The sequence below is a fragment of the Zwartia hollandica genome (genome assembly GCF_019923725.1).
GTDB classification, from domain to species: domain Bacteria; phylum Pseudomonadota; class Gammaproteobacteria; order Burkholderiales; family Burkholderiaceae_B; genus Zwartia; species Zwartia hollandica.
Window position 1 is genome coordinate 286,434 of sequence record NZ_JAHXRI010000001.1, and the last position, 115,343, is coordinate 401,776.

Annotated in this window: 107 protein-coding genes and 3 tRNA genes (2 of these 110 cut by a window edge); 46 read left to right on the forward strand and 64 right to left on the reverse strand. The window is 53.6% G+C overall.

Annotated features, from left to right (window positions below; all coding sequences use genetic code 11):
- Window positions 1-1,284: the 5' portion of an NAD+ synthase gene (locus tag KZZ10_RS01345; protein WP_259659689.1), read on the reverse strand. 399 nt of this gene lie to the left of the window's left edge; only the first 1,284 of its 1,683 coding nucleotides appear in the window; its start codon is at window positions 1,282-1,284; its stop codon lies beyond the left edge, outside the window.
- A gap of 85 nt (window positions 1,285-1,369) precedes the next feature.
- Between KZZ10_RS01345 and argH the strand changes: the two genes are divergently transcribed.
- Complete coding sequence (gene argH / locus KZZ10_RS01350; protein WP_259659690.1) at window positions 1,370-2,785, forward strand: argininosuccinate lyase; 1,416 nt, start codon at window positions 1,370-1,372, stop codon at window positions 2,783-2,785.
- Here the strand turns inward: argH and rlmD are convergent, their stop codons facing one another.
- Genes rlmD through surE form a run of 6 tightly spaced genes read right to left on the reverse strand, consistent with a single transcriptional unit; the run spans window position 2,786 to window position 7,860 of the window.
- Window positions 2,786-4,096, reverse strand: coding sequence for a 23S rRNA (uracil(1939)-C(5))-methyltransferase RlmD (gene rlmD, locus KZZ10_RS01355; RefSeq protein WP_259659823.1), 1,311 nt, complete (start codon window positions 4,094-4,096; stop codon window positions 2,786-2,788).
- 49 nt (window positions 4,097-4,145) lie between these two features.
- The gene (locus KZZ10_RS01360; protein ID WP_259659691.1) at window positions 4,146-4,658 is read right to left on the reverse strand and encodes a Spy/CpxP family protein refolding chaperone; all 513 of its coding nucleotides are present in this window, start codon (window positions 4,656-4,658) and stop codon (window positions 4,146-4,148) included.
- A 42-nt stretch (window positions 4,659-4,700) separates the two neighbouring features.
- On the reverse strand, window positions 4,701-5,474 hold the full coding sequence (locus tag KZZ10_RS01365; RefSeq protein ID WP_259659692.1) for a 3'-5' exonuclease: 774 nt from the start codon (window positions 5,472-5,474) through the stop codon (window positions 4,701-4,703).
- Window positions 5,475-5,483: 9 nt separating this feature from the next.
- On the reverse strand, window positions 5,484-6,287 hold the full coding sequence (locus KZZ10_RS01370) for a peptidoglycan DD-metalloendopeptidase family protein (RefSeq protein ID WP_375372524.1): 804 nt from the start codon (window positions 6,285-6,287) through the stop codon (window positions 5,484-5,486).
- A gap of 17 nt (window positions 6,288-6,304) precedes the next feature.
- On the reverse strand, window positions 6,305-7,117 hold the full coding sequence (locus KZZ10_RS01375; RefSeq protein WP_259659693.1) for a protein-L-isoaspartate(D-aspartate) O-methyltransferase: 813 nt from the start codon (window positions 7,115-7,117) through the stop codon (window positions 6,305-6,307).
- Complete coding sequence (surE, locus tag KZZ10_RS01380; RefSeq protein ID WP_259659694.1) at window positions 7,114-7,860, reverse strand: 5'/3'-nucleotidase SurE; 747 nt, start codon at window positions 7,858-7,860, stop codon at window positions 7,114-7,116. Before surE ends, KZZ10_RS01375 begins: the two co-directional genes overlap by 4 nt.
- A gap of 137 nt (window positions 7,861-7,997) precedes the next feature.
- Here surE and plsY point away from each other — a divergent pair, with 137 nt between their 5' ends.
- Entirely contained in the window at window positions 7,998-8,633 is a 636-nt protein-coding gene (gene plsY, locus KZZ10_RS01385) for a glycerol-3-phosphate 1-O-acyltransferase PlsY (protein ID WP_259659695.1), read from the forward strand.
- Here plsY and tsaD read toward each other — a convergent pair.
- Together tsaD and KZZ10_RS01395 are read right to left on the reverse strand one after the other, a co-directional pair.
- Window positions 8,626-9,660: a tRNA (adenosine(37)-N6)-threonylcarbamoyltransferase complex transferase subunit TsaD gene (tsaD, locus tag KZZ10_RS01390; protein WP_259659696.1), complete on the reverse strand. Its 1,035-nt coding sequence runs from the start codon at window positions 9,658-9,660 to the stop codon at window positions 8,626-8,628. The two genes, plsY and tsaD, sit on opposite strands and share 8 nt — an antisense overlap.
- 21 nt (window positions 9,661-9,681) lie before the next feature.
- Window positions 9,682-11,286, reverse strand: coding sequence for an ABC-F family ATPase (locus KZZ10_RS01395; RefSeq protein ID WP_259659697.1), 1,605 nt, complete (start codon window positions 11,284-11,286; stop codon window positions 9,682-9,684).
- A gap of 156 nt (window positions 11,287-11,442) precedes the next feature.
- Between KZZ10_RS01395 and KZZ10_RS01400 the strand changes: the two genes are divergently transcribed.
- Complete coding sequence (locus tag KZZ10_RS01400) at window positions 11,443-12,771, forward strand: alanine/glycine:cation symporter family protein (RefSeq protein ID WP_259659698.1); 1,329 nt, start codon at window positions 11,443-11,445, stop codon at window positions 12,769-12,771.
- 43 nt (window positions 12,772-12,814) lie between these two features.
- Here KZZ10_RS01400 and KZZ10_RS01405 read toward each other — a convergent pair whose 3' ends face one another.
- Genes KZZ10_RS01405 through KZZ10_RS01415 form a run of 3 tightly spaced genes read right to left on the reverse strand, consistent with a single transcriptional unit; the run spans window position 12,815 to window position 15,072 of the window.
- Complete coding sequence (locus tag KZZ10_RS01405; RefSeq protein ID WP_259659699.1) at window positions 12,815-13,738, reverse strand: LD-carboxypeptidase; 924 nt, start codon at window positions 13,736-13,738, stop codon at window positions 12,815-12,817.
- A 13-nt stretch (window positions 13,739-13,751) separates the two neighbouring features.
- Complete coding sequence (gene tadA, locus KZZ10_RS01410) at window positions 13,752-14,219, reverse strand: tRNA adenosine(34) deaminase TadA (RefSeq protein WP_259659700.1); 468 nt, start codon at window positions 14,217-14,219, stop codon at window positions 13,752-13,754.
- A 7-nt stretch (window positions 14,220-14,226) separates the two neighbouring features.
- Window positions 14,227-15,072 carry an HAD family hydrolase gene (locus tag KZZ10_RS01415; protein ID WP_259659701.1) on the reverse strand — a complete coding sequence of 282 codons (846 nt, stop codon included), beginning with the start codon at window positions 15,070-15,072 and terminating at the stop codon, window positions 14,227-14,229.
- Between the two features lie 64 nt (window positions 15,073-15,136).
- Here KZZ10_RS01415 and KZZ10_RS01420 point away from each other — a divergent pair, with 64 nt between their 5' ends.
- Both KZZ10_RS01420 and KZZ10_RS01425 read left to right on the forward strand, forming a co-directional pair.
- Window positions 15,137-15,979 carry a class I SAM-dependent methyltransferase gene (locus KZZ10_RS01420; RefSeq protein ID WP_259659702.1) on the forward strand — a complete coding sequence of 281 codons (843 nt, stop codon included), beginning with the start codon at window positions 15,137-15,139 and terminating at the stop codon, window positions 15,977-15,979.
- Window positions 15,976-16,866: an SDR family oxidoreductase gene (locus KZZ10_RS01425; RefSeq protein ID WP_259659703.1), complete on the forward strand. Its 891-nt coding sequence runs from the start codon at window positions 15,976-15,978 to the stop codon at window positions 16,864-16,866. The genes KZZ10_RS01420 and KZZ10_RS01425 overlap by 4 nt, the downstream gene beginning before the upstream one ends.
- On the opposite strand, the gene greB is transcribed toward KZZ10_RS01425, so the two are convergent.
- From greB to KZZ10_RS01460, 7 genes are all read right to left on the reverse strand, one after another.
- Complete coding sequence (greB, locus tag KZZ10_RS01430; protein WP_259659704.1) at window positions 16,850-17,401, reverse strand: transcription elongation factor GreB; 552 nt, start codon at window positions 17,399-17,401, stop codon at window positions 16,850-16,852. The genes KZZ10_RS01425 and greB overlap by 17 nt on opposite strands.
- Window positions 17,402-17,407: 6 nt before the next feature.
- Window positions 17,408-18,259, reverse strand: coding sequence for a PHP domain-containing protein (locus KZZ10_RS01435; RefSeq protein WP_259659705.1), 852 nt, complete (start codon window positions 18,257-18,259; stop codon window positions 17,408-17,410).
- A 23-nt stretch (window positions 18,260-18,282) separates the two neighbouring features.
- Window positions 18,283-19,218: an alpha/beta fold hydrolase gene (locus KZZ10_RS01440; RefSeq protein ID WP_259659706.1), complete on the reverse strand. Its 936-nt coding sequence runs from the start codon at window positions 19,216-19,218 to the stop codon at window positions 18,283-18,285.
- Window positions 19,219-20,181 (reverse strand): tripartite tricarboxylate transporter substrate binding protein, encoded by a 963-nt coding sequence (locus tag KZZ10_RS01445; protein ID WP_259659707.1) that lies wholly within the window; start codon window positions 20,179-20,181, stop codon window positions 19,219-19,221.
- A gap of 117 nt (window positions 20,182-20,298) precedes the next feature.
- A complete protein-coding gene (locus tag KZZ10_RS01450; protein ID WP_259659708.1) occupies window positions 20,299-22,761 on the reverse strand; it encodes a DNA internalization-related competence protein ComEC/Rec2 in 2,463 nt (820 codons plus the stop codon).
- Between the two features lie 160 nt (window positions 22,762-22,921).
- Window positions 22,922-24,310: an ATP-binding protein gene (locus KZZ10_RS01455; RefSeq protein ID WP_259659709.1), complete on the reverse strand. Its 1,389-nt coding sequence runs from the start codon at window positions 24,308-24,310 to the stop codon at window positions 22,922-22,924.
- Entirely contained in the window at window positions 24,310-25,023 is a 714-nt protein-coding gene (locus tag KZZ10_RS01460) for a response regulator (protein ID WP_259659710.1), read from the reverse strand. Before KZZ10_RS01460 ends, KZZ10_RS01455 begins: the two co-directional genes overlap by 1 nt.
- 206 nt (window positions 25,024-25,229) lie before the next feature.
- On the opposite strand from KZZ10_RS01460, the gene KZZ10_RS01465 reads away from it, so the two are divergent.
- From KZZ10_RS01465 to KZZ10_RS01475, 3 genes are all read left to right on the forward strand, one after another.
- Window positions 25,230-25,691, forward strand: coding sequence for a hypothetical protein (locus KZZ10_RS01465; protein WP_259659711.1), 462 nt, complete (start codon window positions 25,230-25,232; stop codon window positions 25,689-25,691).
- Window positions 25,692-25,789: 98 nt separating this feature from the next.
- Window positions 25,790-26,956, forward strand: coding sequence for a cystathionine beta-lyase (gene metC / locus KZZ10_RS01470; protein ID WP_259659712.1), 1,167 nt, complete (start codon window positions 25,790-25,792; stop codon window positions 26,954-26,956).
- Window positions 26,957-27,007: 51 nt separating this feature from the next.
- On the forward strand, window positions 27,008-28,021 hold the full coding sequence (locus KZZ10_RS01475) for a Bug family tripartite tricarboxylate transporter substrate binding protein (protein WP_259659713.1): 1,014 nt from the start codon (window positions 27,008-27,010) through the stop codon (window positions 28,019-28,021).
- Window positions 28,022-28,073: 52 nt separating this feature from the next.
- Here the strand turns inward: KZZ10_RS01475 and KZZ10_RS01480 are convergent, their stop codons facing one another.
- The 3 genes from KZZ10_RS01480 to KZZ10_RS01490 are packed head-to-tail and all read right to left on the reverse strand — an operon-like array spanning window position 28,074 to window position 30,772.
- Window positions 28,074-28,874 (reverse strand): TatD family hydrolase, encoded by an 801-nt coding sequence (locus KZZ10_RS01480; protein ID WP_259659825.1) that lies wholly within the window; start codon window positions 28,872-28,874, stop codon window positions 28,074-28,076.
- A complete protein-coding gene (gene lolD, locus KZZ10_RS01485) occupies window positions 28,864-29,547 on the reverse strand; it encodes a lipoprotein-releasing ABC transporter ATP-binding protein LolD (protein WP_259659714.1) in 684 nt (227 codons plus the stop codon). The genes KZZ10_RS01480 and lolD overlap by 11 nt, the downstream gene beginning before the upstream one ends.
- Window positions 29,540-30,772, reverse strand: coding sequence for a lipoprotein-releasing ABC transporter permease subunit (locus KZZ10_RS01490; protein WP_375372525.1), 1,233 nt, complete (start codon window positions 30,770-30,772; stop codon window positions 29,540-29,542). Before KZZ10_RS01490 ends, lolD begins: the two co-directional genes overlap by 8 nt.
- Before the next feature lie 104 nt (window positions 30,773-30,876).
- On the opposite strand from KZZ10_RS01490, the gene KZZ10_RS01495 reads away from it, so the two are divergent.
- The 5 genes from KZZ10_RS01495 to lysS all read left to right on the forward strand — a co-directional run bounded on the left by KZZ10_RS01495 (window position 30,877) and on the right by lysS (window position 36,972).
- Window positions 30,877-31,848, forward strand: coding sequence for a hypothetical protein (locus KZZ10_RS01495; protein ID WP_259659716.1), 972 nt, complete (start codon window positions 30,877-30,879; stop codon window positions 31,846-31,848).
- Entirely contained in the window at window positions 31,830-33,539 is a 1,710-nt protein-coding gene (gene recJ, locus KZZ10_RS01500) for a single-stranded-DNA-specific exonuclease RecJ (RefSeq protein WP_259659717.1), read from the forward strand. Before KZZ10_RS01495 ends, recJ begins: the two co-directional genes overlap by 19 nt.
- A 60-nt stretch (window positions 33,540-33,599) precedes the next feature.
- Window positions 33,600-34,704, forward strand: a protein-coding gene (gene prfB, locus KZZ10_RS01505; RefSeq protein ID WP_259659718.1) for a peptide chain release factor 2 whose coding sequence is annotated in 2 segments (ribosomal slippage) — window positions 33,600-33,680 and window positions 33,682-34,704 — 1,104 coding nt in all. Because the reading frame shifts where the segments join, the coding sequence is not laid out codon by codon here.
- A 4-nt stretch (window positions 34,705-34,708) separates the two neighbouring features.
- Entirely contained in the window at window positions 34,709-35,455 is a 747-nt protein-coding gene (locus tag KZZ10_RS01510) for an SDR family NAD(P)-dependent oxidoreductase (protein WP_259659719.1), read from the forward strand.
- Between the two features lie 2 nt (window positions 35,456-35,457).
- Entirely contained in the window at window positions 35,458-36,972 is a 1,515-nt protein-coding gene (lysS, locus tag KZZ10_RS01515; protein WP_259659720.1) for a lysine--tRNA ligase, read from the forward strand.
- Between the two features lie 17 nt (window positions 36,973-36,989).
- Here the strand turns inward: lysS and KZZ10_RS01520 are convergent, their stop codons facing one another.
- The 11 genes from KZZ10_RS01520 to uvrB all read right to left on the reverse strand — a co-directional run bounded on the left by KZZ10_RS01520 (window position 36,990) and on the right by uvrB (window position 46,940).
- Window positions 36,990-37,769 carry a hydroxypyruvate isomerase family protein gene (locus KZZ10_RS01520; protein ID WP_259659721.1) on the reverse strand — a complete coding sequence of 260 codons (780 nt, stop codon included), beginning with the start codon at window positions 37,767-37,769 and terminating at the stop codon, window positions 36,990-36,992.
- Window positions 37,770-37,783: 14 nt separating this feature from the next.
- The gene (locus KZZ10_RS01525) at window positions 37,784-38,575 is read right to left on the reverse strand and encodes an HpcH/HpaI aldolase family protein (protein ID WP_259659722.1); all 792 of its coding nucleotides are present in this window, start codon (window positions 38,573-38,575) and stop codon (window positions 37,784-37,786) included.
- A 33-nt stretch (window positions 38,576-38,608) separates the two neighbouring features.
- The gene (fdx, locus tag KZZ10_RS01530) at window positions 38,609-38,950 is read right to left on the reverse strand and encodes an ISC system 2Fe-2S type ferredoxin (protein ID WP_259659723.1); all 342 of its coding nucleotides are present in this window, start codon (window positions 38,948-38,950) and stop codon (window positions 38,609-38,611) included.
- 54 nt (window positions 38,951-39,004) lie between these two features.
- Window positions 39,005-40,861 carry a Fe-S protein assembly chaperone HscA gene (gene hscA / locus KZZ10_RS01535; RefSeq protein ID WP_259659724.1) on the reverse strand — a complete coding sequence of 619 codons (1,857 nt, stop codon included), beginning with the start codon at window positions 40,859-40,861 and terminating at the stop codon, window positions 39,005-39,007.
- The gene (hscB, locus tag KZZ10_RS01540) at window positions 40,839-41,363 is read right to left on the reverse strand and encodes a Fe-S protein assembly co-chaperone HscB (protein WP_259659725.1); all 525 of its coding nucleotides are present in this window, start codon (window positions 41,361-41,363) and stop codon (window positions 40,839-40,841) included. The genes hscA and hscB overlap by 23 nt, the downstream gene beginning before the upstream one ends.
- A gap of 6 nt (window positions 41,364-41,369) precedes the next feature.
- Window positions 41,370-41,693, reverse strand: coding sequence for an iron-sulfur cluster assembly protein IscA (gene iscA, locus KZZ10_RS01545; RefSeq protein WP_259659726.1), 324 nt, complete (start codon window positions 41,691-41,693; stop codon window positions 41,370-41,372).
- Between the two features lie 2 nt (window positions 41,694-41,695).
- Window positions 41,696-42,079 (reverse strand): Fe-S cluster assembly scaffold IscU, encoded by a 384-nt coding sequence (gene iscU, locus KZZ10_RS01550; RefSeq protein ID WP_259659727.1) that lies wholly within the window; start codon window positions 42,077-42,079, stop codon window positions 41,696-41,698.
- A gap of 22 nt (window positions 42,080-42,101) precedes the next feature.
- A complete protein-coding gene (locus tag KZZ10_RS01555; RefSeq protein ID WP_259659728.1) occupies window positions 42,102-43,313 on the reverse strand; it encodes an IscS subfamily cysteine desulfurase in 1,212 nt (403 codons plus the stop codon).
- Between the two features lie 24 nt (window positions 43,314-43,337).
- Window positions 43,338-43,856 (reverse strand): Fe-S cluster assembly transcription factor, encoded by a 519-nt coding sequence (locus KZZ10_RS01560; protein ID WP_259659729.1) that lies wholly within the window; start codon window positions 43,854-43,856, stop codon window positions 43,338-43,340.
- A 186-nt stretch (window positions 43,857-44,042) separates the two neighbouring features.
- The gene (locus KZZ10_RS01565; protein WP_259659826.1) at window positions 44,043-44,534 is read right to left on the reverse strand and encodes a low molecular weight protein-tyrosine-phosphatase; all 492 of its coding nucleotides are present in this window, start codon (window positions 44,532-44,534) and stop codon (window positions 44,043-44,045) included.
- A 216-nt stretch (window positions 44,535-44,750) separates the two neighbouring features.
- Window positions 44,751-46,940 carry an excinuclease ABC subunit UvrB gene (gene uvrB, locus KZZ10_RS01570; protein ID WP_259659730.1) on the reverse strand — a complete coding sequence of 730 codons (2,190 nt, stop codon included), beginning with the start codon at window positions 46,938-46,940 and terminating at the stop codon, window positions 44,751-44,753.
- Between the two features lie 139 nt (window positions 46,941-47,079).
- On the opposite strand from uvrB, the gene KZZ10_RS01575 reads away from it, so the two are divergent.
- The gene (locus KZZ10_RS01575) at window positions 47,080-48,285 is read left to right on the forward strand and encodes an amino acid aminotransferase (protein ID WP_259659731.1); all 1,206 of its coding nucleotides are present in this window, start codon (window positions 47,080-47,082) and stop codon (window positions 48,283-48,285) included.
- A 211-nt stretch (window positions 48,286-48,496) separates the two neighbouring features.
- The gene (lexA, locus tag KZZ10_RS01580) at window positions 48,497-49,198 is read left to right on the forward strand and encodes a transcriptional repressor LexA (protein WP_259659732.1); all 702 of its coding nucleotides are present in this window, start codon (window positions 48,497-48,499) and stop codon (window positions 49,196-49,198) included.
- A gap of 16 nt (window positions 49,199-49,214) precedes the next feature.
- Here the strand turns inward: lexA and KZZ10_RS01585 are convergent, their stop codons facing one another.
- The 6 genes from KZZ10_RS01585 to KZZ10_RS01610 all read right to left on the reverse strand — a co-directional run bounded on the left by KZZ10_RS01585 (window position 49,215) and on the right by KZZ10_RS01610 (window position 55,684).
- Entirely contained in the window at window positions 49,215-49,604 is a 390-nt protein-coding gene (locus KZZ10_RS01585; protein ID WP_259659733.1) for an Hsp15 family ribosome-associated heat shock protein, read from the reverse strand.
- Window positions 49,605-52,052, reverse strand: a complete 2,448-nt coding sequence (gene lon, locus KZZ10_RS01590; protein WP_259659734.1) for an endopeptidase La — start codon at window positions 52,050-52,052, stop codon at window positions 49,605-49,607.
- A gap of 179 nt (window positions 52,053-52,231) precedes the next feature.
- Window positions 52,232-53,530: an ATP-dependent Clp protease ATP-binding subunit ClpX gene (clpX, locus tag KZZ10_RS01595; RefSeq protein ID WP_259659735.1), complete on the reverse strand. Its 1,299-nt coding sequence runs from the start codon at window positions 53,528-53,530 to the stop codon at window positions 52,232-52,234.
- Window positions 53,531-53,565: 35 nt separating this feature from the next.
- Window positions 53,566-54,222: an ATP-dependent Clp endopeptidase proteolytic subunit ClpP gene (gene clpP, locus KZZ10_RS01600; protein WP_259659736.1), complete on the reverse strand. Its 657-nt coding sequence runs from the start codon at window positions 54,220-54,222 to the stop codon at window positions 53,566-53,568.
- Window positions 54,223-55,533: a trigger factor gene (gene tig / locus KZZ10_RS01605; protein WP_259659737.1), complete on the reverse strand. Its 1,311-nt coding sequence runs from the start codon at window positions 55,531-55,533 to the stop codon at window positions 54,223-54,225. It abuts the gene before it with no gap.
- Window positions 55,534-55,597: 64 nt separating this feature from the next.
- Window positions 55,598-55,684 (reverse strand) — tRNA-Leu (locus KZZ10_RS01610).
- Between the two features lie 75 nt (window positions 55,685-55,759).
- Between KZZ10_RS01610 and dapC the strand changes: the two genes are divergently transcribed.
- The 4 genes from dapC (at window position 55,760) to KZZ10_RS01630 (ending at window position 60,752) form a co-directional block, all read left to right on the forward strand.
- Window positions 55,760-56,968 (forward strand): succinyldiaminopimelate transaminase, encoded by a 1,209-nt coding sequence (gene dapC, locus KZZ10_RS01615; protein ID WP_259659738.1) that lies wholly within the window; start codon window positions 55,760-55,762, stop codon window positions 56,966-56,968.
- Between the two features lie 66 nt (window positions 56,969-57,034).
- Entirely contained in the window at window positions 57,035-57,856 is an 822-nt protein-coding gene (gene dapD / locus KZZ10_RS01620; RefSeq protein ID WP_259659739.1) for a 2,3,4,5-tetrahydropyridine-2,6-dicarboxylate N-succinyltransferase, read from the forward strand.
- Window positions 57,856-58,752, forward strand: coding sequence for a 50S ribosomal protein L3 N(5)-glutamine methyltransferase (gene prmB / locus KZZ10_RS01625; RefSeq protein WP_375372520.1), 897 nt, complete (start codon window positions 57,856-57,858; stop codon window positions 58,750-58,752). The genes dapD and prmB overlap by 1 nt, the downstream gene beginning before the upstream one ends.
- On the forward strand, window positions 58,749-60,752 hold the full coding sequence (locus KZZ10_RS01630) for an ABC-F family ATP-binding cassette domain-containing protein (protein ID WP_259659740.1): 2,004 nt from the start codon (window positions 58,749-58,751) through the stop codon (window positions 60,750-60,752). Before prmB ends, KZZ10_RS01630 begins: the two co-directional genes overlap by 4 nt.
- Here the strand turns inward: KZZ10_RS01630 and KZZ10_RS01635 are convergent.
- The 4 genes from KZZ10_RS01635 to purN form a co-directional block, all read right to left on the reverse strand.
- The gene (locus KZZ10_RS01635) at window positions 60,739-63,051 is read right to left on the reverse strand and encodes a UvrD-helicase domain-containing protein (protein ID WP_259659741.1); all 2,313 of its coding nucleotides are present in this window, start codon (window positions 63,049-63,051) and stop codon (window positions 60,739-60,741) included. The genes KZZ10_RS01630 and KZZ10_RS01635 overlap by 14 nt on opposite strands.
- Window positions 63,048-64,247: a DesA family fatty acid desaturase gene (locus KZZ10_RS01640; protein ID WP_259659742.1), complete on the reverse strand. Its 1,200-nt coding sequence runs from the start codon at window positions 64,245-64,247 to the stop codon at window positions 63,048-63,050. Before KZZ10_RS01640 ends, KZZ10_RS01635 begins: the two co-directional genes overlap by 4 nt.
- Window positions 64,248-64,340: 93 nt before the next feature.
- Complete coding sequence (locus KZZ10_RS01645; RefSeq protein ID WP_375372526.1) at window positions 64,341-65,651, reverse strand: RsmB/NOP family class I SAM-dependent RNA methyltransferase; 1,311 nt, start codon at window positions 65,649-65,651, stop codon at window positions 64,341-64,343.
- A gap of 263 nt (window positions 65,652-65,914) precedes the next feature.
- Complete coding sequence (gene purN, locus KZZ10_RS01650; RefSeq protein WP_259659744.1) at window positions 65,915-66,577, reverse strand: phosphoribosylglycinamide formyltransferase; 663 nt, start codon at window positions 66,575-66,577, stop codon at window positions 65,915-65,917.
- Window positions 66,578-66,621: 44 nt separating this feature from the next.
- Between purN and KZZ10_RS01655 the strand changes: the two genes are divergently transcribed.
- The 6 genes from KZZ10_RS01655 to dut are packed head-to-tail and all read left to right on the forward strand — an operon-like array spanning window position 66,622 to window position 73,249.
- On the forward strand, window positions 66,622-67,587 hold the full coding sequence (locus KZZ10_RS01655; RefSeq protein WP_259659745.1) for a bifunctional riboflavin kinase/FAD synthetase: 966 nt from the start codon (window positions 66,622-66,624) through the stop codon (window positions 67,585-67,587).
- The gene (gene ileS, locus KZZ10_RS01660) at window positions 67,577-70,435 is read left to right on the forward strand and encodes an isoleucine--tRNA ligase (protein WP_259659828.1); all 2,859 of its coding nucleotides are present in this window, start codon (window positions 67,577-67,579) and stop codon (window positions 70,433-70,435) included. The genes KZZ10_RS01655 and ileS overlap by 11 nt, the downstream gene beginning before the upstream one ends.
- Before the next feature lie 5 nt (window positions 70,436-70,440).
- Window positions 70,441-70,965, forward strand: coding sequence for a signal peptidase II (gene lspA, locus KZZ10_RS01665; RefSeq protein WP_259659746.1), 525 nt, complete (start codon window positions 70,441-70,443; stop codon window positions 70,963-70,965).
- Entirely contained in the window at window positions 70,949-72,157 is a 1,209-nt protein-coding gene (gene coaBC, locus KZZ10_RS01670) for a bifunctional phosphopantothenoylcysteine decarboxylase/phosphopantothenate--cysteine ligase CoaBC (RefSeq protein ID WP_259659747.1), read from the forward strand. Before lspA ends, coaBC begins: the two co-directional genes overlap by 17 nt.
- A complete protein-coding gene (locus KZZ10_RS01675) occupies window positions 72,145-72,792 on the forward strand; it encodes a DedA family protein (protein WP_259659748.1) in 648 nt (215 codons plus the stop codon). The genes coaBC and KZZ10_RS01675 overlap by 13 nt, the downstream gene beginning before the upstream one ends.
- A gap of 7 nt (window positions 72,793-72,799) precedes the next feature.
- Complete coding sequence (dut, locus tag KZZ10_RS01680; protein WP_259659749.1) at window positions 72,800-73,249, forward strand: dUTP diphosphatase; 450 nt, start codon at window positions 72,800-72,802, stop codon at window positions 73,247-73,249.
- A 1-nt stretch (window position 73,250) separates the two neighbouring features.
- On the opposite strand, the gene KZZ10_RS01685 is transcribed toward dut, so the two are convergent.
- The 5 genes from KZZ10_RS01685 to clpS all read right to left on the reverse strand — a co-directional run bounded on the left by KZZ10_RS01685 (window position 73,251) and on the right by clpS (window position 79,431).
- Window positions 73,251-73,844, reverse strand: coding sequence for a PqiC family protein (locus tag KZZ10_RS01685; RefSeq protein ID WP_259659750.1), 594 nt, complete (start codon window positions 73,842-73,844; stop codon window positions 73,251-73,253).
- Window positions 73,841-75,490, reverse strand: a complete 1,650-nt coding sequence (locus KZZ10_RS01690; protein ID WP_259659751.1) for a PqiB family protein — start codon at window positions 75,488-75,490, stop codon at window positions 73,841-73,843. Before KZZ10_RS01690 ends, KZZ10_RS01685 begins: the two co-directional genes overlap by 4 nt.
- A gap of 11 nt (window positions 75,491-75,501) precedes the next feature.
- Window positions 75,502-76,659 (reverse strand): paraquat-inducible protein A, encoded by a 1,158-nt coding sequence (locus tag KZZ10_RS01695; RefSeq protein ID WP_259659752.1) that lies wholly within the window; start codon window positions 76,657-76,659, stop codon window positions 75,502-75,504.
- The gene (gene clpA / locus KZZ10_RS01700) at window positions 76,659-78,977 is read right to left on the reverse strand and encodes an ATP-dependent Clp protease ATP-binding subunit ClpA (RefSeq protein ID WP_259659753.1); all 2,319 of its coding nucleotides are present in this window, start codon (window positions 78,975-78,977) and stop codon (window positions 76,659-76,661) included. The genes KZZ10_RS01695 and clpA overlap by 1 nt, the downstream gene beginning before the upstream one ends.
- Window positions 78,978-79,107: 130 nt before the next feature.
- Window positions 79,108-79,431 (reverse strand): ATP-dependent Clp protease adapter ClpS, encoded by a 324-nt coding sequence (gene clpS, locus KZZ10_RS01705; RefSeq protein ID WP_259659754.1) that lies wholly within the window; start codon window positions 79,429-79,431, stop codon window positions 79,108-79,110.
- A gap of 239 nt (window positions 79,432-79,670) precedes the next feature.
- Here clpS and KZZ10_RS01710 point away from each other — a divergent pair, with 239 nt between their 5' ends.
- Window positions 79,671-79,901 (forward strand): cold-shock protein, encoded by a 231-nt coding sequence (locus tag KZZ10_RS01710; RefSeq protein ID WP_259659755.1) that lies wholly within the window; start codon window positions 79,671-79,673, stop codon window positions 79,899-79,901.
- Window positions 79,902-79,936: 35 nt separating this feature from the next.
- On the forward strand, window positions 79,937-80,413 hold the full coding sequence (locus KZZ10_RS01715; protein ID WP_259659756.1) for a DUF192 domain-containing protein: 477 nt from the start codon (window positions 79,937-79,939) through the stop codon (window positions 80,411-80,413).
- Between the two features lie 27 nt (window positions 80,414-80,440).
- On the opposite strand, the gene pcaF is transcribed toward KZZ10_RS01715, so the two are convergent.
- From pcaF to xseA, 3 genes are all read right to left on the reverse strand, one after another.
- Window positions 80,441-81,646 carry a 3-oxoadipyl-CoA thiolase gene (gene pcaF / locus KZZ10_RS01720; protein ID WP_259659757.1) on the reverse strand — a complete coding sequence of 402 codons (1,206 nt, stop codon included), beginning with the start codon at window positions 81,644-81,646 and terminating at the stop codon, window positions 80,441-80,443.
- Window positions 81,647-81,748: 102 nt separating this feature from the next.
- A complete protein-coding gene (gene sodB, locus KZZ10_RS01725) occupies window positions 81,749-82,327 on the reverse strand; it encodes a superoxide dismutase [Fe] (RefSeq protein WP_259659758.1) in 579 nt (192 codons plus the stop codon).
- A 114-nt stretch (window positions 82,328-82,441) separates the two neighbouring features.
- The gene (xseA, locus tag KZZ10_RS01730; protein ID WP_259659759.1) at window positions 82,442-83,803 is read right to left on the reverse strand and encodes an exodeoxyribonuclease VII large subunit; all 1,362 of its coding nucleotides are present in this window, start codon (window positions 83,801-83,803) and stop codon (window positions 82,442-82,444) included.
- Between the two features lie 268 nt (window positions 83,804-84,071).
- Here xseA and KZZ10_RS01735 point away from each other — a divergent pair, with 268 nt between their 5' ends.
- The 10 genes from KZZ10_RS01735 (at window position 84,072) to KZZ10_RS01780 (ending at window position 91,767) form a co-directional block, all read left to right on the forward strand.
- Window positions 84,072-84,665 carry a MotA/TolQ/ExbB proton channel family protein gene (locus KZZ10_RS01735; RefSeq protein ID WP_259659760.1) on the forward strand — a complete coding sequence of 198 codons (594 nt, stop codon included), beginning with the start codon at window positions 84,072-84,074 and terminating at the stop codon, window positions 84,663-84,665.
- Window positions 84,666-84,677: 12 nt separating this feature from the next.
- Window positions 84,678-85,082, forward strand: coding sequence for an ExbD/TolR family protein (locus KZZ10_RS01740; RefSeq protein ID WP_259659761.1), 405 nt, complete (start codon window positions 84,678-84,680; stop codon window positions 85,080-85,082).
- A complete protein-coding gene (gene lpxK, locus KZZ10_RS01745) occupies window positions 85,079-86,143 on the forward strand; it encodes a tetraacyldisaccharide 4'-kinase (protein ID WP_259659762.1) in 1,065 nt (354 codons plus the stop codon). The genes KZZ10_RS01740 and lpxK overlap by 4 nt, the downstream gene beginning before the upstream one ends.
- 17 nt (window positions 86,144-86,160) lie before the next feature.
- Entirely contained in the window at window positions 86,161-86,349 is a 189-nt protein-coding gene (locus tag KZZ10_RS01750; protein WP_259659763.1) for a Trm112 family protein, read from the forward strand.
- 18 nt (window positions 86,350-86,367) lie between these two features.
- On the forward strand, window positions 86,368-87,147 hold the full coding sequence (gene kdsB, locus KZZ10_RS01755) for a 3-deoxy-manno-octulosonate cytidylyltransferase (protein WP_259659764.1): 780 nt from the start codon (window positions 86,368-86,370) through the stop codon (window positions 87,145-87,147).
- Between the two features lie 84 nt (window positions 87,148-87,231).
- On the forward strand, window positions 87,232-87,882 hold the full coding sequence (adk, locus tag KZZ10_RS01760; RefSeq protein ID WP_259659765.1) for an adenylate kinase: 651 nt from the start codon (window positions 87,232-87,234) through the stop codon (window positions 87,880-87,882).
- A gap of 41 nt (window positions 87,883-87,923) precedes the next feature.
- Entirely contained in the window at window positions 87,924-88,682 is a 759-nt protein-coding gene (locus KZZ10_RS01765; RefSeq protein ID WP_259659766.1) for a 3-hydroxyacyl-CoA dehydrogenase, read from the forward strand.
- Window positions 88,679-90,241 (forward strand): murein biosynthesis integral membrane protein MurJ, encoded by a 1,563-nt coding sequence (murJ, locus tag KZZ10_RS01770; protein WP_259659767.1) that lies wholly within the window; start codon window positions 88,679-88,681, stop codon window positions 90,239-90,241. The genes KZZ10_RS01765 and murJ overlap by 4 nt, the downstream gene beginning before the upstream one ends.
- Before the next feature lie 136 nt (window positions 90,242-90,377).
- Window positions 90,378-90,641 (forward strand): 30S ribosomal protein S20, encoded by a 264-nt coding sequence (gene rpsT / locus KZZ10_RS01775; protein WP_259659768.1) that lies wholly within the window; start codon window positions 90,378-90,380, stop codon window positions 90,639-90,641.
- 172 nt (window positions 90,642-90,813) lie between these two features.
- Window positions 90,814-91,767 (forward strand): 2-hydroxyacid dehydrogenase, encoded by a 954-nt coding sequence (locus KZZ10_RS01780; protein WP_259659769.1) that lies wholly within the window; start codon window positions 90,814-90,816, stop codon window positions 91,765-91,767.
- A 23-nt stretch (window positions 91,768-91,790) separates the two neighbouring features.
- Here KZZ10_RS01780 and KZZ10_RS01785 read toward each other — a convergent pair whose 3' ends face one another.
- Window positions 91,791-92,105, reverse strand: coding sequence for a DUF3579 domain-containing protein (locus KZZ10_RS01785; protein ID WP_259659770.1), 315 nt, complete (start codon window positions 92,103-92,105; stop codon window positions 91,791-91,793).
- Between the two features lie 137 nt (window positions 92,106-92,242).
- Between KZZ10_RS01785 and KZZ10_RS01790 the strand changes: the two genes are divergently transcribed.
- From KZZ10_RS01790 to KZZ10_RS01800, 3 genes are all read left to right on the forward strand, one after another.
- A complete protein-coding gene (locus KZZ10_RS01790; protein ID WP_259659771.1) occupies window positions 92,243-93,421 on the forward strand; it encodes an aspartate aminotransferase family protein in 1,179 nt (392 codons plus the stop codon).
- A 79-nt stretch (window positions 93,422-93,500) separates the two neighbouring features.
- The gene (gene argF, locus KZZ10_RS01795) at window positions 93,501-94,439 is read left to right on the forward strand and encodes an ornithine carbamoyltransferase (protein ID WP_259659772.1); all 939 of its coding nucleotides are present in this window, start codon (window positions 93,501-93,503) and stop codon (window positions 94,437-94,439) included.
- Between the two features lie 60 nt (window positions 94,440-94,499).
- Window positions 94,500-95,720 (forward strand): argininosuccinate synthase, encoded by a 1,221-nt coding sequence (locus tag KZZ10_RS01800; RefSeq protein WP_259659773.1) that lies wholly within the window; start codon window positions 94,500-94,502, stop codon window positions 95,718-95,720.
- A 23-nt stretch (window positions 95,721-95,743) separates the two neighbouring features.
- Here the strand turns inward: KZZ10_RS01800 and KZZ10_RS01805 are convergent, their stop codons facing one another.
- From KZZ10_RS01805 to rnr, 7 genes are all read right to left on the reverse strand, one after another.
- A complete protein-coding gene (locus tag KZZ10_RS01805) occupies window positions 95,744-96,865 on the reverse strand; it encodes a sensor histidine kinase (protein ID WP_259659774.1) in 1,122 nt (373 codons plus the stop codon).
- Window positions 96,866-97,543, reverse strand: a complete 678-nt coding sequence (locus tag KZZ10_RS01810; protein ID WP_259659775.1) for a response regulator transcription factor — start codon at window positions 97,541-97,543, stop codon at window positions 96,866-96,868.
- A 78-nt stretch (window positions 97,544-97,621) separates the two neighbouring features.
- Window positions 97,622-97,697 (reverse strand) — tRNA-Val (locus tag KZZ10_RS01815).
- Window positions 97,698-97,850: 153 nt separating this feature from the next.
- Window positions 97,851-98,123, reverse strand: coding sequence for an HU family DNA-binding protein (locus KZZ10_RS01820; RefSeq protein WP_259659776.1), 273 nt, complete (start codon window positions 98,121-98,123; stop codon window positions 97,851-97,853).
- Window positions 98,124-98,392: 269 nt separating this feature from the next.
- Complete coding sequence (locus tag KZZ10_RS01825) at window positions 98,393-99,643, reverse strand: cystathionine gamma-synthase family protein (protein WP_259659777.1); 1,251 nt, start codon at window positions 99,641-99,643, stop codon at window positions 98,393-98,395.
- Between the two features lie 48 nt (window positions 99,644-99,691).
- Window positions 99,692-100,429 (reverse strand): 23S rRNA (guanosine(2251)-2'-O)-methyltransferase RlmB, encoded by a 738-nt coding sequence (rlmB, locus tag KZZ10_RS01830; protein WP_259659778.1) that lies wholly within the window; start codon window positions 100,427-100,429, stop codon window positions 99,692-99,694.
- Between the two features lie 12 nt (window positions 100,430-100,441).
- The gene (gene rnr, locus KZZ10_RS01835; RefSeq protein WP_259659829.1) at window positions 100,442-102,871 is read right to left on the reverse strand and encodes a ribonuclease R; all 2,430 of its coding nucleotides are present in this window, start codon (window positions 102,869-102,871) and stop codon (window positions 100,442-100,444) included.
- Between the two features lie 105 nt (window positions 102,872-102,976).
- Between rnr and KZZ10_RS01840 the strand changes: the two genes are divergently transcribed.
- A tRNA-Leu gene (locus KZZ10_RS01840) sits at window positions 102,977-103,061 on the forward strand.
- A 36-nt stretch (window positions 103,062-103,097) separates the two neighbouring features.
- Here the strand turns inward: KZZ10_RS01840 and KZZ10_RS01845 are convergent.
- Window positions 103,098-103,568: a GNAT family N-acetyltransferase gene (locus KZZ10_RS01845; protein ID WP_259659779.1), complete on the reverse strand. Its 471-nt coding sequence runs from the start codon at window positions 103,566-103,568 to the stop codon at window positions 103,098-103,100.
- 100 nt (window positions 103,569-103,668) lie between these two features.
- Between KZZ10_RS01845 and KZZ10_RS01850 the strand changes: the two genes are divergently transcribed.
- Both KZZ10_RS01850 and KZZ10_RS01855 read left to right on the forward strand, forming a co-directional pair.
- On the forward strand, window positions 103,669-104,616 hold the full coding sequence (locus tag KZZ10_RS01850; RefSeq protein WP_259659780.1) for an AEC family transporter: 948 nt from the start codon (window positions 103,669-103,671) through the stop codon (window positions 104,614-104,616).
- A 32-nt stretch (window positions 104,617-104,648) separates the two neighbouring features.
- Window positions 104,649-106,289, forward strand: a complete 1,641-nt coding sequence (locus KZZ10_RS01855) for an FMN-binding glutamate synthase family protein (RefSeq protein WP_259659781.1) — start codon at window positions 104,649-104,651, stop codon at window positions 106,287-106,289.
- Here the strand turns inward: KZZ10_RS01855 and KZZ10_RS01860 are convergent.
- Window positions 106,286-107,482, reverse strand: coding sequence for a CaiB/BaiF CoA transferase family protein (locus tag KZZ10_RS01860; protein WP_259659782.1), 1,197 nt, complete (start codon window positions 107,480-107,482; stop codon window positions 106,286-106,288). The genes KZZ10_RS01855 and KZZ10_RS01860 overlap by 4 nt on opposite strands.
- The gene (locus KZZ10_RS01865; RefSeq protein WP_259659783.1) at window positions 107,479-108,441 is read right to left on the reverse strand and encodes a Bug family tripartite tricarboxylate transporter substrate binding protein; all 963 of its coding nucleotides are present in this window, start codon (window positions 108,439-108,441) and stop codon (window positions 107,479-107,481) included. The genes KZZ10_RS01860 and KZZ10_RS01865 overlap by 4 nt, the downstream gene beginning before the upstream one ends.
- Before the next feature lie 98 nt (window positions 108,442-108,539).
- On the opposite strand from KZZ10_RS01865, the gene KZZ10_RS01870 reads away from it, so the two are divergent.
- Entirely contained in the window at window positions 108,540-109,352 is an 813-nt protein-coding gene (locus KZZ10_RS01870) for an enoyl-CoA hydratase/isomerase family protein (protein ID WP_259659784.1), read from the forward strand.
- A gap of 37 nt (window positions 109,353-109,389) precedes the next feature.
- Window positions 109,390-110,394, forward strand: coding sequence for an asparaginase (locus KZZ10_RS01875; RefSeq protein WP_259659785.1), 1,005 nt, complete (start codon window positions 109,390-109,392; stop codon window positions 110,392-110,394).
- Between the two features lie 16 nt (window positions 110,395-110,410).
- On the opposite strand, the gene nudC is transcribed toward KZZ10_RS01875, so the two are convergent.
- A complete protein-coding gene (gene nudC / locus KZZ10_RS01880) occupies window positions 110,411-111,175 on the reverse strand; it encodes an NAD(+) diphosphatase (protein ID WP_259659786.1) in 765 nt (254 codons plus the stop codon).
- 138 nt (window positions 111,176-111,313) lie between these two features.
- On the opposite strand from nudC, the gene KZZ10_RS01885 reads away from it, so the two are divergent.
- A complete protein-coding gene (locus KZZ10_RS01885; protein ID WP_259659787.1) occupies window positions 111,314-114,859 on the forward strand; it encodes an indolepyruvate ferredoxin oxidoreductase family protein in 3,546 nt (1,181 codons plus the stop codon).
- A gap of 51 nt (window positions 114,860-114,910) precedes the next feature.
- On the opposite strand, the gene KZZ10_RS01890 is transcribed toward KZZ10_RS01885, so the two are convergent.
- Window positions 114,911-115,343, reverse strand: the final stretch of a protein-coding gene (locus tag KZZ10_RS01890) for an isovaleryl-CoA dehydrogenase (protein ID WP_259659788.1). 755 nt of this gene lie beyond the right edge of the window; only the last 433 of its 1,188 coding nucleotides appear in the window; its start codon lies beyond the right edge, outside the window — the gene reads right to left on this strand; it ends in the stop codon at window positions 114,911-114,913.

Consider the following 115,343-nt stretch of genomic DNA (forward strand, 5'->3'; position numbering starts at 1 on the left):
GAGCACGGCAAACCCGCCAGCCATATCTCCGTATAACGTGCAATAACCGGTCGACAACTCCGATTTATTACCCGTTGTCAGCACCAAATGGCCAAATTTATTGGAAAGAGCCATCAACAACATTCCCCGCAAGCGCGCTTGAATGTTTTCCTCAGTCGCGTCGGGCGCACGTCCGGCAAACATGGGTCCCAAAATGTCGTCAAAGTTACTGGCCAGCCCCGCAATTGCGATTTCCCGATAATCGACTCCAAGGCGCTTGACCATCTCGCGTGAATCAATCAGCGAAATATCGGCCGTGTAGCGCGACGGCATCATGACCGCGTGTACGTGCTCAGCACCTAGCGCATCTACAGCAATTGCTAAAACAACGGCCGAATCAATTCCACCGGATAACCCCAGTATGACCGAACGAAAGCCATTCTTCTTGACGTAATCCGCCAAGCACAGCTTGAGTGCACTCCAAACTTGCGCCTCGACGCAGTCTGGTGCGACGATCGTTAAAGGCTGCTCACCGCGGGGTTGGGCCACAGCCTGCACAGCAGCATCCGGATAGACATCGACAAAACCCATGTCTGGACCAAAGTCTGAAAGGCGCGTTAACACATTCCCCTGGGCATCCAGCACAAAGGACGCCCCGTCAAACACCAGCTCATCTTGCCCACCAACCATATTGGCATAGAACAACGGCACGCCCGTGCGTTGCACACAACGCTGTGCGATGTCAGCACGCTGCGCTTGCTTCGTCACACTGAAGGGGGAGGCATTGAGCACTAACAGAGCCTGTGCGCCATCGGAACGCGCTTGATCAGCCGATCCGGCGAGCCAGATATCCTCGCAAATATTGACGCCAAAACGTACCCCGCCGGCGACAAAAACCAGGGCCTGGTCGCCAGGCGTGAAATAACGCTTTTCATCGAAGACGGAATAATTGGGCAGCTCTCGCTTGAAATAAGTGCCAAGCACCGCTCCGTCACACAACACCGAAGCCGCGTTGCGCAGGCCCGCGGGGGTCGCAACAATATGGCCCACCAATACATGCATACCCTTAAGCGTTGCCAAATCCTGACAAAGCTCCCCGAGCGCGCGTTGGCAAGCCTCAACAAATGCTGGGCGCAGGAGCAAATCCTCGGGCGGATAACCGGTTAGCATGAGTTCAGGCGTGAGAAGCACGCGCGCTCCTTGCTCGTGGGCACGACGTGCAGCCTCGAGGACTTGGGCGGCATTTCCAGCCAAATCCCCTACCAAAGCGTTTAATTGCGCAATGCCGACCCTTACCGCAGCCATGTTGATTCCGGACTTTTTGAGTTGTAACGTTAAAAAATTATCGCATGGACACAGGGTTAAAGCCCCCGTTCTATAATTTATCCCTATGAAAAATAACCCAAACTCCAATCAGAGCCAATTTGACAAGAAAGGGCAAGCGTGGTCCGCCCGCTTTTCCGAGCCCGTTTCGGACCTTGTCAAACGTTACACAGCCTCGGTCGACTTTGATAAGCGACTGGCCATGTTCGACATACAAGGCTCGCTCGCCCACGCCCAGATGCTGGAAGCGGTCAAAGTCATCAGCCCCCAAGACCGGGCAGACATCGAACGCGGCATGGCGCAAATTCAAAGCGAAATTCAAGCTGGCACATTCATATGGCTGCTCGATCTGGAGGATGTGCACCTCAACATCGAAAAACGATTGGTCGAACTAGTCGGCGATGCCGGTAAACGTCTACACACGGGCCGCTCCCGTAACGACCAGGTGGCCACCGATATCCGGCTTTGGTTACGAGATCAAATTGATCAATTGATTGAACTACTCAAGCAATTACGCCGTGCGTTGGCGACCGTCGCACTTGAGCACTCCAGTACGATATTGCCAGGCTTTACGCACATGCAAGTCGCGCAGCCAGTTACTTTTGGCCACCACCTCCTGGCCTACGCCGAGATGTTCGGACGTGACACCCAGCGTCTCATCGACTGCCGCACTCGTGTCAACATCCTCCCCTTAGGTGCTGCCGCTTTAGCGGGCACGAGCTTTCCCATCGATCGTCCGCTGGTTGCGAAACTGTTGGGCTTCGACGGAGTCTGCCTGAACTCACTTGATGCCGTATCGGATCGTGACTTCGCCATCGAGTTTGTCAGCGCCTGCGCCCTAATCATGACGCATATATCACGCCTGTCGGAAGAAATCGTGATTTGGATGAGCCCGCGCGTTGGTTTCATTGATCTGGCCGACCGCTTTTGCACAGGCAGCTCCATCATGCCGCAAAAAAAGAATCCTGATGTTCCCGAGCTTGCGCGCGGCAAAACAGGTCGGGTGAATGGCCATCTGGTGGCGCTACTGACTCTCATGAAAGGGCAACCACTCGCCTACAACAAAGACAACCAAGAAGATAAAGAAGGCCTGTTCGACACAGCGGATACTGTGCGCGACACGCTCACAATCTTTGCGGATATGGTGCCTGGCATCACAGTCAAGGCAGACAATATGCGGGCTGCGGCGTTGCAAGGTTTCGCGACAGCGACCGACTTAGCCGACTACCTTGTCAAGCGCGGCGTGCCTTTCCGTGACGCCCATGAGGCAGTCGCTCATGCTGTGCGTGAATGTGAAACAAAAGGCTGTGACTTAGCCGATTTAAGCGTGGCGGAATTACAAAAATTCCATCCTTCAGTACAAGACGATGTACATGCTGTCTTGACGCTAGAAGGCTCGGTCGCCGCACGCAACCACATCGGCGGCACAGCGCCCGAACAAGTTCAACGGGCAGCACAAACTATTTTGACTGCGCTCTCCTGATTAGATGTCGAACACGGCGATGGATTCAACATGCCCCGTATGCGGGAACATGTTGACCACGCCGGCGCTACTAAGTTGATAGCCACCCTCGTGCACCAAGATTGCGGCATCCCGCGCAAGCGTCGCCGGGTTACACGATACGTACACAATGCGGCGTGGGCGTTGTTCTGGGGTCGTTTGCACCAAAGCTTGCGCTAGCGCCAAAGCACCCTCTCGGGGAGGGTCGATAAGCATACGGTCAAAATACCCAAGCGACTGCAACCACTGGGCAGATACTTCAAACAAATTGAGAGTTGAAAAACTCACGTGCTTCAGTCCATATGTGTTTGCCGCAGTCTGCGCACGTTGAGTCAAGGCCGGGCTGCCCTCAAGACCGACCACCTCACGACATTTGGTCGCAAGCGGCAAGGTAAAGTTGCCCAGACCACAAAACATGTCAGCAATACGATCGGTCGGAGCGGGCTCGAGCAAGCTCAACGCTCGCGATACCAACACTCGATTTATTTGATGATTAACTTGGGTAAAGTCAGTTGGCCGAAAGGGCATCGTCAACCCGAACTCTGGAAGCGTGTACGTTAAAGCTGTCTCGTGCTCAGGCTCAAGTGCATGAACTGTATCGGGCCCTTTCGACTGCAGCCACCACTGGATATCATGCTCTTGCGCAAAGTGGCGCAAATGCACAAGATCGTCCTCTGTTAACGGCATCAAATGGCGCAGCACGAGGGCTGTTACCGCCTCACCCACCGACACTTCAATTTGCGGAAAGCGATCGGGAGCAGATAAGGACATGATCAAGCCGCGTAAGGGCACAAGCAACGCAGCGACATGCGCAGGAAGAACATGGCAGGTTCGGATATCTGCAACGAAACTACTCTTTCGCTCATGAAAACCAACGAGAATCGTCCCTTTTTTTGCTACCCAACGCACTGCCAAGCGCGCACGATAACGGTAGCCCCAGTAAGGACCATGCAAAGGCGCAAGCATGCGCGCTGGTTTGACATTCGCCAGATGCGACAAGCCGTCCTCGAGCGCGCGCTGCTTAATGGCAACTTGTGCGCTCGGCTCTAAGTGTTGCATCAGACAACCGCCACACACACCGAAGTGCGGGCAGCGCGGGGTGACCCTTTGTGCAGCAGAACGGTGAATCTGCTCAACCCGTGCGACTTCATAAGACGGCTTACGCCTAAACGTATGCACGCTGACGCGCTCGGTGGGCAGAGCCCCTTCAATAAAAACAACTTTGCCCTCGCGCCGAGCAACGCCACGGGCTTCGAGGTCGAGAGCGTCGACCTGCAATACATCTGAAGTCATCATAAAAACGAAATGATTTGTTTAAACGGGCGGAGAGCTTGAATGCAGCTTAGCCTTTACCGCGTGCCGCAGAGGCAGTGCCTTGTTTGAGGTGCTGCTCCTTCATGTAAGCAACCAGCACTTTTTTCTGTCCTTCATTCAAGGCATCCCAAAAAGCTAGCCATTTTTCCTGTACAGCATCAAAGCGCGCATCAATCGCGGCGCGGGTCTTCTTTCGTAGGGCAACCGCTTCGCGTGGATCAAAGGCTTTATTGTTGAGCAACTCTGTCAAACCTGCATATTCGGCCTGACGGCTCTTCCGGTTAGCAGACCACATTGTGCGACGCGCGTCATGCGCGGCATCGAGTTTCTGTTTTTGTGCTGGATTGAGTTCTAGCTGCGCAATCACTGCCGCAGGAATCTCGCCCAAACTGGATGGCGTACTGGCTTGGCTAGCCGCCGCAGGGGCTTTAGGCGCGGCGGTCTGCGCTTGGGTTGCACCAAGCCAGAGCAACGATGTCATTGTTGCCAGAGCAACTAAGCCCTTAACCGAACAAATTAAAACTGTAGCAATGCGACGCATAGCGAGCGCTCCTGTCAAAAAATTGCATACGGCACAAACCGATTACTTCCATGCCGCGAGATATTCTGCCCAATGGGGCTCTGTGCTTTGTTCAAGTGTCGAGCGCACGAGCTCAATTTCCGCATCATAAGACTTGGTGTCGAGTTCACCGCGCAAAAGTCTAAAACGGCAATACACCAACCACGTATTGACGACATCTGTTTCACAATAGGCTCGAACTTCGGCTGCACGACCGTCGGTCCACGCCTGCCATACCTGGCTGCCATCCATACCGAGTTTGCCTGGAAAACCGCAAAGCTTTGACAAGTCATCTAAGGGTGCATTTCCGCGACCGTTATATTTTGCAAGCACATCCATCAGGTCGAGATGGCGTGTGTGGTAACGACTGAGATAATTGTTGTACTTAAAGTCGCGATCTTCCTCGCCCATATCCCAGTAGCGTGGGGCCGCAACGCCATGAATCAAACTGCGGTAGTGCAGCACCGGGAGATCAAAGCCCGAGCCGTTCCAACTAATGAGTTTTGGTGTGTAACGTTCAATTGTTTTGAAAAAACCCGCCAGAAGCGCTGGCTCAGGGTCATCTTCTTGTCCTAAGCACTTGACCCGAAAGCCTTGGTCATCGCGAAAGACACAGCCTACAACCGCGACGCGATGTAAATGCAAGGGTAGGAAATCACTCCCTGTAATCTCTTTGCGTGCAGCGAAGGCGCGCGTCGCAACCTCGCTATCCGGCACCTCAGCGGACCAGCCATTCAAACGGCGCAACCCAACAATGTCAGGAATAGTTTCTAAGTCAAAGACAAGGGTGGGCGTCATCGCAAGCAATCAACGCGCAGGCAAGTACTGCAGGGGATCTACAGGCGTGCCCTGTCGACGCACCTCAAAGTGAAGCCGGACTGAGGTTGTGTCTGTCTGACCCATTTCCGCAATCTTGAAACCTTTCCTGACCTCTTGCCCTGCTTTAACCAGCAGCGTACGGTTGTGTGCATACGCAGTGATGAAGCCATCGCTATGCTCAATGATGACTAAGTTCCCAAGCCCTCTTACACCATTCCCGGCGTACATGACTTTGCCACCCGCTGCCGCTTCGATCGCATCACCAGCAGCGCCTGCAATGTCAATTCCTTTAGTCGCTGGTGTGAAACCTTGAATCACTTTGCCCTTGGCTGGCCAACCCCAGTTAATGACCCCTGCATCCGCTGCGCGCGGAGGTGGCGAGCTTTCACTTGAGGTCGATGCAGACGCTTGCGGTGCAGGACGCGACATTCCGGCGCTGCTAGGCTTGGGTGCTGGCGCTGCTCCGTCTGACAAGCGCAACACTTGTCCCACAACCAACAGGTTTGGGTTGGAAATTTTATTCAGTCGCGCAATCGTTGCCTCTGACACGCCAGTTGCCCGCGCAATCTTGTTGAGGGTGTCACCTGCTTTCACGGTGTAGGTCGCTGCCGAGGAGGCCGAAGACCCGCTCAGGTCCGTAACAGGCGCCCGCGATCCAGACTGGTTGGCACAACCCGCCACTAAGGCAGCAGCAGCCACACACGCTACTAGCATCCATCGAGAGGCACCATGACGCACAACCCCTGCGGTCTCACCATCTTGTTTATCGTGGGATCTGTAGCCACCCTGCATTCTCTTCTCCTGTGTCATCACGTCTGTACCCCCGCTTTAAGCGGCACAAACCGAACTTCTTCAAGTTCTTGCCTTTCCCAATTTGCCACCCCGGTGCGCTGAATCTTAACGAGACGCTGCGTACCTGCCCCCTCCGGCGCAATCAAAATGCCACCGACTGCCAACTGACTCAACAATGCTTGCGGCACTTTCAAACCAGCCGCTGCAACAACGATTGCATCAAAGGGGGCTGCACTAGGTAACCCCGCCATTCCATCGCCATACGTAAGCCGAATCCGCGAAAGCTTTAACGTACGTAAATGTTCTCTAGCCATATCGTACAACGCCCGGATACGCTCGATCGAGTACACCTGCGAAAAAACTTGTGCCATCACCGCCGCTTGGTAGCCGCAACCCGTGCCAACCTCGAGTACTTTTGTCGCGCCAGCGACCTCCGCTGCAATCGAAATCATTCGTGCCACTACCCACGGTTGAGAAATAGTTTGGCTGTGCCCGATCGGCAAGGCGGCATCATCGTAGGCGCGACTAGCGAGTGCACCATCGACAAACGCGTGGCGCGGCACGAGCTGCATCGCTGCAAGCACGCGGTCATTCGTGATGCCCTGCGCGAGCAGCCTTTCAACCATGACCGTGCGCATACGCTCTGAGTTCAGCCCCTGATTGCCCAAAGCCGATCTTTCCGCCGGTGGTGGCGTCGCCGAGGTCCGTAAGCGCGATGCTGATATTTTTGTATTGCTGTTCGTTGCAGTAATGCCATGCAAACCTTTGCCCGCACCCAAGGCTGAGCGCCCTGGCGTCGGTGTAGGCTTATGACGGCTCTGCTCGCTCATAGCGGATTGACCCATCGACCAATCTGATCGACCTGCGCTTGCTGAGTCAAGTCAAGACGCAGAGGCGTGACGGATACATAGCCACGCTGCAAAGCATAAAAATCTGTTCCCTCCGAATCATCATTTGCCGCTCCCGAGGGGCCGATCCAGTAGACCGTCTCGCCCGAGGGTGTACTCGTTGGAATCACGGGCTGGGAAGGGTGGCGCTTACCGAGGCGTGTGGCTTGAACACCCTTTGTTTCGCCAAAGGGCAAATCGGGGATATTGACGTTCAATAACACCGGACCGGCGATTGGATTCTTCAGTTGGTGGGCAACCATGCTCCGTGCGTACTGCGCCGCAGCATCTAGATTGGACCAGGCCTTAGACACAAGTGAAAAAGCGATGGAAGGAATGCCGAACAAATAGCCCTCTGCCGCGGCAGCAACCGTGCCCGAGTACAAGGTGTCATCGCCCATATTGGCACCATTGTTGATGCCGGACACGATGAGGTCTGGACGACGGTCGAGCAGACCTGTTAGCGCGACGTGCACACAGTCCGAGGGTGTCCCGTTCACATAGGTAAAGCCATTCGGTGCCTTCCTCACAGCCAAGGGCCTGCTTAGCGTGAGTGAATTAGAGGCGCCGCTGTGGTTGACCTCTGGGGCAACCACAGAGATCTCAGCAAGATCGCGCAGTGCATGCACCAAAGCCTCGATCCCTGGGGCGGTGTAGCCGTCATCATTTGAGACCAAAATATGCATATGCGCGCACTAAATACCTTTTATGAATCAAGTTGGATTGTACTCGCTGCTAGGCGACTAACCCGCTATTTTTATAGGATGAGCGCAAGGTCGCGCTAGAATCCCGATAACAGATTTCATCATGGGAATATCATCAAATGAGCCTACCAAACGACTGGCTGTTTGCAGTCTCTTTAGTGATCGGGGCCTACTTAGTGGGCTCCATCCCCTTCGCGGTTGTATTTAGCAAGCTTTTTGGCCTGGCTGATCCAAGATCCTACGGCTCAGGCAACCCAGGTGCGACTAATGTGCTGCGCTCAGGCAACAAGGCTGCCGCCCTGCTCACTCTTGTCGGAGACGCTGCAAAAGGCTGGTTTGCCGTTTGGTTTGCGTCAGGATTGGCAAGCAATCCAATCACTCTTTCCTGCGTAACCCTTGCGGTGTTTTTAGGACATCTCTACCCACTATTTCTGGGCTTCAAAGGCGGCAAAGGTGTCGCCACCGCTTTTGGGGTTCTGATTGCAGTCCAACCGGTCATGGCGTTACTCACCGCGGCTGCCTGGCTTGGCACAGCAGTCTTTTTCCGGTATTCGTCTTTGGCGGCCATTGTCAGCGCGTTCCTAGCCCCACTCATCTACATCGTCGCGGGACAATATTTTTGGAAGGCAACCTTACCGATGAGCCTCGCACTCTCCGCAATGGGCTTGCTGCTGCTCTACCGACATCGCGCAAATATCACTCGTCTGCTGCAGGGGACTGAGCCACGCCTAGGCGCAAAAAAAACATCTAAATAGAGGCGAGATCCCAACGAGGGCGCACGTCAAAGCCATGACTGCGCGGAGCGCGCAGGTCAACGAGCCCGCGTGACACCCGTTGTGCAGCTGCAAAAGCAATCATTGCACCGTTATCCGTACAAAATTCAAGCGGTGGAAAAAAAACTTGTGCGCGCTTTTTTGCCAAACGCTGCGCAAGACGCTCACGAAGCAAACGATTTGCGCCCACCCCACCCGAGACAACCAACCTCGTGAGTCCTGTCTGCTCCAGCGCTGAAACCGACTTGGCCACCAACACATCAACAATAGCAGCCTGCGTTGCCGCGGCTAAGTCGGCCTGCATGCTCTCAGTGACTGGCCCATGCAAAGCCTGCACATCCCGCAACCGGGTCAACACGGCCGTTTTAAGTCCACTGAAACTGAAATCCAAATTGTGGCTGTGTAGCATCGGACGTGGCAAAACGATGCGTTCAGGGTCCCCCTGTTCGGCGAGTCGCGCCAATGCCGGTCCGCCGGGGTAGCCCAACCCAAGCAGCTTGGCCGTTTTATCGAAGGCCTCACCCGCCGCATCGTCCAAGGTTTCCCCCAACAAGATATAGGCTCCCACATCATCGACACGCATCAACTGCGTATGTCCGCCAGACACTAACAACGCAACAAAGGGAAACTCTGGACACGGATCTACCATGCGCGGCGAGAGCAGGTGCCCCTCAAGGTGATGAATCGGAATGGCGGGTAAATTCAGGGACCAGGCAATAGACTGCGCGACACTTGCTCCCACCAGCAACGCACCCGCAAGGCCCGGTCCAGCCGTATAGGCGACCGCGTCGACATCAGTCAGATTCAGGCCTGCTTGCAACAACACCGTACGCGTGAGCGGCACGACGCGACGCACATGATCACGGGAGGCGAGTTCCGGAACCACTCCGCCATAGGCAGCGTGCATGGCCACCTGCGTATGCAACGCATGAGAAAGCAGCCCGCGCTCGGTGCATACGAGCGCCACACCCGTTTCATCACAAGAGCTTTCAAAACCCAGAATAATCATTACATCAACGCTGTCCGAGCACTAGTGATCAACGCCTTTAGAGGCAAGGTACTCTTCGTAAGGTCCACGGTAGTCGGTCACTTCGCCATTTGACTGGATTTCCCAAACCCGTGTCGCCAACGCCGAGACAAACTCTCGGTCATGCGACACAAACATCAATGTGCCTTTGTACTTGTCTAACGCGAGTTGCAAGGACTCAATCGACTCCATATCCAGGTGGTTGGTCGGCTCGTCTAGCAACATCACATTGTGCCGTTTGAGCATTAACCGACCGAAAGTCATCCGATTTTTCTCGCCGCCAGACAGCACACATGGCGCCTTAGGCAAATCATCCGCCGAAAAAAGTAATCGGCCAAGTACCGAGCGGATCGACTGATCGTCATCACCAGGCTGGCGATAATGCGTCATCCACTCAAAGAGGTTGCTGTCTTTCTCGGTAAAGAGCTCGGACACATCCTGCGCCATATAACCAATATCCGCATTCTCTGACCACTTGACAGTGCCTTTGTCAGGACTCAAGTCAAGTGCGAGCATACGCAACAGCGTGGTCTTACCAACACCGTTCGCACCGATAATGGCGATTTTCTCACCCGCCTCGACCATTGCAGAGAAAGGACGGATCACCGGAGCCTCAAACGCCTTGGCGACATTCTCTAAGGTCACCGCTTGCCGGTGCAAGACTTTGAGCTGTTCAAAACGAATAAACGGGTTCTGACGCGACGAAGGTTTGACCTCGATCTGCGACGATTTGAGGCGATCAATTTGCTTTAGTCTTGAGGTTGCCTGACGTGCCTTGGACTTGTTAGCCGAAAAGCGACGTACAAAGTCCTGTAGCTCCGTCACACGTTCTTTTGCTTTTGCATTGGCACTCGATACACGCTCTCGTGCCTGAGTCGAAGCCAACATATAGTCATCATAGTTACCGGGATACACCCGTAACTCGCCGAAATCAAGGTCCGCCATGTGCGTACACACCTGGTTCAAGAAGTGGCGATCGTGGCTAATAATAATCATGGTGCTCTGATAACCATTGAGCACATCTTCCAGCCAACGAATGGTGTTGATATCAAGGTTGTTGGTTGGTTCATCGAGCAACAGGACATCTGGGTTCGAAAACAAAGCCTGCGCAAGCAGCACCCGAAGCTTCCAGCCTGGCGCAATTTCGCGCATGGGTAACTGATGCTGTTCTACGGGAAACTCGAGCCCAAGCAACAACTCGCCCGCACGCGCTTCTGCTGTGTAGCCGTCGTACTCGGCAAACTTCGCTTCGAGATCGGCTGCGCGCATATAGTCTTCATCACTCGACTCTGCGCAAGCGTAAATCGCATCACGCTGGGTCATGGCTTCCCACATTTCGGTATGGCCCATGAGCACCACATCAAGTACACGTTGATCTTCAAAAGCGAACTGGTCCTGGCGCAACTTACCTAAACGCAAGCCAGGCTCAAGATGGACGTTACCGACCGTCGAGTCTAAGTCTCCGCCAATAATTTTCATCAATGTGGACTTGCCCGATCCATTTGCGCCGATCAGGCCGTAGCGGTTGCCCTCGCCAAACTTGACGTTAACGTTTTCAAAAAGTGGCTTGGGTCCAAACTGTATTGCAAGGTTTGATGCTGTTATCACGGTAGGCTGCTTATGTAAATATTGTGGTTACATCTTGATAGATATGTTTTCAGTGTAACAACTCGGATAAATCGGCCTATTTTTAGCCTCGCCTGCCTATCATGCGACGGGACTGCTTCAGGGCATGTCTCGATCACACAATACGAGGAGAAAAACTTGGAATCGCTGACTATTTTATTTCACACACTGGGGGGCTACGTCTGGGGCCCGGTCTTACTTATCCTGTTGGTCGGCACAGGATGCTACCTCACCATACGACTAGGGGCATTGCAAATCCGACTGCTGCCAGAAGCACTGCGTATGGCTTTTTCACCAAAGAGGCACCCCGACATGCCTGGGGACATCTCGCAATTTCAATCACTGATGACAGCCCTTGCGGCAACGATCGGCACAGGAAACATTGCAGGCGTCGCCACGGCAGTCGTTTTGGGCGGTCCAGGCGCAATTTTCTGGATGTGGCTCAGCGCCTTCTTTGGCATGGCCACCAAGTACGCAGAAGGCTTACTGGCCGTCAAATATCGCGTCAAAGAGGCTGACGGAACCATGTCAGGCGGTCCGATGTATTACATCGCGAATGGCCTGAAAATGAAATGGCTCGCAATCTGCTTTGCGGTCTTTGGCATGATTGCTGCGCTAGGCACAGGTGCCTCCGTGCAGTCGAACTCGCTTGCGCAATCTGCACAAGCGAGTTTCGGGATGCCAGGCTGGCTAACTGGCGTGATCCTGACAACAATCACAGCGCTTGTCATTCTGGGGGGTATCAAAAGCATTGCACGCGTGACCGCCGTGATCGTGCCCTTCATGGCCGCGACATACTTACTTGGTGGTTTGGCGGTCATCCTGTTTAACATCGAAGCATTGTTGCCCGCGCTCGCCGTGATCTTTCAAGACGCTTTTACAGGGCAAGCTGCAGCCGGCGGTGCGATTGGCACAGTCATTCGATATGGCGTCGCACGTGGTGTGTTCTCAAACGAAGCTGGCCTAGGAACCGCGCCCATCGCCGCCGCAGCCGCCAAAACGGACCAGCCAGTCAAGCAGGCACTGGTATCCATGACGGGAACCTTTATCGACACAATCATTGTTTGCTCGATCACCGGGATCGTCTTGGTGATGGGTGGTCAATACCAGTCAGGCACAACCGGTGCAGCACTCACCTCGCTATCGTTTGACAACATGTTGCCCGGGCCTGGCGGTTGGATTGTCACAATCGGACTACTGTTCTTCGCTTACTCAACCATTCTGGGCTGGAGCTACTACGGCGAAAAGTGCACCCAATACGCCTTAGGCAAACGCTTCGTCACGCCCTATCGCTGGGTCTATACAAGCTTTGTGATGATTGGAACGGTGGTGTCGCTTGATCTTGTCTGGGCAGTTTCCGATGTCTTTAACGGACTGATGGCCTTCCCTAACCTGATTGGGATTGTGTTGCTATCCGGCGTTGTCATCAAAGAGACGCAGGAATACCTCAAAGCACGCGACAAATAGTAAAGGGCGGCTTGTCGCCGTCACTCTGCACCGCGATTAAGGCTTAGTCGCGGTGCTCATCAAACACGATATGAGCCAAGCCGTCTTCAGTCGCGACACCTACCTTTGCGCCGACCGGTAGCGTTGCCTTCATCGGCGTATGTCCAAACGGCAATCCCGTAATAACAGGGATGCCCACAGACTGCTTAATAAAGCGAATAGCCGACTGCAAATCGTAGCCCCGATCATGCTCAGCCAACCTGTAGTCGGTAAAACCTCCAAGCAACAAGGCTTTCTGCTTACTTAGAATTCCCGATTGAGCAAGTTGAAGCAACATGCGCTCGATGCGATACGGATGTTCACCCACGTCTTCAATAAACAAAATGCCTTTTTTTATCTTAGGCATAAAAGGCGTACCAATGAGCGCAGTAATCATTGCCAGATTCCCACCCCACAAGACGCCTCGGCAATCCACCGCGTCTGAGTCATCAGATTCAAAACTCAGGATCTCGAGCTCACCACGCATGACTTCACCAAAAATCTCAGTCGTCAAAATCTCTGGCTTAGGTGCTCCAAAGTCATAGCAAACAGTCGGCCCGGCATAACTAACTAAACCGGTCTTGGCGAGCAGAGCCAGATTAAAGGCGGTGAAGTCACTTTGTCCGACAAAACGTTTGTTGGCTTGAGCCATCAGGTGCCAATCAATGTGCGGCAATAAGCGTGTGATCCCGTAGCCACCGCGCGAGGCCATGACAATCGGCAAGCTTTGTTTAGCCGCTCGATGCAAGCCTGCCAGGCGTGACTGATCTGAGCCAGCAAAGCGCTGCTCGCGCGCAAGCGTATCGCGGTCAAGTGCAACTTTAAAACCCATTTTCTCTAGGCGTTTAACGCCGCGCACCAGGACCTTCGCATCCGCAACCGCACTTGAGGGTGACACGACATAAATACCCCGCGCCCGAGCATCCAAAGCTTGTTTTTTGTTACTCATACGGCCTCGTGTGTCATGTTGCATCCATCGGGTCAGCTTGCTTGGTCTTGCCACGTCTATCTTTAAAGAAATCCCGTAAGTACGTCCCGCACTCCTCCGCCAAAATACCCGACGTCAGCACTGTCTGATGGTTGAGTGTCGCGTGCTCGAGCAGATTGACCACGCTTCCGCAGGCTCCTGTTTTGGGGTCAGCTGCCGCAAAGACAATACGACCCAAACGTGCGTGGAGCATGGCACCCAAGCACATTGCACAGGGCTCTAGGGTGACATAAAGTGTTGCGCCGGGCAGACGATAGTTCTGCACTTCCCGCGCTGCCGCCCGCAAGGCGACGATTTCAGCGTGGGCTGTTGGATCGTGGTCAGCAATGGTCCGATTAAAGCCTGTCGCGATCACCTGCCCCGAGGCATCTAACAACACGGCACCAACCGGGACCTCTCCTAGGTCTTTTGCGCGGGCGGCTTGCTCCAGGGCAAGACGCATGATGGCTTCATCCGCGGTAGACACGAGATTTCAGTGCAATCCGACCTGCCAGGCTGGTCAAGGCTTCCTCCAGCCATTGATACAGCTCAGCATCATCATCGTAGCGTGCTTGATTAAGATTGGACACGCGCCCGTCCTCAATAAATCCCCATGCGCGGCTGCGCTTATCCCGGTGCTTGGGATCCCAGACGCCAAAAGCGAAACCGCCAGAACTGCGGATCAAAGAGAAACACGGGATGTCGGTGTAGCCGTCACCCACAAACACCATTTGATCAAACGGTACGCGCAGACGGTCCTCAGGGACTTTACGGTTCACCTCAAAAGGCTTGCCAATGAAAGCAGGGCCAACAATCCCTTTTTGGATGTGAAACAAGTAACGCGTTTTATCGGTGAAGCTGACAATCCGCCTTGGAAAAGCAATCCCACCATCCTCGCCATAGATAAACTCGGAGGCCCAAATGGCATTAAATTCAGAAGCAATCGCCGTGTGGCGCACGACATCACCGATGCCGCTGGAGATCAGATAAAACTCGAGCTGCACCTGCGGGTGCGCACGGCGCACTTGCTCTCGCAATCTTGCAAACAATGTTGTGACGCCCGTGTGCAGGGGCAAAGTGCGACCCCAGGCCTGCAGGCGTTCTTGGGTAATCAGCCCACAATCACCCTTTTGCGACAATGCAATCATCTCGTGCAAATAGGCGGGCACAGGATCCCAGTCCTGGGCCAGTAGCGGATCGACCCGACCAGACCAAAATTGCTGTGTATCGACACCTATGCTTTCCAGAAAGCCCGAAGTGCTGTCCGGAGCAAGCGTATCGTCAAAATCGAAAATTAGCGCAATGACGTCAGACATCGTCTCTACCGCTTTATTCAGAATAGGCACATTGTACCGAGCATTTGTACGATAATCTGGCACCATGACTGCACCTGATATCCGTCCCGAACAATCCCCAGAGCTGCTAAAAGCCCTGCACATCCTGACGCGCGACGGCAAGCTGAATCAAGATAGCCGACGCAAGCTCAAACAGGTCTATCATCTGCACCAATTTATCGAACCCTTACTGAAAGAGCTTGCGCTTGAGCGCCCGAATTTTAGCGTAGTCGATCACGGCGCAGGCAAGTCTTATCTGGGTTTCATCCTAGTGGATTTGTATCTCAGACACCACGCGAAGCAAGCCACGATGCTCAGCATTGAAAGTCGCCCAGAGCTCGTCACACACGCGCAGGATCTTGCAAACAAACTCGGCTTCACCCAAATGCGGTTCTTGAATCAGACGGTGGCACAAGCGATCGCATCCGAAGACATCAGCGATCGTATTGATATGGTCACGGCCCTCCACGCCTGCAATACCGCCACGGACGACGCCATTCGCTTCGGCCTCACAAAGCAGGCGCGCTACATGGTCCTCGTGCCGTGCTGCCAGGCCGAAGTGGCGAGCGTCTTACGCAAACACAAAACAGCCCAACTTAAGGACCCCCTGACCGAAATCTGGCGTCATCCGTTACATACGAGGGAATTTGGGAGCCAAGTCACGAATTCGCTACGCTGCCTCCAACTCGAAGCGCATGGGTATCAAGTGACCGTGACCGAACTGGTGGGATGGGAGCATTCAATGAAGAACGAGCTGATCATCGCCGAACGTAAAGGGCCTCCGAAACCGGTTGCCGCTGCACGCCTACAAGCAGTGCTTGAGCGCATCGGATTGACTGAGCTACAGGAGCGTTTCTTTGTGCCGACCACCGGAGCACAAGCGACATGAAGTCCTCACACTCAGACCCCTTAGCCAACGCAAAGATACTCATCGCGGGTTGTGGCGACCTGGGCATTCGGCTGGCGCATCAGCTTGGTGTTTTTAACGCTACGCAAGTGATTGGGTTCCGTCGAACGCCGCTCACAACCGCTGCCATGCCGAAAAACTTTGAATGGCTCAGTGCGGACCTCACACGTACCGAGACCTTGCAGACACTGCCGAAAGACATCACACATCTTGTCTTTGCCGCTGCGCCAGGCGCGCGTACACCGGCGGACTATCAAGCGGTCTACTTGCATGGCTTGCAACAAACGATTCTGGCCTGCGCTTCTCCCGAACTCAGGCGTATTGTTTTTATTTCATCTTCTGCTGTGTATAGCGATCAGGAAGATCGCTGGGTGGATGAGAACACACCGACAGCACCAAAGGGTTTTAATGGGGAGGTTCTATGCGAGGCTGAGCAGTGGTTAAGCGGCTACGGGCTGAGTCATCAAATTCAAACGATTAGTTTGCGTTTGTCCGGTATTTATGGCCCGGGTCGCAATTTCTTACTAGATCGCCTACGCCTTGGACAAGCCTCTGCGCCACTTGGTGACAGCCACTGGGTCAACCGTATCCATGTCGAAGATGCGGCTGCGGCGATACTTCACATGCTCTCACTTCAGAACCCGGATTCTGTATATATCGTGTCAGATTCGACGCCGCTACCGATGCGAGCGCTTTACGAAGCCTTAGCGCAAGCCGTAGGAGGACCCTGCCCGCCGGTTGGCCCAGCGCCCGCAATGGTTGGCAGCAAGAGGCTTAGTAACGCTCGCTTAGTTGCAACAGGATTTAAACTCAAATGGCCGGATAGTCGCGATGGCTATGCCGCCGCAATCGCTAAGCCGGATAACTGATCTCTAGAATATCCAACTCTTCGATCCCGCCTGGGGTGCGCAGTGTCACTAGGTCCCCTACTCTGCTTTTGGTCAACGCCCGTGCTACAGGCGACACCCAGCTGATTTTTCCCTGTAGCGGCTCCGCTTCATCCACGCCGACGATGGTCACGCGGTGCTCCTCACCGTCTTGGTTCACATACAAAACGGTCGCACCAAAAAACACCTGATCTCGATTCGTTTGTGCCGCGGGGTCCACCACTTCGGCAAGCTCAAGACGCTTAGTCAAAAAACGCATCCGCCGATCAATTTCCCGCAAACGCTTTTTACCGTACAAATAGTCGCCGTTCTCTGAGCGATCGCCGTTCGAGGCAGCCCAAGAAACAACCTGTACCATCGCTGGCCGCTCTTCATTCATCAGTCGAGCTAATTCTTCACGCAAAGTCGCATAGCCCTTAGGGGTCAAATAATTTTTTGTCCCCTTAGGCAGAGCCAGTGCTTCAGGGAGATCCTCGTCCTGATCCCCATCTTGTTCTTTCACAAAGGCTTTGTTCATATACGCTTAACTCAATACATTCCACACTGGCGTCAAATCGCTCGGTAACGGTGGCAAACTGCCCAGATCGTAGCGGCCTTCGCCCGGACCATGAAAATCAGAACCACACGAGGCGAGAAACCCATACTGCCTCGCCACGCTAGCGTATGTTTGGTATTGACCCGGGTGGTGACTACCCGTGATCACCTCGATTCCCTTGCCCCCGAGTTCCTTGAAGGCAGCAAAGAAAGCATCGAACTGCGTTTGTGTAAATTCATAACGTCCAGGGTGCGCAATCACCGCAACGCCGCCGGCGTGACTAATCCAGGTAATGGCTTGATCCAACGCAGCCCAACGCATCGGTTCATGTGCTGGACCCCCATCGTGCAGGTAACGATCAAACGCTGTCTGTACATTCGGAACGAATTTAGCCTGATGCAAATACCGCCCAAAATGCGTACGACTAATGAGTTCAGGGTTGCCAGCAAGACTCGCTGCCCCTTCAAAAGCACCCGGCATACCCAATTCGGCTAATCGTTCACCGATGCGTCGTGCGCGCTCTGACCGACCACTGCGCGTGACCCGTAGACCTTCTGCCAAGACAGCGTTTTCGGCATCAATTCCCAAACCAACAATGTGAACTGTCTTACCCGCCCACGTCACCGAAATCTCGACACCACCAAGATAGTCCATGCCAATTTCTTGAGCCGTTTGCTTCGCAAGCTTCTGCCCAGCAAGCTCGTCATGATCAGTCAAGGACCACAGCGTTACACCACGCTCTTTTGCACGCCGCGCCACCGTATCTGGCGAAAGTAGTCCATCAGACACTGTCGAATGGCAGTGCAGGTCAGCGCAAAATAAATTGGATCGCTCAGACATACAACCTAGTACTCCAGATACCACTAATTATTCAAAAATGTTTGAACATGTTGCACTTGATCGTCGGCCATGAGCGTTGGCGCATGGCCGACTCCTGCAACGCGGAACGCTTGTGCATTGCGATTACGGCTAAGCATTTGTACAAGCGTTTGCTCTGACAATAGGTCGGAATCGTTTCCGCGCACAATCAGTGTTGGGCAGCTAATCGAATCAAACGCGGACCACAAGATTGCCTCGCCTTGCGCAGCCGACTCTGGCGTCATCGTTTTAAATGGTTCGGCTAGCGCTAAATCGTAGTGCTTCACCCACTTACCGTTCTGTTCGATATACGTATAGCGTGTCAACGCCGCCCACTGCTCAGCAGTGTGAGGTCCGAAGGAGGCTGCTGTTTGTTTGACATAAGCCACAGCCATCTCAAACGAGTCGAAGCTAACCGACTCTCCGACATACTGCCCAATCCGAACAAGAGACGCGGGCTCAATATGTGGCCCAACATCATTCAAAACCAAACGATCTAGACGCATCCCGCTTGGCGGCAACTCTGTGGCCTCTCGTGCAGGCAAGAGCTTAGTCGCATGCACCTGGCTTGCGGCTAGAGCGCCTGCGTAAACCAAACCGATTAGCCCACCCATCGATGTGCCAACCCAAGATAGACGTTGCGGCTGCAACCTGCCAATCAGAGTCACCATATCACTGGTGTATTGCGGCACCGCGTAAAACATTGGCTGCGTTAATCGGTCAGATAAACCCCTGCCCACAACATCCGGGCACACAACACGATAGCGACTCGACAATGCTTGGGCAAGCACATCAAAATCGCGACCTGTCCGCGTCAGACCGTGCACACACAAAACAACATCTGGATTATGTGCATCACCCCATTCCCAATACGCCATGCGGTGTGTCCCCGCAGGACTCACGCAAGAAATCGCCTTAAGACGGGGTGAGGTATCTGCCATTTATTTCTTCAACATACCCGCGTTACGCGCGTCTTCCATGACCAGAGGCTCTTTCTCTTTCATGAAGGCCGGGATTTTTTCAAGCGGGATGTCCACGAGCACAAAGCCACCCTCTTCCAAGCGCTTCTTGGTTGCCGCATCGGCATTCAACTGCGCCATGTAATCAGACATTTTTTTCTGGATGTCCATTGGTGTGCTCTTGGGCATGCCAATACCGCGATAGGCGCCATCCACCCAGTTCAAGCCTAGCTCTTTAAAAGTCGGAACATCAGGCAAAGCAGGATGGCGCGTCTCGGTCGCGACGGCCAGAGTACGGACGCGAGCTTTTTGCTGAATCGCTAGGGGCAAATAGCCCATCGCACCGTCTACGTGCATGCCGATCAGTGATGAAATCAGGTCCCCCGTACCTTTGAATGGGACATAGTTCACCTTCACGCCAGCAAGCTTATTCAAACGCTCCGTAGCCATGTGATTAGCGGAGTACTGGGCCGAGCCTGCCAACGTCATTTTGCCCGGGTTCTTCTTTGCAGCAGCCACAAAATCTTGATACGTCTTGTATGGACTATCCGCAGACACCATCAACGCATCTGGCGTGAAATGGTAGTAATAAACCGCATTAATGTCTTGTGTTTTGTACTGGGTACCGTCCTGCAAAGGCTGCAACATGATGTGTGGAATATTCACGCCGACAATGTTCGTGCCATCCGCTGGATAGGTATTCATTTGGCTCCAAACTAGCGCACCGCCCGCACCCGCCCGATTGATCACGACCATTGGCTGCTTAAACTGTTTAGCGGAGATGTCTGATTGGAGACGCGCCACCACATCGGACTCTCCGCCGGGTGGAAATGGAATGATGTATTGAATTGGCTTGTCAGAAAAAACTTGCGCCTGTACCGTCACCGAAGTGATCAAGGATAGGCCAGCCAAGCTTGCGGCCGAAACGAGTTTTAAGAATTGCATGCAGAATCTCCGTTATTGTTAGGTCATACTTATTATTGCTAGCTTGAGTTTAGCTTAGTCTAGTAAACACGTATCACAAACATGATATCCAAAAAACCAGCATTTAAAAGAAGCTCGTTATTCCTGACGGTGCCAATAACGTTGGTTTAACGCCCGTTGACTGCGAACAATTAGCGCAGGGTGCACAGACTGCACCTCGATCGCACCTTGACGATCGGAGCGCCAAAGCGTTGAGCCCACTTGTCGCCAACGCCTCTCCACCAGAGGATCCGGATGCTGAAAGCGATTCTGATAGCCAACCAGCGCGAGCGCATGCCGTGCACGGACCGCGTCAACAAACTCCGCACTTGAGGAAGTTGCCGACCCATGATGAGGCATCACGACGACATCCGCTGCGAGCGCATGTCTCTGCCACCCCACCAACGCACGTTCTTGTTGCGCTGGGAGGTCTCCGGGAAGCAAAGCGGTGTGATGTTGTCCAGAAATTTTAAGAACACAACTCTGAGCATTTGTCCGTATTTTTGACACTGCTTTGACGCCTTGCTCACCCGGAGTTAACACGTGACTTGTCTCTTTCGGATGCAAGAAAGTAAAGGTCACACCATCCCAATGCCAGGTCATCCCCGCCATACACCGCTGAATGTTTAGCGAGGCGTTTCGTCTTGAACTAGCCTCATCCATCGCTAGCACATGAGCGCGCATGCGACGACGACGCAAGCGCTCTTGCAAAAACAAGCCAACGTCAAAAGACGCATAGGTTAGCGGGATTGTAAGTTCCGCATACAGAGACTCCAACCCGCCCGTGTGATCGATATCAGCATGGGACAAGACGAGTGCATCAAGCGTTCGTACACCAAGCGCTCTGAGCACCGGAATAACGATACGTTGCCCTGCATCAGTCTGACCCATCGCTGGCCCTGCATCAAACAATAGATGATGTTGTGCTGTACTAATTAATATTGCAGTGCCTTGGCCAACATCCAATGCCAGAAGACTCCAATCACCTGAAGCGGGTCGCTGCGGTTGCCACGCAAGCGCGGGGAGCATAAACACCCACCCCGTCCAGCGCACAGGGGTTCCACGCGGCATTAAGGCCCATGCGGCGCCCACCAAGGCCACAAATAGCCAGGTCATCGGCATCGCTGACACGCTAACCGCACCCCACGGCGCTTGCGACAGCCAGGTAATGGGGATCAAGACCGCCTGGAGCGCTGCATGACCACACCAGGCAAACCAAGAGGTGAGAGAGTCAATACCTGGAAAGACCGAGAACAATGCAAGCAATAGTGCCAAGGGCGTAACGACGAACGTCACCACCGGAATTGCCAACGCATTGGCAAGGGGTGAACTGAGCGACACTTGTTGAAACAAAAATGCTAAGGGCGGTGTCATCGCAACCGTAATTAGCCACTGTAAGCGCGTCGCCTGACTCATTGCGCTCCACACGCGCTGCTGCAAGCTCTCAGACCGATTACTTGCGCGCACTCCGTGCGCGGCGCTAAACAGCACAGCAACCGCTCCAAAAGAGAGCCAAAACCCAGTCGCAAGTGGTGCCCACGGATCGATCACCACCAACACACCTGCGGCAAAACACAACACTCCCGACATCGAGACTGGCAATCTGAGTGAAAGTGCAGCACCAACTACGAGCAGCATAAAAAATGTCCGTCTTGCTGGCACACCCCAACCCGCAAGCAAGCAGTAGCAAAAGGCGACTGCGACTGAGGCCATTGCAGCTAACACGCGTGCAGGTATCCATTCGCACAGGGCCCTGCGTTGCCAGCGCACCCGGCGACTTAACCAAAACATCACAAGGCCACCCATTGCCGCAATCATCGTCACGTGCGAACCTGAAATGGATACAAGGTGTGTGATACCCGTCAGGTTGAAAACACGCCAATGCCTCTGATCAACGCTATCTTGATCCCCAATCGCCAGTGCGATCAGTACCGCACCGTAGCGCTTATTTTCTAAGTGCCGGCGCATGCACGTACGCAACGCTTGACGCACCCTGCCCACAACAACCACTAGGCTGGCCCACGATTCGTCCCTCTGCCAGATCGGAGCGCCACGCACGCGACCGAGCGCGCGCACATTACGGGCAAACGCGTGACCTTCATAATCAAAACCGTGCGGATTAGAGAAACCTCGAGGTGCACGCAAAATGAGTGCGGCACGCCACACCTGCCCTGGCATAAGTTCCCGCTCTTGAGGCTGAGGCGTAGATCGCCAAACAACTTCAAGATGACGTGGAACACCCAACGGCACTGGATCGAGAACTTGTGCATCAAATCGAAAACTATCGGACTGGTCTCGCACCATAGATTCAATACGGAAGGCGACACGCGTAACCACATTCTCCAGGGCGGGATCGAGCCGGTCCTGCAGCCGAAGGTCAGCGCGCCACACCACCCACATCAGCATGACCAACCCTGCAACAAGTAGGACCAGCAGTCGCTCGCAACCTCGCCGCCATTTAGCACCCCGGATTCTTGTGCCCGATCGCATACGATCGAAGCGTCGCAACGTGCAAAAAAACGCTAGCAGTGCCACTAAAGCGCCAGTCACCTGACTTAGCATTGCCCAATCCGGCAACACTGCTAGTGTCAATGCGAACGAACTGACGAACACGCACAATAAGCCAAGAGCCCTTCCCATTACCCCGCCGCGCAAAGCACAAAATAGTGCAAGCGATCGAGAAGTAATTCAAGCCCTAGTGGATCGACCTAGCAAGGTAGCTCTACGAGGATGCTCGAGGTAGGCGCAATGTAAGCCTCAAGCCCCGGTGCTCAGTATTTTCTGCATGCAAGCTGCCACCATGCAGCACGGCGATACTGCGCGCAATGCTCAACCCGAGGCCTGTTCCACCAGTATCTCGACTACGCGAACCCTCGACACGATAAAACGGCTCAAACAACATGGCGAGCTCGTTCGCAGCCACGCCAGCACCCTCGTCCTCAATCACGATCTGTAGCATCTGCCCTGAGTCGGTTATCTGTACATGAGCGACTTCACCGTACTTCACCGCATTTTCAATCAAGTTCGCAAGACAGCGTTTAAGCGACTGGGGCCGGCATAATAGTTCGCTGTGAGCCTGACCATCGATATGAACGACATGCCCTAACTCCCCACTGTCAGTTTGGAGCAACTTCAACAGCAAGTTGATATCCGTTGTCTGCAGAGGCTCACCATCCTGCACACCACGCATATAGTCAAGCGTACCACTGACCATCGCTTCAAGCTCTGCAAGGTCTTGTTTGAATTTAGCTTGCGTGACCTCGTGCTCAAGTAGCTCAGCACGCAGCCGCATGCGGGTGATGGGCGTTTTTAAGTCATGCGACATAGCGGTCAGTATGCGGGTGCGGTCACTCAGATACTTCGACAAGCGCGCCTGCATCTCGTTGAGTGCACGGGCGGCGCTGACAACTTCAGTAGGGCCTTTTTCCGGAAGCGGCGCACGATCAATGTTTTCACCCAGCCGCTCGGCAGCTTGGGCAAAGTCCTTTAATGGACGCGTGACCCAACGCACACCAAACCAAGCAAGTGCGATAACCGCCATCAAGAGCACTAACGCGCTGACGAGAGCGCGATATGGCCAAGACATTGTTTGCGGCTCCAGCGTCGAATCGACGCTTAGCCAAACACCGTCTTGCAATCTGATATGCGCAACGAGCACTGGGGAACCGCCACGACCTTCAGTGCGAACGCGGTGTGCTCCATGTTCTAGCGCGGGCGCGCCCCGCGGCATAGCGGATGTGCGCGCACGGATATTGACCCACACCTCTCTGTCACTTCCCAGTTTATGTCGCAACATCGACAGAAACACAGTTTCTTGTGCGCTAGGATCAAGCATCTCGCGCTTTACCTGAACTGCGCTTGCCTGCAGACTGATCTTTAATTGCGGAGAGCGGAGCACCCGAATAATACGGTCACGCTCTGACGCATCGCTGGAATCCAGCAACTGTAGGATATCAACCACCCGCATAACCGACTGCATACCACTGGCGCGGGCGAGAAACTCACCCCGATCTTGCAATAGGATGCTTAAGCTCACAAGTTGCGCAAGGATGAGTCCGCCTACAAACACAATCACCAAGCGGCCGGACAAGGAGCGAGGCAGCCAGCGCATCAGTGCTCAACCGTCACTTCACAAGCCAGCACATATCCTTGCCCACGAGCTGTCTTGATGAGGGAGGGTTCCTTGGGATTATCCAGAAGCCGGCGTCGAAGACGGCTCACTTGGAGATCAATACTGCGATCGAAGGGATCCGCCTCTCTGGACTGTGTCAGATCAATAAGTTGATCACGCGTTAAAACACGATTCGGGTGCTCTAGAAAAATACGTAATAGGCGAAATTCCGTACCACTCAGCAGGAACCGCGAGCGGTCAGGACCAATCAGATCGCGCGTGATCACCTCAAGCGTCCAGCCCGCAAAATGAATCACTCGCGCCTCATCTGGGCGAAGATTTGGCGGTAATGCCCGTGCACGGCGAAGGACACTCTTAATGCGAGCGACAAGCTCGCGCGGGTTAAATGGCTTGGCAAGATAGTCGTCTGCCCCCATCTCCAGCCCCACAATTCGATCGATTTCTTCTCCGCGGGCGGTCAGCATCAATATCGGAACATCTGACTGACTGCGCAGTTCACGGCATAGCGTCAGACCATCCTCACCCGGCAGCATTAAGTCAAGCACAATCAGATCTGGCATGGCATGCGAAACTGCCGTGCGCATAGCTCGACCATCTGCAGCGACAGACACGCGATATCCTTGCTTTTGGAGATATTCGCTCAGTAGCTCTCGGATATCTCGGTCATCATCTACGACTAGTATGTGATCCATAATGCCATCATGCCTTTGAAGCCCGACTCTGACCAGCTTCTTTTCCGAAAAATTGTATTGCAATGTGTCAAAGTACGAATTTCGACCTTAGCGTTACAAATCGCCGCTTGTCTGACATAAAAAAATCGTACGTGACTGATTGAATACGTCTTGTCCGCAGCACACAATTTGCTGAGACATTTCTTTCACTTCAATAGGAACGCAACATGAACACACCACGTAAATTCGCAGCTCGCCTGATGGCCACCGTTGGTTTTGGCCTGGTGATGGTAACCGCCCAAGCACAAACTAGCCCACCTCCAGCTGCAACACCCGCTCCAACTGCTACTCAACCGCAGTGCCAAGGAAAAGGCCATGGCGACAAGGGGCACCGAATGGGAATGGGCCAAGGGATGGGGCAAGGCATGGGCTCAGGGATGCAGGGAGAAGGCGGCAAAAAGGCTCAGTCATGTGATGGCGAAAGACATGCTGCGATCCGAGAGCTCATGACCGAGCAGGAGCGCCAAGCGATGAAAGAAAAAATGCGTGCAGCGAAGTCGCCCGAGGAGCGCAAACAACTCATGGCTGAAAACCGCGCTGAGATAGAGAAGCGTGCTAAAGAAAAAGGTATCACCTTGCCCGCACCACGCTCAGGTCAACATGGCCGAGGTAATAACCAGTCGGGTTAACACCGACTGTCAGGGCGTTGCGTTTCTTTAGGCGCGACGTCCGTGGTGATCCTCTTCGTGATAAGGTTTAAGCATCTTCTATTAAGGGATGTTTAAGCATGTCTGAATCAACCAAGCGCAGTACACGGCTGCTGCGAGCTGGACGAAACCATACGGGTTGGGTCAATGCCCCCGTTTCAAGGGCGAGCACCTACGTGTTTGATACGGTCCAAGACTGGCGTGACACCCGCAAGCGCCGAGAAACTGAACGACTGCCGTCCTATGGCGCGCGCGGGACTGACTCGACGTATGCGCTTGAAGATGCATTGGTCGAACTCGAAGATGGCCATCGTGGCTTTCTATTCCCCACAGGTCAAGCTGCGATCGCGGTGACACTCTTAGCGTTTTTAAAGCCGGGTGATCATATTTTGCTGAGCGATGCTTCGTACGAACCAGTCAGGAACTTCTGCAAGCATCAACTCGCCGACCTTGGAATCAGCCATACTTTCTACCCGCCGGACGGCAACGGTATCGAGGCCTTGATTCAACCAAATACAAAGGTCTTGTATGTCGAATGCCCAGGCACAATCACCTACGATATGCTTGATCTGCCGCGTATTTCCGAGATTGCAAAGAAATCTAACTTATGGGTGATCGCCGACAACACATGGGGGTCAGGCTGGCTGTACCAGCCACTCGCACTCGGCGCAGACGTCTCTATTACGGCTATTACAAAATATATCGGAGGTCACTCTGATTTGATGATGGGGGCCTCCGTCGCCAACGAGCGCGCTTGGCCTGCATTACAAAAAGCGACCTATGGCTTTGGACAGACCGTCGGAGCAGATGACGCCTTCATGGCACTGCGCGGTGTGCGCTCGATGCCGATACGATTACACGCCCACGCTGCAAGCGCTCTGCTGGTAGCGCAATGGCTTGAGTCTCGGTCCGAAATAGCGCATGTGTTTTGCCCAGCACTCCCTAATGATCCTGGTCATGCGCTTTGGAAAAAACATTGTCACGGCACGAATGGCCTCATATCGTTTGAATTACAAAAGCGGTATTCCCAAACCCAGGCAGAAGGTGTCATCGATGCACTCGCGTTATTTGGTTTGGGTGCCTCATGGGGCGGCTTTGAAAGCTTGGTCATTCCAACGGACCTCGCAGGAACGCGTGTCTTGACGGATTGGAGTCAGCGCGGAGCTGTGATTCGCTTGCATATCGGACTCGAAGACATCGAGGACCTGATTGCTGACCTGAATCAAGCCTTGAACACGCTGTCATAACCACACCCAACCGATCCCCAACAATTGATTTCATTTACAAAAGGATGTCTCATGAATTTAAGTAACACATCACGCAACTCTACCCGAGCTGCGAGTGCTGCGCTGTTTGCCACAGTCGTGCTTAGCTCAGTTCTGAGCTCCGCTCAGACACTTCAACCCTTGGCAGACTTCCCCAAGCAATCGATTACCATTGTCTCTCCCTTCCCACCGGGCGGAGGTAACGACAAGATATCCCGCCTGTTGGCTGCCGAACTTGCAACCATTGTGGGCCAAGCCGTCGTCGTTGAGAATCGGGGCGGTGCGGGTGGCAACCTTGGGACCACATCGGCCGCCAAAGCGAAGCCGGATGGCTACACCATTCTTACTTCACAGACAAGCATCATCGGCGTGAACCCTGCGCTTTACCCAAACGCAGGCTTCGTGCCCCAAAAGGACTTTGAACCCCTTTCACAGTTGACGAGCGCACCGGTTGTATTTGTAGTTCGTGCAGACAGCCCCTACAAATCGATGAAAGACTACATCGCAGACGCACGCGCACGCCCTGATGTCGTGAACTTCGCCACACCCGGTAATGGCACGCTCTCGCATTTAACAACTGCGCGTCTAGCCACGCAAGAAAATATCAAACTTACCCACATCCCATATAAAGGCGCGGGCCCTGCTACGACAGACCTACTGGGTGGACAAATCGCTATGCTTGTCACCTCACCCTCCTCAGTTGAAGGCTTAGTGTCCTCAGGAAAACTGCGTGTTCTCGCAGCCACGAATGACAATTTGTTGGGCGTCTTCAAAGGAACACCGACACTAGAGAGTCTGGGCATCAAAAACATGAATGTCGCAGACTGGTATGGCGTGTTTGTACCTAAAGGAACGCCGGCTGATCGTATTGCGTATCTCGAACAAGCCGTGCGCAAAGCGATGTCCACAGCGGACATGAAAACCAAGGTAAATCAAAGTGGGTCGGAAGTTGTCGGTAATGCCCGAACCGATTTTATCCAAACCGTCAATAAAGAGATCGCCGACTGGGGCGCCGTCGTCAAGGCCTCTGGCGTAAAGGTCGACTAATCCCGAACGCTAGGCAAGGACCGCCGTATCCTGAGTGCCAAACGCACGGCACTCAGAGTATTGCGTGAAGTCTTGGAATCGCACGAAAAGCAGCCTGTGCCGTTTTCGCTAGAATGTCCTCGTAAGTCTCCTGCCTTAGCTGCGCAAGCGCTTGTGCGACTCCCGCGACTTCCGCTGGCTCGTTGCGACGTGACTCAGTTAACCACGCAGGCGGAATATCTGGAGCATCAGTCTCAAGAGCGATTGACTCCAGTGGTAGTGCACACGCCAGTCTGCGAATTTGCAGTGCGCGCGTGTAGGTCATTGCGCCACCGAACCCAAGTGCAAATCCCGCAGCGACGAACTGCTCGGCCTGCTGCAAGCTGCCATTAAACGCATGTGCCAAACCACCGCGAACAGCATGGCGCCTAAGATATTTGAGAAGCACGTCTTGCGAGCGCCTGACATGTAAAATGACAGGCAAATCAAACTCGATGGCGAGCTTTAATTGCTCCACGTAAAAGCGCTCTTGTTTTGCTCGCTGCTCGCCCGCAGAAATTTCGGCCACGAAAAAGTCTAAGCCAATCTCACCGACTGCAACGAGTCGAGGATCATCACGCTGCGCCTCTAGGGCGCGGCGCAGTTGCACTAACGCCTCATCTTGGACATTTTGTACGTAAAGAGGATGAATACCGAGTGCATAGGCGCCGCCCGGAATTCGCTGCGCTAATGCGCGTACCTGTTCAAAGTTAGCCGGCTCAACCGCGGGGATCAAGATGCTCTTGACACCCGAAGCGAGTGCTCGCGCGATCACTACCTCGCGATCTAAATCAAATTCACGCGCATCCAGATGGCAATGCGTATCAAGTAGCATCAACCAGTCGTCCGGCATCCATCAGCAAACGCCTGTCGGCTAGCGCCGCTAACTCTGCATCATGCGTCACAACCAAAAACGCCGTTTTGGAGTCTGCATTAACCTGTTTAAGCAGATCAAACATGCGATGTGCCGTGTGCCTATCCAAGTTGCCTGTCGGCTCATCCGCCAGAACACAGGCGGGCTGGTTAACCAACGCGCGGGCGAGCGCAACACGCTGGCGCTCGCCACCCGAGAGCTGCCCTGGGTAATGCAGAACACGGTCCTTTAAACCCACCATTTCGAGAAACCGTTGAGCTTCGGCACGCGCACTGTCCCGGTCTTGCCGTCCCACGATGCGTGGCATTGCCACATTGTCGAGCGCTGTGAATTCAGCTAGTAAGTGATGGAACTGATACACGAAACCTAAACCACGATTACGCAAACGACTGCGCTGCGCTTCAGAAAGCCCCTCGCTTGACTGTCCAGCCACCTCGATCGAACCGGAACTCGGGATGTCTAAGAGTCCAAGAATGTGCAGCAGTGTACTTTTACCAGAGCCCGAAGCGCCCACCACAGCAACCATCTCACCGGGGACAATCGACAGGTTCACCTGATTCAACACATCGATCCGCACGCCACTCTCAGCGTAATGCTTGCAAACATTCTGTGCGCGCAAGGCGTAATCAGTCATTACGAAGCACCTGAGCAGGCTGCAAGCGCGAGGCGCGCCAGCTTGGGTACAGTGTGGCGAGAAGGGACATCACCAAGGATGTCAAACCAATCGACACAACGTCATTGAGGCGGACATCGGAAGGTAGCGCACTAATAAAATAAATTTCTCTGGGTAAGAACTGCACACCCAACAAGCGCTCTATTGCGGGGACGAGTACATCAACATTCAATGCGATCAAGGTGCCGCCAATCACGCCAGTCAACGTTCCCAAAACGCCGATCATCGCTCCCTGCACCAGAAAGATCCAGGCAATAGCAACCGGTGTTGCGCCAAAACTTCTAAGAATCGCGATATCAGACTGTTTATCTTTAACCGCCATCACAAGCGAGGACAACAAGTTAAACGCCGCAACCGCCACAATTAGGGTCAAGATCAAAAACATCATTCGCTTTTCGGTCTGCACCGCAGCAAACCATGTCCGGTTATTGCGCGACCAATCTGCAACCATCACACTGCTGGGCAACAATGGCAAAAGAGACTGCGCAATCTCGGGCGCGCGGTGCATATCGTCTACACGCAAACGCACACCGGCCAGTGCACCATCGCGAAACACTTTTGCAGCATCGACAGCGTCAACAAAGGCAAGCGAGGAGTCGTACTCGAAATGCCCGGAACGGAAGGTCCCCACTACGGTGAACTGCCGCATGCGAGGCGAGAAGCCTGCGGGGCTAATATTCGCAGCCGGTGCAAGCATCATGACCGTTTGCCCCACCCGCACCTGCAACATGTCTGCCAAGTCCTGTCCGAGTACGATACCAAAAGCGCCAGGCTTGAGATCAGTCAGACGACCATCCACCATTTGGCGGCCTGCATCCGACACCTCTTTTTCAGCGACCGGATCAATGCCCCTGACCTGCACACCACGCAAGCTCTGGCCGCGCATGAGCATGCCTTGCGCCGCCACAAAGGGCGCACCTGCCAACACCGCAGGCGAGCGTTTCGCACTTGCGACAAGTGCCTGCCAACCGTCGAGGGCAGCAAGGGGATCGGAACCTGGAACAAAAATTTCAATATGCGGTAATACCGAAAGCATTCGGTCACGCACCTCTTTCTGGAAGCCGTTCATCACCGATAAGACGACGATGAGCGCCGCAACACCGAGCCCAATACCCGCCATAGAACTGGCTGCTACAAACGAAACAAAACGATCGCGCCGACCACCCCGGCCGCGCGAACTGCCCAGCCCCGCATAGCGGGCTCCAATCCAGATTTCGTAAGGTAATTTCAGCACAGTAGCATTATGGCATCAAACCCCCGCAAAGCGAGGCATCCCACTACAATGAAAACATGGAAATTCTGATCCCCGGCGGCTTAGTGCCGACCTCCGTTGCACCAGACTTAGCGCATGAACTACAAAGGCATTGTCCTGCCTTGGTTGACCTATGTGAGCATCGAACTGCTGAAGTCGTTTTACTTCCTCCTGAGCAGACTGGCTGCACGCCCGACGAGGCACTACATTTACGCAGACTTGGTTACGCCGAAGGCGTGTACCTGGGCGATAAGGAGACCCTGGGAACTAGGTTGAATTTAGGTGCTGGACTGGCTCCACTTGCCGCCAGCATTCACTCAACCAAAGAGCCAGTGTGGGTTGCACAGCTTTGCTCTATTACGATTGGGCGTGAAGGTGCGCGTATGATTGCCCCCTCTTCCCTGCGCATTGAACAGCACGAGGCCGATGTCCTCTTTGAAGCGGCAAGCGTGCTGTGGGCCGGTTCAGAAATCTCTGCCTTGGCGCTGAAAGCGGACCTTTGGCGAGTTTGGCCCGGTGAAGCCGCACAAGCACCGTCTATGAGCCCTAATGCAGTGTGCCAAATGTCATTATCTGACTGGTGGCCACAGGATCCTAGTTTTAAAGCCTGGCGTCGCCTACTCAACGAAATCCAAATGTTGTGGCATACCCATCCTGTCAACGAACAGCGCACTCAAAGGGGTCTGCCGCCAATCAATTCCCTCTGGCTGTTCGGTGGGGCGAGGGGCTGGCGGCCAGCTGCAACGATTTCGCCCGTTCACACGCTTAATGCGCTCGCTGACGCCTGCCTAGAGGGCGACTGGGCGCGATGGATTGCGCAGCTCCCTGCTTTGTCGTCCGAACTTGAGCTCGCGCTTCTTCAACGCACAGACACAACAATACAACCAACCCTTACCTTGACCGGACAACGTCACGCAGTCCGTATGAACCCCTTCATCCCGCGTTGGTGGCAGCACTTGCTTCCACGACGCAAGCAAAATTGGACCGATTGGTGGAATCTCCAAAACTAACCATTCGTCGCAGTAACGATGCTGCAGCACAACGCCTAGCCGGCTCGGGTCTACACCCCTTGCTCGCACGCTTGTGGGCCGCGCGCGGCATCACGCAAGCTGACGACATTCGCCTGGAGTGGCCTGCGATGTTGCCACCTAATACCCTGACACAAAACGAGCATGCCGCAATCCTCTTAGCCGATGCGATTACAGCGGGCAAACGTATGCTCATCGTGGCAGACTATGACTGCGACGGAGCGACCGCTTGTGCCGTAGGCTTAAGAGCCCTGCGTTCCATGGGAGCCATTGTTGACTTCTTAGTACCGAATCGCTTTGAGACCGGTTATGGCTTGTCCGAAGCCGTAGTGGACCTTGCACTGGTACACAAAGCGGGGCGCCCTGACTTACTCATAACCGTCGACAACGGGATCGCCAGCGTAGAGGGAGTAGCCGCTGCAAATCGTCACGGCCTTGGGGTGGTTGTTACCGACCATCACCTCCCGGGACAGACGCTCCCGGATGCACTCGCGATCGTCAATCCCAACCAACCGGGTTGCGACTTCCCCTCCAAAAACCTTGCGGGCGTCGGCGTCATTTTCTACTTGATGATCGCCTTACGCGCTGAACTCAGACGTCGCAATGTGTTTACCCAAGCGACTGCACCAAAACTGGAGGCGCTTGCCGATCTCGTCGCGCTTGGGACGGTAGCCGACGTTGTAAAGCTTGACTCGAACAACCGTTTACTCGTAACGAGAGGTTTAGATCGCATGCGACGCGGCCTGATGCAGCCCGGCATACGTGCACTCTTTGCGGTGAGCGCCCGCGACCCGCAGGCTGCCAGTGGTTTCGATTTAGGCTTCGCCTTGGGACCTCGCATCAATGCTGCCGGGCGTTTGGCTGATATGGGGTTGGGCATACGCTGCCTCACCACCGACGATGACATGGAAGCGCTCGAATTGGCGCGTGAACTCGACACAATTAACCGAGAGCGCCGTCAAATCGAAAGTGTGATGAAAGAGCAAGCGCTGAGCGCGACAGAGAATGTTGAAGCTGGGCAAGTGGGCGCCTCAGTCTGTGTCATGCACCCTGAGTGGCACCAAGGCGTGGTGGGACTCGTCGCCTCACGGCTCAAGGAACGATTTTTTCGTCCAACCCTTGCGTTCGCGCCGGCAGGCGATGACGAGCTCCGCGGCTCGGGACGCTCGATTCCGGATGTACACCTTCGCGATGTGCTTGATCTGGTCTCAAAGAGGCATCCAGGTCTGATCCGCAAATTTGGCGGCCATGCCATGGCAGCAGGGCTGACGCTTGGACGCGATGACTTTGAGCGCTTCGCGCCAGCCTTCGAACAGGCGGTCATTGAAATGACGGGTCGCAAAAGCTTTGAACCGGTGATCGAAACCGATGGCTCCCTTGAAACGGGCTATGCCAACGCACAGGTCGCGGGTTTACTGGCTCAAGAGGTTTGGGGCGCAGGTTTTGCAGCTCCATTATTCTTAGACGAATTTCGTATTCGAAATCAAAAACTCGTAGGTGACAAGCACCTAAAGCTCGTTTTGGAGCGAGGCTCGCAGCGCTTCGATGCGATATGGTTTGGACGCACCGATAGCCTGCCCGAGCGTATACAGGCGGCTTACCGACTAGAACAGAATGTATGGAATGGCATGGTTTCGGTCCAACTCGTCCTCGAGCATGCACAGGCGGCGTAATCCCTCTCCACGTCCGTTAAAATACAGTGTTTATTAAATCAAATAGCTGGAAATATACGCATGGAAGCCGAACGTCAGAACCAAATCGCCTCAAGACTCGCGGATTACACTGCGCGCGAGTCTGCACTTCGGGGGTATCTTTGACTTCGATGTCAAAGCCGAGCGTCTGCACGTTGTCAATGCCGAACTAGAAGATCCAAACGTCTGGAATGATCCCAAGCGTGCCCAAGATTTAGGCCGCGAAAAAAAGAGTATTGAAGACGTCGTCGTTACACTCACCGCTCTTGCACAAGCCATTGCCGACTCGCGCGAGCTCTTTGAACTCGCAGCCTCGGATAATGACGATGCAACGCTCGAGGCCATTGAAACGGATGCTGATGGCTTTCAAAGCACTCTGGAAGGCATGGAATTCCGTCGAATGTTTTCTAATCCGGCAGATCCACTGAACTGCTTCTTAGATATTCAGGCCGGTGCCGGAGGTACGGAAGCGCAAGATTGGGCCTCCATGTTGCTTAGACAGTATCTGCGCTACGCCGAACGCAAAGGATTCAAGGCAGAACTACTAGAAGAGTCAGAAGGCGAAGTGGCTGGTATCAAGTCCGCCACCATCAAAATAGAAGGCGAATACGCCTTTGGTTTTCTTCGCACCGAGAGCGGCGTCCACCGACTAGTACGCAAGAGTCCTTTCGATTCCTCAGGCGGTCGTCACACCTCGTTTGCGAGCGTCTTTGTGTACCCAGAAGTCGATGATTCGATTGAAATCGATATCAATCCTGCCGATTTACGTATCGATACCTATCGCGCCAGTGGTGCAGGCGGACAGCACATCAACAAAACCGATTCGGCAGTGCGTATCACGCACTTACCCACCAACATCGTCGTGCAGTGCCAGAACGACCGCTCGCAGCACCGTAACCGAGCAGAAGCCATGCAAATGCTGAAGTCGCGTCTCTTCGAACTTGAAATGCGCAATCGTATGGCCGAGCAACAAAAAATGGAAGATGCGAAAACGGATGTGGGCTGGGGTCACCAGATCCGCTCTTATGTACTAGATCAAAGCCGCATCAAAGACCTCCGCACGAACGTTGAGATATCGAACACGCAAAAAGTGCTCGATGGGGATCTCGATCCGTTTATCCAGGCAAGCCTCAAACAAGGAGTCTAAGCGTATGACAACGATCACTATTATTACTGGCACAACCCGCGGTCTGGGCGCATCGATGGCAGAGCAGCTCGCCACCTCGGGTGAACACCTTGTCACCCTCTCGCGCAAACCTTCTGATGCACTTGCCAACATCGCGAGTAAACATGCTTCAACACTGACGCAGCTCAATGTCGACCTAGGGGATGCGAAGGCCTTGATGCAGGCGGTAGAAGCGCTCAAACCCTTGATTTCCGGACACGACCGCGTACGTTTTATCCATAATGCTGGGATCGTGACCCCTATCGCTCAGGCCGAAAACCTGAATGACCTTGAAGTGATCAATCACGCTTTCCAAGTCAACATTACCTCGGCCATGGTGCTGACTGCCGCGATCCTTACTGCCAGCGACAAGGCCACAGACCGTCGCATTATGTTGATCTCGTCAGGTGCAGGTCGTAACGCCAGTTCGGGCTGGGGTGTTTACTGTGCGACCAAAGCAGCGATGGATCGCTATGCCGAGGCGGTAAAACTTGACGTGGGTGAGCGCGCGCGGATTACATCGATGGCACCAGGTGTGATTGATACGGATATGCAAGTGACCATCCGCAGCACGCCTAAGGAGGCGCTACCCTCGCTTGATCGCTTCCTTGGCTTTCATCAGAACAAACAACTGGGGGTCCCCGACACGATCGCAAAACGCATCTTGGCAGCCCTCGAAAGCGACACCTACGGTGCCACGATCATCGACGACATTCGTCAATACCCAGCATAATCATGACCGAAAATCAGACTCCACAGCACGACGAAAATCATCTAATCGCTGAGCGCCGCAGCAAGCTCGCCGCCATGCGCGAGCGAGGTGTTGCGTTCCCGAACGACTTCGTTCCTGCCGATCGCGCTGAGCCCTTACACAAACGCTATGGCGAACAAGATCAAGCGACGTTAGCCGCAGCAGCCCATCCAGCAAGTGTGGCCGGTCGCATGATGCTCAAGCGCGTCATGGGCAAAGCAAGTTTTGCAACGCTGCAAGACAGTACAGGCCGCATCCAGATTTACCTGGATCGCAACTCGTTGGGGGAAGAAAACTACGACGCCTTCAAACACTGGGACATCGGCGACATCATCGCAATTACCGGCCATGTGTTTAAAACAAACAAGGGCGAACTTTCGATTCATGCCGCCACAGCGCGAGTCCTCGCCAAGTCGCTCAGACCCCTGCCCGATAAGTTTCACGGCATCGCGGATCAAGAGCTGCGCTACCGCCAGCGCTACATTGATCTCATCATGACCGAGCAAACGCGCCAAACCTTTGCTGCTCGCAGCAAAGCCATCAGTGCGATCCGGCAAACCATGGTAGATGCAGGTTTTCTTGAAGTCGAGACACCGATGCTGCACGGCATTCCTGGTGGGGCTGCCGCAAAGCCGTTCATCACCCATCACAACGCACTCGACATGGAAATGTTCTTGCGCATCGCGCCAGAGCTCTACTTAAAGCGACTGGTGGTGGGAGGCTTTGAACGGGTCTTTGAAATCAACCGTAACTTCCGTAACGAGGGTGTCAGCCCACGTCACAATCCGGAATTCACGATGATGGAGTTCTACGCCGCCTATACCGACTATCAGTGGCTGATGGACTTCACAGAAAAAATTATTCGCGCAGCAGCCATGCATGCGTGCGGCACTGCAACGCTCACCTATCAGGGTCGGGAGCTTGATCTATCCAAACCGTTTCATCGCCGCACCATCGTTCAAGCCATTCTTGAACATGCACCCCAGTTTACGGAAGCGCAACTCGGCGATACAGACTTTGTACGCACTGAGCTCAAAAAACGTGGTGTGGATGTCGCGGCTCCAAACCTTGCACGTGCCGGCTTGGGTGCATTACAACTGGCGTTATTTGAAGAGACTGCTGAAGCGCAACTTTGGGAACCGACCTACATCATCGACTATCCGATTGAGGTCTCTCCCCTCGCCCGTGAATCGGACACACGCCCAGGTATCACCGAGCGTTATGAACTGTTCATAACCGGTCGCGAGATCGCAAACGGTTTTTCGGAGCTCAACGACCCGGAAGATCAGGCAGCACGTTTTCATGCACAAGTGCAAGCCAAAGACGCTGGAGACGAAGAAGCCATGTACTACGATGCCGACTATATCCGCGCCCTCGAATATGGTTTGCCACCAACCGGTGGCTGCGGGATCGGTATTGATCGCCTCGTGATGCTATTAACAGACAGTCCCAGTATTCGAGACGTAATTCTGTTCCCGCATCTGCGCAAAGAAGACTAGACCGAAAAACTAGCCTACTAAGCTGTGAGGTAGGGCTTGAGCCACTTCAAGCCCTCTTCCACTGTTGTTCTAGGCCGATATTCACAGCCAATCCAACCTGTATAGCCCAGAGCTTCAATGCGTTCAAAAACTGCGGGGTAAGCGATTTCACCCTGATCGGGCTCGTTACGCGTTGGCACTGCGGCGATTTGAATATGTCCGATATGGGGCATGTACTGCCCCAGCTTCATCAGAATATCGCCCTCGGAGACCCCAACGTGATACACATCAAACATTAGTTTGATGTTGTTACGTCCACAGGCTTCACGGATGGCATTTGAATCCGCTTGCCGCGAATAAAAGTACCCTGGCTTATCGCGTTGATTAATCGCCTCAAGCAAGAGCGTAATGCCATGCGGTGCAGCAAGATCCGCGGCCCACTGCAAATTCGCGATAAATGTTTGACGTGCAGCGGGCTCCATTTGGCTAGTCGCCAGACCCGGCATCACGTGAATCGCCGGTGCGCCACTGCCTAGACACCATTGCAACGACTGATTAAAGGCTTTCTGGAAATCCGCCTCGCGACCCGGCAGCGCACCCAAGCCAGACTCGCCAATACTCGCATCACCCACCGGCGTGTTGACTGCAAGTAAGGTTAAATTCAAGCGTTTAACGGCTGCGCGAACCTCTTCGGCAGGCGTGTCATACGGCCACTGCAACTCGATCGCTTTAAAGCCGTTTTTGGCAGCAAGCTCAATGCGCTCTAGCAGCGGCAATTGCGACCATAAGAAACCGAGGTTTGCAGAAAATCGAACCATGGGAGACGCCTTTTTCAGTAGCCTGTTTTTGATGCGGTCGGCGCTTTGGCGCCGCGTGCCGTCGCTACAGCAGCCTTCGCGGCAGCAGCCATCAGAGCGGCTTCATTACCAGGCGTCACCATCTGAAACCCTTGGCTAATACGCATCGCAGCCGCCTCACCAGAGGAGCAGAAAATACCAGCGATTTTTCCGTGTGCAATCGCACGCTCACGAATGTGTGCAACTGCTTGCACAACAACGGGATCATCAGACTCTGACTTAGGAACCGAGCCCAGCGCAAGAGCCAGGTCATTCGGTCCGATATAGATACCATCTAGACCTTCCATCGCCAGAATTTTGTCTAGGTTATCCAAGCCCGCCTGCGTTTCAATCATTCCCAAGGTCAACATTTCTTGATCCGCGTGGGGGTAATAGTCAGCACCGGCATATAACAACGCACGTGCAGGCCCAAAGGAGCGCTGACCGCGAGGTGGGTAGCGACATGAAGAGACAAAGCTCGCCGCATCATCGACCGTCGAGATCATTGGACAAATGATGCCATACGCGCCGCTATCGAGCAGCCGCATGATTTGGGCAGGATCATTCCAAGGCACACGGGCCAACGGGATCGTAGGGGTTGCAGACAACGCCTGGAACATCGGCAACGCTGCGTCAATACCAATCATGCCGTGCTGAAGATCGACGGTCACAGAATCGAATCCTGCATGTCCAATCACTTCAGCCGAGTAAGACGAAGGGATTGCGAGCCAGCCATTGATAACAGGTTGGCCAGCTGCAATCTTTTTACGAATCGTGTTTTCTCTCATGATGTCTCCGACCACATATATCAAAGGGTCATTCTAATGGTTTTCTTTGGCGTGATTAATCGTATAGCGAGGGATCTCAATCACCAAGTCGGCTTTTGCCACTTTAGCTTGGCAAGCAAGCCTAGACGTGGTTGACAAACCCCAAGCCCGATCCAACAAGTCTTCTTCGGAGTCCGTCGCCTCAGCCAGAGAGCCAAAACCCTCTCTCACCAAGACATGACAAGTCGTGCACGCACAAGACAATTCGCAAGCGTGCTCAAGCTCGATGTGATGATTCAATAAAACACGACAAATAGACTCGCCGACCGGTGCGTCATCAATGACAGAACCATTAGGACAGACATCAGGGTGAGGAAGAACTGTGATTTTTGGCATAGAGGACCCGCGCTTATTTATGTACGTACTAGGTGTAAAACGACCACGCTGATCTCACAACGCGTCGAGTGATTTTCCAGTCAGGGCTGCACGAATACTGCGGTCCATCCGCTTTGCAGCAAAATCATCGGTTGCATCTGACAATGCTTTGATCGCAAGACGAATTTGTTCTACATCGTCCTCACTCGCAGCCTGTGCTGTCGTTTGCAATTGCTGAGCAATACGCGTTTGCTCAGCGGCGCTGAGTAAATCGGCATCAGTCGCCATTGCTGCACGGACTGATTCAATCAATTGCTGTGCATCGACTTGCTGCTCTTTGAGCATGCGCATGCGCGCATCGTAATCGGCTTGTTTCAGTCCTTCGGTGAGCATACGTGCAACCTCTTCGTCGCTCAGACCATACGAAGGCTTAACCGTCACAGACGCCTCCACTCCGGAGCCTAACTCACGTGCGGTCACGCTCAGCAAGCCGTCGGCATCGACTTGAAAGGTGACCCGAATCTTCGCCGCCCCCGCCACCATGGGCGGAATCCCGCGCAATTCAAATCTAGCCAGTGATCGGCAATCGGCAACAAGGTCACGCTCGCCTTGCACGACATGCACAGCCAAGGCAGTTTGCCCATCTTTAAAAGTTGTGAATTCTTGTGCACGCGCAACAGGGATCGTACTGTTACGTGGAATGATGTGCTCCACCAAACCACCCATCGTCTCGAGCCCTAGCGTCAATGGTGTGACGTCAAGTAGCAACCAGTCTTCGCCTGGATTGCGGTTGCCCGCCAATAAATTCGCTTGTAGCGCTGCACCCAAGGCAACGACCTCATCGGGATTCAAGTCAATCAACGGCTCGGAACCAAAGAAGGCACCTACTGACTTACGTACGATGGGCATGCGCGTGGCACCGCCCACCATTACCACGCCATTGATATCCTTCACCGAAAGTGATGCATCCTTGAGTGCGAGTCGCGCACAGTCTAGTGTGCGCTCAATCAAAGATGAGGCCATCGCCTCGAACGCTTGACGCGTCAGGGACAAGGCTAGCCTAACGCCTTCAAGTGTTACGTTCACGGTGTGATCCGATCTCTCCGTCAAGCCTTCACGCAATACACGTGCAGCGCTTAACATTGCACGTCGTGATCCGGGTGACAAATCATTCAGGCAAAGCGTGCGCGTGAAGTACGCCACAATGAGCGCATCAAAATCATCGCCTCCCAGACGCGTATCACCACCCGTGGCAATCACCTCAAAGACGCCACGCGTCAAACGCAGGAGTGATAAATCAAAGGTGCCTCCGCCCAGATCGTAGACTGCGTAAACGCCCTCCGACCCATGATCCAGACCATACGCAATCGCCGCAGCTGTGGGTTCATTGAGCAACCGCAGCACATTCAGTCCGGCCAAGCGCGCAGCATCCCGAGTCGCTTGACGCTGCGCATCATCAAAATACGCTGGAACAGTAATAACTGCACCCACAAGTGAATCTCCGAGTGTGCCCTCGGCCAAGTATTTAAGCTTGTCTAAAATTCGTGCAGCAACTTCGACAGGAGATACGGTCGCATGCGCAGTCTGGATTCGAACGCTTTGTCCGTCCGCCACAAATACATAAGGAACATCAGAGGCTGCGGCGTCATCGTAGGAGCGCCCCATAAAGCGCTTGATTGAAACCAAGGTATCAAGAGGATGCGCAGCCTGCTGCGCAAGTGCATCCACCCCGACCAGCGCCCGATCAGTCGCTTCATAATAGACAGCCGACGGCACCAGCATGCGCCCCTGCTCGTCTGGCAAGACTTCTGGCACGCTACTGCGCACTGCGGCTACCAACGAGTGGGTCGTACCTAAATCGATACCAACTGCCAAACGGCGTTGATGGGGAGCAGGCGATTCGCCGGGCTCAGAGATCTGCAGTAACGCCATGTGTTTGCTTCAGTTGCGTAATGAGTTTGTCTAAAAACATCCATTCCCGAACCCGCGCCGCCGCTTGGTCAAACTGTTGTTTCTCAAACAGTTCTGTCAAAGTCTGGACGAACGCGTGACGAGTCTCATCAAATTGTTTAGTCAGCGCGATATAGTTTGCCGGATTGGGATGAGAGGCCAACTCTTCGAGTGCTTCGTGCCATTCCATTTGCTGCATCAAAAATGCGGGCGCCATCGCTGTGTTTGTCTCTACTTGCAAGTCGACACCTGATAACTCACACAGATAGCGTGCCCGAGAGAGTGGATCTTTGAGAACACGCCAAGCCTCGTTCGCTTGTGTGCTCCATTGAAGCGCCACGCGCTTCTCGGCAGCCGAGCCCGCTGCAAAACGATCAGGGTGGACTGCCGTTGCCACACGTTTCCATGCCGCTTCGAGGACCTGCGGATCTACAGAGAATGCGCGTGGCAAACCCAGTAACGTAAAATGATCCGTTGCGTTCACGACTGGTTATACGGTGAAAGATTCACCGCAACCGCAGGTGGCCTTTTCGTTCGGGTTGCGGAATTTAAAGCCCTCATTGAGTCCCTCGCGAGCATAATCAAGCTCGGTACCGTCGAGATACGACAAGCTCTTCGGATCAATAAAAACTTTAACCCCAAAGCTTTCAAATACCTGGTCTTCAGCGGCCGCTTCGTCAACGTACTCGAGCTTGTAGGCCATACCCGAACAACCTGTGGTGCGCACACCTAGGCGCAAACCAATACCGCTGCCACGTTTTTGCAGATATTTACCGATGTGATCGGCTGCCTGAGAAGTAAGTGTGACGGCCATGATTATCCCGTGTGCTTATCTTTGTAGTCTTTAACCGCAGCCTTAATCGCGTCTTCGGCCAGAATGGAACAGTGTATCTTGACTGGCGGCAACGCAAGCTCTTCGGCAATCTGTGTATTGCGAATTGTCAACGCTTCGTCCAGCGTCTTACCCTTCACCCATTCCGTGACCAACGAGCTAGAAGCGATCGCCGAGCCGCAGCCGTAGGTTTTAAAACGCGCATCTTCGATGATGCCCGCCTCGTTGACACGAATCTGCAGCTTCATCACGTCGCCACAGGCTGGTGCACCGACCATGCCAGTACCGACCTGGTCATCGCTCTTATCAAATGTCCCGACATTGCGGGGATTCTCGTAGTGATCTAAAACTTTATCGCTGTATGCCATGTTGTTTCTCCGGCAGAAAAAATCAATGTGCGGACCACTGAACTGAATTCAAATCGATGCCCTCTTTGGCCATCTCCCAAAGCGGCGACATGTCGCGCAGCTTACCAACACGCGCCTTTAACAGATTCACCGCAAAATCGATGTCTTTCTCTGTCGTAAAGCGGCCAATCGTAAAACGGATTGAGCTGTGCGCGAGTTCGTCGTTACGACCTAGGGCACGCAACACGTACGAAGGCTCAAGGCTTGCGGATGTACACGCTGAGCCGCTCGAGACCGCCAATTCTTTGATCGCCATGATCAGAGATTCGCCCTCGACATAGTTGAAACTTACGTTAAGGTTATGCGGCACGCGGTGTTCAAGATCCCCATTAAGGTAGACCTCCTCAATCTGGGACAACCCTGCCCACAAGCGATCGCGCAACATGCGGATACGCTCGTTTTCTGTTCCCATCTCCGCTTGCGCCAACGCGAAGGCCTCACCCATACCAACAATCTGGTGCGTTGCCAATGTGCCCGAACGAAAACCGCGTTCGTGTCCACCGCCGTGCATTTGAGCCTCGATACGAATCCTTGGTTTGCGACGCACGTAAAGCGCGCCGATTCCCTTAGGCCCATAGGTTTTATGTGCACAGAACGACATCAGGTCAACTTTCAGCGTCTGCAAATCAATCGCAACTTTCCCCGTCGCCTGAGCAGCATCGACGTGAAAAATAATATTTTTAGCGCGACAAATCTCGCCAAGTGTAGCGATGTCTTGGATCACACCGATTTCGTTATTCACAAACATCACCGATACCAACACTGTATCGGGACGCAACGCAGCATTGAACGCTTCAAGGCTGATCAGACCATTTTCCTGCACGTCAAGGTATGTGACCTCAAAGCCTTGACGCTCAAGTTCACGGCAAGGATCTAGGACCGCCTTGTGCTCGGTTTTAACGGTAATAATGTGCTTACCGCGCTCTGCATAAAAACCTGCAGCGCCTTTGATTGCCAAATTATTCGACTCCGTTGCGCCCGAGGTCCAAACAATCTCCCGGGGATCGGCGTTTACGAGTGATGCAACTTGCACACGCGCACGCTCGACAGCCTCTTCGGCTTCCCAACCATAGGCGTGGCTGCGCGAGGCAGGATTGCCTGCATGCTCGTACAACCAAGGAACCATCTTGTCCACCACGCGTGGATCAACAGGTGTCGTGGCCGAATAATCAAAATAAATGGGACGTGTTGACATATTTAAATCCTGAATCTGAAATCGTTAAGCAGTCACTGGTAGAGGCTGTTTCACAGCCGCTGCGCTAGAACCCACAACATTGACGCGTACGCCTGCGGCTTGGTTAGCTTCCTGCAGTTGCCGAACGCGCTGTTGGTCAACCAGATCTTGTAGTGAGACAGAGTCAAGAAAATCAACCATTTTCCTGTTTAGTGTTGACCAGAGTTCGTGTGTCATACAGATGCCAGGCTTGCCATCTGTACCGTTCGCACAGTCCGTCTTGCCACCACAGTTGGTTGCATCAATGGGCTCATCGACGGCGAAAATAATATCTGCAACGGTAATCGTGCGTCCGAGGCGAGCGAGCGTGTAGCCGCCACCTGGGCCACGCACACTCTCGACAAGCTCGTGGCGACGCAGCTTGCCAAACAATTGTTCAAGATAAGAAAGGGAGATATTCTGGCGCTGGCTGATTGCGGAAAGCGTGACTGGACCGCTTTGCTGGCGCAAGGCTAGGTCAATCATGGCGGTAACCGCAAATCGTCCTTTTGTAGTGAGCCTCATGACGGAATCCTTAAGAGAGAAACGTTGCGAATGAATTGGCTTACCCGACTAAACAACTCAAGTATAACCAATTCCCGACTAAATTACTAGGGTATGTCCTTAGGAGTTCAAGGGAAATAGCAGGATTTAAAAAAAAACCGCGCTGTCGCGCGGCTTTTTGTGTGGCTACTACCTAAACAACTACCTTTAAGCCGCCTGATACTGCGTCACGCGCTTGCGTACGAGCTCAAGCACGCCCTGACAGGCGTCTTCCAGGTAATCTAATACCTTGCCAAAGCCCTCTGGGCCACCGTAATACGGATCGGGCACCGTGGCTTCTTCGAACTCATTGGCAAAGCGCATCAGCAGCATGAGCTTGTGATGATGAGGCTTTGGGCACTGTTGCTGCAATGCAGAAAGATTTTCCCAATCCATCGCTAAAATCAAATCAAATTCACGGAAATCTTCCGCCGTAATTTGACGAGCTTCAGCATGAGCGATTTCATAGCCACGCTTTCGAGCGGCCGCCTGCGCGCGCGCATCTGGCGCTTCACCGACGTGAAAGTTATGGGTGCCGGCAGAGTCAATGCCCACGACGTCTGAGAGACCCGCGTCATTGATAAGGTGGCGAAAAACGCCTTCAGCACTGGGCGACCGGCAGATATTGCCCATGCATACGAAGAGGACTTTTGTCATGATGGTGCACATTGTGCGGGAAAACCCGTAACATGTCTAGAGTTTTTTTTCTTAATCGCCAGCAAGGTCATAAGAAACAATCATCAATTAAATATATTTATTATCAATAACTTACACAAGTTATCTTACTTAATTTATAGAAAATTGAAATCAAACAACGTGTAAATTTTATTGAAATATTTCAACTTTATGCACCGCAACACAGCAAAACTGCAACATTTAAGCACCAGAAAGTAGCACGCGTTCCTTTAACACCCTGAGTGCATCCCGCGCAGCAGCCGCCTGCTCAAACTCCAGATTCCGCGCATGATCCAACATCAGTTTTTCTAAACGCTTGAACTCTTTTGCGAGCGCCTTCTCATCGCCGAGCAACGATAAATCTACCTCTTGATCTGGTTGATCTCTAAATGCGGGCGCGACAATGCCATCGATCAGTTCTCTGACTGCCTTACGCACGCTACGCGCTTGAATGCCATGCTCGGTATTGAACGCGATCTGCTTATTTCGCCGACGCTCGGTCTCTCCCATGGCGCGCTTCATGGAGTCCGTCATGCGATCTGCGTACAAGATGGCACGACCGTTTAGATTGCGCGCCGCTCGGCCGATCGTTTGAATCAAGCTGCGGTCCGAACGCAAAAAGCCCTCTTTATCTGCGTCGAGAATTGTCACAAGCGAAACCTCGGGGATGTCTAGCCCTTCGCGCAGCAGGTTGATCCCAACCAGCACATCGAACGCACCAAGACGCAAATCGCGAATAATTTCGACGCGTTCGACGGTATCAATATCCGAATGCAGATAGCGCACTTTAACGCCATGCTCAGCGAGATAATCGGTTAAATCCTCGGCCATCCGTTTGGTCAGCGTCGTAACTAACACTCGCTCTTGGACAGCCACACGTAATTTAATCTCGCCCAACAAATCATCGACCTGGGTACGCGCAGGCCGTACCTCTACGATCGGATCGACCAAACCCGTGGGACGCACGACTTGCTCGACAACGTTATCGGTGTGGGCCTGTTCATAGTTGCCAGGGGTCGCTGAAACGAAGACGCACTGTCGCATACGCGTCTCAAACTCCTCCATTTTTAGTGGGCGGTTATCCATCGCCGAGGGCAAACGAAAGCCGTAGGTGACCAGCGTCTCTTTGCGCGCGCGGTCGCCGCGATACATACCGCCTAACTGTCCAATCGTCACATGACTTTCATCGATGAACATCAGCGCATCACTAGGCAGATAATCGATCAGAGTAGGAGGAGGATCACCCGGTGCAGCACCAGACAAGTGTCTGGAATAATTTTCGATGCCCTTACAGAAGCCGAGTTCTGCAAGCATTTCAAGATCGAAGCGCGTGCGTTGTTCAATCCGCTGCGCCTCCACCAGATGACCGGAGTCCACAAAAAATTTGACGCGCTCGCGCAGCTCTTGCTTGATGGTTTCAATCGCACGCAAGACCGTGTCACGCGGCGTGACGTAATGCGATCCTGGGTAAACAGTAAAGCGCGGGACCTTCTGCCTGACGCGTCCCGTTAATGGATCAAAAAGTTCGAGGCTCTCGACCTCGTCATCGAACAACGATAGTCGTACCGCGAGCTCTGCACTTTCTGCTGGGAAGATATCAATCGTTTCGCCACGGGCACGAAAGGTACCGCGTGTAAATTCTGTATCGTTGCGCTCATACTGCATCGCCACCAAGCGTGCCAGTACCTCACGACGCGCGATACGGTCGCCCGTTCGCAGAATCAAGACCATCGCGTGATAGTCCGAGGGGTTACCAATACCGTAGATACAGGAAACAGTGCCCACAATGACGGTATCGCGCCTTTCAAGCAAACTCTTGGTGGCGGACAAGCGCATCTGCTCAATGTGCTCGTTAATCGACGAGTCCTTCTCAATGAACAAATCGCGTGTTGGAACGTAGGCTTCCGGTTGGTAGTAATCGTAGTAAGACACGAAATACTCGACCGCATTGCGCGGGAAAAACTCCCGCATCTCTGCGTATAGCTGCGCCGCCAACGTCTTGTTCGGAGCCAGCACCACCGCGGGCCTACCCAGGCGTGCAATGATGTTGGCCATCGTGAAGGTCTTGCCCGACCCGGTTACCCCGAGCAGGGTCTGTGACATCAAGCCATCGCGTATACCCTGCTCTAGCAGATCAATCGCCCGAGGTTGATCTCCTGCAGGTGGATACGGTTGGTAAAGCTGAAAAGGGCTATCCGGATAGGAGACAAACTTGCCCGGTTCATTGCCGGTAGAAATCGTCGCGTGCGGCACCACGCCTAAGCTTGCAACCTCATGCGCAATAGCAGCGGGCAAGGCGGTTGATGAGGGGAGCGACAACATTGGATTATCACTGTCCAATGTTGTCTGGTCATTAACTGGGGTTACTTCAGGTTTCTTGGTCGAGGCCATGCTAGACTTATTCGGGTTAGCCCTTGGATTTAGGCCGAACCGGACATTATGTTCTCTCTTATCCAAAGCGTCCACTCGAATTGCAAACACCACTACTTTTTCTCACTCCTGTCCTTTTTTTGACTGCCATCCACTAAAAATGAGCACCCTCTTCCAAGCCGTAGAACTTGCCCCACGTGACCCTATCCTAGGTCTGAACGAACAATTCAATGCCGATCCGCGCAGCACCAAGGTAAACCTTGGCGTGGGTGTCTACTACGACGACAACGGGAAAATCCCACTGCTAGCAGCGGTGCATCAAGCTGAAGTCGCGCGTGTGCAACTGGCAGCAGCACGCGGTTACCTCCCAATCGAGGGAATCGCAGGCTATAACAAGGGCGCGCAAGAACTAGTGCTCGGCAAGAACTCGCCCCTCATTGGTGCCGGTCGGGTTCTAACCATGCAAGCGCTAGGCGGCACAGGTGCCCTCAAAATAGGCGCAGACTTCATCAAACAGCTTGTCCCTGACGCCAAGGTCGCGATTAGCGATCCAAGCTGGGAAAACCATCGTGCACTCTTTGAACGCGCAGGCTTCGAAGTTGTGAACTACCCCTACTACGATGCGGTCACGCACGGCCTGAACTTCAAAGGCATGATAGAGGGGCTGCGCAGTCTCCCACAAAAAAGTGTGGTTGTGCTGCACGCGTGCTGCCACAACCCGACCGGCGTAGACCTCACGGTTGATCAGTGGCGTGAAGTTGCCCAAGTTGTCAAAGCCTCGAACCTGATTCCATTCCTTGATATCGCCTACCAAGGTTTTGGCGATGGACTCGAGGCTGATGCCTCAGCGGTCCGCCTATTCGCCGATTTGGATATGACGATGTTCATCAGCTCGTCGTTCTCGAAGTCATTCTCGCTTTACGGCGAACGCGTCGGCGCCTTGACAATCGTGACAGGAAGTCAGGATGAGTCTAGCCGCGTACTGAGCCAAGTCAAACGTGTTATCCGTACCAACTACTCCAACCCACCCACGCACGGTGGCACGATCGTTTCGACCGTATTGAACAATCCTGAGCTGTTTGCCCTGTGGGATAAAGAACTTGCTGGCATGCGTGACCGCATCCGACTAATGCGCAAGCAGTTGGTTGAAAAACTGACCCAGTACGGCGTGAAAGAGGACTGCAGCTACGTCATGAAGCAACGCGGCATGTTCTCATTTTCAGGGATGACCGCCCCTCAGGTTGAGCGTCTGCGCGCCGAGCACGGGATTTATGCAGTCAGCACCGGTCGTATCTGCGTTGCTGCGTTAAACAGCAAGAACATCGACACCGTTGCCAAAGCCATGGCCGAGGTGATGAAAGCCTAGGTGCATTGCCCGTCGGGCAACCAACCGTGGTTTGAGCAAAAAAAACAGCCTTCATAAAAAAGGCTGTTTTTTTATACAGATTTATTTGCAACTTCATGTTTTTTAGTGCAAAATATAACTGTACAAAAAAACAGCGCTGTGTGCATCGACAGTTTAATCACTGAATAATCGCAGCGAAACTACACCCGCTAAGCTCACCACAGGCTCGACGATGTCTATCAAACTGACCGACCGGCAACAACAGATTCTGGACCTGATACGTGAAGCCGTGGTTAACACGGGCTTCCCTCCTACCAGGGCTGAAATTGCCCAGACCCTAGGTTTTAAGTCAGCCAATGCGGCAGAAGACCACTTGCGCGCACTCGCCAGAAAAGGAGTGATAGAACTCACAGCCGGTGCATCACGCGGCATTCGCCTAACCGAGGCGGCGGCTGATTTCTTTGGCGATACAGATATCAACCCAGAACGTGTCCGATCACAACCCACGCCTCTCAGCGCGCCAACCGCAGCACCTGGCATGGGCCAAGTCCTCCTGCCGCTTATCGGACGCGTCGCTGCGGGCTTTCCTATGCTTGCAACTGAAAACATCGAACGAGAAATCCAAGTCGACCCAAATATGTTCACACAAACACCTGACTACCTGCTTAAGGTCAAAGGTTTGAGTATGCGTGACATTGGGATACTCGATGGTGATTTGCTCGCAGTCAAAAAAACTAACGTCGCCCGCAATGGCCAAATTGTTGTCGCACGCATCGATGATGAAGTCACGGTCAAGCGTTTAAATCAGCAGGGTTCACGCATTGAGTTGTTACCTGAAAACACTGACTTTGAGCCCATCATCGTCACAGCGGATCAAGACTTCTCTATCGAAGGTATTGCTCTGGGATTAATTCGCAGCACGCCACTGCAATAACACGCGTCGCAGCAAGCTAGGTCTCACGCCAGCGCTCAAGCGCTCGTCGGTCGCGTTTTGTTGGACGACCTTCGATATTCTGTGATGGTTCAACGTAGTATTTGCGTCGCTCTGCAGCCGTCTGCCGCGCCAGCATACTCTCGGGTGTTTCTTCGTATAACAGACGCGCAAGTGTGGCTGCGCGTCGAGTCTCAGAAATACCACGCACGAGCAATTCAATATGCTCTTGCTCTCGATGAATCTTAAGCTTATCGCCAACCTTGATTAAACGAGCGGGCTTGGCACGATCATCGCCTACATGCACACGTCCCGCCTCGATTGCCGAGGCGGCAATCGTGCGGGACTTGTAAAAACGTGCAGCCCACAACCACTTATCAAGCCGCACACTATCGACGAACACTTGCACTTAGTGTTTGATCACCGGATCCGTCGCAGTGCCTGTGGGCTTAGCCACAACGTCCTGCGCAACCGGCGCTTCCTCAGGCAAAGGTTTTGTTGGGCTCGATAAAGCTACTTCCAAGACTTTATCAATCCAACGCACTGGTACGATCTCTAGATGGTTCTTAACGTTATCCGGAATCTCGGCAAGATCCTTAACGTTTTCTTCGGGGATAAGCACCGTCTTGATACCACCGCGATGGGCTGCCAACAGCTTCTCTTTAAGGCCTCCAATCGCCAGCACTTCTCCACGGAGCGTAATTTCACCGGTCATCGCCACATCGGCACGTACGGGAATGTGCGTGAGCGCCGACACGATGGCTGTGGTGATTGCGATACCCGCAGACGGACCGTCTTTAGGTGTAGCACCTTCAGGGAAGTGCACGTGAATATCCCGCTTCTCAAAAATAGAATCTGCGATCCCGAGACGCGCCGCACGAGCACGCACCACACTGCGCGCAGCCTCGACCGACTCCTTCATCACATCGCCGATAGATCCCGTACGCTGAATCACGCCCTTACCAGGCATGTCTGCAACTTCAATTGTCAGCAAATCGCCACCGACTTCTGTCCAAGCCAAGCCCGTGACCTGTCCGATCTGGTTTTCCTTCTCGGCCATGCCAAAGTTGTAACGACGCACGCCCAGGTAGTCACTCAAGTTTTCAGACGTGACAACAACTTGTGGAATCACGGCATTAGACTTTGCCGCCTTATTCGCCTCGGATTCCGCCAAAAGTTTCTTCACAACCTTCCGACAGATTTTTCCGACATCACGCTCGAGCGAGCGCACGCCAGCTTCACGTGTGTAATAACGCACAATGTCACGCATCGCAGATTCGTCGACTTTCAACTCTTCAGGTTTGACGCCATTGTTCTTCATGACCTTGGGCAGCAAGTGGTCGTGCGCGATATGAATCTTCTCATCTTCGGTATAACCCGAGAGACGAATCACTTCCATGCGATCCAGCAAAGCGGGTGGGATGTTCAAAGTGTTACTGGTTGCCACGAACATCACATCCGATAGATCAAAATCAACTTCAACGTAGTGATCTTGAAACGTGTGATTCTGTTCTGGATCTAAAACCTCCAGCAATGCCGACGCAGGATCTCCACGGAAATCCATGCCCAGCTTATCGATTTCATCGAGCAAGAACAAGGGATTGCGCACAGCAACCTTGGACATGTTCTGCAAGATTTTGCCTGGCATTGAGCCGATGTAAGTGCGACGGTGTCCGCGAATTTCCGCTTCGTCGCGCACACCACCTAAAGCCATACGGATGAACTTGCGATTCGTTGCCTTTGCAATCGACTGACCCAGCGAAGTTTTGCCCACGCCTGGAGGGCCTACCAAACAAAGGATAGGCGCTTTGACCTTATCCACGCGTTGCTGCACCGCGAGATATTCAAGGATGCGCTCTTTAACTTTGTCCAAACCATAGTGGTCGGCATCCAGGACGCTTTCAGCGTTCGGAATCGAATTGTTAACCTTGCTCTTTTTGCGCCAAGGCAAACCGATCACGGTATCAATGTAATTACGCACCACGGTCGCTTCGGCAGACATTGGCGACATAAGCTTTAATTTCTTGAGCTCACCGTCCACTTTCTTACGAGCATCTTTAGGCAAGTGCGCGGCTATAATTTTCTTTTCAAGCTCTTCAATATCTGCGCCCTCTTCGCCCTCGCCTAACTCTTTCTGAATCGCCTTGACCTGCTCATTCAGGTAGTAATCACGCTGGCTCTTTTCCATCTGCTTCTTAACGCGGCCGCGGATACGCTTCTCGACCTGCAAGATATCAATCTCAGTCTCAAGCTGGCTCAATAATGCCTCTAGGCGCTCAGAGGTCGAAATGATCTCCAACATCTTTTGCTTTTGCTCAAGCTTAAGCGGCAAGTGTGCAGCAATGGTATCGGCCAAGCGGCCGGCATCATCAATTCCCGCGAGCGAAGTCAGAATTTCTGGTGGTATTTTCTTGTTCAGTTTGACGTACTGCTCAAACTGACTCACGATCGCGCGGCGCAAGGCTTCGATCTCAGCGCCCATCGTCACATCAGGTGTAATCGGCACTAACTCAGACGTAAAGTGTGTCTCAACATCCTGTATCTCGGTCACGCGAGCACGCTGCGCGCCCTCGACCAGCACCTTCACTGTACCGTCAGGCAGTTTGAGCATTTGTAAAATGGTGGCCACACACCCGATTTCGTAAACATCCTCTGGTGTTGGATCATCTTTGCCAGCGGACTTCTGAGCGGCGAGCATGATGCTCTTGCCGGCTTCCATGGCGGCCTCAAGCGCACGAATCGAGCGCGGACGTCCCACAAACAGGGGGATCACCATATGGGGGAACACCACCACATCGCGCAACGGCAGTAGAGGCAAATTAATTGCTTCAGCAGGCAGGATCTGATTTCCAGACATAGCGACATCCTAAGAAAAACTCGACAAATCCGAACTGATTCATCGACACTTCAATCGCAATTCTGCGAATAGACTTGTTATGTGGACAATAGCCGAAATTTCAAGATTCAGCCTCTAGAATGAACAAAAGCCCCTAAAAAGGGGCCGAAAACCAGAGCTACCTCTAGGGTCTAATTTGTTCAGGCAGCAGCGTCTCTTAGGCTGGAAGACTTTTGGGCAGGTTGTTGCTCCGTTTCGTCTGCGTAGACCAACAACGGCTTACCCTGTCCCTCTATCGCAGCTTCGTCGAGCACGACACGCTTGATATTGCCTTGCGTCGGCAATTCGTACATGGTGTCTAGTAAGGCAGACTCAAGGATTGAGCGCAAACCACGTGCACCCGTCTTGCGCTTAATCGCCTTTCGAGCAATTGCGTGCAAGGCACCAGGACGGATTTCAAGCTCAGCACCTTCCATGGCGAATAATTTTTGAAACTGCTTAACCAACGCGTTCTTCGGTTCCGTCAAGATCTGAATCAACGTCTCTTCATCGAGCTCTTGCAAGGTTGCCACAACTGGCAGGCGACCAACAAGCTCAGGAATTAAGCCAAACTTCACTAAATCCTCTGGCTCAACATCAAGGAAGGTGTTGCCGGCGGACTGCTCAACCTTGGAGTCGATCGACGCACCAAAACCAATGCCAGATCGCTCGGTGCGATTGCGGATGACTTTTTCAAGACCATCAAATGCACCGCCCACAATGAAGAGGATGTTGGTGGTGTCGACTTGCACGAAATCTTGGTTCGGATGCTTACGACCGCCTTGAGGCGGTACCGAGGCAACCGTACCCTCAATTAATTTAAGCAGCGCTTGTTGTACACCCTCACCAGATACGTCTCGCGTAATAGATGGGTTGTCGGCCTTGCGAGAAATCTTATCAATCTCGTCAATATAGACAATAGCCCGCTGCGCCTTTTCTACTTCGTAATTGCAATTTTGCAGCAATTTTTGAATGATGTTTTCAACATCCTCGCCGACATAACCTGCCTCAGTTAGCGTGGTAGCGTCTGCCATGACAAACGGCACGTTGAGTTGTCTTGCCAAGGTCTGTGCAAGCAGTGTCTTACCCGAACCCGTAGGTCCGATCAGCAGGATATTACTTTTCGAAAGCTCAACGTCGTCGCCCTTGACTTCCCCATGACGCAAACGCTTGTAGTGGTTATAGACCGCTACTGCGAGCACACGCTTGGGTGTCGTCTGTCCGATCACATATTGATCGAGAAAGGCTTTAATCTCGGCCGGAGTCGGCAAGTCTGTACGGATCGAGTCACGCGCTTGAGCCTGCGCTTCTTCACGAATGATGTCATTGCATAAGTCAATACACTCATCACACACGAAGACAGACGGGCCGGCGATCAGCTTGCGGACTTCGTGTTGGCTCTTGTTGCAAAACGAGCAGTACAAAGTCTTTGTAGGGGCTGATGCTTTCTTATCTGTCATGGCGATCCATTACCGTTTTAATCCGTACGTGATCTTTATACGGGATCCGCACGCGAAGTCAGGACCTTGTCGATTAGTCCATACGTTACCGCATCGGCGGCTGACATAAAGTTATCCCGTTCGGTATCAATACCAATGCGCTCAACTGTTTGTCCAGTGTTCTCAGCCAACATCTGGTTTAGACGTTCACGCAAATCAAGAATCTCACGCGCCTGAATTTGAATGTCAGACGCCTGGCCTTGTGCACCACCCGATGGCTGGTGAATCATGATGCGCGAATTAGGCAAGGAAAAACGTTTGCCCTTCGTGCCAGCGGCAAGAAGGAACGCACCCATACTCGCTGCCAGACCCGTGCAAAGCGTCGAGACCTCAGGCTTGATAAAGCGCATGGTGTCGTAAATCGCCATGCCGGCGTAAACCGACCCGCCAGGTGAGTTGATATAGAGCGCGACGTCTTTGTCAGGGTTCTCGGACTCAAGAAACAACAATTGAGCCACAACCAAGTTTGCCGACTGGTCGTTGACCGGGCCGACAAGAAAAATCACACGCTCTTTAAGCAGACGGGAGTAAATGTCAAAGGCGCGCTCTCCGCGCCCCGACTGCTCAATCACCATTGGAATGTATCCAAGTCCGGTTGGTGTCACAGAGGACCCACCGTGCATGGATGCATAGAAGTCGGTAAAACGTTCCATTTAGGCCGTTCCCATGATTTGATCAAAAGGTACTTGCTCGTCTTCAACCTGCGCTTTTGCCAAGGCGTGCTGCACGACATTATCTTCTAGCACAATGCCTTCAACTTCGGCGCGGCGAGCACGATCTGACAGATAGTAGCTGACGACTTCAGCGGGCTTTTCATAGTTGCCGGCAAACTCTTCGATGCGGGCACGAACCTGCTCTGGCTTGGCTTGCAATTGCGCTTGCTGAACAAGCTCCGACACCAGAAGCCCCAAACGCACACGACGCTCCGCCTCAGCAGTAAATGCATCAGCAGGGATCGGCATTTTGTCGGCATTTGGGACGCCGCGCTGGGTCAGCTCAGCGCGTGCGGCTTGCACGCGAGACTGACATTCGCTGTCGACCAAGGCTTTAGGAACATCGAAACTCACAGCGCCGATGAGTGCATCCATCACGCTCGTTTTTGTGCGAGCCAAGGTGCGCGCTTTGACTTCGCGTTCAATGTTGCCACGGATATCGGCGAGCAATTTCTCGACATCACCCTCTGGCTGACCGAGTGATTTTGCAAACTCTGCGTCAATCACGGGCAGAACTGGCTCGGCGACTTCTTTGACGTTGATCGTGAACTCGGCAGTCTTGCCTGCTACGTCTTTGCCACCGTAATCGGCTGGGAATGCCAAGGGGAATACTTTCGATTCGCCGGCTTTCATGCCGCGCGCAGCTGCTTCAAACTCAGGCAACATACGTCCCTGACCCAAAACGAAAGGAAAAGCGTCAGCCTTGCCACCTTCGAAGGGTACGCCATCAATCGTACCTGCAAAGTCCAGCGTCACGCGGTCATCGTCCTGTGCAGCACGGCCATCGCGGGCGGCGTACTCAGCACGCTGTTTGCGCAAGATATCGACGGTGCGTTGCACTTCTGCTTCGCCAACCGTTGTAACGGCGCGCTTGATCTTCAAACCAGACAGATCTGGCACTGTTACGGCAGGATAAACCTCAAACGTCGCGAAGAATGCCAAGGTGCCTTCTGGCGTACCTTCAGTCTTTGGCTCGAGCTTCGGTGCACCCGCTATGCGCAGACCCGCTGCTTCGATTGCTTTTTCAAACGCCTGACCAACTTTATCGTTAATCGCGTCGTAGCGAATGCCAGGGGCGTGCGTACGCTCCAACATTGCCATCGGCACTTTGCCGGGGCGAAAACCAGGTGCCTTCGCGGTGCGCGCGGCGCGCTTGAGTTCAGCTTGAACAGCTGTTTCAACGTCGGCCAACAAGACCGAAAGTTCTAGGCGGCGCTCGAGGCCGGAGAGGGTTTCAACCACAGGTTGCATGAAAATCTACCAAACAAAGAGGACGGATAGCGCAATACAGCCCGCGCCGGATAAAAAAACGGGGTGGTGCGAAGGGCGGGACTCGAACCCGCACACCTGTTACGGCGTCAGGACCTAAACCTGGTGCGTCTACCAATTTCGCCACCTTCGCAGTAGCCGAGCATTGTAGCGCACACCGGACGGGTTTTCCGTTCCCACGGGGCGGGCAACTGGTTAAAATACGCGGATGAACCCACGCCTTGACAAATTACAGCCCTATCCCTTCGAAAAACTTCGTGCTTTGCTGGCTCAGGCCGGTCCATTGCCCGAGGGTATCCGCCCTATTAACCTTTCGATTGGCGAGCCAAAGCACGCTGCGCCCGATTGCGTCAAACAGGCCATTATCGGGGGGCTCGCGGGTCTGTCCGCCTACCCGCCAACCAAAGGCGACCCGGCGCTGCGTCAGGCGATTTCGGCCTGGCTCGCGCGCCGCTACGACATCCCTGCCCCAGATCCTGAAACGCAAATCCTCCCGGCCTTAGGCTCGCGCGAGGCCTTATTTGCTTTCGGGCAAGTCGTCCTTGACTCAACGGCAGACGGACTCGTTGTCTGCCCCAACCCCTTCTATCAGATCTATGAGGGCGCAGCATTGCTTGGGGGAGCGACGCCTTTTTACGTGAATTCCGATCCAAGCAAGAATTTCCGCTGCGATTGGGCCAGCGTCCCCGCTGAAGTCTGGAAGCGCACTCAACTGCTGTTTGTCTGCTCGCCTGGCAACCCAGCGGGCGACGTGATGCCGCTGTCGGACTGGAAACTCCTGTTCGAACTGTCAGACCACTACGGCTTTGTCATCGCCTCCGATGAGTGCTACTCAGAAATCTACCTGAACGAGACCTCTCCACCCCTAGGTGGAATGCAAGCGGCGTACCAGCTCGGGCGTACGGACTATAAAAATCTGATGTGCTTTTCGAGCCTGTCCAAGCGCTCAAATGTCCCTGGCATGCGTTCTGGCTTTGTAGCGGGTGACGCGCGCCTGATCGCCAAGTTCCTGTTGTATCGCACCTACCACGGCAGCGCTCTGTCTCCCGTTGTATCGACAGCGAGCATTGCTGCCTGGAACGATGAGGCACACGTGATCGACAACCGCCAACAGTATCGTGCAAAGTTTGATGCTGTGCTGCCCATCTTGCAGCCTGTGCTCAATGTCAAAAGACCAGACGCTTCTTTCTATTTATGGGCGGGTACGCCAGGACCTGACCCAGAGTTTGTCCGAGATCTGCTGGCACAGACCGCGGTCACTGTTTTACCCGGTAGTTACGTCGGCCGCACCGTCGACGGCGTTAACCCAGGCCAGAATCGTATCCGCATCGCATTAGTGGCGCCCCTGGCCGATTGCGTGGAAGCCGCGCATCGCATTGCCCACTTTGTACAAAAGAATTTCAAGAAAGGTGCTTAACGCTAAGACGCGCATCTCTTAACATTTTTTGCTTTCATTTCTCTTTCTTTTTTATTCAGGATTGTCATGACGACAGATTTGCAAAACACCATCGAGCAGGGTTGGGAAAACCGTGCGAACCTTTCGCCTTCCGCTGCAGACGCGGCCGTGCGCGACGCAGTCGAACACACTATTCATGCACTGGATGCCGGGACGCTGCGCGTTGCCGAGAAACTCAATGGCAACTGGGTCGTGCATCAGTGGATCAAAAAAGCAGTTCTTTTATCCTTCCGCTTGTACGACAACGGCGTGATGGGACAAAAGCCTGTCCAGTTTTACGACAAGGTACCACTCAAGTTTGGTGACTTTAGCGAAGCGGACTTCAAAGCCGGCGGTTATCGCGTTGTTCCTCCCGCAGTTGCACGCCGTGGAGCCTACATCGCTCGCAATGTCGTTTTGATGCCCTCTTATGTCAACATCGGCGCCTATGTCGATGAAGGCACGATGGTCGACACTTGGGCCACAGTCGGGTCCTGCGCCCAGATCGGCAAGAACGTGCACCTGTCCGGTGGAGTTGGCATTGGTGGCGTACTCGAGCCATTGCAAGCCAATCCCACCATCATCGAAGACAACTGCTTTATCGGCGCGCGTTCCGAAGTCGTTGAAGGTGTCATTGTTGAAGAGAACTCCGTGCTGGCCATGGGTGTTTTCCTGTCACAGAGCACACGCATTTACGATCGCGAGACCAAAGAGATTCATTACGGCCGCGTGCCCTCCGGTTCCGTTGTCGTGCCCGGTTCTTTGCCGGCAGCTGACGGCTCGCATAGCCTGAACTGCGCAATCATTGTCAAACGTGTCGATGCGCAGACACGCGCCAAGACCAGTATTAACGATCTCCTGAGAGCCTGATGCCGCAATCCCGGGACGCACTGTGCACCGTACGCGATTTAATTCGCTACGGTGTCTCACGCTTTAACGAAGCCAAGCTTTTTTTTGGTCATGGCTCTGATAACGCGTGGGACGAAGCGGTTTATCTGGTGCTCTTTGCTCTGCATTTACCACCCGATCAGCTCGAACCCTTCATGGACGCCCGGATCTTGCCGCAGGAGCGCGAACGCGCGCTTTCCTTGATTGATCTTCGTTGTGAACAACGCCTTCCCGCGCCTTACCTCACGCATGAAGCGTGGCTCCAGGGATTTCGCTTTCATGTTGATCAACGCGTCATTGTGCCGCGCTCGCCCATCGCCGAACTCTTGATGAATCAACTAAGCCCTTGGGTAGGCGATCCGTACGAGGTAACCAGCATTCTTGATCTCTGCACCGGCTCAGGTTGTTTGGCCATCATTGCAGCCCATCAGTTTCCTGAAGCCTTCGTCGATGCAACGGATATCTCTCGAGATGCGCTAGATGTCGCAGCGATCAATGTCGCACAGCATGGCATGGGCGATCGGCTAAACCTGCACCATGGCAGCCTGTACGATCCGTTACCAGTTGCCGCTCGTTACGATCTGATCATCAGCAATCCACCGTACGTCAACACGACCTCCATGGGCAAGCTGCCAGCAGAGTACCGACACGAACCACGCCTTGCCTTAGCAGGTGGTGATGACGGCATGGACATCGTTCGTACCATTCTTGAACAAGCCCCTGCTCACCTCAGTGACGAGGGCTACCTCGTGGTTGAGATCGGGCACGAGCGCACGTTCTTTGAAGCCGCCTTTCCAGAGCTAGAACCAATCTGGCTAGACACAGCTGAAGCTTCAGACCAGATTCTCTTACTTAGCCGCGGGCAACTGCAGCCGTGATTCGCGCGTCTGGCTTGACGGTGCGGCGCGGCACCAAAGTTCTCCTCGACCAAACAGAGTTCGTCGTGCACCCCGGCGAGAGAGTTGGTTTTGTAGGAAAAAACGGCGCAGGTAAATCGACACTATTTGCATTACTACAGCACGAGCTCGATGCGGATGCTGGCACCCTAGATGTCCCTTCTGGCTGGCGGATTGCGAGTGTCAGGCAAGAGATTGCCTCCACAACCAACGCAGCACGAGAGTTCGTCATTGACGGGGATACCCATCTTCGAACCTTGCAAGCAGCACGTGCAGCAATTAACGCCGAGCTCGAACAACGTCCAGAGCGCATCGAGGCCTTCGGCGCAAAGATTGCAGAGCTCGAGTCTGAGTTGATTGAGGCGGACGCCTGGACTGCACCCTCACGCGCAGAACAACTTCTCGCTGGACTTGGCTTTACCCCAGCCCAGTGGGAACAACCGGTCGATAGCTTCTCCGGAGGCTGGCGTATGCGTCTCGCACTAGCACGGGCACTCATGGCACCGTCCGAACTCCTGCTATTGGATGAACCAACCAATCACCTCGATCTCGATGCCATGCTTTGGCTTGAGCGATGGCTCGGAGCTTACCAAGGTACAGTTCTGCTGATCTCGCACGACACTGAATTCCTCGATGCAGTCGCGCAAACGATTTTGCATTTCGATCAAGGCAAACTCAACCGCTACAAAGGCGGCTACCAAGATTTTGTTTTGCAACGCGCCGAACGACTACGTCAAACTACGATTGCTTACGAACGCCAAACGCGCGAAGCCGCGCGACTACAAGGCTTTATCGACCGCTTTAAAGCGAAGGCTTCCAAAGCCAAGCAAGCGCAGAGTCGCGTTAAAGCGCTGGCGAGAATGGAACTGCTCGCACCCATACATGCCGAATCGGGAATCGATATACGCATCCCCTCTCCAGACGAGATGCCAGATCCGCTCTTAGTTCTAGACGACATGCAGGCGGGCTACACAGACGAGGCAGGCACGTCTATTCCCATCTTACGAAACGTCAAGCTTATGGTCCGTGGTGGCGATCGCATTGGCATCCTGGGCGTCAATGGTGCCGGCAAAAGCACACTCGTCAAAACACTGGCCGGTGAGTTAGAAGTTCAGGCGGGAAGTCGAAAGGCCTCGCGTGGGCTTGAAGTTGGCTATTTCGCACAACACCAACTAGACATGTTGGATCTGGATAGCAGTCCATTGCAACATCTCGCACGACTCGCCCCCCAGACTCGCGAACAGGAACTCCGTAACTACCTAGGTGGTTTCGGTTTTGGTGGCGATCGCGTGATGGATAAAGTCGAGCCCATGTCTGGCGGAGAAAAAGCTAGGCTTGCCCTGTCACTGATCGTCTGGCAAAAGCCGAATCTGCTACTCCTTGATGAACCAAGTAACCACCTCGATGTCGAGACACGCGAGGCGTTAACCACGGCGCTGGCTGAGTTCGGTGGCAGCATGTTGTTGGTTTCGCACGACCGACACTTACTGCGCACCACCGTCGATAGTTTTTGGATTGTTGCCGATGGCGGAGTACAAGAGTTTGATGGAGATCTAGAGGACTATCGGGACTGGCTCGCCCAACACCAGGCCAATGCTCGCAAACAAGACGCAATCGCGCGCGATGCAGGCAAGCCGGCCACGCTGGGCACCGCTGCCGTACAAGATACGCAAGCAGCCCTGGGGGACCGCAAGAATCAAAAAAGAGAACAAGCGCAAGAACGTCAGCGCTTGGCGCAACTGCGTAAACCGCTTGAAACCAAGCTCAAAGCTGTTGAAAAAGAACTCGAGCAAACACAGATGCAAGTGCGCACGCTCGACGAACGTATTGCCGACCCAGATTTATATAGCGATGCCCGCCGACAAGAGCGCATGAAAACGCTCGCTAAACACGGCGAGCTTACGAAGCTAGCCTCTGAGCTTGAAGATCGCTGGCTAAGTTTGCAAGAAGAACTCGAGCAGCTTGACGTTAGCTCTGAATAATATCGAGCTTGGCTACACCTAGAGCCAGCGTTTTAGCGCCCACCTCACGAAACTGAATTTGCGCTTGGGCATCAATACCACTGCCAGCTAGGCCGATGATCGTACCCTCGCCAAAACGAGCGTGACGCACCCCTTGTCCTACCCGAAACTGCTGTGCGCCCACCGTCACACCGCTTGTGACACTGCGCGGAGCCGCGGAGACAACGCTAGATTTTGGATTCCTTGCGTAGGGATCAAAACTACCCCCACCGCTCTTCCATCGTGGTTCAGAATCACTCAAGCCCTGCTTGGGTGTCAACCACTTCAAATGCTCGTCGGGAATTTCAGACAGGAAGCGCGAGCGCATCGCGTAGCGCGTCTGGCCGTGCAACATCCGACTCTGCGCCAAACTGAAGTACAAACGCTCCCGCGCGCGGGTAATCGCCACATACATTAAGCGGCGCTCTTCCTCGAGCCCTGCTTGCTCAAGAATACTGTTTTCGTGCGGAAACAAGCCTTCTTCAATACCGGTAATAAATACCGCATCAAATTCCAAGCCCTTCGCTGCGTGCACGGTCATTAACTGAACCGCATCTTGACCTGCCTGCGCCTGATTATCACCCGCCTCGAGTGCTGCATGCGATAAGAACGCCATCAAGGGAGACAAGCCATCAAAGCCAACCCGCAAAGCATCGCTTGCCACTGAAGACTCGCCTTCACCTGGCTCCGTCCCCATGAACTCACCAGTCGCAGGAGCTTGAAGCGCTACACCCGCTGGCAAACCATCTAAATTCGCTTCGGAGACAAAGGCGGCCGCTGCCGTCACAAGCTCTTTTAAGTTTTCGATCCGATCCGCACCTTCGCGATCTTGCTGATAGTGGGCAATTAGGCCGCTTTGATCGATGACATGTTCGACCATCTCTGGCAAGGGTAACTCACGTGTTTCAGCAGCCAGACGTTGGATCATCGTGGCGAATTGAGCCAAGTTCGAGCCGCCCTTGCCTGGCACACGCGCCACAGCAGACGACAAACTCGTGTCATACGCGCGAGCCTGATCACCGAGCAACTCAAGCGTACGCGCACCGATGCCACGGGGTGGGAAATTCACAATCCGCATCCAGGAGGTGTCATCATCAGCATTCGCCATCAAACGCAGGTATGCCAAGGCGTGCTTGACCTCCTGACGCTCAAAGAAGCGCAAGCCACCGTAGACCTTGTACGCAATTCCCGACGAGAACAGTGCATGTTCGATCACGCGTGATTGCGCATTGCTGCGATAAAGCACAGCGATCTGACTGCGATCTCGTCCATCAGAAATCAGCCCACGCACTTCGTCGACTAACCACTGCGCTTCGAGCAGATCCGTGGGTTGCTCCACCACGCGAATTTGTTCACCTTCACCCTGCTCAGTCCACAAATTCTTGCCCAGACGACCATTGTTGTGGCTAATGAGCGCATTGGCCGAGTCAAGAATATGACCAAACGAGCGGTAATTTTGCTCCAGCCTGATCACAGTTCCGCGGGCATAGTCGCGCTCAAAGTCAGCCATATTGCCCACGTTGGCGCCGCGAAACGCATAGATGGACTGATCATCATCCCCCACGGCAAACAAACTTGCACCGCCGCCCGCCAAGAGCGTTAGCCACTTGTACTGCAGCGTGTTGGTATCTTGAAACTCATCAACGAGCACATGTCTGAAGCGACGCTGATAATGACTGCGGATAGGCTCGTTTCGTGCAAGCAATTCATAGGCACGCAGTAGAAGCTCAGGGAAGTCGACCACCCCTTCGCGCTGGCACTGTTTTTCGTACAGTGTGTAGATCTCGATTAACCGACGGCGAAAACTATCATGGGCCTCGACATCGCCAGGACGCAAGCCGTCCTCTTTCGCGCCGTTGATAAAACGCTGGACATCGCGCGCTGGATACTTCTCGTCATCGATCCCGTTCGCTTTGAGCAGCCGCTTAATCGCTGCGAGCTGATCGGCTGTATCGAGAATTTGAAACGCCTGAGGCAAGCCCGCGTCGCGGTGATGCGCGCGCAGCATACGATTGCACAGACCATGAAAAGTGCCAATCCACAATCCACGCGTGTCGATCGGCAGAATAGAAGACACGCGCGCGACCATCTCACGCGCAGCCTTATTGGTAAACGTAACAGCGAGGATTCCTAAAGGGCTCACTTGACCCGTCTGAATCAACCACGCCATGCGCGTGGTGAGCACCCGAGTTTTTCCGCTCCCTGCACCCGCGAGTACTAACGCATGCTGCGCAGGGAGAGTGACTGCCTCGCGCTGTGGCTCGTTAAGCTTGTCGATCATGCCGCATAGCGGCGCAGACGCAAGGCGAACTCCTCAAGACTGGCGATACCGCTTTGTTGTGCGCGCTGACACCATGCTTGCAAGTCATGCAGCAGTTGCTCGCTCGACGACGTAGAGCTGTCCCAAAGTTTGACGAGCTCATGACGCATTTGCACCATAGTCGACAGGGATTCATTTAACGAAATCGCTTGATCTATACGCGCGCGCTCAGCTGGCGCGAGGTTCTCTTCACCGCGCCCCAGCCAATGGGTTGCTGCGGCCAATGCTTGCGCCTTCTCTTCGTTGCGAGACGCCTGCAACCGCGAAAGCTCGTCGCGACACGCCGTTTTCATCAAGCCTGTGTAGCGTGCCAAGATTTCGTAGCGGTGCGCAATCACACCTTGCAAGGTACGCTGATCAATACCGGTTTTACCTGTGGCCTCCAGTCGCAACTTCGGCGCCACCTTTTTAATCTGCACCAGACCCAGCGCTTTCAAACCCAGTATGTAGACCCAACCGATGTCGAGCTCATACCACTTGCTTGAAAACTTGGCTGAGCTACCAAACGCGTGGTGATTATTGTGCAGCTCTTCGCCACCAATCAAAATCCCCCAGGGAAAGACATTGGTGCTCGTATCAGGGCTGGCGAAATTACGGTAACCCCAGTAGTGACCAACACCATTGACCACGCCAGCGGCCCAGAACGGTATCCAAGCCATTTGAATCGCCCAAACGGTCAAGCCAAGTGCGCCAAACAAACTCACATCAATAATCAGCATCAGCAGAATGCCGCGGGCACTGAACTTGGTGTAGACGTTGCGCTCAAGCCAATCATCAGGTGTGCCATGACCAAACTTACTTAAGGTCTCGGCATTTTTAGACTCGTGCCTGTACAGCTCTGCACCACTAAATAAAACCTTACTAATGCCATACATCATTGGCGAATGCGGATCCCCTTCACGCTCGCAACGGGCATGGTGCTTGCGATGAATGGCCACCCATTCCTTCGTGACCATTCCAGTGGTCATCCAAAGCCAAAAACGGAAGAAATGCGCCACAGCTGGGTGCAGATCTAGACCCCGATGTGCCTGGCAACGATGCAAAAATATTGTGACGGCCACAATGGTGATGTGTGTCACCACCAAGGTGTAAATCACCACTTGCCACCAGGATGCTTGCAGCAAACCACCTGCGCCAAACGAAATGAGTTCTTTCATGTATCAGTATCAAAAAACGACAAAATAGTCATATTGATTTTAGCCTACCGATCACCGGTGACCATACAGTGACCTTAAAGTTTTTGCGCAAAATCAACAATCTAGAGAGTTTTCTGTTTCAGCCTTCTTTTTACTAGGCTCTACACCAACTAAGTCTTTCTTTCTTTCCATCACGGCAGCAAAGAAGCCATCTGTGCCATGTACATCGGGGCGAAGACTCAGATAAGGCCCTTCAATCTGAAGAGGCGTGCGCGCGGCCAACAGAGGCGCGGCATCAACCAGTTCAAAATCAGGATGTGCCGCCAAAAACCGCTCGACCTGCTCCTGATTCTCTTCGGCCAGAATGCTGCACGTGGCATACACAAGACGCCCGCCTGGCGCTACACACCGAGACGCACTGTTTAAAATTCGAGCCTGCAAATCGACGAGCTCAGCCAAACTTTGCGCTGACTGGCGCCATTTCAGATCGGGATTGCGGCGCAACGTACCCACTCCGCTACAAGGTGCATCGACCAATACACGTTGCGCCTTGCCCGTCAACCGACGCACGCGCTGATCGTTTTCGTGATCTATCGCCACAGGCACCACATTCGATAAGCCACTGCGCGCAAAACGCGGCTTAGCTTTTGCTAAACGGGTTGCTGAAACATCAAAGGCATACAGCCGACCAGTCGATCGCATCAAGGCACCAAGCAACAGCGTCTTACCCCCTGCCCCTGCACAAAAGTCGATCACCATCTCGCCACGCTTAGGACCAACCAGTAAGGCAAGCAGTTGGCTGCCCTCGTCCTGCACCTCAATTAAACCGTGCTCAAACTGATGCCACTTATTCATTGCGGGACGACCCGTCAAACGTATCCCCCAAGGAGAGTAAGGCGTCGCAACGGGTGCATGACGGACGGCATTGCCGCGTGTTAGGTCGGCCAGCATCTCATCGCGCTCGGCCTTGAGCGGATTGACCCGAATATCCAGAGGCGCTCCTTGATTCAAGGCCGCAACAAGGTTTTCTAGGTCGGGCAGCTCTTTGATCCGTTCATACAACCAATCAGGCAAACTGCCGCGCACTTGCAGCGGCATGGATAATTCTTCGATCTGTGCAATACGGTCCAACCAAGCGATCTCGCCTGAGTCCAGCACAGCACGCACTTTTTCGGGATCCATGGTGACAATGGCACCCTGGATAGCTAAGCGTCGTACCGCATTCCCAACGCCGCTTTCACCAAGCTGCCGGTAACGACGCAAATGCCGCAGCACGTCATAGACCACCTCAGCGACCTCTGCACGATCGCGGATCCCCAGTTTCGGATGCGCGCGAAACCAGTGAGAGACCACCGAGTCCGCGGCAAAGCGCCAGGTCAACACCTCGTCGAGAACCTGACGAATCTGATCCAAACGCGTCGTCATTACCGGCGCGCGCGGCTTAGGCACATAGGTGGATACAGGTTTCTCTGGCACATCAGTGCCTGCAACGGCGGGACCACCGTAGCTACCGGACCCTGGCCGACGAGTCCCATGGGGCTCGGCCTTCATCAGACGGTCTGTTGCCGAGCCTGGCCTCGCAGAATGGGGTGACGCGCCAAGCGCTGCCTGTCTCGCTAGATCTTTTTTATTTAGACCGGAGGCCTTGGAGGTACGCGCCGTATGACGACTTGGCGGCTTAGGGTTGCTCATAGGGATTCCGATGTAAATAGTCTGTTTTCAACGCCGTCGACCTCAACGCGCTGATCGGCGCATAAATGCACACGCCCCTCTGCAAGCCAGCTGGCAACTGTGGGGTACACCTGATGCTCAACGGCCAATACGCGCGCCGCTAACGACTCCGGCGTGTCGCGCGCGAGAACCGGCACGACTCCCTGCGCAATGATCGGGCCATGATCTAGCACCGGGGTGACGAAGTGTACGGTACAACCATGGGTCTGCACCCCCTTTGCCAACGCTTGCGCGTGGGTATGCAAACCCGGAAAAGCAGGAAGCAGAGAGGGATGGATGTTAATGAGTCGACCCGCATAGCGCGCAACGAACGCGGGGGTCAGCACCCGCATAAAACCCGCGAGCAAGACATAGTCGGGTGCATAGGTGTCGATTTTTTGTGCCAAAACTTCGTCGAAGGCTTCCCGAGTGGCAAAATCGGTATGTGGAACGATTTCTGTGGGAATGTCCTGGGTTGCGGCCCACGTGATCCCGCCCGTTTGAGCGCGGCTTGCCAAGACCGCGACAACCTCTGCAGAACAGCGCCCGGATTGGCAAGCCTGAACGATTGCTTGCATGTTTGAGCCCTGTCCGGAGACCAAAATAACGAAGCGCGCCCGAAAATTAGGGGTATCTGGCATGGAAATCTACTTTGTGTTCGGTATGAAATTGTAAACTGTCACCCGTGAAAACCTCTTTATGTATTTTTCGGCAAGCGCCGGTCCCGCCGCTCACCCAGCCCAGCGCCCTTTCCATTGGCAACTTTGATGGTGTCCACAGAGGCCATCGGGCGATGCTCGACCAAGTGTGCCAGGCTGCACGGGCACACGCGCTCTGCCCCACGGTTCTGACCTTCTCACCGCATCCACGACAGTACTTCGCAGGGGTGAATCATCGGCCAGAGCTCTCGCCACCACAAATTACCGGACTCCGTGACAAAGTCACCGAGTTGGCCGACGCAGGGATACAGCGGATCATGGTCGCGCGTTTTAACCGCGCGCTCGCGGAGATGTCAGCCTCGGAATTTGTCACCCGCTTACTGATCCGAGAACTCAACACCCGATGGCTTTTGGTCGGCGAAGACTTCCGCTTCGGTCGCCAACGCGGTGGAGATATCGACCTGCTACGTGCCCTGGGGCGTCAGCACGGCATGCAGGTCGAGGGACTTGGCGACATCACGGACGACAAGGGATCGCGTATCTCAAGCTCAGCGGTACGGGCCGCGCTCGCAGCCGGTGATTTGCTACAAACCGCGCACTTACTCGGTCGGCCCTACGCCATGACAGGGCATGTCATACACGGCAAAAAACTTGGCCGCACCTTGAATATGCCGACAATGAATATGCGCGTCACACCCCGTTGCGCTGCACGCTCCGGAATCTATGCGGTCCTGGTGCACGGCTTAGGAGCCCGACCACTTCCCGGTGTCGCCAGCTTAGGCGTGCGCCCAACGGTCGAAGACGACGGCCGGATTTTGCTAGAGACCCACCTATTCGATACCAATCTCGACGCTTACGGTAAACTCGTGCGCGTCGAACTCCTGCAGCACTTGCGGGACGAAGAAAAGTTTCCCGATTTGCCCACCCTTACCGCCGCCATGCACGCCGATGCCCAGCATGCGCGAGCCTATCTTGCGCGCCATGGACTATAAAAACACTCTGAATTTACCCGACACTCCATTTCCAATGCGTGGAGATCTGCCTCGTCGCGAACCCCTATGGGTTGCGCAATGGCAAGAAAAAGGTGTGTATCAAGCCATACGCAAAGCCAGCAAGGGACGACCGACCTTCCTGTTGCACGACGGCCCGCCCTATGCCAACGGTGACATCCACATTGGCCATGCGGTCAACAAAATTTTGAAAGACATGATCGTTAAAAGCCGAAACATGGCAGGCTTTGACGCGGCTTACGTACCGGGCTGGGACTGCCACGGTATGCCCATCGAGATTCAGATTGAGAAAAAATACGGTAAGCATTTACCAGTTCCCGAGGTTCAATCTAAGGCACGCGCTTATGCCTTAGAGCAGATCGAGCGTCAAAAGAAGGACTTTGAACGTCTGGGCGTTTTGGGAGACTGGACACGTCCCTACATGACGATGAACTTCAGCAATGAGGCTGATGAGATCCGCGCCCTCGGTCGCATTCTCGAAAAAGGCTATGTCTTTCGAGGACTCAAGCCAGTGAACTGGTGTTTCGACTGCGGCTCAGCACTCGCGGAAGCAGAAGTTGAATATGCAGATCGCAGCGATCCTGCAGTGCACATCGCATTTCCGTTTGTGGACCACGCAGGGCTTGCCAACGCCTTTGGCTTGCCCTCAGTTCAAGCGGGTGCGATTGTCATCTGGACAACAACGCCTTGGACGATACCTTCAAACCAAGCCCTCAATATTCACCCAGAGTTTGACTACGCGCTTGTCCGGGTCAGGCCGGCACCGGCCACTGGCGAACTGCTGTTACTGGCCGCTGACCGTGTCGAGCACTGCCTTAAAGAATGGGGTCTAGAAGGCGAAATCATCGCGCGTTGCAAAGGTACCGCGCTCGACCACATTGCTTTTGAGCACCCCTTGGGTAGCTTTGATGCGAGCTACAAGCGCCTATCACCAATCTATCTCGGTGACTACGTGACCCTTGATACAGGCACGGGTGTCGTGCATTCGGCCCCTGCCTACGGGATTGAAGACTTCCAGTCCTGCAAAGCCAACGGCATGAGAGACGCTGACATCCTGAGCCCAGTCATGGGCGATGGAAAATATATCTCTAGCCTAGCCGGCTTTGGTGGGCTGACGATCTGGGACGCTAATCCTAAAATTGTCGACGCCTTAAAGACCGCGGGCACACTCCTTAAACAAGAGCCGCACAAGCACAGCTATATGCACTGCTGGCGCCACAAGACGCCCATTATCTACCGAGCAACGAGTCAATGGTTTGCAGGCATGGACCTCAAACCCAAGGACGGCGGACACACACTGCGCGAAAGCGCCCTAGCTGCCATCGACGCCACAGCGTTCTATCCGTCCTGGGGACGTGCGCGGCTACACGCGATGATCGCCAACCGACCCGACTGGACGCTCTCGCGCCAACGCCAATGGGGTGTCCCCATGGCATTTTTTATCCACAAGGAAACCGGCGCATTGCATCCTAATACGCCAGCCCTCCTTGAAGAAGTCGCCAAACGCGTCGAGCAGTGCGGTATCGAAGCGTGGCAGACGCTCGAGCCGGCCGAGCTGCTTGGTGAGGCGGATGCCAAACTGTACGAAAAGAATCGCGACACGCTTGATGTCTGGTTTGATTCAGGCACAACACATGCAACAGTGCTTGGTGGACCAAACAATCAGAACAAAGGATCGCATGGCGAATTGACGTGGCCTGCCGACCTCTATCTGGAGGGCTCCGATCAGCATCGCGGTTGGTTCCATTCCTCCCTACTTACCGGTTGCATGCTCTCCGGTCGAGCCCCCTATAACAGCCTGCTGACCCATGGTTTTGTCGTAGATGGACAAGGCCGCAAAATGAGTAAGTCGGTCGGCAACGTGATCGCGCCGCAAAAGGTGTCTGACAGCCTTGGTGCGGAGATATTGCGTCTTTGGGTTGCCAGCACAGACTACTCTGGCGAACTATCTATTTCTGATGAAATCCTCAAGCGTGTTGTTGAGGGCTACCGCCGAATTCGCAACACCCTACGCTTCTTATTGGCAAACCTCGCAGACTTCGACGCCGCAAAAGATGCAGTCACTGTGGACGCAATGCTCGAGATCGATCGCTACGCAGTGGCAATGACTGCAACCATGCAGTCCGAAGTGCTTGCCGCTTTCGACCGTTACGAATTCCAACCGGCAATGTCGAGACTCCAACACTTCTGCTCGGAAGACCTCGGTGCCTTTTATCTAGACGTACTCAAAGACCGTCTTTACACATCGGCACCGCGCAGCATCGCGCGCCGCTCGGCGCAAACAGCACTCATGCACATTACGCAAAGTTTGTTAAAACTGATGGCACCGGTGCTTTCGTTTACCGCCGAAGAAGCCTGGGGCGTCCTAACCAACTCGACTCTCAAGTCGGTGCAAGGCATCGGAACAGAGACAATTTTCACAGAGTGTTATTACACCCTTCCCGCAATCACCGACAGTGAGACGCTGGGAACACGCTGGTCGCGCCTGCGTGAAATCCGTGGACTCGTCATGCGCAAACTCGAAGATTTGCGCACCACAGGGAACATCGGGTCTTCGTTGCAAGGCGAAGTGGACCTCACAGCAAGTGGTGCCGATTTAATGCTGTTGCAAAGCGTGGCGGATCAACTGTCTTACATCTTCATCGTGTCTCGTGTTGGTGTTCATGCCGGTGAGCAATCAGAGTTGTCAATTTCCATTGCCGCCTCAACGCATAAAAAATGCGAACGCTGTTGGCACTGGCGCGACGACATCGGTCACGATGCAGAGCACCCTCATATTTGTGGGCGTTGCGTCTCGAGCCTGCAGGAAGCAGCTCAGGATAACCACTAAACAAAATGAAAGCGCCCTTGCCCCAGAGTGCGTCAACTCACGCCACACCCAACTTGTGGCGCTGGTTACTCATGGCGGGCGTGTTGATCATCTTAGATCAAGTCACCAAACTGTATTTTGACGGTGCGTTGCGCTACGGTCAGCGCATTACCGTCCTACCATTTTTTGACTTCACTCTTCTCTACAACCCGGGTGCTGCGTTCAGCTTTCTTGCCCAAGAGGATGGCTGGCAACGATGGTTCTTCACGATTTTAGGGTTGCTTGCCTCGGTTTTTATTGTGACGATGATGCACAAGAGCCGCTCAAACAAGCGACTGATGCTGGCGTTAACACTAATCTTGGGTGGAGCCTTAGGCAATGTGATCGACCGGATCGCCTATGGACATGTCGTAGATTTTTTGCTGTTTTATTGGAAAGACTGGTACTACCCAGCCTTTAATATCGCCGACACAGGCATTACGCTCGGTGCTATTCTTTTGATTCTGGACGAACTATTGCGCCTTCGGGGTCAGCATGCAAGATCTACATAATAAGCGCATCGTATTAGGATTAAGTGGCGGTATCGCTTGCTACAAGTCGGCTGAGCTCACACGCCGCCTAGTAGAGCGAGGAGCCCATGTGGATGTTGTCATGACCGAGGCAGCCACACGCTTTATCACGCCCGTCACAATGCAGGCAGTTAGCGGCCACCCGGTCTTTACAGACCAATGGGATGCACGCATCTCGAACAATATGCCGCATATCGATCTTAGCCGCGGGGCTGACGCCATTTTGATTGCACCTGCTTCAGCAGACTTCATGGCAAAACTCGTGCACGGACGAGCCGACGACCTTCTTTCACTCCTTTGCTTGGCCCGTGCCTGTCCCCTACTCGTTGCCCCGGCAATGAATCGTGAAATGTGGCTAGCAGCTCCCACCCAACGTAATGTGGCTCAACTGCGAGCCGATGGCGTGAGCATTCTCGGTCCTGGAAACGGTCAGCAAGCCTGTGGCGAAACCGGCGACGGACGTATGCTCGAACCATTGCAATTAGTCGCGGAACTCACTGCATTTTTTCAACCCAAGCGACTAAAAGGCAAGCGTGTGTTGATCACTGCAGGACCAACCACTGAAGCAATCGATCCCGTTCGAGTGATCACCAATCGCTCCTCGGGTAAGACCGGGTATGCCCTGGCAAGTGCTGCTTGGGAAGCAGGTGCAGACGTGACCCTAATTTCCGGACCCACTGCGTTAGAGACACCTTATGGTGTTGTGCGTACCGTCGTGGAATCAGCACAGCAAATGCATGATGCGGTGATGAGTCAGATTGCGCATCAAGATTTGTTTATTTCCGTTGCAGCCGTGGCCGACTGGCGCGTCGCAAATGTCTCTGGTGAAAAGCTAAAGAAAGATGGCTCAGGTGCGCCAAAGATCGAATTTGCGCCCAACCCAGACATTCTCGCAACCGTTGCTGCGATACCCAATGGGCCTTGGTGCGTTGGTTTTGCGGCCGAAACTGAGAATCTTGCACAATACGCCGAAGAAAAACGTAAACGCAAAGGCATCTCGATGCTTATCGGCAACCTCGCGCAGCATGTCATGGATGCGGATCACACAACGGTCTCGATCTTTGATGACGCAGGCGAACATCGCTTACCCAAGAGTTCTAAGCAAGCTGTCGCGCGTCAGTTGATCGAGGCCATTGCCCAGCGCCTGCCACAAGTACCTCCATGCAAGGCTTGATCGACCACAGTCTGCAGTTCATCGAACAGCACCAAGCGTGGGCTGGACTTGTCGTCTTTCTCATGGCTCTTGGTGAATCTCTTTTTATCATTGGCATTTTATTGCCCGCTACATTTTTGTTATTTGTAATCGGTGGCCTAGTCGGCAACGGCACACTCCCTTGGTTACCTATTGTCACCTGGGGCTTTGTTGGTGCCGTTTTAGGCGATGCAATCTCGTACTGGCTCGGCTGTTGGGTTGGACCAAAAGTATTGCGATGGCGCTATCTCAAAAGCCATCGCAAGCATGTAGCGCGCGCACGTTTGTTTTTCTACCGCTATGGCTTCCTGGCTGTGCTCATTGGACGTTTTCTAGGCCCCGTTCGCAGCGTCATCCCAACGGTCGCCGGTGCGATGGGTATGCCTCAAGCGCGCTTTCAGCTCGCAAACATACTCTCTGCGGCGGCTTGGATGCCCGCTCTGCTCGCACCTGGCTACCTTGCGGCAATTAGCGTCGATGCAGCAAAACACGCTCAGCACTCAACCCTGTACTCTGCAATTGCCCTATGCGTCATTGCCGTCGTTGTTTGGGCAACCGTCAAACAAAAACGCGCAGTACAAGCTCGCCGAAAAATTTCCCATCGCCCCATGCGCTAGGCCAACTATGAAACCAATCGATGTAAAGATTCTCGATCCGCGCATGCGCGATCAACTCCCTAGCTACGCCACACCAGGCTCTGCCGGGCTAGATCTGCGAGCCTGTCTGGAACAGCCCCTGATCATTGAACCAGGCGCCACCCATCTAATTCCAACGGGGCTTGCGATTCATGTCGCAGACCCTAGCTACGCGGCTGTCATTCTTCCTCGTTCCGGCCTTGGACACAAACATGGCGTCGTCTTAGGCAATCTCGTTGGCCTCATCGACTCGGATTATCAAGGCCCCCTGATGGTCTCTGCTTGGAACCGAAGCGCCGTTGCCTATACGCTCCAGCCGATGGAGCGCCTAGCGCAGCTCGTAGTGCTACCCATTGCGCAAGTTCAGTTCAATATTGTCGACGAGTTTGAGCAATCAAACCGCGGTGCCGGCGGATTTGGTAGCACCGGAAAAGCCTAATCTACTGACACGCGACGCCCGAGGGGGCAGAGCGGCGCATCAGCGTCTGTGCAATTTGCTGGGATAACGCCTGAACGTTGCGTTGCTGACCAAGCACAAGAGCCGACACGCCGATATCCACTGACTGCGTCAAACGGCTGAAGCAGGTCAACGCAAGCTTTGCGCCGGGAAACTGCACACGCCAGGCGGCACTGAGCGCGACGTATTGCCCAGGCACCATATCGAAGCGCTGCACGTCGACAAAAACCTGGGTCACTTTGCTGTCGCGCGCGCCAAACGCGAGGTTTTGTACCGGGGGAGTACCTAGCCGCGCTTCGAGCCCTTGAGAGAGAGCCGTCTGTAACTGTGCACCGAGCGGAGCAGTCCAGCGATCATCGTTCAATAGCAACATGAGGCCTTCTTTCTGTTGTGCAACGATTGCATCGCGGTCAACTTGAGCGGGAACTGTCACAGCATTCAACGCATAAGGCGCCACACCAGAAGCATCAGCGACAGCCTGTGCAGGCTGGGGACTGCTTAAGGTGTAATACTGGGGTGGTGCGCTCGCACAACCACCCAACACAACGCAACTTGCCGCAATCCAACCTCGCATCATTTTCCTGGTGCTCCTAGAGTTTCCCTCGAGTATGGCTGAGTGCTACGCCCTCGAATTAACGAATCTGGATTCGCGCTCAGAGACTCGGTCAGGTTGGTCAAGGACTTCAAGCTGCGCCTTAAGTCCTCGAGCATCGCTTCCGTATTGGCCACGACGGGGCTACCCGGCGCAATCAAACTGTTTAGACTCTTAGTGGCTCGCTCAATCTCAGCTAACGTACTTGACAGCTTAGGCGTCACGCTTTTATCCAAATTAGCGCTTAACACCCGAATTTGCTTGATCATCGCATCGAGCTCTTGGCCGATAGTTTCGAAAGGAATCTTGTCGAGCTTACTCACGATACTCGTGACTTGTTGTTGGAGCTTATCTAGATCATCTGAGGCAAAGGTTGGTATTTTGAAGGGAATCTCTGCAACAGGAGCTTCGCCGACGGGCGCTTCCGGGAATGTGGCCAACGCAACGTACAGCTGCCCAGTCAAGATATTGGAGGTCCTTAATTGCGCACGCAAGCCACGCTTAACCAACACGCTCAAAGACTCCGCCAGATCTTGGGGCGTGTTTTCTTTCAAAGTCGTTTCGCTATAGATCTTTCCCAGACGTTCTGGGTATAGCGTCGCTTCCACGGAAGTAAAAAACCGTCGAGTCGTGAGATCTAAATCTAAGTCGACTGAATTAATTATTCCAATGTGCACCCCATGAAAATCAACGGGAGCACCCACTTTCAAACCACGCGCTGGCTGATGAAATTTCATAACGATTGGAACAGCTACCCCTTCAGGAACAAGCTCTGCCATGCGTTTTGAATCGTAGAGTTTGAAGATGTGGGGGTCACCCACTAAGGGACGAGATTTTCCAAAAGACGAAAATGACAAGCCACCAGCAATCAATGAAACTAATGATTGCGTATTTAGCTGCATTCCATCTGCAGAGATCGTGACATCAAAGCCACTTTCATCCCAAAATCGCGTACTGCCATCCACATAAGCATCAAACGGTGCATCAATAAAAATATCCAGATCCACACTTTTACCGGCCTCGGCGACCCGATAGCCCGTCACGAGTCCAACCGGAATCCGACGATAGAACACCGGAGACCCTGCTGCTAAAGATCCTAGGTTCGGTGAACGTAAAACAAATCGTTTACCCGGCCGATCACTCGCAATCGGCGGGGGCTGTTCAAGGCCAACAAAACTCTTCTTACTTGCTTGACTAGCCGACGATTTTCCCGTGTCGGACTCGATATAGGATCCCGAGATCAGTGTCGACAATCCCGACACCCCCCCCAATCCGATGCGGGGCTTAACCACCCAAAACGTCGTGTCCTCACGTGCAAAGCCAGAGGCATCGTTCGTTAACTCGGCCGAGACCAGTACCTTGTCGCGATCAGGACTCAGTCGAATTTCCTTAACCGTACCAATCACAACACTGCGATAACGTATTTGAGTTTTACCAACCTCAAGACCATCTGCGCTTTGAAAACTAATCGTAATGCGCGGACCTTGCTTAGAAACTGTGCTCCAGATAATGGAAGCGCCCACGACCGCAGCGACGATAGGAATAAGCCAAACCCAGGCCAAATTGCGCTTGGGCCGATGACCCACCCTCGGCAATGGCTTTGATGACACAGAATTCGACTGCTCCGGCATGCCGGACTCCTTCAGGGTTGAACAGATAAATGCTTACGATAGCCAGCCCGTCTCCAGGCCAACCGAGGGTCAAAACTCATGGCCGCAAGCATCGTCAAAACGACCACCGCACCGAAGGCAACCGCTCCGGCGCCAGGCTGAATACTCAATAACGCACCAAAACGACCGAGCGCGGACAGAAGAATAACAACAAATACATCCAACATGGACCACTGACCAATAAATTCAACCATCCCATACAAGTGCGTACGACGGCGCAAGGCCTGACCATTTTTTTGTTGGGCCAGCCAGACCAAAGTAGCCAGACATATCAACTTGAACGAAGGCACCACAACGCTAGCAATAAAAACGACCAACGCAATGTCCCACGAACCCATCCCCACCAGCTCAATGACGCCACCCATAATCGTGTGCGCAGACGACCCTGTTATTGCGTCAATGCTCATGATGGGCAAGAGGTTGGCTGGGATATACAAAATTAAAGCCGCGAGCAACAAGGCCCAGATCCTCGTAAATTGCGCCGGAGATGGCGGGCCCTGTTCGTGGACTGGCCCGACAGGCAATGCTGCATCAAACGCTATTGTGCGCAATCTAAAAGCAGACAGGCGAGATAGTGAAGTAATCAACACAGCCGAAACCGCTGTCGCAAACAAACCCACTCCAGGTACAAGCGTAGCTAGTCCCGCTAACTTCACGACTGAAACCAGCACGCCCATCAAAAAAACCGGGACCATGCACCAAGGCTTGATACGCTCTAGCCAATCGAGCAAACGATCAAATTGCGGAGGGAGACGCCCGCTCACTAACCAGCACAGGACCCACGCAAGCAAACCGAGATGGAGCGCCGGGAGTACAAACCCCGCCGCCAGGGTGAGTAGCGCGACCTCTGGATAGCCGGTCTGCCAGGTAATGACGACTGCATCAAAAAAAGACGCTGGCTGCGCAGCGCCCTGCACAACCAAAGTCGCCACTGGGTAAGCATTGGCCAGAGCCAAGGTCAGAATCGCTGCACAAACCACAGCTAGCCAAGCGCTAGGCGTAAATGTTGCGTAGGTCTCCAACACACTATCGCAGCGCACACATTGCGCCCACTGACCCGGCACAAGCTGAACACGCTGAAACGACGCGCCGCAATGATGACAGGTTAAGACAAGCGGCGTGCCTGACATCAATGCACGAGTTCAGCTTCCTGATCAGACCCCTTGGGCGCATCAGGCGACTTTGGAAGCTTGGCATCAAAATTTAGAACCACCTTACCCTCCGCATCAATATCCACCAACACAGAGCCGCCATCGACAAGCTTACCAAAGAGCAACTCGTCAGCGAGTGCTCGGCGCAAAGTATCTTGAATCAGACGCTGCATCGGCCGAGCGCCCATCAAGGGATCGAATCCGTGCTTTCCTAAATGTGCGCGCAGTGCATCAGTGAAGGACGCCTCGACACGTTTGTCGTGCAGTTGGTCCTCGAGTTGCATCAAGAACTTATCCACCACGCGCAAAATCACATCCTGATTTAGCGCCGCAAAGGGCACGATCGCGTCCAAACGATTGCGGAATTCTGGAGAAAACAGCCGTTTGATATCGGCCATTTCATCACCGCTCTCGCGCGTGTTCGAGAAACCGATGTTGGGCTTATTCAGTGCCTCAGCGCCCGCATTGGTGGTCATGACCAAAATAACATTCCGGAAATCAGATTTCCGTCCATTGTTATCGGTCAAGGTGCCGTGGTCCATCACCTGAAGAAGTATATTAAATACATCCGGATGTGCTTTTTCAATCTCATCCAGTAGCAGTACGCAATGAGGCTGCTTAGTCACAGCCTCCGTCAACAAGCCACCTTGATCAAAACCAACATAACCGGGAGGCGCGCCAATCAGTCGCGAGACCGTATGGCGCTCCATGTACTCGGACATATCGAAGCGCAACAGCTCCACGCCCAGCGTAAACGCTAGCTGGCGAGCAACCTCAGTCTTACCGACCCCGGTTGGGCCAGAGAACAAAAATGCGCCGATCGGTTTTTCCGGACGGCCAAGCCCGGAGCGTGCCATTTTGATGGCGGCGGCAAGCGCTTCAATCGCATTGTCTTGACCATACACAACAGTTTTAAGGTCACGCTCAAGCGTCGCAAGCTTACTGCGATCATCACTCGATACCGTCTGCGGTGGGATACGAGCGATTTTGGAAACAATCGATTCGATCTCAGTCTTACCAATGACTTTCTTTTGCTTGGAGCGCGGGAGCAATCGCTGTGCAGCACCCGCTTCGTCGATTACGTCAATCGCCTTATCTGGGAGGTGACGATCATTAATATGCCTTGCTGAGAGTTCAGCCGCAGCCGTCAACGCTGCACTCGAATACTTCACGCCGTGATGCTCTTCGAACCGCCCCTTGAGCCCGCGCAAAATCTGAATCGTTTGTGCAACCGAAGGCTCGACGACGTCAACCTTTTGGAAGCGACGCGACAGCGCTGCGTCCTTTTCGAACACGCCCCGAAACTCGGTATACGTCGTAGCACCGATGCAACGCAACTGACCAGAGGACAACGCTGGCTTGAGCAAGTTAGAGGCATCAAGCGTACCTCCCGATGCAGACCCCGCTCCAATCAAGGTGTGAATTTCATCGATGAACAAAATCGCCTGCGGATTGTTCCGCAATTGTTTGAGCACGCCTTTGAGTCGTTGCTCGAAGTCTCCGCGATACTTGGTGCCTGCAAGCAGTGCGCCCATATCCAACGAATACACCTGCGCGTCTTGCAACACCTCGGGCACTTCGCCCTGTGTAATACGGTACGCCAAGCCTTCGGCAATCGCGGTCTTACCGACGCCTGCTTCACCGACTAACAGAGGATTATTTTTACGGCGACGGCAGAGCGTTTGAATGACACGCTCTACTTCGTACTCACGACCAATCAAAGGATCAATGCGTCCCGCCGTCGCAGCAGCATTCAAATCTTGCGTGTACAAATCTAAAGGGGACTGCTTAGGCTCGCCTTGCTGCTCTTCGGCACCACCTTGCTGCTCCTTGTTTGTCGCAGGCGCATCGCTCGACGCTTGTTTACTGATGCCATGCGACAAAAAGTTCACAACATCTAAACGCGATATCCCCTGCTGCTGCAGGTAGTAGACTGCATGCGATTCTTTTTCTCCAAAAATCGCAACCAAGACGTTAGCGCCTGTCACAGGCTTTTTTGATGCACCACCCGCAGACACGTGCATGATCGCACGCTGAATCACACGCTGAAACCCGAGTGTGGGCTGCGTATCAACCTCAGCACCGGCCGGAATAACGGGCGTGTTGTCCGTGATGAACTTCCGTAGATTCGTACGAAGCTCATCCATGTTGGCCGCACAAGCGCGCAAGACTTCAATCGCAGCTGCGTTATCAAGAAGCGACAGCAACAAATGCTCGACGGTGATGAATTCATGGCGCGCGGAGCGCGCTTCCACGAATGCCATATGCAGACTTACTTCAAGCTCTTGGGAAATCACATTTCCTCCGACATTCTTTCAATTGGTTACACCGTTAATCTGCATTCTATGCTTTTCAGAAACGAATAATTGAACGGCACGTAAAAACCTTTTTTCTTACTGGGATTCACTTGATCAGAAAAGCGCATTTTTAGGAATCGCCAGCGGGCTCCATCACACACTGCAAGGGGTGCTGCCGGGCACGGGCAAACTGCGCGACTTGCGCAATACGACTAGCAGCAATATCGTGCGGGTAAACCCCACAAACACCCTTTCCTTCGTGGTGTACTTGCAACATGATGCGCATCGCCTCCTCTTGGCCCTTGCCAAAGAACTTTTGCAGGACCTGCACGACGAACTCCATTGGGGTGTAATCGTCATTGAGCAAAATCACTCGGTACATAGGAGGTGGGGCCGTTTTGGAGGCCTGCTTTTCCACCACGAGATCGGGAGGTAACGACGTGCGTGTAACCATGAGGGAGTAACAGTTCTAAAGAGAGAAAATTAGTTTTTTGTAACAAACTAGCCAGTAAATCTGCAAATCTAAGCTCACCCTAGGCAAACCGATACTTGACGAATTCACCAAACCTGCCCAATATCTCAACACACTCAAGAAATTTTGGGTGCCTGGATATCAATCGCTTGAGCTTACGGCATCATCATAAACTCGAGTGTGAGATTTGATTTGTACAAACTTAAGAAGAGGCAGTCGGCATGTCAGATTCGACGAGTAATGGCCCTAAGGTCACCGGAACAGTTAAGTGGTTTAACGACGCGAAAGGTTTCGGGTTCGTAACGCCAGACGATGGTGGTGAGGACTTGTTTGCTCACTTTTCGGCAATTCAGATGAATGGCTTCAAAACCCTGAAAGAAGGCCAAAAAGTTGCATTCGAAGTTACACAAGGCCCCAAAGGCAAACAAGCGACTAATATTACTGCCGCTTGAGAAACAGGGGGTGAATAACCCCTCGGATACTGTTGATGTGTAAATGGCTCTGCCTTTTCAGACAGCGCAGCCTTTGGGTTGCGCTGTTTTCGTTGCTTGTCGCACTCGCCACGATCGGCGCCCCTCCTTTGGCAAGCGCACAGACGGTTATACCGTTGCCGGTAAAACAGCTGAGTGCGGGAATGCATGTCATTCGCGCCGAGGTTGCATCCAACTACGAGACCCGCGCTAGGGGCTTGATGTACCGCAAAGAGCTCGCACCCAATGCAGGCATGCTCTTTGTATTCGTGGAGCCAGGCATTCAGTGCTTCTGGATGCGTAACACCCTGATTCCTCTTTCAATTGCCTTCATGAGCGATGATGGCACGATCACCAATATCGCCGACATGACTCCCATGACAGAAAACACACATTGCTCGAGCGTCCCTGTACGACTCGCGCTCGAGATGGAGCAAGGCTGGTTCACCAAGCGCGGGATCACCGCGGGCAAAAAAATAGGCGGATTGCAATAATCCGCCTACGTTCAGTAAAGGGCGCCTTTAAACGCGCTCAACAATCAGCGCAATACCCTGCCCCACACCAATGCACATCGTGCAAAGACCATAACGGCCTCCGGTCTGCTCCAGTTGATGCACCGCAGTCATCACTAACCGCGCACCACTGGCGCCAAGCGGATGTCCCAACGCAATCGCGCCGCCATTTGGATTAACGCGCGGATCGTTGTCAGCGATTCCAAGCAGGCGCAGCACAGCCAAACCTTGTGCAGCGAAGGCTTCGTTCAATTCGATGACATCCATCTGCGACATCTTCAGCCCAGTCATCGCAAGAACTTTCTCGGACGCAGGGGCGGGACCAATGCCCATGATGCGTGGTTCGACACCAGTCGTTGCCATCGCCACAACACGCGCGCGGGGCTTTAGCCCGTGTGCCTGTGCCGCTTTTTCGCTTGCGACCAGCATGGCAACCGCTCCATCATTTACACCTGAGGCGTTACCAGCCGTGACAGAACCGCCTTCCCGCACCACCCCCTTCAGCTTCGCGAGTGCCTCGATGCTGGTTTGACGCGGGTGTTCATCGCACGCGACCACAAGGGGATCGCCCTTCTTTTGTGCGATCGACACTTTCACAATCTCACTGTCAAAGAATCCTGACTTTTGGGCTGCTGCAGTTTTCTCTTGACTCGCCATTGCAAAGAGATCTTGGTCTTCACGTGAGACCTTAAATTGATCGGCCACATTCTCCGCAGTCTCTGGCATAGAATCTACGCCGTATTTAGCCTTCATCAGTTTGTTGACGAAGCGCCAACCGATCGTTGTGTCAAAAATCGAGGCACTGCGCGAGAAGGCTGAATCGGCTTTGCCCATGACAAAGGGCGCACGTGTCATGCTCTCTACGCCACCGGCTAACATCAAGGACGCATCTCCGGAACGAATGGCGCGTGCCGCTGTACCAACCGCATCCATGCCCGAACCGCAAAGCCGATTAATCGTGCCGCCGGGCACCACATCAGGTAAACCAGCCAACAGCGTGGCCATGCGCGCCACGTTACGGTTGTCCTCCCCTGCTTGGTTTGCACAACCCATCAAGGCATCATCGAGTTTGGTCCAGTCAACCTTCGGATTACGCGCAACCAACTCTCGGACGGCAATCGAGAGCAAATCATCAGGCCGAACTGACGCCAACCCGCCACCATATCGACCAAATGGCGTCCGGATTGCATCACAAATAAAAGCGTCGATTGCCATGACTTGTTCCCCTTTTTTTTAAGAATTCTCAATAAAGGAATGTTAGCGCATCACGCAAAAAAAATGCCGGCGCGAAGCCGGCATCTACGCTGCAGAGAATGCTTAACCGAAATTCTTAGCGGCGAACGACCAATTCGCAAGACTCCAGAAGCTCTCGAGATACTTTGGGCGTGCATTACGAAAATCGATGTAGTAGGCGTGCTCCCAAACATCACAGGTCAACAAAGGCACGTCAGCTGTCGTCAATGGCGTAGCGGCGTTACTGGTGTTCACGATGTCCACTGAGCCATCGGGCTTCTTAACCAACCATGTCCAACCAGAGCCAAAATTGCCTGCGGCCGACTTATTGAACGCTTCTTTAAAGGCAGCAACACTGCCCCATTTCGCTTTGATCGCATCAGCAAGCTTGCCTGTCGGCTCTCCGCCGGCATTCGGTGCCATGCTGTTCCAGTAGAACGTATGGTTCCAGACCTGCGCTGCGTTGTTAAACACGCCGCCTGTCGATTTTTTGACGATTTCCTCAAGTGAAGCCGACTCGAACTCTGTGCCGGGAATCAGGTTATTGAGGTTGGTGACATAAGTCTGATGATGTTTGCCATAGTGGAATTCGAGCGTTTCTTTCGAAATGATCGGTGCCAAGGCATCCATGGCATAGGGCAAAGCTGGAAGTGTGTGGGCCATTGCTGCAAATCCTCTTGAATGAAGGTAAAACAAACACGCTATGCCTATTGTATCGAACACCACCTGAAGCGGCACACATCCCTTAATACGCTAGGGGTTAAGCTTAGGACTCCCTTACGACGGTGTCTTTCGGATATGTTCGACTTGCACGGTTACACCCCCTTCCGAAAGGGTGACGTCTAGCTGATTGCCAACCGTTAGGCTGTTAGCTTGCCGAACAATACCGCCCTGGGCCGTGCGCACGATTGCGTAACCGCGTGCCAAGGTGTGCGAAGGGCTTAGTGCGCGCAATTGGGCTTGTACAGCCCCAAGCCTGGCTCCTTTGTCCATCCGCAAGCGTTGCTGCGCCGCAACAAGCCCGCGCGCAGCGCGCTCCAGCCGAGCCTGCCGCAATGTCAAATCTGGCAACTGCACCTGCAGACGATCTTGAACTCGACTAGCCAATGACTGTCTGCGCTGCGCCGACTGTTGCCAAGCTGTCTGTAAACGAAACTTTAGCCCGCTTAGTCTTTCGGACTGATGAACCAAACGCTCGCCGGGCGACACCACCGCAGCGCTGGCGCGGTCTAGCCTCTGCGCTAGCCGCTCAAGCTTACGTTGCATCTCTCGCTTGAGCTGCTCAGCGAAACCCTGCACCTCGGACAAGAGCTCAGCGCGCGTCATGCATACTAGCTCTGCCGCAGCCGTCGGGGTCGGCGCCCGCACATCCGCCACAAAATCTGCAATGGTGAAGTCCGTTTCGTGTCCGACCCCTGCAACAACGGGTAACAAGCTCGAGGCAATATCACGCGCTAGCCCCTCATCATTAAAGCTCCATAGATCCTCGATACTGCCGCCCCCGCGAACTAACAAAACAACATCGACTTCGCGACGCTCATTGGCTTGTGCGAGCGCTTGGCGCAATTGCAACGCGGCCTCGGCACCTTGCACAGCAGCCGGATAAATCACCACCGATAAGTGCGGCGCGCGGCGCGCCAAGGCCGTTAGCACATCACGTAACGCCGCCGCAGCCAAGGAAGTAACAATTCCGACTGACCGCGGGTAGAGAGGCAGACTGCGCTTTTGCCCAGGGTCAAACAAGCCCTCGGCTTCGAGCTTAGCTTTGAGCGCAACAAACGCCTCGAACAGCGAACCCAGACCTGCCCGACGCATCTGCTCAACCTGGATCTGATATTCACCGCGGGCCTCATAGAGCGTGACACGGCCCCGAATTTCGACCGAATCGCCTGACCTAGGCGAAAAACCCACCGCGGAGGCACGCCCCCTAAACATCACTGCACGGACAGAGGCAGCGTCGTCCTTAAGCGTGAAGTACCAATGCCCCGAAGCGGCAGGCGTAAAGTTGGAAATCTCGCCGCGCACCCAACTCACATCAAAGCTTTGCTCAAGCAAACGCGAAACAGCGCGATTTAACTCGCTAACTGACAAAATATCCCGCGTCTGGCTTGAGTTTTCGGTCAATAATTCTTTATTCATGAGGCTCTGCGAGGCATATATGTCCACAAACGCAATAAAATCCAATTAAGTCATTGTGACATAATAAAATCTAGCCACATGTACTAAACTCAATTACAATTTCTCTATAAGCATTTGAATTAATTGAGTTTATTAGTATTGCCCTCAAGATTGCTCATTTTTTGATCAACGAAGGGAAAGCCATTGTTTTCCGTAACTTCCAAAGATACGCACATAATTATCCACAACTTCTGTGGATAGATTTATCACCCCTGCCATGAGGTAAGTTTTGCATTCAATCGTTATCCAGGCTGGCTGGCCTATTTGGCTCTTAATTTTAGTGTCTATCGCAGGAATGGCGATTGTGATCGAGCGTTCGCTTAGCCTCCAAAGTCGCAGAATCGCACCGCCAGAGCTCACCACTCAAGTACTTCAAATGGTCCGTGCTCAGGCCGACAACCCAGAGGCGATCGAAAAACTTCGTAAATCCTCACCGCTGGGCCAGGTGCTTGCCGTCATACTCACCCATCGTGCTCTACCGCCTAACGAACTGCGCCTTGTGGTTGAAGATGCAGGACGAGATGTCGCGTTTCAGCTCGAGCGCTATCTCGCCGCCTTGGCGACGGTCGCAACCATTGCGCCTCTGATGGGTTTATTTGGGACGGTTGTAGGCATGATTGAAATTTTCGCCGCGTACCGTCCCGATGGTTCAGACCCTACGGAGCTCGCGCGAGGCATTTCGATTGCGCTTTACAACACCGGCTTCGGCATTCTGATCGCCATCCCTGCCGTGATTGCGCATAGGCACTTTAAAACGCGTGTCCAAGGGCTGTTGATACAGCTGGAGCAGGCCGCTCGCCAAGTGGCTGCAAACCTTCGCTAAGACTCAATAACCATGAACTTTCGTCATGCCAACCAGAGCGATGATGGTCCAGACATCAACCTGATTCCACTGATCGATGTGCTGTTGGTCATGCTGATTTTTTTGGCCGCCACCACTACATTTACTCGCCAACAAGCGATCAAAATCAACTTACCGCAAGCGAATGCTGAGGCAAGCGATGCCGCGCCCATCGAGCTTGCCATCTCCCAAGATGGACGCTTTGCAGTTGCTGGCAAACTCGTCGCAAGCAACGAACTCGTCCTCACACTTAAGGCCGCTGGACAGCGGACAGATCAGTCGGTCGTACTCATCCGCGCCGACAGCCTTGCCGCCCATCAATTCGTTGTATTCGCGATGCAGGCCGCGCGCGAAGCTGGGATAGGACGGGTGCACTTCGCGACCCAGGCGCGCGATTGAAAGCGCCCAGCCCCGGGCCTCGTCTAGTAGGCTGGTTACACCAACAATGGCAACATAAAGGTTTATGGGCCTGGCTAACTTCGCCATTCTCTTTGTTGGCCTTCATTGTGTTGTCGTTGCGTCGAGTACTGTTACGCTCGATCGCCGAGTGCACAACGAGGGCTCCCGTTCCTCTCATCGTCGTGGGCAACCTCTACATCGGGGGTACGGGCAAAACGCCGATCGTTATCGCGATTCTTGAAGAACTTCGCGCCAAAGGGTGGCGGCCAGGCGTAATTAGCCGAGGCTACGGGGTCAGAGCAGGCTCTGAGGCCCGAACGGGCTCCGGCGCCCTTGACCCTTCGCATTTTGGGGACGAACCCGCACTGATCGCACAAGAGTCTGGTGCACCAATCTCTGTACACCCGAATCGTCGCCTTGCTTGGCAAGCGTTAATGCAGGCTTATCCACAGACAGATGTGATTGTGTCTGATGACGGTCTACAACACGCCACCCTGATGCGTGACATCGAACTGCTCGTACAAGATGTGCGTGGGGTTGGCAATGGTTGGTTATTGCCTGCAGGGCCTCTACGCGACCCGCCCTCGCGTTTACGCACGGTCGATGCACTCATCACTCGGTTGACTGAAACCCAGATCGCCCCCCCCAGCTTGAACCTTGCGCCCAAGGAGCTCGTCGCCCGCATGCGCATATCGGGATTTCAACAAATGCAAAGCGGGCAGCGACTCGACCCCAGTCAGTTCTTACAGTTTTGTAAAAACAAGTCGCTGGCCGCTTTCGCTGGAATCGGAGCGCCAGAGCGTTTTTTTGCGGATCTGCGCGCGCTAGGCTTGCAGGTTCCACTAACCACAGCGCTTCCCGATCACTGCGCCTTCAACGCCAACACACTTGACGCGCCCGAGGCTGATCTCGTACTGATCACCTCCAAGGATGCCATCAAGTGCAACCTTTTACTAGACAGCAAAATCTGGGTCGCACAGACGCACAGTACATTTTCAGATCCAAGCTTCGCTGACTGGTTGCACGAGCGGCTGCGCCGAATACAGACAGCCTTACGCTGAGTGATTACAATACCGTTATGCAAACCCGTCTACTCGATCTCTTAGTCTGCCCCCTGTGCAAAGGGCGCCTCTATGCAAATTCCGATCATACAGAGCTAGTCTGCCGAGTCGATCGCCTTGCGTTCCCAGTGCGTGATGGCGTGCCAGTGATGTTAGAGGGCCAAGCACGCGTTCTTTCAGCACAAGAACCCGAATTTCCAGCCTAAACGAACGGGTCAATCTTCATGCACCCGTTTACGGTCCTCATTCCCGCCAGGCACGCCTCGACCAGACTTCCTGGAAAAATGCTGGCAGACGTTGGGGGCAAACCGATGGTCATTCGAGTTGCTGAACAAGCGTCTCAATCTCGCGCCTCGAATGTCGTTGTCGCCACGGATCATCCCGACATTGCAAACGCTTGTCTGACCTTTGGGGTGAAATGCCTCATGACGCTAGAGACTCACCCTTCCGGTACAGATCGCCTTGCAGAAGCGGCAAGGCTTCTCTCACTTGCCGATGATGCCATCGTTGTCAATGTGCAGGGCGATGAGCCACTCATTGACCCAGCCCTGATTAATCAAGTAGCCGACCTCCTTGCGAGCGACAGCGCAGCGGCCATCGCAACGTGCGCTGCACCCATCGTCGATGCAGAGTCCTTGTTTAATCCAAATATTGTTAAGGTAGTGTGCGACCGTCAGGGTCGCGCCCTGTATTTTTCCCGGGCTCCTATACCGTGGCATCGAGATGCGCTGGCAAAAGGTGAAAGGGTGTTGGCTCCAGGCCTTCCTGCCAGGCATCACATCGGGCTCTATGCCTTGCGCGTCAGTTTTCTGAAAGTATTTCCCACTCTGCCTCCCGGAACGCTTGAGCAAATCGAGTCCCTTGAGCAGTTACGCGCGATGGAGCACGGATATTCGATTGCGGTTTTACCGCTCAATAGCCACCCCGGCGCTGGCGTGGACACATCAGCGGATCTTGAGCGCGTCAGAGAAACCATCCTGCAGCGCACCAAGCCCTCAGGGTAAGCGCTTAGAGCCTCCCTCTGCACCCCCTGCTGCAATGCGGCATAATATCAACCGTCCTCTCTACTTAATGCTTCAGGAGTTCACATGCGTCTTATCCTGCTTGGACCCCCAGGCGCCGGCAAAGGTACGCAAGCGGCGTTCATTACTGAACACTTCGGTATTCCACAAATCTCGACGGGCGACATGTTGCGCGCAGCGGTTAAAGCTGGCACACCCTTAGGTGTGGCCGCAAAGAAAATTATGGATTCCGGCGGGCTTGTTTCCGATGACATCATCATTGGTTTGGTCAAGGACAGATTGCTTCAACCAGACTGCCAGTCCGGCTACCTGTTCGATGGCTTTCCGCGGACCATACCCCAAGCCGATGCACTAAAGCATGCCAACGTGGCGTTAGATTTTGTAGTCGAGATCGCAGTACCTGAAGAAGACATTATTGAACGCATGAGCGGAAGGCGCGTACACCCCGCAAGTGGGCGAAGCTACCACGTACGTTTCAATCCACCCAAAGTGGCAGAGCGAGATGATCTCACTGGCGATGCACTGGTTCAACGCGATGATGACAAAGAAGAAACCGTGCGCCATCGCCTGCAAGTCTACCGAGATCAAACACGTCCACTCGTCGACTACTACTCGGCGTGGGCCACTGCCGATAGCAAAGCACCACGCTACCGTAAAGTCGAGGGAGTCGGCTCCGTTGACGACATAAAAAACAAAGTTTTCAAAGCGCTTGCCTAGAGCGCGCATTAATCCCCTATTTCAAAGCACTCACAGAATCCATGGAAATCAAAGATAAAGTCTTCATCGTCACCGGTGGCGCATCAGGCCTAGGCGCTGGCACAGCCAAAATGCTGTCGCAACACGGCGCGCGAGTGCTGTTGGCCGATGTACAAGACGAGGCCGGCCAAGCCCTCGCCACGGAGCTAGGACAACGGTATATACACTGTGACGTCACGCAAGAAAAAGACGCCCAAGCCGCTGTCGCTACAGCTCTCGAGCTCGGCAAACTATTTGGACTCGTAAACTGCGCGGGTATTGCACCAGCAGCGAGAACAGTCGGAAAAAATGGCGCCCACCCGCTTGATATGTTTCAGAAAGTAATTAGTATCAACCTGATCGGCAGCTTCAACATGATTCGCGTAGCGAGCGAAGCAATGAGTAAAAACGACCCAGAATCAACCGGTGAACGTGGCGTGCTGATCAACACGGCCTCGGTCGCCGCTTATGACGGCCAAATTGGGCAAGCGGCTTACTCCGCTTCAAAAGCGGGCGTGGTCGGGATGACCCTGCCCATTGCGCGCGACTTAGCACCCTCGGGCATTCGGTGCTGCACGATTGCACCAGGTATTTTTGGTACGCCCATGATCTTCGGCATGCCACAGGCCGTCCAGGATTCATTGGCTGCCAGCATCCCCTTCCCCTCACGACTCGGGCGCCCCGATGACTACGCCAAGCTTGTCCACCAGATCGTGACCAACGAGATGCTTAACGGCGAAACGATTCGTCTCGATGGTGCGATCCGCCTCGCTCCGAAATGAACCTGCTGCGCGCTGCCGCGACCGTCAGCAGCTTTACGCTGCTTTCTCGGATCACCGGCTTGGCGCGCGACATCATCATTGCGCGCACCTTCGGCGCAGGTGCACTGACCGACGCGTTTTGGGTAGCGTTTCGTATTCCCAATTTGTTGCGACGCTTATTTGCTGAAGGTGCTTTTGCACAGGCCTTCGTACCAATCCTCGGGCAAGTGCGGACCGAACATTCTGAGCAACCGGAGGCCATTCAGGTTCTACTCGATCGAGTCGCAGTCACTTTATTCGTTGCCTTATTTGTCATCACGCTGATCGGCGTCATAGGCGCGCCCTGGGTTGTCATGGCCATGGCCAGTGGACTGACAAGCCCTGCACGGGCTGCCGAGTTCGATGCCGCAGTCTGGATGACGCGGTTAATGTTCCCCTACATCATCTGCATGTCGCTCGTGGCCTTCGCCTCGGGGGTACTCAATACTTGGCGTAAATTTGCCATCCCCGCCTTTACGCCCGTGCTTTTAAACCTCTCTGTGATCGGCAGTAGTTTTTTACTTGCGGGCCGTCTGGAACAACCCATCTACGCGCTTGCAATTGGCGTGATGGTCGGAGGCATTGCTCAGTTCACCATGCAATGGTGGGCCTTATCGCACATGAAGCTCAGACCACGCTTGCTCACTCCGATCGGTCCGGCGCTCAAAGACCCGACGGTTCGGCGAATCATGCGCCAGATGCTGCCCGCCACCCTTGGTGTATCGGTTGCACAGATTTCATTACTCATCAATACCAATATCGCGACCTGGCTGACACCCGGTAGCGTCACCTGGCTTTCCTTTGCGGACAGATTGATGGAGTTTCCCACAGCCTTGATTGGTGTGGCACTCGGAACCGTCTTATTGCCGAGCCTAAGCAAGGCCAATGCCGATCCGGACAAGACACAGTACAGTCAGCTTCTAGACTGGGGGCTACGCTTGGTTCTTGTACTAGGTTTGCCCGCAGCCCTATGCATGATACTGATGGCCGATGCGATGGTTGCTACCCTGTTCCACTATGGTGCTTTTACCGGGGCGGATGTGATGCAAACGCGTACCGCTGTCATGGCCTATTCGGCCGGACTCATTGGCCTGTTAGCGGTAAAGATTCTGGCTCCAGGCTTTTACGGAAAGCAAGACATCCGAACACCGGTCAAAATTGCGGTGGCGGTTTTATTGTGTACACAACTCTTTAACCTGGCATTGGTGCCTTGGCTAGCGCATGCTGGCTTGGCGCTCGCGATTGGCCTAGGCGCTTGCCTCAATGCCCTGGCGCTATATGTCGGGTTACGTCGCCAGGGCATCTACCAACCCGGCGCTGGATGGACCCTATTTATAGCTAAACAATGCTTTGCGCTTCTTTGTATGGCCGTGCCACTTTGGCTTGCCTCCCAACATATCGATTGGCTTGCACTTCAGGGCACTCCCTTTTTGCGAATTGCGTTGCTGGCGGCCGTATTAGGGGTGAGCGTGTTCGTCTATCTGCTTGGGCTCGCCCTCGTTGGCATACGGCCCCGCCACTTCCGTCGCGCCCCCCGTTGACTCCCCAATGTTTACATCGACTTATCTAGCAAACAAACCAAAAATTGATTTGGCATTTCATGCACTTAGTGCTAATATTATTGGCTTAGACTTTTCTACGCTGTTTTTCACCGTAACTTAATAAGACAGACAATTCATGGCAAATACCGCCCAAGCCCGCAAACGTGCACGCCAATCGGTCGTTCGCAACCAGCACAACTCGAGCCTGCGCTCCATGTTGCGTACCGCTATCAAGCGCGTTCGCACTGCGATCGAATCTGGCGACAAGGCTGCTGCCTCTGCCGTATTGCAAAAAGCAACTAGCGTGATCGATAGCGTGGCTGACAAGAACATCATCCACAAAAACAAAGCTGCTCGCCACAAGAGCCGTTTGTCCGCTGCGATTAAGTCGCTAGCCTAAGCTCGACAGGCCGCGCAACGCGTGGCAACATAGTTCTGTAGATCCCAAGCGCTTACGTACTTGGGGCATCTAAGCAGTCAAGCAGCCCTTCTGGGCTGTTTTGTTTTTTTGTCGCGACATAGCCTTGTTCATTGCCTAGTTATCTCAACTCGACTGGATGATTCGCCCCACCATGACCAAACCTCGTATTCTGCAAATTGGCTCCTATGCGGGGCATCCACCGGCCGATGCCGAAATCGCTAGCAAGTACGATGTACTGCAGTACTGGAAGGCCACAGATCCAGATGCATTTTTGCGCGAACATGCGCAAGACATCGAAGTCATCGCCACTTCTGCCAATCATGGTTGTCAAGCCAAAGTGATCGCTGCCCTGCCAAAGCTGCGCGCCATCTGTAGCTGGGGCGTGGGTTACGACACGATCGATATCGATGCGGCGCGTGCACGCAACATTTTAGTTAGCAACACACCAGATGTCCTGAACGATTGCGTCGCTGACTTAGCTTGGGGCTTACTCATTGCAGCCTGTCGCAACATCGCATGGGGCGATCGCTTTGTGCGCGCCAACAACTGGGAAAACAAAGCAGGAAGCCTCACGCTAGGTACACGCGTTAGCGGCAAAAAACTTGGCGTGGTCGGCCTGGGGCGCATCGGCGAAGCAATCGCGCGTCGTGGTCTCGGTTTTGATATGGAGGTCGCCTACCATAATCGCAACGCGCGCAAGGATGTGGATTACCGTTACATCGACTCGTTAGTCGAACTCGCGCGCTGGAGCGATTTTCTGGTGATTGCGACCGTAGGTGGACCAAGCACAAAAGGGTTAATCAATGAAGAGGTTCTTCGCGCTCTCGGCCCCAAAGGGATCGTGGTGAATATTGCCCGAGGCACCGTCATAGACGAAGCAGCAATGGTTCGACTCCTAGCCGAAGGCGCGCTCGGTGGCGCGGGTCTCGACGTCTTTGAAAAAGAACCAAAAGTTCCAGATCAACTCAAGACCATGAACAACGTCGTCCTCATGCCGCATGTTGCAAGCGCCACAAATGAAACCCGACGTGCGATGACAGACTGCATGCTCGACAACATTGAAGCGTTCTTAAAGAGTGGCAAGGTTCTGACCGAAATCGTCTGAATGCATGACGAGCGGCCTCCAACTTAATCGTGTCGATTCAGGGGGTCTTCGGTCAGATCGCGTTTAGTCTGAAGCTGGTTATCGTTTGCAAAGTCTTGTACAAATTTCCAGGCGAGCGGCTCAAGCGCTCGTAGCCGCTCATCAAAGACAACACAACGCATACCGTCCAATGTCGTCGGTACGGCATAAGGGGAATAGGAAAGATGTCCACCGAGGGTGGCTGGTGGTCGATACGGAGCAAGAACGCCAGCCAACCGTTCGGCCCAGTCACTGGGGCGAAAAGTATTGCCAGAGTTTGTGACGCCATAAATGACGAAGTAGCGGACTTCAGATGCCATGCCTAACCCGTAACGCCGAAATCAGGGCCCGCAAACTTCTGATTCACAAGCCTGAGTCTTAGATTGTATATGATTGATGTTTTACACCTTCCAAAGCAATCCTGTTTTGAAGGTATTTTCACTAAGGAGTCACGACAATGAGTTCAGCCATTTCGAATACGTACGGCCGTCTACCAGTCGCCTTTACACACGGTAAGGGTGTTTGGCTATGGGACACAAATGGCCGACGTTATCTAGATGCGATGGCTGGCATTGGCGTCTCTTGTTTAGGTCACGATCATCCAAAGCTCGTTGCAGCAATTAGCGAGCAGGCTGCGCGCGTCATTCACACGTCCAATTTGTATCAAATTCCGCAACAAGAAGCCTTAGCCAAGCGCATTAACGAAATCTCCAACATGACCGAGGTTCTGTTCGGTAATAGCGGTGCTGAGGCCAACGAAGCCGCTATCAAACTCGCGCGCTACTACGGCTACAAGAAAGGCAACGATCTACCAACCATTATCACCATGGAATCCTCGTGGCATGGTCGTACATTGGGCACCTTGGCGGCCACAGACAGCGAAAAAGCACGGACCGGTTTCGGTCCACTGCCCGAGGGCTTTGTAAAAGTTAAATACAACGATCTCGAGGCTGTACGCAACGCTGGCGATAAAGAGCCCCGGGTGGTTGCCGTGCTGCTTGAGGTTCTGCAAGGTGAAGGCGGCATCCGCCCATCTGACATTGCTTACATGAAAGGCTTGCGTAAGCTTTGCGATGAGCGCGGCTGGCTCATGATGATTGACGAAGTGCAGTCTGGCATTGGACGTACCGGCAAGTGGTTGGCGCATCAATGGGCTGACATCCTGCCCGATGTGGTCGTGCTTGCAAAAGGCTTGGGCGGTGGCGTGCCGATTGGCGCTATTGCGGCACGAGGACCTGCTGCTGGCGTACTTGGTCCTGGAAGCCACGGCACAACCTTTGGTGGAAGTCCCTTGGTCTGCGCAGCTGGGCTCGCCACACTTGGCGCACTCGAATCAGAAAAGCTGCTCGAGAACGCAGCCATTGTGGGTGCCCATCTGAAGGCAGGCCTAGAGAGCGCCCTAAAAGGCACCCCTGGCGTCCTGGAAGTGCGCGGGCAAGGCCTGATGCTAGGTGTAGAACTCGAGAAGCCCTGCGGCGTCTTAGTGGGTCGTGCGCTTGAGGCCGGTCTACTCATTAACGTCACACGCGACCGAGTGATTCGCATGCTTCCCCCATTGTTGATCAACAAAGCCGAGGCGGACGAAATCGTCAAGATCCTGGTCCCCCTCATTAAGGCGTTTAACGCCGAGCAGTAACCGTCAAGTCCGAGCTTGGCCGAGCTCAAACAGGGAGCGGCCAAGCCAGGTCACGACACACAAACCTATCGGGTGCTTTATGTCTAACGCCACTACAACTGGTCTTCTGCGGCATTTTCTGCAGTTCAGCGACTTTTCTCGGGATGAAATTTTGCACGTCTTCGAACGAGCAAAACTTATCAAAGACAAGTTCAAACGTTACGAGCCACACCGCCCCTTGCACGACCGAACCCTCGCAATGGTGTTCGAGAAAGCTAGCACGCGCACGCGCGTCTCCTTTGAGGCTGGGATGTATCAAATGGGTGGCTCTGTCATTCATCTGACCACGAGTGACTCACAACTTGGTCGTTCCGAACCCATCGAGGACACCGCGCGGGTTATTTCACGCATGGTTGATATCGTCATGATCCGCACCTTCGAGCAAACACGCATCGAGCGTTTTGCTCAGCATTCACGTGTTCCAGTCATCAATGGTCTGACTAATGAGTTTCACCCTTGCCAGATCTTGGCTGACATCTTTACCTTCATCGAAAATCGCGGCAGTATCGCGGGTAAAACGGTGGCCTGGGTAGGCGATGCGAACAATATGGCTTACACCTGGCTGCAGGCCGCCGAACGACTAGGCTTCACATTGCATGTCTCTGCGCCCGCAGGCTACCGTCTCGATCCCAACAGAATCGCCGGCACCTCTGCTCAGGCACTTAAAGAGTTCAGCGATCCGCTCGAAGCCTGCAAGGGTGCGCACCTCGTCACAACAGACGTTTGGACCAGCATGGGTTACGAGGCCGAGAACGAGCAACGACGTAAGGCGTTTGCTGATTGGTGCGTCGATCAAGAAATGATGGGGTCTGCGGCACCAGACGCCCTGTTTATGCACTGCCTGCCCGCACACCGCGGTGAAGAAGTCACTGCGGATGTCATCGATGGACCGCAAAGTGTCGTTTGGGACGAAGCAGAAAATCGCCTGCATGTCCAAAAGGCGCTGATGGAATTCTTACTCTTAGGTAAAACCAGCTAGCACCCGATTACCTCTACCAAACCGTTAAAATCAAATTACTTCACTTACGCAGAGCTTCTCATGAGCGACATTAAAAAAGTAGTGCTTGCCTACTCAGGCGGGCTGGACACCTCGGTTATTCTGAAGTGGCTACAAGACACCTATCAATGTGAGGTTGTCACCTTTACGGCCGATATCGGCCAGGGCGAAGAGCTTGAGCCAGCGCGCGCTAAAGCTATTAAGTTTGGTATTAAGCCCGAGCAGATTTTCATCGATGACCTGCGCGAGGAGTTCGTTCGCGACTTTGTGTTCCCGATGTTCCGCTGCAACACGGTATACGAAGGCGAGTATCTGCTGGGCACTTCCATTGCTCGCCCCTTGATCGCAAAGCGTCAAATTGAAATCGCGCGTCAAGTTGGAGCCGATGCCGTCTCGCACGGCGCAACAGGCAAGGGTAACGATCAGGTGCGCTTTGAACTCGGCTACTACGCGCTTGAGCCTGGCATTAAAGTCATTGCTCCTTGGCGCGAATGGGATCTCGTCTCCCGCGAGAAACTGCTGCAGTACGCGGAAGATGCGGGCATTGCGATCGACATGAAGCACAAGCAAGGTGGTGCCCCCTACTCCATGGATGCAAACCTACTGCACATCAGCTTTGAAGGACGCCACCTCGAAGATCCAAAAGCAGAAGCAGAAGAATCCATGTGGCGCTGGACAGTCTCTCCTGAGGCCGCTCCAGACAAAGCCGAGTACCTCGACCTTGAATTCGAACACGGGGATATTGTCGGCTTGAATGGGGTACGCCTCTCACCCGCTCAAGTTCTCACGAAATTGAACGAGCTCGGTGGCAAGCACGGGATTGGACGACTAGACCTCGTAGAAAACCGCTACGTCGGCATGAAGTCCCGCGGGTGTTATGAAACACCTGGTGGGACAATCATGCTCAAAGCACACCGAGCAATCGAGTCCATCACACTAGATCGGGAAGTCGCCCACCTCAAAGACGACCTCATGCCTCGTTACGCAACACTGATCTACAACGGCTACTGGTGGTCACCCGAACGCCGCGCCTTGCAAGCGCTGATCGATACCACCCAGCAAGACGTCAATGGCTGGGTGCGAGTCAAACTGTATAAAGGTAACGTCTATACCGTGTCACGTGATTCGAAAGACACCCTGTTTGATCAGACGATCGCTACATTTGACGATGACGGTGGTGCGTACAACCAAGCGGATGCGGCAGGCTTCATCAAGCTCAATGCCTTACGCATGCGTATTGAGGCACGCGCCGGCCGCAAGTAGTACCGTACGTCGACACGCCTGGATCAATGCAAAGATTGCAACCGATCCAGGCGTTTAAATAGCGTACCTTTGCGCGGCCCCGGAAACACGACAGTGATACGCACGCCAGCGAGTTGGGGGCTGCTGAGCAGGTTCCACCAAGCACCGTGAGCGCGCGCAATCTCGCCTACGATCGCCAACCCAAGCCCTGAGCCACCCTCTTGGGCCTCGGGGGAACGATAAAACGCTTCAAAGACGCGCTCCTGCTCCCCAGCCAAAATACCCGCGCCATTGTCCTCTACCGAGAATGTGGGCGGCGTGGACGTGACAATCAACTTGATCGAATCAGCACCTTTTGCGTAGCGCAACGCGTTATCGATTAGATTTGCCAACATCTCGGCCAAGAGAATCGGATCGCCTTCGACCCAGACCGGTTGCTCAGGTGCTTCCAGCTGAAGAGAAATTCCCGCCGCTTTTGTCGGCTCAAGCCAATCGGCACCAACGGTACGTATCCACTCACATAAATCAAGCATCACAAAATTATCTTGTGGCCTAACCTCGGGATCGACCCTCGCCAAGATAAGCAGTTGCTTACCCATGCGGATCATTCGATCAGTTACATTTTTTATTCGCTCTGCTCTCTGACGGATGTCATTGGGCAGAGGCTTGGCCAACATGAGTTCAGATTCGAGTTTTAAGCCGGCAAGAGGCGTTTTAAGTTGATGCGCTGCGTGACCAACAAAACGGCGCTGCGCAGCGAGGGTGTCGCTTATACGATCAAGCAACCCATTGGTATGTTGAACCAATACTTGCAACTCACGTGGCAAGCCTGGGACCTTCATGCTGCCGAAATCTTCTGGTGTTCTCGAGGCGATCTGCTCAGACAACTCACTAACCGACTGCATCCCGGCACGCACGCTGCGCAAGACAACCACCACCAGTGCAACAATTAAAGCAAGCTGCCCGAACAACATCAACCAAATGATGTCCCCGAGTTGCCATTCCTCGATATCAAGCTTGTGTGAAACAAACCAAGTCAGGGCAAGATTTAGGGAAATAAGTAGTAACAAAGGCGGCAACAATCTGACCAACAAATGCCGCGCCAAGCTATTCGGTGCACCAAACGGCATCCAACTCACCGCTGGCCTCGCCGCACGCTTGACCATTTACGAGGTGACCTCCTTGAGCTCGAGGGAGTAACCAAAGCCCCTAACAGTCTGTATCGCAACGCCCACACCCTCGAGACGTTTACGTAGCCTGTAGATATAAACCTCGACTGCATTCTCACTGAAATCCGCATCAATGACAGAAAGCTTTTGAACGATCTGCTGCTTCGTCACGATCTTCTCGGGACGCAATAAAAGCATCTCAAGAACGGAAAGTTCACGAACCGATAACGCTAAACGTTGCCCTGCCACACGCAGCTCACGATGCACACCATCAAACGTTAACGAGCCAAACTCGATTAAGGACTGCGCGTTACCGTTGTGACGCCGCGCCAAGGCCCGCACACGAGCCGCAAGCTCCGCTAACTCAAACGGTTTGGTGAGATAGTCGTCCGCGCCAGCGTCAAGGCCTGCGACGCGATCGGCTAAATCGTCTCGTGCAGTCAAAATCAACACAGGTACCGGGTTCCCATCGGCACGTAAGGTACGCAACACCTCAAGACCATCCACACCGGGAAGATTTAAATCAAGGACGATTAGGTCATATGCATAGTTTTTTAGCGCTGAGAGCGCGCGCTCTCCGTCCGCTAACCAGTCTGTAGCGTAATCATGGTCACTCAGGAATTCTTGCAAGGCTCGACCAAGCGTTGCGTCATCTTCGATCACAAGTACTTTCATGACGCAATTTTATACTTGCTTACCGAAAGCGGTAAGACAAACTATGCCGATGGATGGCGAGGGGGAGGAGAATAATACTGGTGGGTGCTACAGGGGTCGAACCTGTGACCTACGCCTTGTAAGGGCGCCGCTCTACCAACTGAGCTAAGCACCCTAAGAAGTTTTTACGAACCATCCCCTAAAACACGCAAAGGGACGATACATACAACGAAGGGCCACCGAAGCCAAAAAAAAACAATGCGGTTCGCATTATAGCGAACCGCACATTTTTAGCAAACTGAATCAGTCTAGCAAAAGCCAGTTTTGATTAGTTCAGTGCATCTTTCAACGCTTTGCCTGGACGGAACTTAGGCACTTTAGCTTTTTTGATTTTGATCGCTTCGCCAGTGCGTGGGTTGCGGCCTGTACGAGCAGCGCGCGACGACACGGCAAAGGTACCAAAACCGACCAACGTCACAGTGCCACCTTTTTTAAGGGTTGTCTTGACGGCTCCAATGATGGCGTCGAGCGAACGTGCCGCGGCAGCTTTAGAGATGTCAGCCTTGCTGGCGATGTGATCGATCAATTCGGTTTTGTTCATATTGGATTTACCTCAAATGGTTTAAAAGAAAGCAGAGTCTTGGTAGGACACATACTTTAAACATTTTGCATATCAAGTTAAAGCGACATTACTGCAATTACTTATGCATATCGTCATTAAGCCTCGACTCGATGCGGCTGTCAAGCGAAAACCATCGCAAAACCCGCAACTTACTTGGCTGTAAGTTTATAAAACTGCTCTAAAAGCTAATGGATTTCCCTGTAGCTTCAAAAAAAAAATTACGCTACAAGGCGACCCAGTAATTGTAATTACGCAGCCTTTGTTTGACATTGCTCAAACGCCTGCGCGAAGTCAGCGAGTAAATCCTCCTGCTCTTCGATCCCGATTGAAAGACGAATCAGCCCATCGGCGATGCCCATTTGCTTGCGCAGCGCGGGGCCCATTTCGTAGTAAATCGTCTGCGCTGCAGGCAGTGCCAATGTACGCGTATCACCGACATGCGTCGCGAGAATAACAATCTGTAAACGGTTCAAAAAGTCGAAACTATCGATTCCCTCGGCTAACTCGACGCCAAGTAAATTGCTGTACTTGCCACCAAATAACTTACGAGCACGCTCATGTTGCGGATGGCTCTCGAGTCCTGGGTACGACACCCGTGCAACACTTGGATGCGTGGAGAGAAACTTAGCCAAGGCCATTGCATTACTGCTGATCTTATCCAAACGTAAAGACAACGTCTCGGCGCCTACCGCAAGACGATGCGCCGCATCAGCCGAGAGCGTTGCTCCCATATCACGTAGGCCTTTTTTCTTGATCTGCGTGATCCCCCAACCCACGGAAGGTCCTTTTTTGTAGACGTCCAAAATATTTGGAAACTGCGTCCAATCGTATAGCCCAGTATCCGTCAACGACCCGCCCAAGGCATTCGCATGACCCCCAATATGTTTGGACAACGAGTTCATCACGAGAGACGCGCCAACCGTGCGGGGCTGGAACAGCCAGGGCGATGTCAACGTATTGTCGACCACGTACACAAGCTTGTGCTCTGCACACAAACGCCCTAACCCCTCGAGGTCAGCGACTTGTGTGCCTGGATTTGCAATTGTCTCGGTAAACACCATCCGAGTATTCGGTTTAATTGCGGCCGCGGCAGCCGATACATCCGTCGGATCGACGAGCGTGATCTCAATGCCAAGATGCTCTAGCGTTCCAAACAAACTATTTGTGTTTCCAAAAATAAACTGACTGGAAATCAAGTGATCACCTGCGCGCAGCAAGGTAGTAAACAACGCAGATAACGCACCCATTCCTGTTGAGAAGGTCAGACTGGTACCCCCGCCCTCCATTGCAGACACTTTCTTTTCTAAGGCATCGGTTGTGGGAGTTCCCTGGCGCGCATAGGTATAGCCCGCTTTGCCTTGAAAGACCGCAGCTAACTCGCGCGCGTCGGAATAGGCATACTGCGAGGACGTATGAATCGGCTTGTGGACCGCTCCATGCTCTACGGAGAGGTGGCGATCATTATGCAAAATTCGAGTAGTAAAACCGTGCTTAGCCATTAGCATCTACCTACAAAACTGTGTTGATTAGTGTGATCATAAAGCACTCTAGGCGCCTCGCTGACGTACCGTTTCGTACAGACACACGGCAGTCGCAACACTGACATTCAAACTCTCTACGCTACCAAGCATCGGGATGTGCACTAACTCGTCGCACGTGTCTCTAGTCAGGCGTCGCATGCCCTCACCCTCAGCCCCCATCACCCAGGCCATCGCGCGACATCCATCGGTCTGGTGAATGCCCTGCGGTGCTTGATCATCCGTACCAACTAGCCAGATGTCGCGATCCTTCAATTCTCGCATCGTCCTAGCCAGGTTCGTCACCATCACATAGGGCACAGACTCGGCTGCGCCGCAAGCCACCCTCTGCACGGTGGTGTTTAGCCCAACGGCGCGATCTCGCGGCGCCACGACGGCGTGAACCCCGGCGGCATCCGCCGTACGCAGGCAAGCACCTAAGTTATGGGGGTCTGTGACCCCATCTAGTACAAGCAAGAACGCGGATCCCTCTAGCCCATCCAAGACTTCATCGAGATCGTCTGCCAGCTTGCGCGCATCCGCAACGGCCACAACCCCCTGATGCCGAGAGCCTCCCGCTAATCCATCCAGACGGTCCGAACCCACTGGATGAACCGTGCGCCCCGCTTTGGTGACTTGCTCGATGAACGCCTGCATCCGCTTGTCACGGCGCTGTGATTCAACGTAGACCTCACGGATCGAATCCGGTGCTTGGCGCAAACGCGCAATGACGGCGTGAAAGCCGGCCAACATCTGAGTCGCTGCCATCGTAAATATTCCCTATCGTCCTTTCCGAACTGCTTTTTTAACGCCCGCGCCCTTTGTGGCGCGCTGAATCTTTTTTGAAGGTCGCGCAGATTCTGACTTGGCGGCCTTCTTGGCTTGCGCACGCCGAACCTTCGCTATTTGACCTTTTAGTTCAGGCGGCTTTGTCGATGCCGCCTTCTTGACTCGACGCATACCAGGATCTTCGACACGACTAGCCGCTTTACGTAAAGCGACAAAGCTCGTGCCCGCCACCAACCGAAACTCGATGCGACGCGCTTCAAGATCCACACGCGCGACCTGGACCTGCACAGAATCCGTCAGTCGATAACGAATGCCTGTGCGTTCACCGCGCAGTTCGTGCAAGGCTTCATTGAATTGAAAATACTCACTCCCGAGCTCCGATACGTGTACTAAGCCCTCTACGTGCAGCGTGTCTAAGGTCACAAAAATACCGAAGCTCGCAACGCCCGTGACTTTGCCGCTGAAAGTCTCACCCACACGTTCTTTCACGAACCAACATTTCAACCAGGCTTCGACATCCCGCGACGCTTCATCAGCGCGACGTTCCGTCGCTGACAAGAGCAGGCCCAGCCTCTCCCACAGATCGTGCTCATGCTCACGTTGAGTTGCGCCCGGTGCGGAAACCAACCCGTGCAAGACAGGCTGATAGCGTTCACCCTTAAGCAGCGCTTTGATGACGCGATGCGTCACCAAGTCAGGGTAGCGTCTAATCGGAGAAGTAAAGTGCGTGTATGCAGGATAAGACAAGCCAAAGTGCCCAGCATTATCCGGTCCATAAATCGCTTGTTGCATTGACCGCAGACACATCGTTTGAAGTAATTGATAGTCTGGTCGGGCTCGCGCACGCGCAAGCAATTCACCATAATCTTTCGCGGTAGGATCTGCACCGCCCCCCAGATGCAACCCTAAAGTGCGTAAAAATTCACGCAAAGATTGCAGCTTATCTGGCGTGGGCCCCTCGTGTACGCGGTATAGACCAATATGCTTGCTGCGGAACATAAAATCTGCAGCACAAGTATTGGCTGCGAGCATGCACTCCTCAATCAAACGATGTGCATCGTTACGTGTCACGCCCACGATCTTTTCGATGCGTCCCAGCTCGTTGCACATGATTTTTGTTTCGACAGTGTCAAAATCAATCGCACCGCGCTCCTTACGAGCCTGACCCAGTAACTGAAATACCTGGTACAAGTCTTGTATTTGAGGCAGGACGTGCGACAAAGCGCGCGCAGCCGGACCTTGCGGTTGCTGTAACGACTCCCAGACCTGGTTATAGGTTGTTCGCGCATGGGAGTGAATCACTGCGTTATAAAACTGATAGGCTGCGACGGTGCCGGCCTTGGCACCCGTCAGCGGAATAACCATGTCGCACACCAACACTAAACGATCTACCTGCGGATTGAGTGAGCACAAGCCATTCGAAAGCTTCTCGGGCAACATCGGAATAACGCGGCGCGGAAAATAGACACTCGTGCCGCGCTCTCGTGCCGCTTCATCCAAGGCATCTTCAGGTGTGACGTAGTGACTCACATCCGCAATAGCAACCAGCAAGCGCCAGGCCAGACGCTTGCGTCCTGTTCCTAGATCTACTTGCTCGCAATACACAGCATCATCAAAATCTCGCGCGTCCTCGCCGTCAATCGTGATAAACGCCACATCACGTAGATCGACGCGATCTTTTAAATCACTACGACGCACCGCCTCGGGAAGCTTATCGGTCTGCTTGAGGGCTGCATCCGAGAAATCAACCGGGACATCAAACTTACGCACAGCGATTTCGATCTCCATGCCGGGATCATCGATCTCGCCGAGAATTTCTGCTACGCGTCCCAAGGGCTGCGAATGGCGTGTAGGCTGCTCAACGATCTCAACAGAGACCACTTGCCCGTGTTGTGCTCCACCCGTATCGCCTGGTGGAATCAACACATCGTGCTTGATCCGCTGATCTTCAGGTACAACAATTGTCGCTCCACGCTCATTAAGAAAACGACCGACTAATTTATTCGTGCGCCGCTCAATCACTTCTACGATTGTTGCCTCAGGTTTTCCGCGATATTCACCCGAGGGCTTGACCAACACACGGTCACCGTGCAGCACCTTAAGCATTTCACGCGGCGACAAAAATAAATCCTGTCCACCACCATCACGAATCAAAAATCCAAAGCCATCGCGGTGTCCTTGAACACGACCCGCGACAAAATCAAGTTTGTTCGCAAGAAGCAACACACCCTTTCGGTTGGGAAGTAACTGCCCGTCGCGTTCCATGGCAGCGAGACGACGATCGAAACCCTTTAGCGTTTCGTCTGAAGACAGCTCGAGGCGTAAGGCAAGATCCTCGGGCGACAGCGGCACACCGGCCGAACGTAATGCCTCGAGAATTTGTTCACGGCTCGGTACAGCCGGGTCGTAATCTGGTGGCAATTCTGCAGGGACCGCAGCATTGCGGTTGTTCTTTGAATGAGGAGGTAGGCGATTTGCCAAAGCTTAGATCTCGCTTATAATGCGGTGCTTCTGGAGTACAGATAGGCCCAGGTGGCGGAATTGGTAGACGCGCACGGTTCAGGTCCGTGTGCCGCAAGGTGTGGAGGTTCGAGTCCTCTTCTGGGCACCATCGCAGTGTAAAGCATATTAGCTATCGCTTAAAGCTTCAAAGCGTTTTGCGCATCAGGATGTGAGCAATATTTGCATCCATATACTCCTCTCCTTCTTGTGTAAAGCCATATTTGGCGTAGAAGCCCTTGGCGTGCGTCTGGGCGGACAGCACAACCTGCAAAAAACCTTGGCTACGCGCTTGCTCAATGAGCTCCAACAAAATGGCAGCCCCCGCGCCCTTACCCCGGCTAGGCCGCAGCACGGCCATCCGACCAATATGACCATCAGGCAAAAGACGCCCAGTGCCGATGACGTCTCCTGTCGCATCAATTGCTAACGCGTGCAAACACTGTGCATCGGCAGCGTCTAGCTCCTCTTCGAGCGGGACCCGCTGTTCGTTGACGAACACTTCAAAGCGTATCGCACTCGCCTGTGAGCCAAACTGATCCCATGTACCCGTCTTAACTCGGAACAACTCGGTTCCAGCGCTCGCTGAGCGCTTTAAGCCGTCACCAGACATATTCATTGACTTGCCTTTCTGAGTAAAAGTCTAGATTTTGTAAATTATCCATGTAATTGCTGGCAAGTTACACTTAAAAGTTCACAGGCTTAAACAATTACGATTCATGTTTACTGCGGTTATTAATGCTGCCTTTCCAGTCTTTGCGCTGATCCTCACGGGGTGGCTCTGTACAAAAGCAGGCGTACTCGGAGTAAAGAGCCGAGAAGGACTCAATCGTTTTGTTATCTATCTTGCGCTACCGGCCCAGCTTTTTTCCACGATGTCGGCGACACCTCTTGGTGAGCTCGCAGAGCCCGGCTTTTTTGCAGCCTATGGGTTGGGTATTTTTGGAACGGCCGCGCTGTATGCGCTTATCGCGCGTAGCAAAGGGGAGTCGGGGTTAGACCACATCATTAATGGCATGAGCTCTGCCTACAGTAATGTGGGCTTCATGGGTATACCGCTTTGTTTGATGGTGTTTGGAAAAGGCGGCCTTGGACCTTCGATCATCACAACGCTTTTTACGGTTTCAGTGCTTTTTGCTGCCACGATCATGGTTGCAGATCTGCATAGGTTTTCGCACACATCCCCACTGACTGCGTTTAAAAATGTTGCACGCTCGATGCTACGCAATCCGTTGTTGCTTGCGCCTGCACTTGGTTTAGCTTGGTCTTACTTTCAATTAGAGATGCCGCTGGCAGTCGGGCGCTATATCGAGCTGGTGAGTGACGCTGCGACACCCTGCGCCTTGATCGCGATTGGCCTATTCCTCGCAGAGACCTCAGGCTGGGGCCGCAACCCCATCGTCATCCGTATTGCCGTGCTCAAACTCCTTGTGCAACCAGCCCTAACAGCTTTCTTGGTACTGTATGTATTTGAGATGCCTCGCCTCTGGCAACTAGTCGCGATCTTGGCCTCGGCACTTCCCGTGGGCACAGGCCCCTTTATGATGGCTCAGATCTACGATCGTGATGCTCAGGCAAGCGCACAAGCCATCCTCGTTTCAACCGTTCTTTCGGTTTTTACCATTTCTTTACTGATCGCTTGGATCAGCCAGCAACTCCCGACTTAAGATACCAATCAAGTTTTTTTGGAGTTTTAACGATGCATGCGCTCCTCTCCCGTTTTGCAGTCTTCGGTCTTTGTGTGGCGCTCAGCCTGTTTGCACCGTTCATCGCGCTCGGCTCACCAGCACCCACAGGATGGTGGCTCTTAAGCATTGTCATGTGGAGTCTAACTGGCTTAGGCATTTGGGATATTTTTCAAACTCATCACGCCATTTTGCGTAATTACCCAATCATCGGCCACTTGCGCTACTTGTTTGAAGAGTCGGGGCCTGCGATACGACAATATTTTATTGAAGGCGATCAGGCTGAAACACCTTTTTCGAGAGCCGATCGTTCTTTGGTGTATCAGCGCGCGAAACAAGAAATCGATAAACGTCCCTTCGGAACTCAGCTCGATGTTTACAGTGATAGCTACGAGTGGATCAATCACTCGATGACACCAAGCAAGATAGCGGATAGCGACTTTAGAATTACCGTGGGAGGTCCTGACTGCAGCAAGCCCGTCTCTCTGTCGGTTCTAAATATTTCGGCAATGAGCTTTGGGGCACTCTCTGCTAACGCGATACTGGCTTTGAACCAAGGAGCACGAGCTGGAAATTTTGCGCATGATACCGGTGAGGGAGGCATTAGCCGCTACCATAAAGAGCATGGAGGAGACTTAATCTGGAACATAGGCTCAGGTTACTTTGGTTGTCGGGATGAAGCCGGACGTTTCTCTGAAGCCCACTTTGCGGAGAACGCCACCCGCGATCAAGTCAAAATGATTGAAGTCAAACTGTCTCAAGGAGCTAAACCAGGCCACGGTGGAATCCTTCCCGGCAGTAAAGTAACCGCTGAGATTGCCGCTGCACGAGGAGTGCACGTCGGTCAAGACTGCAACTCACCTGCGACACACTCCGAGTTCGACAGCCCGGTGAGTTTATTGCAATTCATTGCGCGCCTACGACGCTTGTCTGGTGGAAAGCCTGTCGGTTTTAAGCTTTGCATTGGGCATCCGTGGGAATGGTTCGCAATCGCCAAAGCCATGGTCAAAACAGGGATCACTCCAGACTTCATCGTGATCGATGGCGCCGAAGGTGGTACGGGCGCAGCACCGATCGAATTTGTAGATCATGTTGGAACGCCGCTGCGCGAAGCGATTCGCCTTGTACACAACACCTTGGTAGGTTTAAATCTACGCGGCCGCGTGAAGCTCGGCGCGTCTGGAAAGGTCGTCTCGGCTTTTGACATGATGCGAGTTTTTGCGCTTGGCGCCGATTGGTGCAACAGTGCGCGCGCCTTCATGTTCGCGATCGGATGCATCCAGGCACAGCAATGCCATACCGGCCGATGCCCGACTGGGGTCGCCACGCAAGACCCAGACCGCCAACGTGCGCTTGTACCCGAAGATAAAGCCGTGCGAGTCGCCCAATTTCATCACAACACATTGCACGCCCTGGCTGAGCTTCTGCAGGCAGCCGGGCTTGAGCATCCGGCTGAGGTGACCACAAGCCATATTGCCCAACGCAAAGTCGACGATCGCGTTGCGCTGATGTCTGAAACCTACAGAAACATTGCGCCTGGCTCACTTTTGAACGACGAGCTCACGGGACGCGTCTTCGAGACTTGTTGGCCCATGGCTACCCCCGATAGCTTCAAGCCCCTGCGCTCACTGACTGAGCACATCACCCGCGCCTAAATGACTAGTCGTTTCTGAAACTCAGCGATCTGCTCGGATGAGTAACCAAACTCGCGCATGAGCGCTTCGGTATCAGATCCACGCGCAGGGGTCGCCGAGCGAATCTCGCTGGGCGTGCGTGACAAACCTACGGGTTGACCGACAACTTTAATATCGCCAAGCTCCGGATGATGGACAGGTACGGCGATTCCTAGGTGCTTTGTTTGCGGGTCATCAAACACCTCATCCATGCGATAGATTGGACCACTCGCAACGCTCGCCTCCTCAAAACGTCGAATCCACTCCTGCGTAGAACACAAGCGCGTGATCTGCGATAGCTCTGCATTCAGCGGTACGCGATTAGCGGAGCGCAGTTTGCCCGTCTTGTACTCTGGGCGCTCCAACAAGTGCTCAGCATGCATCGCTTTGCAAAGTCTTTCCCACATCTGCTGCGCGCCAGCACCAGCGATATTGATGTAGCCGTCTGAAGTCTCAAACACACCGGTCGGAATGGAGGTGGGATGATCATTGCCCGCCTGCTCTGGAACTTCTTTGCCAATAAGCCAACGGGCCGCTTGAAAATCTAGCATTCCTATCATCGACTCAAGCAAAGACGTCTGTACCCACTGACCTTGCCCAGATTCCTCGCGTTCGAGCAAAGCAGTCAAGATACCGAGCGCACAATACAAACCCGTCGCCGAATCCGCCACCGCAATACCCGCGCGAACAGGCCCTTGTCCCGGCAAACCCGTGACAGCCATCAAACCACCCATTCCCTGAACAATTTGATCGTAGCCGGGACGCTTTGCGTAAGGACCATCCTGCCCGAACCCCGACACACTCGCATACACCAGACCAGGATTCGTTAGCTTGAGCGACTCATAGTCAATGCCCAATCTGAACTTAACGTCAGGCCGGAAGTTCTCGATAATCACATCCGCCGTATCAGCCATTTTTTTAAAGATCGCCAAGCCTTCAGGATCTTTAAGATTTAGCGTCAGACTTTTTTTATTACGATGCAAGTTCTGAAAATCGGGTCCTAGACGACTATCTCCCCAGCCGTCACTAACGCCTAAGCCCTCGGGTGTTTCAATCTTAATAATCTCGGCGCCCCAGTCACCCAATTGACGCACTGCTGTGGGTCCAGAACGCAGCCGTGTTAGATCTAGCACTCGAAATCTTGCAAGAGGCCCTTTTCTGACGCCCGCACTCATGGTTGGCTACCCCGTTGTTGCTTGGCAACCTCTCCCCATCTTTTGTAATCCTGCCGAATAAGCTCAGAAAAACCCTGAGGCGTTGAGGTCTCAACGTCGAAACCGGCAGCGACAAGTGAGGCACGAACGTCTGGCATTGCAAGCACTAAATTAATATGGTGGTTTAACTTTTGTACGATTGGCGCAGGTGTCGCTGCAGGCACCGCCAAGCCATACCACCCCTTGGCTTCAAACTCGGGGAATCCTGACTCCGCAGCCCCTTTCACGTCTGGCAATGCGGCAACACGCTGATTACCCGTTACCGCCAACGCTTTCAGTTTTCCGGCCTTTACCAACGGGATAGCAGAAGGCAGGCTTGCTACCATGACATCAATATCCCCCCTAGACAACTCGACAACGGCTGTCGTTGCGTTTTTATAAGGGATGTACAGCATCTTTGTTTTGACGATCGTCTGAAACAAAACACCAATCAATTCAGTCTGGGACGACGTTGAAGCAAATGTTGCACCACCTGTCTTTTTACGTGCGAAGTCCGCAAACTCTTTTAACGAGTTATAGGGTGCATCGGGATACGTCACGATAAGATACGGTTGCGTTACACCAAGTGCCACGCCTGCAAAATCTTTTAACGGGTCGTAGCCTAAATCCTTATGCACAAAAGGATTGACTGCAAACGTACTCGTGAAGGCCAATGTCATGGTGTAACCATCGGGTGCCGACTTGGCACCGAAAGTCGTCCCAATACCGCCTTGTGCGCCTGGCTTGTTTTCAACGATGACGGACTGTCCTAATTCCTCACCGAGTTTGGAGGCGACCACGCGAGCGAAGGCGTCGGTCCCACCGCCAGCCGCATTCGGAACCACAATGCGCAACGGCTTGCTAGGGAACCCAGCCTGTTGCGCCAGCGCGTTACTGCCCACACAAAAAACGAACATCAAAAGTGCGATAAAGTGTCGCATAGCTTGTCTCCCTGGGTCATAGTATTTTTTATGCTAACGAGCATACAGGACTGCGTAGCGTTCTGGAAACTATTTATCGCAGCAAAGGAACACCCTCAATGTCCGTTCGTCCGAGCACTCCCGAGCCCGCTAGCGCCGAGCCTACTACGCCAGAACTTAGGATCAACGGATCCATCGCGACCATTCGCTTACGCAATCCCGCCTATGCAAATAGGTTAAGTCCTAACGACTTGGATGTAATCCGGGCACATATCGATAAAGTGAACAAAAGTGCGCAAGTGCTCGTGCTTAAATTCATTGCAGACGGGAAGTATTTCTGCAGTGGCTATGACATATCGTCCTTGGCGGCTGACGCTGCCCCCTCCTCCCTTTATTTTGGGGACACCGTTGATATCGTAGAGCGCGCCAGACCGGTCACGATCGCGGCAATCAATGGTGGCGTCTATGGTGGCGGCACTGACTTAAGCTTAGCTTGCGACTTTCGCGTTGGCGTACCAGACACCAACATGTTTATGCCTGCGGCAAAACTAGGCTTACATTTCTACCCGGGTGGGATGATTCGCTACGTCACACGCCTGGGCCTGAACAATGCGAAGCGGCTTTTTCTAACCTGCGAAAAAATTCTTGCTCCCGAAATGCTATCGATCGGGTTCTTAAATGAAATCGTAGCGGCTGACGCTCTCCAGTCGCGGGTTGACGAGCTAAGTGCCCAACTCGCCGGTATGGCACCTCTCGCCTTGTTAGGCATCAAAAAGCACCTTAACTTAATCGCCCGAGGTGAACTCGACGACGCAGCGATTCGTGCTGCAGTATTGCACTCAGAGCAGTCTGAAGACATGAAAGAAGGCGCGCTAGCCTGGAAGGAAAAGCGCGCTGCGAAGTTCACTGGCGACAGCCTTAAAAGTCAATAAAAAACTTCTTGGACTATCTCTCAACCGTGAGGACGTAATGACCAAAAAACCTAAAGTTGCACTGATTAGCACTGGTGGCACCATCACCTCAATGAGTACGATTGGTGAGCTCGATGTCTTTGAGTACAGTTCGACTGGAACTCGACTTGATGCGAATCAGATGTTAGAAAAATTCCATCACTGTAAGACGATCGCCGACGTCATCGCCGTACCCTTTGACACACTGCTATCAACCGCCGTGAGCTTTCCCGAATGGAAACGCCTCGCGCAAACCATCACAGATCTACAACAAAAAAATCCTGACTTAAGTGGCGTTGTTATTCTTCATGGCACCTCTTCCATGGAAGAAACTGCCTATGCACTGAGCCTCACGCTCAAGACTGATTTGCCAGTTGTGCTCACGGGATCTCAGCGACCTGCGAGTGCGATGTCCTCTGATGCAGGATTCAATATTTTTAACGCAGTACGTATTGCGAGCACGCCCGAAGCACGTGAAATGGGCGTGATGATTGCGCTCAATGATGAAATCCATGCTGCTCGTGAAGTGACGAAAAGCTCAAACGGGAGATTACAGACTTTCGTTTCACATGATTTCGGCGTACTTGGTCATGCGGATGGCGACCGCATTGTGTTCTATCGCAAACCTACTCGACGCCATAATCCAGACACAGAGTTCGACATTCTTAATATGTCTGCATTTCCCCGGGTTGATATCGCTTACAGCTACGCGGGTGATGACGGGGCTGCGATCAATGCTTTTGTGCAAGCCGGGGCAAAAGGTATTGTTGCAGCAGCCTTCGCACCAGGCCTGCTCACTCCGCAGGAAGACATCGCAATGCGAGCGGCTGTCAAAGCCGGTGCACGCGTAGTGATTTCTTCTCGCGCGGGTTCAGGTCGAACCTTCGCGCCCACAAAGTCGAGAGAGGCTGGCTACCTGCAAGCCGACAACCTCAATCCACAAAAAGCGCGTGTACTGCTAGGCTTAGCCTTGGCTGTCACCCAAGACCCGGAGCAGTTACAACGTATTTTTGATCAGTACTAACGCAAACAGGCGGCCTCTAGCGAAGTGCCGCCTCGATGAGTTGTCGCGCAATACTGACTGGATCTGGCAGCAAAGGTAAAGCCTCACGCGAGAACCAGTCAGCCGCTTCGATTTCGGACGGATCCGGAGTAATCGTGCCACCAGCGTAGTCTGCGAAGTAAGCAATCATCAAGGAGTTCGGAAATGGCCAAGGCTGACTCTTGAAATACCGCAGGTTTGTGATCTCGATGCCAACCTCTTCCCTTACCTCACGCACCGCACATTGTTCAAGCGTTTCGCCGGGCTCTACAAAACCGGCTAGTGCGCTGAACACGCCTGGCTTGAAGTGCGGGCTACGTGCAAGCAACAAGTCATTACCGCGCTCAACAAGAACCATGACCGCAGGCGATATTCTTGGATAGGCGATCAACCGGCAGGACGGGCACTCCATGGCAAACTCGGTAGTTTTCATTATCGTAGGGGTCCCGCAATGCCCACAGTACTGATGGTTCTTTTGCCAATCAATCATCTGGGTCGCACGACCCGCTAACGCGAAGGCCTCTGCCCCCTCCGAGCCAAAAATACTACGAACGGGTCGTAATTCACCCACAAGATGTGTGGGTATTTGATCTGCTTCGATGGCGTAACAAGGTTTGCCTTGCCACTGGCCAATCAATAGCGGGCTATGGGGCAAATCGAAATCTGAAGCCCGTGCTAAAGGAAACACATCCCCAGATTCAGCTTGCGTTGATATAAAAACCTGATTGCTATGTCGAACAATCCAGTAGGTTAAGTCGCTCATTAAGGTTCTCAAAAAAAACAATGCTCGCTAAGCCTCACGCGAGCCTTAGACTGGGAATCTGCATATTGTATTCTTACAGCCACACAGAATCACGCTTAAAGTCACTCTATCCGGGCTGACACGAGCACTAAGGCAACCATGAACGCACCACTCAACAGCACTTCTCAGGCAGCCCTAGCAAAGGTATCTCTAGAGGACAAGTACACACAGTCTGAGGGGAACGCTTTTATGAGCGGGATTCAGGCCCTTGTTCGGTTGCCCATGTTGCAGCAGGTTCGCGACGCCTCTTTAGGTTTAGACACTGCGGGTTTTATTAGTGGTTACCGCGGCAGTCCCCTCGGTGGTTACGATCAAGCCCTGTGGTCAGCAAAAAAACACTTAGCAAAACACAATGTCGTTTTCCAACCTGGGGTGAATGAAGAGCTTGCCGCCACTGCAATTTGGGGCACACAACAGCTAGACCTGTTCCCCACCAAAAAGAAACATGACGGTGTCTTCGGGATTTGGTACGGCAAAGGCCCCGGCGTAGACCGATGCTCAGATGTATTCAAGCACGCAAACATGGCAGGGACTGCTAAGTTTGGCGGGGTAATTGCCATCGCAGGCGATGATCACGCCGCGAAGAGTTCGACGGCGGCCCATCAGAGTGATCACATTTTCAAGGCCTGCGGTTTTCCGGTTTTTTTTCCAAGCGATGTCCAAGGAATTTTGGACATGGGTGTGCATGCCTTCGCGCTCAGCCGTTTCTCTGGCTTATGGGCGGGCATGAAAACCATTCAAGAGGTCGTCGAATCGAGCACAAGCGTCGACATCAACCACGATCGCGTCAAGATCGTGATGCCCGAGGACTTCATCTTGCCTGCAGGAGGTTTACATCTGCGTTGGCCTGACAGTCCACTCGAGCAAGAAGCGCGCATGATGGAGTACAAATGGTATGCCGCACTGTCTTATATTCGCGCAAACCACCTTAACCGCACAACTATTCAAGGCCCCAACGATCGTATCGGTATTATTGCCAGCGGTAAAGCGTATCGCGACACATGCCAAGCCTTATTAGATCTCGGCTTAGATCAGGCTGCTTGCCAACGATTAGGCATCCGACTCCATCAAGTAAACGTCGTCTGGCCGCTTGAACCCACCATCACACGAGAATTCGCACTCGGTTTAAAAGAAATACTCGTTGTCGAAGAGAAGCGACAAATCATTGAGTACCAAATTAAAGAAGAGCTCTACAACTGGCGCGCAGATGTACGCCCTGACGTCCTAGGTAAATTTGATCAGACACCTGGGGATCACACAGGTGGAGAATGGTCTCTCAGCAACCCAGCGGGTAACTGGCTACTGCGTGCAAACGCAGATCTAACGCCCTCACTCATCGCACAGGCGATTGCTCACAGACTAGAGCAACATGCATTGCCCGAGGATATTCGGGCTCGCATTCAAGCACGGCTTTCGATCATTCAAGCGAAAAAACAGTCCTTGCTACACGTTGATCCAAGTACGGGAGAGCGGCCACCATGGTTTTGTAGCGGCTGTCCGCATAACACCAGTACGCGCGTCCCTGAAGGCAGTCGTGCCCTCGCCGGAATCGGTTGCCACTACATGGTGATCTGGATGAATCGAGATACGGTCACCTTCACCCAAATGGGTGGAGAAGGCGCACCCTGGGTTGGCCAAGCACCTTTCATTAACGAAGAACATGTCTTTGCCAACATTGGCGACGGTACCTGGTTTCACAGTGGCTCCTTAGCGATTCGGCAAGCGATCGCCGCGGGCGTCAATATCACGTATAAGATCCTTTACAACGATGCAGTTGCGATGACCGGAGGACAGCAAGTTGGAGAGCGACCTGAAGGGTTATCGGTTCCACAAATCGTCAAGAGTTCCGTGGCAGAGGGAGCACAACGCGTTGTCGTCGTGACCGATGTTCTTGAACGCTATGAAGGAGTCAAGCTCGAGGCGGGTGTCGAGGTTTTTCACCGTGATGAACTTGACCGTATTCAGCGCGAATTACGGGAAGTGCGCGGCACCACAATCATCGTCTACGACCAGACCTGCGCGACGGAAAAACGCCGACGTCGTAAGTCAGGCAAACTCGAAGATCCCAAGCGTGTTGTTGTGATTAATGAACTGGTATGTGAAGGCTGCGGCGACTGCTCCAGTAAAAGTAACTGTCTTTCTGTGGAACCGCTCGAAACAGAGTTTGGGCGTAAGCGGCAAATCAATCACAGTAGCTGCAATAAGGATGAGTCTTGTCTGAATGGGTTTTGTCCAAGCTTTGTTGTGTTAGAGAACGCTACCCCGCGCAAACGTACACCAACATCAATCGCCACGAATAATGAGCAAGTACTCTTTAAGGATCTACCTGAACCAGTACTGCCAGATTGCCAAGCGCCCTATCGTATTGTCGTAGCGGGTGTCGGCGGCACGGGTGTCATCACCATCGGGCAACTCTTGGGAATGGCTGCGCATATTGAAGGCAAAGGAATCATCACGCAAGACTCCGCTGGCTTGGCGCAGAAAGGTGGCGCGACCTGGAGCCATGTGCAGATTGCAGATAGTCCGGCCACACTTAGCGCAACCAAAGTAGACATCGCCCAAGCAAATTTGATTCTGGCTTGTGATGGAATCGTCGCGGCAAATGCCGCCACACTCACGTATATGCAAGCGGGACGCACAAACGTAGCGTTGAACACTCATGCGACGCCAACAGCTGGCTTTGTTCAAAGTCCGGATTGGAAAGCACCTAACCATGCTTGCGCAACAGCCATCGAACAGACTGTCGGTGCGGAACACCTAGCTAGCCTCAACACGAGCGCCCTTGCATTGTCCAAACTTGGTGATTCGATTTATGCCAATCCAATGCTTCTAGGGTTTGCGTGGCAGAAGGGATGGATTCCGCTTTCGAGAGAAGCCTTGCAACAGGCCTTAGTCCTCAATAATGTTCAAGTCGAGCGCAATTTACAGGCGTTTGATTGGGGGCGTGCAGCCGCACTCGGTCGCCTCGAGAACTTACTAAGCCTCCAAGAGACGCCAGTGAGCTTCACGCCTCGCAAGAGCCTTGAAGAGTTGATCGCCGTACGTGAGGAGTTTCTGACACACTATCAGAATGTTGCCTACGCTAAGTCCTATCGTGATTTTGTATCGCAGGTTCATCAGGTTGAACAACAGCTAGGCTCAGGCAAACGCTTATCGACTGCTGTGACGCGCTATCTTTTTAAGCTAATGGCCTATAAAGATGAGTATGAAGTCGCACGTCTACACACACAGACAGCGTTCGAAGAAAAGTTACGCGCGCAGTATGAACCAGGCTTTCAAATCGCCCATCATCTCGCACCGCCATTGCTCTCAGCGAAAAACACCAAAGGTGAGTTGATCAAGCGCCGATTCGGCCCATGGATACGACCGCTCTTGCGTGGCGTTGCCATGCTGAAATTTTTGCGAGGAACGCCACTTGACCTTTTTGGTTACAGCGACGAGCGGCGTGAGGAACGTGCCGCGATCGACGCCTACAAAGAAACAATTCTAGAATTGCTCGCTTCTTTGAACCAAGATAATCTCGAGCTAGCGGTTCAGATTGCCTCGATCCCTGAAAACATTCGCGGTTACGGACATGTCAAGGCGCGTCACGTTGCGAGCGCGAAAGAAAAACAGACCGAATTATTGTCACGCTGGCGTGCGTAGCGAACACACAACGGACACGGCAACAAATGGCGCTAAGCAATCAGCGCAGCGCTACATCGTTTCTGCAAACAGCTCGCGACCGATCAGCATACGCCTGATTTCGCTTGTCCCTGCACCGATCTCATAGAGCTTTGCATCACGCCAAAGCCGGCCGACTGGATATTCGTTTGTGTAGCCGTTGCCACCCAGTAGCTGAACAGACTCGCCCGCCATCCATGTCGCTTTTTCAGCGCAATACAAAATAACACCCGCTGCGTCTTTGCGCACAGAACGCTGATGTCCGCCACCCTGAGCATCGAGGCGATCAAGTGTCCTTCCTACCGCATAACAATAAGCACGGCAGGCCGAATAAGTCGAATACATATCTGCCAGCTTGCCTTGAATCAACTGAAACTCACCGATGGACTGCCCGAACTGTTTACGCTCATGTACATAGGGCAAGACGACATCCAAACAGGCACCCATGATGCCAAGTGGTCCAGCG

What these genes read in the sequence shown, in the direction of transcription:
- iscA (WP_259659726.1), bottom strand. Translation starts at nt 41,693, where the DNA reads ATGGCCGTCACACTTACTTCTCAGGCAGCCGATCACATCGGTAAATAT.
- KZZ10_RS01765 (WP_259659766.1), top strand. Translation starts at nt 87,924, where the DNA reads ATGGAAATCAAAGATAAAGTCTTCATCGTCACCGGTGGCGCATCAGGC.
- clpP (WP_259659736.1), bottom strand. Translation starts at nt 54,222, where the DNA reads ATGGAACGTTTTACCGACTTCTATGCATCCATGCACGGTGGGTCCTCT.
- clpS (WP_259659754.1), bottom strand. Translation starts at nt 79,431, where the DNA reads ATGGTTACACGCACGTCGTTACCTCCCGATCTCGTGGTGGAAAAGCAG.
- tsaD (WP_259659696.1), bottom strand. Translation starts at nt 9,660, where the DNA reads ATGATTATTCTGGGTTTTGAAAGCTCTTGTGATGAAACGGGTGTGGCG.
- murJ (WP_259659767.1), top strand. Translation starts at nt 88,679, where the DNA reads ATGAACCTGCTGCGCGCTGCCGCGACCGTCAGCAGCTTTACGCTGCTT.
- KZZ10_RS01450 (WP_259659708.1), bottom strand. Translation starts at nt 22,761, where the DNA reads ATGCTAAGTCAGGTGACTGGCGCTTTAGTGGCACTGCTAGCGTTTTTT.
- KZZ10_RS01865 (WP_259659783.1), bottom strand. Translation starts at nt 108,441, where the DNA reads ATGCGACACTTTATCGCACTTTTGATGTTCGTTTTTTGTGTGGGCAGT.
- KZZ10_RS01685 (WP_259659750.1), bottom strand. Translation starts at nt 73,844, where the DNA reads ATGATGCGAGGTTGGATTGCGGCAAGTTGCGTTGTGTTGGGTGGTTGT.
- KZZ10_RS01860 (WP_259659782.1), bottom strand. Translation starts at nt 107,482, where the DNA reads ATGAGTGCGGGCGTCAGAAAAGGGCCTCTTGCAAGATTTCGAGTGCTA.
- KZZ10_RS01845 (WP_259659779.1), bottom strand. Translation starts at nt 103,568, where the DNA reads ATGAATATGTCTGGTGACGGCTTAAAGCGCTCAGCGAGCGCTGGAACC.
- KZZ10_RS01460 (WP_259659710.1), bottom strand. Translation starts at nt 25,023, where the DNA reads ATGGATCACATACTAGTCGTAGATGATGACCGAGATATCCGAGAGCTA.
- nudC (WP_259659786.1), bottom strand. Translation starts at nt 111,175, where the DNA reads ATGAGCGACTTAACCTACTGGATTGTTCGACATAGCAATCAGGTTTTT.
- lexA (WP_259659732.1), top strand. Translation starts at nt 48,497, where the DNA reads ATGTCTATCAAACTGACCGACCGGCAACAACAGATTCTGGACCTGATA.
- purN (WP_259659744.1), bottom strand. Translation starts at nt 66,577, where the DNA reads ATGCCAGATACCCCTAATTTTCGGGCGCGCTTCGTTATTTTGGTCTCC.
- lysS (WP_259659720.1), top strand. Translation starts at nt 35,458, where the DNA reads ATGACCGAAAATCAGACTCCACAGCACGACGAAAATCATCTAATCGCT.
- KZZ10_RS01850 (WP_259659780.1), top strand. Translation starts at nt 103,669, where the DNA reads ATGTTTACTGCGGTTATTAATGCTGCCTTTCCAGTCTTTGCGCTGATC.
- KZZ10_RS01675 (WP_259659748.1), top strand. Translation starts at nt 72,145, where the DNA reads ATGCAAGGCTTGATCGACCACAGTCTGCAGTTCATCGAACAGCACCAA.
- argF (WP_259659772.1), top strand. Translation starts at nt 93,501, where the DNA reads ATGTCTAACGCCACTACAACTGGTCTTCTGCGGCATTTTCTGCAGTTC.
- KZZ10_RS01715 (WP_259659756.1), top strand. Translation starts at nt 79,937, where the DNA reads ATGTGTAAATGGCTCTGCCTTTTCAGACAGCGCAGCCTTTGGGTTGCG.
- lon (WP_259659734.1), bottom strand. Translation starts at nt 52,052, where the DNA reads ATGTCTGGAAATCAGATCCTGCCTGCTGAAGCAATTAATTTGCCTCTA.
- KZZ10_RS01785 (WP_259659770.1), bottom strand. Translation starts at nt 92,105, where the DNA reads ATGGCATCTGAAGTCCGCTACTTCGTCATTTATGGCGTCACAAACTCT.
- fdx (WP_259659723.1), bottom strand. Translation starts at nt 38,950, where the DNA reads ATGCCAAAAATCACAGTTCTTCCTCACCCTGATGTCTGTCCTAATGGT.
- surE (WP_259659694.1), bottom strand. Translation starts at nt 7,860, where the DNA reads ATGCATATTTTGGTCTCAAATGATGACGGCTACACCGCCCCAGGGATC.
- dapD (WP_259659739.1), top strand. Translation starts at nt 57,035, where the DNA reads ATGACGACAGATTTGCAAAACACCATCGAGCAGGGTTGGGAAAACCGT.
- KZZ10_RS01575 (WP_259659731.1), top strand. Translation starts at nt 47,080, where the DNA reads ATGAGCACCCTCTTCCAAGCCGTAGAACTTGCCCCACGTGACCCTATC.
- KZZ10_RS01870 (WP_259659784.1), top strand. Translation starts at nt 108,540, where the DNA reads ATGTCCGTTCGTCCGAGCACTCCCGAGCCCGCTAGCGCCGAGCCTACT.
- prmB (WP_375372520.1), top strand. Translation starts at nt 57,856, where the DNA reads ATGCCGCAATCCCGGGACGCACTGTGCACCGTACGCGATTTAATTCGC.
- KZZ10_RS01560 (WP_259659729.1), bottom strand. Translation starts at nt 43,856, where the DNA reads ATGAGGCTCACTACAAAAGGACGATTTGCGGTTACCGCCATGATTGAC.
- lolD (WP_259659714.1), bottom strand. Translation starts at nt 29,547, where the DNA reads ATGACTGATTACGCCTTGCGCGCACAGAATGTTTGCAAGCATTACGCT.
- tig (WP_259659737.1), bottom strand. Translation starts at nt 55,533, where the DNA reads ATGCAACCTGTGGTTGAAACCCTCTCCGGCCTCGAGCGCCGCCTAGAA.
- plsY (WP_259659695.1), top strand. Translation starts at nt 7,998, where the DNA reads ATGAGCCTACCAAACGACTGGCTGTTTGCAGTCTCTTTAGTGATCGGG.
- KZZ10_RS01555 (WP_259659728.1), bottom strand. Translation starts at nt 43,313, where the DNA reads ATGTCAACACGTCCCATTTATTTTGATTATTCGGCCACGACACCTGTT.
- tadA (WP_259659700.1), bottom strand. Translation starts at nt 14,219, where the DNA reads ATGCGTCTTGCCCTGGAGCAAGCCGCCCGCGCAAAAGACCTAGGAGAG.
- kdsB (WP_259659764.1), top strand. Translation starts at nt 86,368, where the DNA reads ATGCACCCGTTTACGGTCCTCATTCCCGCCAGGCACGCCTCGACCAGA.
- KZZ10_RS01810 (WP_259659775.1), bottom strand. Translation starts at nt 97,543, where the DNA reads ATGAAAGTACTTGTGATCGAAGATGACGCAACGCTTGGTCGAGCCTTG.
- KZZ10_RS01740 (WP_259659761.1), top strand. Translation starts at nt 84,678, where the DNA reads ATGAACTTTCGTCATGCCAACCAGAGCGATGATGGTCCAGACATCAAC.
- metC (WP_259659712.1), top strand. Translation starts at nt 25,790, where the DNA reads ATGTCTGAATCAACCAAGCGCAGTACACGGCTGCTGCGAGCTGGACGA.
- KZZ10_RS01455 (WP_259659709.1), bottom strand. Translation starts at nt 24,310, where the DNA reads ATGCGCTGGCTGCCTCGCTCCTTGTCCGGCCGCTTGGTGATTGTGTTT.
- KZZ10_RS01790 (WP_259659771.1), top strand. Translation starts at nt 92,243, where the DNA reads ATGAGTTCAGCCATTTCGAATACGTACGGCCGTCTACCAGTCGCCTTT.
- hscA (WP_259659724.1), bottom strand. Translation starts at nt 40,861, where the DNA reads ATGGCGTTACTGCAGATCTCTGAGCCCGGCGAATCGCCTGCTCCCCAT.
- lspA (WP_259659746.1), top strand. Translation starts at nt 70,441, where the DNA reads ATGAAAGCGCCCTTGCCCCAGAGTGCGTCAACTCACGCCACACCCAAC.
- KZZ10_RS01370 (WP_375372524.1), bottom strand. Translation starts at nt 6,287, where the DNA reads ATGCAGGGTGGCTACAGATCCCACGATAAACAAGATGGTGAGACCGCA.
- dut (WP_259659749.1), top strand. Translation starts at nt 72,800, where the DNA reads ATGAAACCAATCGATGTAAAGATTCTCGATCCGCGCATGCGCGATCAA.
- clpX (WP_259659735.1), bottom strand. Translation starts at nt 53,530, where the DNA reads ATGACAGATAAGAAAGCATCAGCCCCTACAAAGACTTTGTACTGCTCG.
- iscU (WP_259659727.1), bottom strand. Translation starts at nt 42,079, where the DNA reads ATGGCATACAGCGATAAAGTTTTAGATCACTACGAGAATCCCCGCAAT.
- KZZ10_RS01690 (WP_259659751.1), bottom strand. Translation starts at nt 75,490, where the DNA reads ATGCCGGAGCAGTCGAATTCTGTGTCATCAAAGCCATTGCCGAGGGTG.
- KZZ10_RS01710 (WP_259659755.1), top strand. Translation starts at nt 79,671, where the DNA reads ATGTCAGATTCGACGAGTAATGGCCCTAAGGTCACCGGAACAGTTAAG.
- KZZ10_RS01475 (WP_259659713.1), top strand. Translation starts at nt 27,008, where the DNA reads ATGAATTTAAGTAACACATCACGCAACTCTACCCGAGCTGCGAGTGCT.
- greB (WP_259659704.1), bottom strand. Translation starts at nt 17,401, where the DNA reads ATGAACAAAGCCTTTGTGAAAGAACAAGATGGGGATCAGGACGAGGAT.
- pcaF (WP_259659757.1), bottom strand. Translation starts at nt 81,646, where the DNA reads ATGGCAATCGACGCTTTTATTTGTGATGCAATCCGGACGCCATTTGGT.
- KZZ10_RS01445 (WP_259659707.1), bottom strand. Translation starts at nt 20,181, where the DNA reads ATGCAATTCTTAAAACTCGTTTCGGCCGCAAGCTTGGCTGGCCTATCC.
- xseA (WP_259659759.1), bottom strand. Translation starts at nt 83,803, where the DNA reads ATGAATAAAGAATTATTGACCGAAAACTCAAGCCAGACGCGGGATATT.
- KZZ10_RS01825 (WP_259659777.1), bottom strand. Translation starts at nt 99,643, where the DNA reads ATGGCTAAGCACGGTTTTACTACTCGAATTTTGCATAATGATCGCCAC.
- rpsT (WP_259659768.1), top strand. Translation starts at nt 90,378, where the DNA reads ATGGCAAATACCGCCCAAGCCCGCAAACGTGCACGCCAATCGGTCGTT.
- KZZ10_RS01435 (WP_259659705.1), bottom strand. Translation starts at nt 18,259, where the DNA reads ATGTCTGAGCGATCCAATTTATTTTGCGCTGACCTGCACTGCCATTCG.
- coaBC (WP_259659747.1), top strand. Translation starts at nt 70,949, where the DNA reads ATGCAAGATCTACATAATAAGCGCATCGTATTAGGATTAAGTGGCGGT.
- KZZ10_RS01780 (WP_259659769.1), top strand. Translation starts at nt 90,814, where the DNA reads ATGACCAAACCTCGTATTCTGCAAATTGGCTCCTATGCGGGGCATCCA.
- KZZ10_RS01495 (WP_259659716.1), top strand. Translation starts at nt 30,877, where the DNA reads ATGGAAATTCTGATCCCCGGCGGCTTAGTGCCGACCTCCGTTGCACCA.
- sodB (WP_259659758.1), bottom strand. Translation starts at nt 82,327, where the DNA reads ATGGCCCACACACTTCCAGCTTTGCCCTATGCCATGGATGCCTTGGCA.
- argH (WP_259659690.1), top strand. Translation starts at nt 1,370, where the DNA reads ATGAAAAATAACCCAAACTCCAATCAGAGCCAATTTGACAAGAAAGGG.
- KZZ10_RS01885 (WP_259659787.1), top strand. Translation starts at nt 111,314, where the DNA reads ATGAACGCACCACTCAACAGCACTTCTCAGGCAGCCCTAGCAAAGGTA.
- adk (WP_259659765.1), top strand. Translation starts at nt 87,232, where the DNA reads ATGCGTCTTATCCTGCTTGGACCCCCAGGCGCCGGCAAAGGTACGCAA.
- KZZ10_RS01405 (WP_259659699.1), bottom strand. Translation starts at nt 13,738, where the DNA reads ATGAGTAACAAAAAACAAGCTTTGGATGCTCGGGCGCGGGGTATTTAT.
- KZZ10_RS01820 (WP_259659776.1), bottom strand. Translation starts at nt 98,123, where the DNA reads ATGAACAAAACCGAATTGATCGATCACATCGCCAGCAAGGCTGACATC.
- KZZ10_RS01640 (WP_259659742.1), bottom strand. Translation starts at nt 64,247, where the DNA reads ATGAAAGAACTCATTTCGTTTGGCGCAGGTGGTTTGCTGCAAGCATCC.
- KZZ10_RS01855 (WP_259659781.1), top strand. Translation starts at nt 104,649, where the DNA reads ATGCATGCGCTCCTCTCCCGTTTTGCAGTCTTCGGTCTTTGTGTGGCG.
- KZZ10_RS01360 (WP_259659691.1), bottom strand. Translation starts at nt 4,658, where the DNA reads ATGCGTCGCATTGCTACAGTTTTAATTTGTTCGGTTAAGGGCTTAGTT.
- KZZ10_RS01415 (WP_259659701.1), bottom strand. Translation starts at nt 15,072, where the DNA reads ATGTCTGACGTCATTGCGCTAATTTTCGATTTTGACGATACGCTTGCT.
- KZZ10_RS01510 (WP_259659719.1), top strand. Translation starts at nt 34,709, where the DNA reads ATGACAACGATCACTATTATTACTGGCACAACCCGCGGTCTGGGCGCA.
- KZZ10_RS01465 (WP_259659711.1), top strand. Translation starts at nt 25,230, where the DNA reads ATGAACACACCACGTAAATTCGCAGCTCGCCTGATGGCCACCGTTGGT.
- KZZ10_RS01420 (WP_259659702.1), top strand. Translation starts at nt 15,137, where the DNA reads ATGACTGCACCTGATATCCGTCCCGAACAATCCCCAGAGCTGCTAAAA.
- KZZ10_RS01875 (WP_259659785.1), top strand. Translation starts at nt 109,390, where the DNA reads ATGACCAAAAAACCTAAAGTTGCACTGATTAGCACTGGTGGCACCATC.
- rlmD (WP_259659823.1), bottom strand. Translation starts at nt 4,096, where the DNA reads ATGACTTCAGATGTATTGCAGGTCGACGCTCTCGACCTCGAAGCCCGT.
- KZZ10_RS01750 (WP_259659763.1), top strand. Translation starts at nt 86,161, where the DNA reads ATGCAAACCCGTCTACTCGATCTCTTAGTCTGCCCCCTGTGCAAAGGG.
- rlmB (WP_259659778.1), bottom strand. Translation starts at nt 100,429, where the DNA reads ATGGCAGCGACTCAGATGTTGGCCGGCTTTCACGCCGTCATTGCGCGT.
- KZZ10_RS01525 (WP_259659722.1), bottom strand. Translation starts at nt 38,575, where the DNA reads ATGAGAGAAAACACGATTCGTAAAAAGATTGCAGCTGGCCAACCTGTT.
- uvrB (WP_259659730.1), bottom strand. Translation starts at nt 46,940, where the DNA reads ATGGCCTCGACCAAGAAACCTGAAGTAACCCCAGTTAATGACCAGACA.
- KZZ10_RS01425 (WP_259659703.1), top strand. Translation starts at nt 15,976, where the DNA reads ATGAAGTCCTCACACTCAGACCCCTTAGCCAACGCAAAGATACTCATC.
- ileS (WP_259659828.1), top strand. Translation starts at nt 67,577, where the DNA reads ATGGACTATAAAAACACTCTGAATTTACCCGACACTCCATTTCCAATG.
- KZZ10_RS01800 (WP_259659773.1), top strand. Translation starts at nt 94,500, where the DNA reads ATGAGCGACATTAAAAAAGTAGTGCTTGCCTACTCAGGCGGGCTGGAC.
- KZZ10_RS01805 (WP_259659774.1), bottom strand. Translation starts at nt 96,865, where the DNA reads ATGGTCAAGCGTGCGGCGAGGCCAGCGGTGAGTTGGATGCCGTTTGGT.
- dapC (WP_259659738.1), top strand. Translation starts at nt 55,760, where the DNA reads ATGAACCCACGCCTTGACAAATTACAGCCCTATCCCTTCGAAAAACTT.
- KZZ10_RS01520 (WP_259659721.1), bottom strand. Translation starts at nt 37,769, where the DNA reads ATGGTTCGATTTTCTGCAAACCTCGGTTTCTTATGGTCGCAATTGCCG.
- KZZ10_RS01440 (WP_259659706.1), bottom strand. Translation starts at nt 19,218, where the DNA reads ATGGCAGATACCTCACCCCGTCTTAAGGCGATTTCTTGCGTGAGTCCT.
- KZZ10_RS01365 (WP_259659692.1), bottom strand. Translation starts at nt 5,474, where the DNA reads ATGACGCCCACCCTTGTCTTTGACTTAGAAACTATTCCTGACATTGTT.
- KZZ10_RS01480 (WP_259659825.1), bottom strand. Translation starts at nt 28,874, where the DNA reads ATGCTACTTGATACGCATTGCCATCTGGATGCGCGTGAATTTGATTTA.
- KZZ10_RS01695 (WP_259659752.1), bottom strand. Translation starts at nt 76,659, where the DNA reads ATGTCAGGCACGCCGCTTGTCTTAACCTGTCATCATTGCGGCGCGTCG.
- KZZ10_RS01375 (WP_259659693.1), bottom strand. Translation starts at nt 7,117, where the DNA reads ATGAGCGAGCAGAGCCGTCATAAGCCTACACCGACGCCAGGGCGCTCA.
- KZZ10_RS01645 (WP_375372526.1), bottom strand. Translation starts at nt 65,651, where the DNA reads ATGACGACGCGTTTGGATCAGATTCGTCAGGTTCTCGACGAGGTGTTG.
- KZZ10_RS01635 (WP_259659741.1), bottom strand. Translation starts at nt 63,051, where the DNA reads ATGATCGACAAGCTTAACGAGCCACAGCGCGAGGCAGTCACTCTCCCT.